Source organism: Ensifer aridi (genome assembly GCF_002078505.1).
GTDB lineage: Bacteria > Pseudomonadota > Alphaproteobacteria > Rhizobiales > Rhizobiaceae > Sinorhizobium > Sinorhizobium aridi.
Genome location: NZ_LUAV01000038.1, coordinates 113,993 through 224,521 on the forward strand (window position 1 = coordinate 113,993; position 110,529 = coordinate 224,521).

Consider the following 110,529-nt stretch of genomic DNA (forward strand, 5'->3'; position numbering starts at 1 on the left):
ACAAAGTTTGTCAGAGTCTAACGATCTGAATGGCTCCACCGTTACGGGCGTTGCGTCGATGAAACCGAATCCAGGTAAAGTCGGAAGTGTCTGTACCACATCCGCAAGCGCGGCCTCACCTCGAAGATAGAGTTCAATCGGCGAACGTTCCGTGTTTTTCAGGTACGGAACGCTGTGTTGATGGAAATCAAGGTTCACGAACGCGGTAGGACGCCCGTCTGCTGCTGCAGCAGTTGCAATACCCCACGCCGTCGAGGCGTTCGCGACGTCATGAACACAGGAGGTTACCATCACGACACGATGCGGTTGTTTCGCCTCCGAATATCGACAGGCCATATAGACTGAGCGCTCTGCTTCTGCAGACGTGACATTGCTCCAGTCTGGGATACACGAAGACCGCTTGGTACCGGACGACAGAAGGTGCTTGGGAACCCGTGGTACGTAGCCCAGATTTGGCACCCGCAGGAGTTGCGAGATGCGTCGCCCACTTCGGATTCGCGTGTCGGCTGTCTCCAACATGAGCGCGACCAAAAAGGCGAGCAAAGTGGACCCTGTAAATGCCGCTGGGATGATGATATTGGGCTTAGGAAATGATGGTGAATTCGGAACCTCTGCGGCCGACACAATCCGCGCGCTCGGCTTTAGGGATTCGGCCTCGAGGTCCGACAGAATACGCTGAACCTCATCCTCAATCATATTGCGGACACCCGCGATTTGCGACTCTGCATCGATCATCTCAGGATGGTTCTTGCCGAACTTAGCAGCGAGCTCAGCTCTATTCTGCTGCAATCGGGCCTCTTCGTTCCGCAACGTTATCAAAAGCGGCTGCGTCATGCTTTGCCGAAGGAAAGCCACGGCTCCGCCTGTGTTAAGTGCGCGCTCCTTGTCCGCGATTCGCTCGTACTGCTTAAACTCGAGCGAAGCTTCGACGTAGAGGTTCGCGATCGTATTTGCGATTTCTTGAGCGAGTTTGGGGTTGCTATTTGTTACGGTGATCCTCACGGCGAGGCTCTCCCCAGTCCGGCTCACACTAAACTGGGACAGTAGCGCGGAAATCGCGCGATCGCGTTGAGTTGTTAAATCCGGCGGAACTCTTTTGGGATTAGGGGATTTCTGGACTCCGATAATCCCTCGAAGATAGTTAAGTAGCCCCCCCTCGCCTTCGTCTCTCGATTTATTACCGCCGCGAGCAAAAGGGTTGAAATTAGGATCATCGATGAGATTCAATCGGTCTACAATACGGCCGCCAAACTCCCGTGATTGCAGAACGTCCATTTCAGTTTCTGCCGCCGAGCGGTCGCGTTCGAGCGATGTCAGGGACGCGTCAGTGGCAAACGGTCGAACATCTTTCCGCTCCAGCACCACCTCTGAACTGGCGGTATACACCTCAGGAAGCGTATACGATGCGACTGCAGCCAGCAAAGTGCAGACGAAGACCACTGACGCAATAAGCCAAATGCGCCTCTTGACCAGGGCCCAGACATCTAACAGGCCTATTACGTGCCCGTTCCGCTGAGTCGCTAGTTCGACGCTTTCTCGATAATGAGCACGAGCAGATAGGCTGCCATCAGGAACGAATGTCGTCATGGAAACCTTCAAAAAAATATCAAAAAATTTTCTCTATTGCGGTAGCTTAGTAAAATATTCAATACGGCGCAATGACTCAGTTTGACTACGACTGACACAGCTTTTTCAAAGGTCAAGGGTAGCGCTTAATCGACCTCGCATTCAGCGTGCTCTCCGGTGAAGCGGTCGACGATGCCGCCGCGGCGCCGTCGAAAACAGCGTGTAGCGCGCTATTCGCAACGAGTGATTGATCTTCCGCAGCCATTCAAATCGAGCAAATGGGGCGGCGGTTACCCGCCCCCGACCTTCTCACCTGGCCGTCCGAAACGACAATGCTGCCCCGACAAACGCGGGCTGGACAAGCCGATGGTCAGCATGAGCGATGGATGCTTGTGGTGGAGGCGCAGTGGACGATCGGCCAAGAGGATCGACGAGGCGGTCACAATCGCCGGGCAGCCACCGAACCTGCGGCGAGATACCTTCGCCGTCGAAACGGAACAATGTGGAGACATGCGCTTTCCCCTGACAGACAGAAGGAAGGACATCATGGCACGGAATAGTCCGAAGGACCGGCCCCAAGCGACGCCTGCTCCCCCGCCAGATGAAGAGTTGCCCGCGAACGGACCGGATGAAGAATACGCGCAGCCTGTCGTCAAGGGCCGCGTGCGCCCGACCCGCAGCAGGGACGAGGCGAATGTCGATCCTGACGAAGCCCTCCCGAACGACGAGGAGGAAGAGTCGATTGCCGACAACCCCTCACGCGAAGAGGTGCGCTTTGGCGAGGTGAAATCACCTCGGCCCTGAGTATCCGGCCGGTCGACCGTGGAGACACACGGAACCTCGGGCGACGGCGCCGGTTGGCCCATTTGAGGAGGTGCAACCATGGTTATGGATTATCTTTGGCTATTCGCGACCGCCGGCGGAGCCTTCATCCTGGGTGCCGCGGTGGCCTATGCGATCTTGAGGCAGAAACCACTGCCGCCGGCCGCCAAGGAAGCGCAGAAGCAAAAGATCGACGAGCTTTACGAGCGTTCGCCTGAAAACAGAACCCGCTGAACCTGTCCGGCGCGGCCATGGAGCAGGATCCGCTGATCATCTTCGGAGTTGCTTCCGCGGCGGCGCTCGCCTCGCCGCTCGGTGGTCTGATCGCGGTTTGGGCGCGGCCCTCGAGCCTCCTTCTTTCCATTGCGGTCGGCTTCGCGGCCGGCGTTCTGCTTGGCACCTTCGCCTTCGAGATGATGCCGAAGTCGCTGGAGCTCACATCCGTTCCGGTGGTTGCCGCCGGCTTCCTGCTTGGCTTGGCTCTCGTTTATTTCCTTGACCTTTATGTCAACCGCTGGCGCATGGCGGGAGAAGAAGCGGATCAGAAGCGCGCCGTCGAGCAGCTCCATCGACGAAAGAAGCCGCGCGGCAGCGGCGTCGCGGTACTCGCCGGCGGGACGAGCGCGGAGGAACTGATCGAAGGAATGGCGATCGGCGTCGGGGCGGCATTCGAACCGGGCGTCGCGCTGATTGTGGGCCTTGCAATTTGCATCGACAACCTCAGCGAGGGCATGAGCATCGGTGAACTGGCTTTCGACGAGGAGCAGAAGAATCCCAAGTGGCGCATTCTCGTCTGGACGTCGCTGATCGGCGTGTCGCTGTTCGTCTCCGCCGTCGCCGGCTGGTTTTTTCTAAAAGGTCTATCGGAACCGGTCCTCGGATTTCTTTTCGCCGCAGGAGCGGGGGGCATGTTCTACCTGACGATGACCGACCTCGTGCCGGAGGCGGAGTCGCATCAGTTCCAGCAGTCCTCAGCACTCGCCAATGCGATGGGGTTCCTGCTAATCATGGCCCTGACCGAGATGATCTAAAGGCCCTTCAATGTCCTGTCCTGGACAGAGCCGAGTCGCGGAGGGCTCGCAAAGCCGTGAGCGCCTCTTCCTTGGAGTGACAGACGATGTTGAGCTCGGCGGGTCGGCGGAGAGTGATCTGGATGTGGTGAGACCCGTACATGCGGATCAGACCATAGCCGGGAAACCGTCCATTGCCGGGGGCACGGTTGTTCCAGCGGTTGATCTTTCCGCGAAGCGGTGCCCTGAAGACGTGAGGAGCGCCAAGGATGCGCGAACACTCGTCGTAGAACGTCTTTCGGTCGATGGCGGCGCCATCGGTCATTTCGCGCCCCCATTGGTGTGCATGGCTCTCCGATCGCCGTCGACCGCGGCGGCGCGTCGCGCAATCCGGAGGGGCGGCACAGGTGAGGCCGGGATTGCCCCCAGCGGAATAGCCGCGTCCCAGGGTATTATTTCGACCGGCGGCCGACAGAGCAGCTTCACGGTCTCTTTGAGAATTTCGCTCGTTATCATCTCGCCCGGACAGCGATGGCCCGTTTCCGGGCGCCCGCCACCCTGCGGAATGAAGCGGAAGTCAGCGTCGCGCCAAGTGAGCTTGCGCTCGGCGCTGAACTTTTCCGGAGCTGGAAACAGTCTCGGGTCGTGCGTGGTTCCGTAGAGATCTAGCAGCAGCCATTGACCTTGCCGAAGCATATGACCCCGCCAGTCGATATCGCGTGTCACGCGCGCCCCGACGAAGGGAAAGAAGGGATAGAGGCGACGCACTTCCTCGACGAAGCCCTCCATCTCGTCGTCATGCCCGCGCTGAAACCGCTCCTGCCACTGCGGATTGCGCGCAAGGGCATGCGCCACGAAGACGATCCATCGGCTGATGGCGGCAATCGGACGCAAGAGGTTGAGAAGTTCGACCGCGGCGGTCTCATGCGAAAGCGGCCGCCCGTGGGCGTCGCGATGGGTAAGCCCGATCGTCTTGAGGGCGCTTCCTTCGCCCGCCTCGATCGAACCTTCGCGGAGTGCCACCACGACCTCCCGAAGCCAGCGCTCGACAGAGCGGCGCGACAGGAGCGCCAGCCATGCCGCCGGCCCTGGCACGCCGGTGCTGTCTATCATGCGGGCGAGGCGGTTGGCGAGTTTTCCGTCGTCGTCGCGCAATAGCGGCGGGATACCGACCCAATCGGCAGATGCCCTCGTGAGGATCAGATTTGCGGCTTCGCGCAGATCGCAATCTTCCTCCTGCCCCTTGAAGTGGTCGAGCCAATGCTGCCGAAAGCGTTCCGCCATTGCGGTGACGGCGCGCTCCGTCATTGTCACCTCGACGAACATGGCCTTGCGCCGGCGGTGCGCCTCGCCGTCGAGCTGCTGAACGCTGTCCTTGTCCTGCAGCAGCCGAAGAACGAAGGACGGCATCGCACCGACACGCGTGACGTCGCCGCCTTCGTAGAAGAGGCGCGTTGCATCTTCTCCGCGCATGCAGATGACGGGATGCAGCATCAGACGCGTTCGGAAGATGTCCGTCCCAAGTTCGTCACAGCGCTTCGAGATGAAACTGTAACCCTCGCGATGCAGAGCCAATGTGCTGTCGAGCGAGGATGTCCGTGGAATCGCGTTCACGTCTCAGGCTCCCACGTCTCAGGCTCTTTGCGGTGCCCAACTCGTCGACGCTTCGGATGTTCCGCCCGCGATCCGGCATCTTTCAGCGACACGGACGCTGGCCTATGAAATGGGGGAACAAATGTCGCCAGAGCCGGTTGTCCTGCAACAGCGGAAAGGAGCGAACATGTCCAAGTTGCCCAAGACCGCGGAGAATCCCGCACAGGTGCGCGGCGACATCCAGCACGGCAGAACGGGAGACAAGAAGCGCGGCTTCGATCCGGCTGCGGCACCGCTGGAGACGGACGATGAGGCAGCGGGAGCGCCTCTGACGGCAGAGGCGACCCGGGACGCCAGAACCGGGCAGCTTGGCGGCGGGGCTACCGACAGTTCAACCGAATATGCGGACGCCATGCGGCCGCTCAGCTCGCGTGAAACGCCTGCGTCGAACACACAACGCCTCGGGCTCGGCTTTGCCATCATTAGCATCGTCATCTTGATAGGCGCTCTAATCTATGCCGTTGGCGCCCCGCCGTCCTGAGCGCCGCTGCGATCCCGTCAAAGAGGTGGGTTCGCAAGGAATCGAGGAGTCTTGATATGCCTAACGATCGCCCCGAACGAAAAGACCCGCTGTGGGAACTGGCCGCCCGAGAGGAGGCGCTGTTTCTGCGCCGGTCCTCGACGCGCTTTCTTGAGTGCGCCATCCACCTTTGCGCGACGCACATGACGCTTCAGGAAGTGGCCGACCTCCTTGAAGAGGAAGCCGCGCAGCTCCGGCGTTATAGCTGAACACCCTTTTTCTAGAAGTGCGAGCCTGAAAGAAGGCGCGTGGTGGGCTCGTCGAAATACGGGCGTTCGCCTCTGCGCACGAGATAGACCTCCCGCTCGGGATTGGCTTCGATGACGAAGCCGGAACTGCGAAGCAGAGCTTCGACGCCGGCCCTGTTCGGGATGAACCAGTTGGTGGGATCGTCAGCGAAGCGATGTTCGACGAAGAACAGCTTCGGATAACCGGGACGCTCGAAGATCTGCCATTCCCGAAAGTCGTAGTCTGCCTCCACCCGCATTACCGAATCGTCACCGCGTTGCATGCACTGGAAGAGCATCTCATTGTCCACGACGTGCTCGTAGAGAAGGTCGAGCGCCAGCAGCGGATGACGCAGGTGATAGAGAACGCCCATGAAGAGGACGAGATCGAATTTCTCGCCGAGTTGTGCAACGTCGTAGACGGACATCAGCCTGAATTCGATGTCCATTCCGGCCTGTTCGGCAGCGAACTTCGCTTGCCGCAGATAGCGCGGGTCGGAATCGATGCCGAGTACGCGTCCAGCGTTGCGGCGTTTCATCTCCTGAGCGTAGAAACCCGCGTTGCAGCCAATGTCGAGCACGCTTCGGCGCTCGAGGTCCTCCGGCACGACGTGCTTGAAAGCCTTCCACTTGACCGCGGGGTAATCCCCGAGGAAGTGATCCGGCGAGGTTTCGACGCCCTCGATTCGCATGTTATGGAACCACGGCCCAAGCGCCGCGATCTCCTCTTCGATGGTCCTGCGGTCCTTCGTTTCCTCGCCCATGATCAAAGATCCTGAGAAATGCTCGAGAGTTGCGGCTGGTTCGCGGGACGGCGCGGGTTACGCGTTGCGCGTTGTCTCGGCAGAGCCTTTTTAAACCACGCAATCGTGTGCGACAGCCCCTCTTCCAACACAACCTTGGGCTCCCAGGCGAGCAGCGTTTTGGCGCGGGAGATATCGGGCCGGCGTCGTTGAGGATCATCCGGCGGCAGGGGTTTATGGACGATGGTCGAAGCGGTCCTGACTTTCGAAAGAACCAGTTCCGCCAGCTCGATGACCGTGAATTCGCCCGGATTGCCGAGGTTTACCGGCACGCCCGGGTTGGGTTCACAATTCATCAGCCTGATCAGCCCTTCGACGAGATCGGAGACATAGCAGAAGGAGCGCGTTTGTTCGCCCGTGCCGTATACGGTGAGCGGATCGTTCTTCAAAGCCTGCACGATGAAGTTTGAGACGATACGGCCGTCGCTCGGACGCATATGCGGGCCATAGGTGTTGAAGATGCGAGCAACCCTCGCGTCCACGCTTCCTGATCGCAGGCTGTCGAAGCACAGGGTCTCCGCCGCGCGTTTCCCTTCGTCGTAGCACGCCCGCGGACCGGTGCAATTGACGTGACCCCAATAATCTTCCTGCTGTGGATGCTCCTCCGGATCGCCATAGATCTCGCTCGTCGAGGCCTGGAGGAAGGTCGCTCCGTGCTTTTCCGCGAGCCGCAGCAGGTTCCCAGTTCCGGCGACGCTTGTCATCATCGTGTGGATCGGATCGGCCTGGTATGATGGCGGCGACGCGGGGCAAGCCAGGTTGTAGATCTGGTCGAGCGGCTCATCCAGTTCGACCTCGTCGCAGACGTCCTGTTCGATGGCGGTGAAATAGGGATTGCGCTCAAGACCGCTGATATTGGCGGGAGACCCCGTGAGATAGCTGTCGAGGCAGATCACGCGATTGCCGGCATCGAGAAGGGCCGAGCAAAGGTGGGACCCGACGAAGCCGGCCCCGCCGGCAACCAGGATGACCTTTCCGCGATTCACTTTGTTTCGTTTTGCCATCGGCCGTTCTCCTTTCGGTGTTACGCCGGAAGTTGCCGTTCGGATTGTCTCGTGGCGAGATCGGATTTGAGCTGAACGGCCTCGATCGCCTCGACGAAAGTTCTGGCGCGGGCGCGCGCGCTATGCGCACTTACGACGCGCTCAAAGGCGCAATCGGCAATGGCCGCGCGGCGGTCATCGTCGAGGCGCGTCAACGCCGCGACGACGTCATCGCTGTCGTGTGCAATGATTGCGGCCTGTCCGGGCGGGAAGAAGCTGTCGATCCCCTCCCACCAATCGCTGATCAAGGGTGTGCGGCAGGCGGCCGCCTCGAAGAGGCGAACGCTCGGCGACCACCCGGCGGCAATCATGTCGGCGCGCGTGACATTCAGCGTGAAGCGCTGCCGGCTGTAGAATTCGGCATGTTCGGGAGGCGGCAGGTGTTCGATGCGCTCCACGTTCCTCGGCCAGATGATATTTGTCGGGTAGCCCGGTCCAGCGACGACGAAACGCTTGTCGGGCAATAGCCGCGCCGGCTCCAGCAATAGCCTTTCGAGAGCGGGCTGTCTGTCGAGGCTGAAGGTTCCGAGATAACCAAGATCCCACACCCTCGCTGCACCGGTGTTGCGATAGACGTCGAGGTCGACAGCGCAGTAGAGCGGCACTGGTCGCCTCGCCCCGAACTCTTCCCGAAGGCGATCGAGCGTCCTGCCGCCGGAGAAGGAGAAATAGACGTCGAAGATCGGAACCTGCCTGCGAGCGAGAAATTCCTCGTCCCCGCGCGCAAGCTTGGCCAGTGTCACGGGCGTGTCGATGTCGTAGAAGCACAAACGCTTCGTTCCGATGTCGCTGACGGCATCGATCACCTCCACTCCGTCCGGCACGTAGGAACCGATGATGACTGCGTCGGCCCCAGCAAGCCTGCGTCCATGTCGCGCAATCAGTTCGTCGACGCTCTTGTAGAGCATGAGCTCACAGAAGTCCGGCTCCGCCAGATCGCGGTGGCGCGCGTACCAGGGCACGTCTCTTTCCAGGAAAGTTACGCGGTGCCCGGCGGCGTGCACGCCGCGAAGGAGTGCCCGAAAGGTCGTCGCGTGTCCATTGCCCCAGGAGGAGGAGAGCGAAAGGCCAAGGATAGCGATGTCGAGCGAGCGCTTCATTCTGCAGCCTCCGCGCGGGACGCCCGGCTGCGGAAGATGCGGTCCACCTCCGCGGCACGATGGTCATAGGTATGTTCGCTCAGCACACGGCCAAGCGCCCGCTCGCCGATCATCTTGGCATTGGCGGGCGTGAGATCGCGCAGGAGCTCGATCACGTCCCGGCCGTCTCTCGCGACCAGCACTTCCTCTCCAGGCTTCAGGAAAAGCTCGATGCCCTCCCAGGCGTCCGTGATCAGGCACGCGCCCGCGCCGGCCGCCTCGAACACTCGCGTTGCCGGGGAAAAGCCGTTCTCGGCCATGCTGGCGCGCGAAACGTTGAGGACTGCGGAAGGCGTTGCGTTGAAGGCGTTGTGATCCGCAGTCGGGACGTGGCCGATATAGGCGACGTTTGCGGGCAGTGATTTGTCATGCCAGCCCGCCCCGCCGAGCAGGAATTTCCGGCCGTCAAGCCGCGCCGCGGGACCGAGGAAGAACTCCTCCACGCGAGACTCCCGATCAGGCAAGCGGTTGCCGAGGAAAGCGAGGTCGGCGGCAAAGCGCAGGTCCGCGGGCACCGGATGATGCGTCTCCGAGTCGAGGGCGTTGTAGACGGGGATGCATTCGCGGGCGCCGATTGCGCGGTAGGCTTCGACGACCGGATCGCCGCCGCCATAGGTCAAGACGAGTTCGAGGGCGGAAAGAGCGCGACGGAGTGGATGATCGGGATTGCTCTTGAGCTCCGCAAGTGTCGCGGGCGCGTCGACATCCCAGAAGACCTTCAGCGCAGCCGGACTGGCGGATGCCATGACCTCGGCGAGCAGGAGGCCGTCCTCGAAGCCGACACCGCTCGCCTTGACGACGATGTCCGCCGCGGCGGCCTCGCCCGCGACACGCTTCAACGCCTCGACAGTCCCTTCATAGACCACGACCTTGCACCAGACCGGCGGGTCGATGTCGCGATGTTTCTGCCGGTCATAGACGTCCGGTTCGTAGAAGGTGATCTCATGGCCGCGCGCCGCAAGCGCGCGGAGCAACCCGCGATAATAGGTTGCCGCACCGTTCCAATAGGCGGAAACAAGGCTCGATCCGTAAAAGGCAATCCTCATATCGCGGCCTCCTTGAGTGCGGCACGCTCATCCGGAGGCTTTCCCGGCCTGTAGCGAGCCAAGATCTCGAGAAGCTCGTCGACGCGGTGGCGGCAGGTATGGCGCGCCTCGATTGCCTCCAATCCAGATAGGGCCAGTTCCTGAGCGAAAGCTCGATCGGAGAGCACCTGGCGCAGATGCCGCCTCATCTCCTTGCCATTTCGCGCAACGACAAAGTCCTTGCCGGGGCGGAAAAGACCCTCGGCGTCGTTCCAGGGCGCGGAAATGAGCGGAATGCCGCAGGCGAGCGCCTCGAAAACGCGGATCGTCGGTATGCCGGGCAAGGCTTCGATATAGGGCCGCCGCGGGATGTGGATCGTCGCCCTGTGCTCGGCGAAGGCGCGCGGAACGGCGGCATTCGCCACCCAGCCCCCGTAGACGATCCCCGCGTCGCGCAGCGCCTTGAGAGCGGCAACCGGATACCTGACTCCCCGCACCGTCGTCGCCAGCTTCAGTCTTCTCGTGGGCTCAACGAGAAAGGACATGATTTCCGCGCTGCGCTCGTCGTCGCCCCAATTGCCGATCCAGACGAGATCGCCGCGCTTCTCCGTCTGAGGCAGGGGATGAAAAAGGGAGGTATCAGCAGCCTCGTGCCAGACATGCACGTGCTTTCCCCAGCCGGCCTTCAGATAGCGTTCGCGCAGGGCCTCACCGAAAGCGAGGACGAAGTCGTAGTGCGAAAGATCGAGTCCGGCGATGTCGGCTTTGGCGCTCACGGCGCGGTGATGCGTATCGTGGAAGGCAAGCCTGAAGCCGCTGTCGTCGCGACGGAAGCGGCCGAGACGTGCCACCAATTGCGGATCTGTCCATTCGTGAACCACGACGACATCGGCATCGGCCACCGCGGCTTCGTGGTCGAAATCGGTACCGTAGACCACGGTCCGTAGTTCCGGGAAGTGCTTGCGGAATGCTGCGATCGCCCCGACGCCCTGGTCGGCAATGAGATTGAGGCGGCTCCAGGAGTCGCTCGGCTCGAGTGCCACCGCATCATGACCGCGCCGCAGGAGCTCACGCATGACGCCGCGCAGGAAATGAGCGTTGCCATGGTTCCAGTCGGAAACGAGTGAATGCGTATAGAAGAGAAATCTCATTGGTCACTCCGCTGCCGTTAAGCGTGAAGAGCGGCACATGGCTTCGCCATAGGCGGCAAGCACCGCATCGCGCTGGGCTTCGATCGTGAAATCGCGCGACCGCAGTCGAGCGCGCCGTCCAAGCTTGAATTTCAGCTCGCCGTCGTCAGCCAGCCTGTTGACGGCGCTCGCGAAGGCCGCCGGGTCTCGCGGATCCGAAAACAGGGCTGCGCCGTCCCAAAGTTCGCGATAGGTATCGATGTCGGCAAGGACGAGAGCCGCGCCGGCGCGCGCCGCCTCGAGTGCTACCAAGCCGAAAGGTTCGTAGATCGACGGCGAGACGACGATTGCCGCTCGCGACATCAGGTGCATCGTCCGATCGTGACTGAGTTCGCCTCGCCAGTCCGCATGTTCGATGGCGAGGTGCTCGCCATTCGGCCCATCGCACGCCCCGGCCATAACGACCGGCCAGCGGATGTGACGGGCAGCGCGATCCAATACGGCCCCGTTCTTGCCCTCGTCCCACCAGCGGCCTGCGGCAAAGACGAAGCTTTCCTTTGCTGTTTCCGTGCTGTGGAAGCGGCTCGCATTGTGTACCACCGCGAGATTGTCGATCGCGCCATAGCAGCGCGTCAACGCGGCCGCATGGCTTCGGCTCGGGGCGATGACCACGTCGGCACGGTCGAACCCGCGCCGATTGCTCGCCTTCTGCCAGAGCCAGTGCGGCGGCAAGTCCGAGGCGCGTACTGCCTGGAACCAGGTGACGACGCATGAATGCGAAGCGGCGACGACCGGAATCTCGACCGCCAGACCGGCAGCCTGCGACGGAAGGTTGAGGTGTAGGAGGTCGACGGAATGCTTGAGCGATATGGCGGCGAGCGTGGCCGGGACCGCATCGAGCGCGGTTTCGTCCTCGACCATCCAGTCGAGCGGCGCGACCAGCCATTCGAGCGTGCCGATCCGAGTCGCCTCGTCCCGTTGCGCCGCGGACGGGGCGGGGCCGAGCCCGACGAAAATGGTTTCCACGCCGGCGCCGCCCATCGCCTCGGCGAGATCCATCGCGTAGCGCCAGACACCGCCGACAGCGTCCACGCTCATGAGGACCCGCCTCGGCAGACGCTTCCGGCTGCCGTCAGAAATCGCAGGCTGACGAGCGGGGATGGCCCGGCTGCTCATGCTGTGACCCTCCGCGGTTGACGCTGAGCCTTGCTGACCTCGATCCAATCCTGAAGAAGCCAGGCGTGCAGGTCGCGTAGTCCCGCGCGCCAGGCGGTGCGCGCCTTCCAGCCGAGCGCCTCTTGAAGTGCACGCGTGTCGGCGACGAAGAACAGTTGGTCGCCGATCCGCCGATCGCTTCTTACCGTCATGAGCCGGCGGCCGGTCAGAAGCTCGATCTCGCGCAGCACCTCGGCAACGCTGACTGCGTTCTCGGGACCGCCTCCGAGATTGAAGGCGCGCCCTTGAATACGTTCGATCGAGCTCAGCACCGCCCTATAGGCCGCAACCGCATCGCCGACATGGAGGATGTCTCGGACCTGCTTTCCGTCGCCGTAGACCGATATCGGTTCGCCGGCGAGGGCGCGAATGAGGAAATGTGCCACCCACCCCTGGTCCTCGGTGCCAAACTGTCTCGGGCCGTAGACGCAGCTCATCCTGAGCACGGCGGTCGGAACACCGTAGGATTTCGCGTAGTCCAGCACATACTGGTCCGCGACGCCTTTCGAGCAGCCGTAAGGCGTGCAGAAATCGAGCGGCTGCGCCTCGCCGACACCGTATCTGCGCGGCGTCTCGTCTACCGGCACGTAGCGGTCGCCGACCGCATTCATTGCCATATCCGCGAGCGCGCCATAGACCTTGTTCGTGCTGGCGAAGATGACGGGCGCGCGACGGTTGGCGCGCCTTGCTGCCTCGAGCACGTTGATCGTGCCGCGCGCATTCGTCTCGAAGTCGTCGATCGGCTCGTCGAGGCTGGTCGTCACCGCCGTCTGCGCGGCAAAGTGGAAGACGGCCTCGGCCTCCTTGAAAACAGGCTCTATTTCGGCGAGTTCACGGATATCGGCGAGCACGAAGTGGACGGCGCTGCCGTGGTTGTCCACCAGCCATTCAAGGTTTCGCTCGACGCCCGCACGGCTCAAATTGTCAAGGACGATGACGTCCTTGCCCTCCCGCAAGAAGCTGTCGGCGACATTGCAGCCCAGAAAACCGCTACCGCCGACCACAAGGATCGGGGCAGACTTCCTGGACAAAGCGGGAGTCGCCAGACCCTTGGTCCTATCGAGACGCCCGGCGCTCATAGGACCAACCCCCGTGCTTCCAGGTGTCGCTTCATCTCGGCGCCCCGGTCCACCGCTCCGGCGCTCCGTACCCATTCCGCAAAATCCGCAAGCGAATTTTCGAGCCTGTGGGCGGGCTCGAAGCCGAGCAGGTCGCGCGCCTTGGCGATATCGGCGAAGCAATTGCGGATATCGCCGGAACGGGCCTTGTTGATGATTTCCGGTTCTAGCTCCGGCACGCCCATTGCTTCGGCGAGCAACACGGCGACATCCGCGATGGAGTAGGCCTCGCCGCTGCCTATGTTGATGACGTGCCCGGCCGCCTGCGGCTTTTCGAGGGCCAGCCGAAAGGCCCGGGCCACATCGCGGACATGAACGAAATCCCGCCGCTGTCTGCCGTCCTCGAACACCATGGGCGACTGCCCGTTGGCAAGCCGCGAAGCGAAGTTGGCGAGCACTCCCGTATAGGGATTGGAAAGCGCCTGCCCGGCACCGAACACATTGAAGAGGCGGAGCGCCACCGCCTCCACACCATAGGCCTCTGCGAAGATCAGCACCTGACGTTCCTGGACATATTTCGTCAAGGCATAGATCGAGGCAAGGTCGACGGGCTTGTGCTCGTCGGTTGCGATCGGTCTCAGACGCTCCCCTTTGGGCCCGACCGGGTCCCATGCGCCGGTTTTGAGATGGGCGGCGGAACGCCTGACATGCGAGAGACGCTCCCCCGTCGCCGTCTCGTAGAGGCCCTCGCCGTAGACGCTCATTGACGAGGCCACGACGATGCGCCGGATCGGCATTCCGATCATCGCTTCGAGCAGGACGGCGGTGCCGAGATCATTTACGCCCACATAGCGGGTGATCTCGTACATCGACTGACCGACCCCGACTTCCGCGGCCAGATGGATGACGCAGTCGACGTCGCTGAGCGCCCTTCTAACTGCGTCCGCATCGCGAATGTCGGCGCGGCACATTTCCACGCCTCGTGGTAGTGCCACCTGCGCATCCGCATGGACCTGCTCGTGGAGCGCGTCCAGCACGCGCAACTCGTAATCCCTTGAAAGAAGCTCTTCGACCACATACCGGCCGATAAAACCGCAGCCGCCAGTAAGGAGAACCTTTGCCATAACGCACCTGAACTAGGACTCACCAGAGATAGAGACAAAGCTCCAACAAACGTGCGCTGCAAATGTTCCTTCTTCTATGACTTCTTCTTTGACATCTACATAGCTGCACAGGCGCTATCACAGAGGTACAAACCTCGGCGCGGGGCTCTGGTTCCAAATTTCGTCCCGGGAGCGCCAGGAACAAAAACCGCAAGATGAAGTTAAGAGCGGAACGCCGCGCCCTTTATCCAGTCTTCTCAACATGCTGCGCGCGCCGGTCTGCTGGGGCTTCGAACCACGGGAGGAACGGGCATGAACCTATCGGTGCAGCCAAGGACCGACACAATGTCGGCGGCCGTCGTCACGGGCCCCGGCAAAGTTCGCATCGAGACTCTGCCCCTGCCGCAGCCAAGCCCACGGCAGGTGCGGATCAGACTGGAGGGTTGTGGTGTCTGCGCCTCCAACCTCGTGCCCTGGGCAGGACCGGACTGGATGCGCTTTCCGACCGAACCGGGCGCGCTCGGCCACGAAGGCTGGGGCATCATCGATGCCGTTGGCGAGGACGTGCACGGCTTCAGGGTAGGCGATCGTGTCGCGGCCCTCTCCTATCATGCCTATGCAACTCACGACATCGCCGACCAGACGGCGATCGCTCCCCTGCCCGCGGCGCTTGCCGGTCAGCCCTTTCCTGGCGAGCCGCTCGGCTGCGCCTTCAACATATTCCGGCGCAGCGCGATCAGGCCGGGAGAGACCGTAGCTATCATCGGCATCGGCTTTCTCGGGATCCTTCTGACGGAACTCGCAAGTGCCGCAGGCGCGCGGGTTATCGCGATATCGCGCCGACCTTCCTCGCTCGCCTCAGCCGAGCGCGCCGGCGCAAGCGAAGTGATCGCGATGGACGACCATTGGCGGATCATCGAGAAGGTGAAAGAACTGACCGAAGGGCGCCTTTGCGACTGTGTCATCGAGGCGGTCGGCAAGCAATGGCCGCTCGATCTTGCCGGCGAGCTGACGAAGGAGAGAGGCCGGCTGGTCATCGCGGGCTATCACCAGGATGGCCCGCGCCAGATCAATATGCAGCTCTGGAACTGGCGCGGCCTCGATGTGATCAATGCGCATGAGCGCGACCCCGCCGTCTACATGCGCGGCATCCACGAGGCGATCGAAGCGACCGTCGCGGGGCGGCTATCGCCCTTTCGGCTCTACACCCACCGATTTCCGCTCGAGCAACTGGGCGCGGCGCTCGACATGACCCGCGACCGGCCGGATGGCTTCGTCAAGGCGCTGGTGATCTACCATGAGTGAAGCAATGCAGCTTGCGGCGGCTGTCAGTCGCCCCCGCGTCGGCTTTTTAGGGGTCGGAAGAATCGGTCTCCATCGCATGAGGGCGATCGTCGAAACCGGAGCAGTCGAGACGGCCGCGATCTTCGATCCCTCACCGGAAATGGCCGCGGCGGCGAGCAAGTTGACGCCGCAGGCCGCCGTCGTAAATTCTCTCGAGGCTTTGCTCGATCAGCAACTCGACGGGCTGGTGATCGCCTCGCCAAGCGCGCTACACGCGGCGCAGTCGATCGTGGCTCTGGAGCGCGGCGTGGCGGTTTTTTGCCAGAAGCCGCTCGGCCGCACGCGCGACGAGGCGGCGGCCGTCGTCGACACGGCCCGACACGCCGACAGGCTGTTGGGCGTCGACCTCTCCTATCGCTACACCGACGGGATGCGGCAGATCCGCGATCTCATAGTTTTGGGTGAACTTGGCACCGTCTTCGCGGTGGATCTGACCTTTCACAACGCCTATGGACCGAGCAAGCCGTGGTTCTATGACAAGGCACTTTCCGGCGGCGGCTGCGTCATCGATCTCGGCGTTCACCTCGTCGATCTCCTCCTTTGGGTTCTCGGCTTCCCGGAGGTCGCCCGCGTCGAGAGCAGGCTTTTTTCGAAGGGCGCTCGCATCCGCCGCGACGGCGACGAGGTCGAGGACTATGCCGTCGCGACGCTCGAACTTACGAACGGCGTCATCGCCCGGATCGCCTGCTCATGGCATCTGCAGGCCGGATGCGATGCGGTGATCACCGCCGACTTCTACGGGACCGAAGGCGGTGCGAGCTTCAGAAACATCGACGGATCGTATCTCGACTTCACGGCCGAACGGTATCGCGGGACTGAGCGCCAGGTGCTGGCGCTTCCGCCGGACGCCTGGGGCGGGCGTGCCGCGGCCACCTGGGCAGAGCGCCTGGCTGCAGGTCAGCGCTTCGACCCCGAGAATGAGTGCTTCGTGGCAGTGGCCGATGTCCTTGATAGAATCTACGGACGATAGACGGCTGCTAACCTCCATCGCGCGACGGGTCACGACCCTTCGCCGTCGAGCCGGCGCAAGAGGCGCGTCGCATAGCGAGACGCCGCCGCCTCCAGCCGCGGAACTTCGTCGGCTGCGGCTGCTGGCTTTGCCGAGCTCCACAGGCCGAGCTGGAAGGCGAGGTAGCAAATCTCGAGGATCGCCTGCAATTCGGCAGGGACCGCGCGGGAGCTTTCCTGCAGCACCGCGGCGCTGAGGTCAGCCGCTTCCTGTTTCGACAACTCGAATTCGACTGCGGCGGCCGCTATGTCCCAGGCGATATCCTGGCAACCGATGAGGTCGTGAGCGGCGCTGTGGTCGAGCGCGTCGGTTTTGATGAAGCCCAGCTCGCCCGCGACCAGCCACTCCCACGAATGAAGCCGATTGTCGGTGTCGACCGGCCGCACCACGCGAACATAATCCGGAGCATCGGCCAGCCGCTCCTTAAGCCGGGATGCGGCCGCCGCCCCCAGCGCCTCTTCCGTATTGACCAGGGCCATCTCGGACAGTTCGCCAAGAGACGCGCCGCCGGTCGCCGGTGGCGACAGACGACGCGCCCGGAACCCGAGATACCGGCCGAGGTGTTCTATGAAATCGGCGCGCCGGAATTCTCCTGGAGCCATCGGTCGCGCCGGCAGCCATTTCTGCACCAGGAAACCATGGCACAGTCCCGCTACCGGCGGCGTGAAGCCGTTCTCCGCCAGAAGACGGGCATTAGCGAGCTTGCGCTCTCCGGCATCGCCGAGCCCGGCGAATTTGACGAGCCATGCCCCGTCTGCCGTGTGTGCGAGGAATTTTCGCCGCTCGAATCTCAGATCGGCAGGCGGCCATGCCTGATGGTCGCCGTAAAGCGCGCGTCGCCACGCGCCGCCGGAAATATCTTGGAGCGGTTCGGTGATCGGGCCGACAAGCCCGCTCACCCAAGTGGCGAGCCGGTGTGCCGACGGGGCTGCCCCGAGCATTAGGTCATCCATCTCGACGACGTGGCGGGGGCGCGATGCCCAGCGCTCGCGGTGAGCTTGGCTGGCTTGCGAACCCGGATCTCCCCTGTGGCCGGGAAAGAAATGAATGCGATCGTCGCCGACGCCGTGTTCCAAAAGCCAATCAGCCACGCCGCCGAAGGAACTGCCGGAAAGGCCCGGCCCCTCGTCGGCAATCGCGAAGTCGGCGGTGGTGTCCTTAAGGAGTTGTCGCGAAAGCCGCGCACCTACCTCGATCGTTCTTCGGAAAGGATGACCGACCGGGCGCAGGGTTACCGGACTCCGTGCCCCGATCGCTGTAGCGACTGCAGCCGAAAGACTCGTGCCTATCGAGCGAATGCCGACGACGACGGTCTTTGCACCGAGCCCGGAGTGCCTCGCCGCCTCCATGTAAGCTTCCGGGTAGAGGGCGTAGAAGGCATAGCCCTCCGCCCCCTTGATGGAGAGCGGCAACGGCGCCCGAAGCTCCTGGAGCAGTGCCCAAACACGGCTCGGTAGGGCCAAGGGACCGGAGAAGCCCTGAGACCAGGATTTGGCGACGAGCCGCGCCAGACCAAGGAGCAGAACACCAGAGTTTTCGCGCCTTGCCGATGTCTCATCGGCGCCGAGACTCTCGAACTCGGAATCCGACAGCCCCTGTGCCAGTTCGCCGGCGCTGAGCAGCACACCGACAAGCGCGGAATGGCGGTCGAGACCGGGCGGCTGGTGCTCGATCGCCCGCAGCCGCTCGGTGATGGCGTCGCACAAGGCGTCGGCGCTCTCGCGCCACTTCGGGTCACCATAAACGAGCATCGCTCCGCCTCTTGATCATTCGCGTTGAACGCGCGGCCGCTGGAATCGATCCGCGCCATACGTGCGCCTGAAGGGAACCATTCCGGCATGCGCGGGTTTGGCAGGCATTGTAGATGCTTGGAGGGAGTGGCGCAGATGGGATCAGACTCAATACGCATCGGGCTTGCCGGGGTCGGGAACTGCGCGTCCTCACTCGTTCAAGGGATCACCTTCTATCGCGATGCAAGGGAAGACGAATCCGTCCCGGGACTGATGCATGTCAATCTCGGCGGCTATCACGTGCGCGATGTCGAAATCTCCGCCGCCTTCGACGTTGCCGCCTCGAAGGTCGGCCATGATGTGGCGGAAGCGATCTATGCCCGTCCGAACAACACCTTCCGCTTCGCGGACGTCGCTCCGACCGGTGTGCGCGTCGAACGCGGCAGGACGCTGGACGGAATCGGGCGGTACCTGCGTGAAGAGATCGAAGAATCCGATGAACCCGCCGTCGACGTCGCCGAGGTCCTGCGGCAGACCGAAACGGATATTCTGGTCTCCTATCTGCCCGTCGGCTCCGAAGTCGCCACGCGCTGGTACGCGGAGCAGGCGCTCGCCGCCGGCTGCGGCTTCGTCAACTGCATCCCCGTCTTCATCGCGTCCGACAGAACCTGGCAGAAAAAGTTCGCCGAGCGCGGGCTGCCGCTGATCGGCGACGATATCAAAAGCCAGGTCGGGGCGACCATCGTGCACCGGCTGCTCGCCAACCTTTTCCGCGAGCGCGGCGTGCGGATCGACCGGACCTACCAGCTCAATTTCGGCGGCAATACCGATTTTCTCAACATGCTGGAGCGCCAGCGGCTCGAGTCGAAGAAAATTTCGAAGACGCAATCCGTCGTCAGCCAGATGGATATACCGCTTGCGCCGGGCGACATTCACGTCGGGCCGAGCGATCACGTGCCTTGGCTCGCCGACCGCAAGTTCGCCTATATTCGCGTCGAGGGGACGACGTTCGGCGGCGTACCCCTCAATGTCGAGCTGAAGCTCGAAGTCTGGGACTCGCCCAATTCCGCCGGCGTCGTCATCGACGCGGTTCGCTGTGCGAAGCTCGCCATGGACCGTGGCCTTGCAGGTCCGCTGATCGCCCCGTCGAGCTATTTCATGAAGTCTCCACCGCGCCAGTTCACCGATGCGGAGGCCCGCACGCGGCTCGAGGAATTCATCCTTGGGGAAAGCGACGCGTTGAAGGGGGCAGCCGAGTGACGACCACGTTTCTTCTTGTGCGGCACGCCGCCCACGACAGGATCGGCAGCTTCCTGGCCGGCCGCACCGGCGACGTGCCGCTCGGTAGCGCCGGTCGCGAACAGGCCCAACGCTTGGCGGCGCGCCTCGCCCGCGAGGATATAGGTTCGATCTATGCGAGCCCGCGCAAGCGCACCCGGGAAACCGCAGCCGCGATCGCCGCCGCAGCCGCGATTGAAGAGGTGGCGACGGCCGAGGAACTTGACGAGGTGGACTTCGGCACCTGGTCCGGCAAGACCTTCGAGGTTCTCAATACGGATCCGCATTGGCGGCAATGGAACTCCATTCGCAGCCTCGTCCGCGCCCCCGGCGGTGAGACGATGCTGGATGTTCAGCGGCGGATAATGGAACTCGTCGCAGCACTGGCCGGGCGCAACAGCGACAGGAAGATCGTTCTGGTCAGCCACGCCGATGTCATCAAGGCCCTGATCTGCCATGTTCTCGGCCTCTCGATGGATTCCTGGCCCCGCTTCGACATCGCACCCGCCTCGATCTCTGCCGTGGTGGTCGGCGATTGGGGAGCGAAAGTCCTGACATTGAATGAGGGCGTGTCCTGAGCGCGACGAGCTCAATGAGCCGCTCCATCCCGTAGACACCCGCCGGTCCTTTCCGGCAGCTCGGAGGTACTTATGATCGAAGCCGCCATGATCTGGAACGAACCCAACAACAAGTCGCATTGGGATCCGGAGATCGATCCAGACTGGAGTCGTTTTGCACACATGGCGAAGCTGGCGGCGGATGCGATTCGCGATGTGAACCCGGGCCTCACACGCGTGCTCGGAGGCATCTCGCCGATCGATCCGGACTTCCTGGCGCTGATGAAGTCCTACGGCGTTCTCGACCATGTCGACGCGGTCGCGGCACACGGCTTTCCGCTCGACTGGAATCTCTGGCAGATTCATGAATGGCCGCAGAAGATCGAAGAGCTTCGCGCCGTCACGGATTTGCCGATATGGGTCAGTGAGGTCGGCGTCTCCACTTTCGGTGCCGAAGAGGTCCAGCTCTGGGGACTCAGGAGAACCGCCGAACTGCTCAAGGGCAGGGTCGAGCGCATTCAATGGTACAGCCTCTACGACCTGCCGCGCGCCTGGCCGGCAACCACTCGGCACAAGGAGGCGGAGGGGTCTTCCTACTATCGGCATTTCTACATGGGTCTTCTGCGCGAAGACGGCTCGCCCAAACCGGCGCTGGAGGAATTTGCGAAGCACACGCCTGATATCGGCTTGATGCAATGGTTCCATTTCGAGGATCACAGGCTTCTCGACGCCGTCAAATGGATGAAGCGGCTCGGAGTGACCTATCTGCGCACCGGCCTTTCCTGGGCCGACCGCTTCCGGCCCGATGCGCTCGCCTGGTTCGACCGCCAGATGGAGGCGCTCGAAGACTTCAATGTGACCGTCACCTTCTGCTTCACGCCGCAACACAGGGGCATTGCTCCCCACCATACGAGCCCCCCGATGGTGCCGGAGGAATTCGCCGCCTTTTGTGCCGAAATGACATCGCGCTATGCGCCCCCGTCAAAATCCCTCGACCTCATCGGCCGATCACCTCATTCTTCCCGCCAGCCGATGCGGCCCATGAGCTTTCCGACCCAACCCCGCGAATAGGTGACGCCCTGATAGAGGGCGAGCGACGCGGAGGCCCAGCCCATGTAAAGCGCCGGCAGGTGCAGCACCCGGGCAAGCCAGAACATGCGATGGCTCCAGGCGCTGATCGAACTGCGCAGCCAATAGATCAGCATGCGCCGCGTAGTCAGACCGGTGAATGTGGGTGTCACGCGCTTGATCGGCCTGATGCCTGCACGCGGCCAGCTCAGGCGGAAGGCGAGGCCTTCGCGCCGTTGCCTGAAGCCGGCCGCCTGTGTCCGCACCACGAAGGCGCTGTCGACTTCCCTCAGCTCAAGCCGTCCCTCCCCGGCGGCGCGGCCGATCAGATCGTGAATGAGAGGAGAGCGGATGACGACGACATTCGTGCCTCGACCATCCGACGTGTAAGGCTCCACCCAGGCGTCGCCGAACGAGACATCGGCCGTTTCGGCGGTAACGTCGTCGCAGAAATTGCAGGCGGAATTCTGGAAGAAACCGGCACCCCAGTCGCCGTCGACCAGATGCCACCAATCCTTGCTTCGCGTGCTGCCGTCTTTAAGGCGCAGATGGGCCATGTACCAGTTCGCGGGCCTGCGGGCGTCCTTCAGCCGGTAGTCGACACCCGACACCGTGCCGATCCGTTCGCCCATCTGCCAGGCGAAGCTCTCGACGAAGCGCGCGCTTTTCATGTGCCCGCAAAAGAGGCCGAGCGTGAAGGCGATGCGCTCGCGAAGCACGGCGTCCTGCAGGCATAAGAGATGCACGGCCTTGACGAAGCAGGGAATGCCGACAACCGCGTAGCGGCCGGGTCGGCGTCTCATTTCGTCGACGACCCCGGACAGTTCCACAGGATGGTAGCGCGATTTGGCGCCCTCGCGGACGCCCTCCATCGTCCGCGAAATCCGGTACCGGAAAAGGGGTTGGCGATCATCCTCGTCCTCGGACCGTGGGACGACATGCGCAACGCCGTCCACCAGATTCTTTTTCAGGAGCTCGGCGGCTGTCCAGTTTGCCAGCCCGCCGGAGCTGCCGTCCGACCTGAACGTGCCCTCTTCGACATGCCCGACATAGGCCGCCTCGAAGCGGCCGATCAGCGGATCGCTATGCCTTGCCGAAGGAAACCGGGCGGCAGCGATTTCGTCTTCGTTCCTCGAATGGGGAGAGAACGGGCAGATTTGGCCGAATTGCTGCGGATTGTGACCTTCCCCATGGCGGGACCAAACCGGCTTGAGCTGGCCATAGCCGTCGAAACGCATCGCCGCGATGCTTTCGTCCGCCTGCGCCACACAGGCACCGCAACCGATACAAAGCCCTGATCTGCGCATCTGTCCGGGCGAGAGCGCGGCATCGCCCGTTGGAGTCTTAAAGGGGTCAGTTGAGGACATTTTCCAGATAACTCTGGGATTGCCGGCGGAGGCCTGCGAGCCGGCGCGCGATGGCGGGGTCCAATGTCTCGCTGAGAATGTCCGCATAGCTCCCCTGAGGCGTGTCGGCCGATACGAGGTTGCCCTCGGTCCCCACTAAATGGGCGAGGTCGCGAATCTTGTTGGAACGGTAATCGGAAAGGACGCAGACGAACGGTTTGGCGTTCAACAGCGAGAACACGCAGCCATGGAAGAAATTCGTGGCAACCGCATCGGCATCGGCAATGAAGCCGGCGAAGTCATCCGGCCCCGCATCGATCCACTGTTCGTCGGCCCAATCGTTGCGATAGCCTATGCTGACGAGAGGGAGCGAGCGGGATGCCGCCCATTGACGGACTCCCGACTGGAACCAGCCCGGAAACGAATGGCCGTAGACGGCGACGTAAGGAGGGGTTCTTGTGGCCCCACGGATAGGTGCGATCATTTCGGGAAATTGAAGGCACGGATCAAGGACAAGCTCCGCGTCGCGTCCCAATATGCTCTCGACGATCGTTCTTGAATTGTCGTCACGCACGGAAATCCTATCGAACTTGCGCAGCCTGTCCGCCCAATGGCTTTCGAGCCCGTTTGCGGCAGGATGACTCCCGAAGGTCGCGGCATAGGAGACCACCCGCCGTGCGGCGAGGCCTTCGCCATAGAAGATGGGATACCCGCCATACCAGGGATGGCGCAGGTTCCAGACCTCGTCGCTTCCGACGACGACGAGATCATAGCTTTCGAGATCGGCCGGCTCGTCGAGCGGAAAAGCCCGACTCAGCGGGTATGTCGCAAAGGCCTCGATGAACTTCCTGATCTTCGATGAATAGAGGGGCAGGTCCGACTGCGCCGTTCTCTTCGGCAGAAGCGGCTGCAGCGCGCAGCGCCACTCGGCGCGGTCGATGCGGCGGGAGCAATGATCGAGGACAACGGGATTGGCACCGAGCGAACGAAGACCGTCCACGAGACAGCGCGCCTGCCAGAACGATCCGTAGTTGATGCAGCGATGAAAGGTCAGGACACCCAGTTTGGGCAATGGCCTCTACCTCATGGTCCGTGTAGCGCTACACTCCCGCGCGTTTTCAGCACCCGCCGGAGAGCCGGTCGCCCTCGACCGAAATCAGTCGAAGATGGTGGCCTTCGCGCCTTCGTATTCCCGCGCGAGCGCCTCGATTGCGGCCGACGCTTCTTCGAAGGTCCAGCCGGCATCTTCCGCCTTTTGGGCGAGATCGCGCAATTCGTCCGTCATCTCCCCGCCCATCGCAGCAACGATACTGTCTTGCGACGTCGCAGCCATGTCGGACACTGCGGGCCTGAGAGCCGCCATGCAATCCGCCTGCCGCCCTGGGTAATCGGAAGATTGCTGCGGCGGGGAAATCGCGTGTGAGTCCTCCATCTTTTCTCTCCATCGCTGTCGGGCTGGTTTTCTCTTGCAACGGAAGAGTTAATGACGAGCATCGGCAATTGTTCCTCGGTTGCTCGTTCGGGAGGGGCGCGATCGCCGGTTTCCGCAAACGGCGAAGCGGCCCTATTCCTTCGAGTGGCCCCCCTGCTTCTCCAGTCGTCTGAGAACCTCCTCCGGACTGATTTCGGTCGCAAGGTCGCCGACGTCCTCATCGGCAGGCGTCTTGACCTGCAGCCGATCCGCTATCGCCGAGACAAGCGTCAGCAACTGGGTCGCCTCCTGCTCGGCCAGAAGCGAAATCTGCAGATTGAGATCCGCGCGCTTGTCATCGTTGGCGGCCATTCGGTTCTGGCTGATCAGGACAAAGGTCGAAATGAAGATTGCCTCCACCGAGGCCACCATCGCGAGAATCGCGAATGTCGGATCGAAGATGGGCACGTTCGGAAACAGCCCGAGATTGGCGGCGATCCAGGAGCCGAAGATCAGCACATGCAAGTAGATGAAGGTCATGGAACCCGCAAAGTTGGTGATCCTCTCTGCTATCTTGTCTTGAACCGTTCTGTTCCGCTCGTCTTCTTCGCGCTGCTTCAGGATCGCGTTGATGTTGCGGTCGAGCCGGAGCATGCCCGGATCGGAAGGGGTCGAACACTCCTTACCAGTCGTTCCTCCGGGGGTCATGGCGAACCTCACGCTCTCGAATTCGCACCTCGACGCCGATCATCGACGGAGAAGTGTGCAACAGTCCTATCGACACGACTCGATCGCGCTATCGCAAACACGCCAGGATCGGCAAAGTTCCCCTGCCGCGCGATCCTTCACGCCGCTGCGAGGGCCGACGGCGGTATCAGTAAAGGATAGTCTCCGGTCACGTTCAAAAAAGGCCCGTCGCCTATTTAGGCCGAAGCCAGCGAGAAGATTGAAGTCTTGAGCGCAAAGACAGCGCGCCCGGGCATCATCCGCCCCGAGGCTTTTCCCTCAGGAAGCGCGATCTGCAATCTTTGATAGGGTTCCAATACGCAATGGCGGCGTCTCTTTCGGAACCAACCGACATGCCTGGGCATTCAAGCTTAGTACCTCTCGCGTGGAGACTTGGAGATGCTTGGCACCGTACTACTGATCATCCTTATTTTGTTGCTGATAGGTGCGTTTCCGACCTGGCCATACTCAGCAAACTGGGGCTATGGCCCATCCGGTTTGCTGGGGGTCGTGGTCGTCATACTATTGATCCTCGTCTTGATGGGGCGGATCTAGCGCCCGTCGCCCAGGAGCGGTTTTGGGCGACGACATGAACAGCAACAAGGATTCAAAGCGCGCCGCTAGGCGCGCTTTGAAGTCGATACGAGCGCCGGTCGAGGACGTTGCGGCTTTTCCAACGTATCGATCAATGAGGCGGCATTATTGCCGGCCGGCTTGGCCGAGCTCGGCGATCAACAGGTCGATCGCCGCGAACACGTCGATCGGCTCCCAATTGGCCGGGTTCCGGTAACGCGGATAAAGCCCAAGTGCGGCCACCGTAAGCTGATCGACGGAGGGCCTTGCGCTCGCGCGTCGCGCCAATGCGGGCTTGGCGGCAACGCCGCCCCTATCCTCGGTCAATCCCCAGCCGGCATAGAAGGGCACGGCATAGCAACGCACCGGTATGTCGCGCATGAGGGCGTCGAAGCCCACCTGACTGGAGACGGTCCAGACCTCGTCGACGACATCGAGGATCGAGGCCACGGACACTTTGTCGGCTAGCAGGACGACGCCTGTCGTCCCCGCGGCACGTTCAGTGATGTAGCCCTTGCGATAGCCCGCCATCACGTCCGGGTGCGTGCGCACGACGCATTGCGCTCCGCTCGCAAGCGCATCGTTCAGCATGCAATCGAAGGACCGACGGCTGCCGAGCGCCCGCTCCACCGAAACGTCGCCGAGAACCTGGTCGACGAGAAGGATTCGCCGGCGATGGCTCGGCTCGATCACCGGCTGGCGATGCGGCAGGTTGTTGTATTTCGACAATTTGTGACGAACCATGCGCTCGCGGATGCGCTTTCCCGTGATCTCTTCATCACTGGACGCGGCTGCGGCAATGAGTAGCTCCAGGCGCGAAGCCCGGCCGGCGTCCACGGGCAGCGCCCTATCATCGGCGATGATAGAGACCGGCGCTCCGCCGTCCTTGCCTAGGCCCACCGAACGCAGGAACCCGTCCTCCAGGTGCCAATGCGGCAATCGCCGCATGCCGGCGACCGCCATCGCGGTCTTCGCGGGAATGCGCCCGCCCCAGGAAACGACGCCCTTGATGCCGGGCGACAACGTCGAGGCAAGCGGCTGGTCACCAAAATAGCGGTCGAGCCAGGGAAAAGCTTGGCGCACGAAGAACGTAGCACCGAGCCTCGTTCCAGGCCGCGGCCACCAGGCCTTGCTCGCCGCCTCGGGCAGGCTGTCCGTCGCTTGCAACACTTCTCCGCCTTACGCTCCTTCTTAAAGTCCAGAGCGGCATGCGGACGGAAATACCGCTCCACGCACTCTGGTCGCGCTGGATCAGAAATCAGGTTGAGCCGGGAAATGCAATGATCAATGCGACCACCAATCGGCACTTCACAGCCGTAACGGCCGTCTCGCAATCAGCCGCCGTCCTCGATTTCCAGGAGAAAATAGGTGGTCGGCCCGTAGGCGGTATCGTTCGACAGCCGGAACGCGATCGGGCCGCTTCCGCGCTCGACCGGCGGGTAAAGGGTGCCGTCGAGGCCCACTGGCGAGACCTTCCATCTCGCTGCTGCCCGCGATAATGCAAGGTCGACATAGCCTTTCCGGATTTGCACAGGCAGTTCGCCAAAATCCTCGATGACCTTCTCCTCGCTGTCGCGAAAGATCATGCCGGTGTTTTGCGCGTCGGTCGCGAAGATCACGAGCAAGCGCCGGCTTGTCGAAAGACCACTTTTCGCGTCAAGCGACGAAAGGCCGACGAGCCCGTTTCCATCCGCCTGCTCGATGCGCATGACCCCGAGATCGAGCGGCTCCCGGAGCGAGGCGAAAGCTGCAGCCTCCGTCATCGGCGTTGAGACCCGAAGCTGTCCCGCCTGGCGGTCGAGCAGTATCTCGCCCGTGTCGCTGTGGTACAGCCCTCTTTCGATATCGGTGCGATTGTCCGATGCGAGCGTGCCGCGGTCGCGCAGCGCCGCTAGGATCTCTGTCGCATTCTGCACACGAGTGACGCCGATCTCGCCGTCGAACCGGTCTTCGAGCTGTAAACCGATGCGCCCGACGAGCGCCAGGGCGGTCAGGCGCTCCGGTTCGCGCGCCTGCATGTCCTCGCTTAAGTCCTCCTCGCCGCGGACCGCGAGCGGAATGGTGATGGCGGAGCGCGCAACGTCGCCGCGACGAAAGACAAGGGCACTAAGCGTTTCGCCGGCACGCGCCACCGGATCGAGCGCGATCGCGTAAGGAAGCATCGCCCGCTTGTGCGGATAGGGTTCGCCATAGGCAAGCGCGATCGGCCCGTGGCCGTGCCGACAGAGCACGTCCCAGCCCTGCAGGCCCGCGTAAGCCGGAATCGCTAGCCCCGCCTCGTAGCGGTAGCGATTCCAGAAGAGGTGGTCGTATTCGCTGACAATGAAGGGCTTTCCGAGCCAGCGCGCCGCGGAGATCATCCGCATATAGTCGACGCCGTCGGCGAGCGAACTGACCTGGCGGAGCGCACTGCCCGGAGCATAGCCGCCGACCCAGTCGTGATAGGTGTTCATGGTCACGGCTTCGAGATCGCGTCGGCTGAGCGCGGTCTGCACCGTCGGCCAATTGTTGTAGGTGCTGATCAGCCCCTCGAATCCGAGATCGCGCAGGACCTTGCTCATCCGCGCGGCAGATGCCCGTTCAGTTTCAACGAAGAAGGCCTGGAGATCGCGCATCCGCGGCCCGTCGGCATAGCGATCCGCGGGGAGCTTCACGGTGCCCAATTCGAGCCGTTCGTCGTAGCCGAGGTCCCCCCAGGCTTTCGCAAGTGCCTCCGTCGAACCGTAGCGCGCCGCAAGCCACCGGTTGAACGGTGCCGCAAGCGCGCTGGCATATGCAGGCTTGCCGGGCCGCTCATGCACAATGGTGTCGAATTCGACGCCGTTTTCATTGGCGAGGATCACCAGCGCCAACGCATCATCGCGGATGGTTGCAATCCCCGTGTAGGGATTGACGCTCGCGAGGAATTTCTCCTGCAAGCTTGCCCAGTGCGCAAAGGCCTCGTCTTCGAGATGCACCCGTAGCTTGAGATCGCCATTCGCGTCCCAGCGGTCGTCGTAGCCGCCATAGGCGCCGCGCACGGAAGACAGCCCGTCGATGATCCAATAGATGCCGTTGCGCTTCAGCGCCGCGAGCAGGTAGTGGACACGGTCAAGCGTTTCGGGATCGAAGTCGAAATCCTTCTTCCTGCCGAACATCAGGCTGGCGTCGACGAAGTGCAGCCTGGCGATATTGTAACCATGCATCGCCAACTGGCGCGCATAGCGGTCTGCGCCGTCGTGATCCGGGAAGCCGCCCGATGCCGGGCTCCAGGCGAGTGAGGCGCAAAGCATTCTGACCGGCTTTTCGGGCGCCTTGGCGAAGGCCAGACTGCCGTCCGAGCCGGCAATGAGCCGGTGATCCGCATCGATCACGCCGTTCGGGAGAATGGACGAGAAATCGAGCGGACTGCCGGGGCTCACTTCGAGCGAAACGTCGCGAACGGGCACCCATTGGTCTGCGGCATGCACCTGTGAAATCAGCCAGCCGAAAAGCGCCGCTGCCGTAAGCAGTGAGCGCGTGCTCATGCAGGCTTTCCGAGAAGCCTGCTCTCGATGGGATCGCTGGGCTGCCGCCGGCCTCTGAGCAGACCGACGGGCAAGGCGGCAGCGTGAAAGAACCAGGCGACGACCGTGTAAAGGCCCATGCGGAAGCTTCCCTTCTTCACGCTCACGAGCAGGAGGACGCCAGAGAAGATCGCGCACACCGAGGCGAGCGCCATGAGCTTGTCGGGCAGGAACAGGACCAGTCCGAGGGAAACGAGCCACCAGAGATAGACGAGTGTCCAGAGCTTCAATTCCGGCAGCTCCCTCAGCACCTGGAGGAAATAGGGTTTGCCGAGAGACGCCCTCAAGAGTTCCCCGATGCCGTAGAGATACTTGCTTTTCCAACGGCGGATGAGGAGCCGGTACGAATTGACCGTGTGGCCGAAGTGCTGGACGAAGCGGCGGTCGAGGCGATGGAGCCCCCAGCCGGCGCTTCTGAGACGAATGCCGAGATCGAACTCCTCGTAGCCGTGGAGGTTTCGGTCCGAAAAGTAGCCGACAGCCTCGATGGCGCTGCGCCGATAGAGTCCGCCGCCGTTCATGCGATCGATCGATCCGATACGGTTCTCGGGCGCCACGCGGCCGACCCGCCGGGCGAATTCGAGATTGGAAACAAGCATCTCCTCGACGTGCCCGGTGACGCCCGCGACGGAGGGATTGTCGGCAAGGAAGCGAACGGCCTCGTCGAGAAAACCTCGATCGAGCAGCATGTCACCGTCGATGAGGCAGATGTAGTCGCCGCGGGAGTACTGAAAGCCGAGTTGAGGACCGATACCGCAGCTCGGTAGCGCCGGCGGCGTGATCTGCGCGATAGCGACGGGATATCGCGAAGCAATCTCGACCGTGCGGTCGGACGATCCGCTATCGGCGACGATAACCTCGCCACCCCTTCCTTCGAGCGCCGCAAGCGCGCTCTCGATTGTTGCCGCGATGCGCTTCTCTTCGTTCAACGTCTTGATAATGATGGATATCGTCAAAAGAGCCCCCAGGTCGGCAAGGCATTGCAGCGCTGAATACCCGTATTGGACTGAGCGTTGCGATCCGCCCTTCATGCGGAAGTACCCGGTCGCGAAGCACCGATGTTCTCCCCTCGATAATTTGCGTTGTCGTTTACCCGTGCGCCGCCGACGCGAAATCGCTGCCAGTGACGCGTGAGGAGCCAGCCTGCGCCGACGCCGCAGCCTGCCCCCGCCATTTTCACCGCAAGGTCGATCAACCGCGCGTGGCGATCGGCGGAGAGCATCTGTGTCAGTTCGAGCCCGACCGCCGCCGCAAGGACGATCGAAAGGACCGAAAGGACGTGCCGGGGATGAGCGATCGCGAACATGAGGCCCAGAAGTCCGAAGGCGCCGAATCTTTCGACCTGCACCCAACTCCCCATATGCGGACGCATGGCAAGCGGCGAGAGCGTCGAATAGGCGATGAGCCCGAGGAGAAGCCACGCAGTGACGGATGCGGCGCGTTTAAAATCCATGATCAATCATCTTTCGTTGCCACGCCGCCCGGCCAGCGGCCGCCCGTCGCATGCATGATGCGGCGGCGGCGCAATCATTTCGTCAGTTCTCCGTAGAGCGCGAGGGTCTTCTGCGCGACGCTCGACCAACTATAGGCCGCATCGACATGCTCGATCTGTGCGAGCACCTGCTCATCGCCGGGCGGATTTGCGATCTTTGCGGCGATGGCGGCTGCCAGCGCTTCGATGTCGCCGAGCGGAAAATAGTCGTCGGCAGGAAGGCCGAGTTGGCGATTGGCGACGATGTCGCTCGCCAGAACCGGCAGACCGTAGGCCATCGCCTCCAGGAGGGCGATCGGCATACCTTCATGGCTTGAAGGCAGGACGAAGAGCGCCGCATTGGCGAACAGCTCCGCCAGGCGATCACCGGTCTGGAACCCGGTCAGGATGACGCCCGGCGTGCTTTCTGCCATTGCCCGGACTTCCGCGGCATAGGGCGTTTCGAATTCCGCGCCGCCCGCAAGCACGAGAGCGAACCCGCTATCGCGCAGCGTCGCGAATGCCCGAATGAGATCCGTCTGCCGCTTCTCCGGCACGAGCCGCGCCGCCAGGAGAATGTACCGGCGCCGCTTCAGCCCGAATTCATCGAGGATGCCCGTCTCGCCATCGCAGGGCGAAACGGCGACCCCGTTCGGAACGAGAGCGACCGGTACGTGATAACGCGCGCTCATCGTCTCGACGATTTCCCTGGAGATTGCGATGCGGCCGTGCGCGAGGCGCATGCCCATCCGTTCCCCGAGCCGGAGCATGCGCTTGGCGAAGGCGCCCCATTTCTGACGGTCGTAATCGTAGCCGTGATGGGTAACGACCACTTTCAGACCCAAAAGGCGGGCGAGCGGGACTAGGAGCGCGGGGCCGATCGCGTGGATATGGAGGACATCCGGTCGTCGTAGGGCGGCAAAGCAGACGCCGATCGCCGTGTGGACGATGGCTTCGAGAGCCATCGAGCGCGGTGCCCAGAGAGGGAAGACGCGGATTCCGTTCCAGGAATGGGTTTTCGAATTGGGAAGGTAGCGCCGCCGCCCGATCACGTCGACATCCCAGCCGTTCGCCACCAATTTACCCGCGAGCATCTCCACATGCTTTTCGACGCCGCCCTGCACGTTGGGTATGCCGCGCAGGCCCAGCATCATCACCCGCCGGCCTGTCGCGGCTCTCAATATCGGCGGAAACTCTGGAGCGAATGCATCAAGCCGTTGCGGGAGCAAGGCTTCGCTACCTGAACCGGTGGGCTGTTGAGCCAACGCCCGCTGAAGCTCGGCGCAGAGCTTCTTGTGAAATCGGCGCGGGTTCCCGAGCGCCGTGCCGTTCGGCATAGGCGAAGCGTCCGGACGCGGCGGACTGGGATTTGGCGAGACTCCGGACTTTCTGCTCATGGTTGTTCCGCCCGCGGATGGCCCTTTTCACATCCTATACGCGCAGAACACTTACCAACTGGGTAAGACGACCGCTAAATTCCTAGAGAAATGACCGAAAATCAGACGCGAGACTCCGGCGGCGCTCGCAACCGTGCGACGTCAACCGGCGCCGAGCGATGCGTAGAGCTCGAGCGTCCTCTCTCGATAGGCGGCGGCGGAGAACTCGCTGGCAACCCAGGCGCGACCGGCTGTTCCCATGCGTGCGCGTGCGGCCGGTGTCAGCGCCGCCATTTTGCTCAGGGCTCCGGCGAGCTCATCGATATCTGCGGATGCGGCAAGCAGCCCCGTCTCGCCTTCCCTCACCATCTCCGGAATGCCGCCGATCGCCGCCCCGATGACCGGACGCTCGAGCGCATAGGTTTCGAGGACGCTAATGGGCGCGTTCTCGTACCATTCCGACGGCAGCACCAGGGCGCGGGATTCGCCGATCAGCCGGTGAAGCTTCTCACCGGAGAGATAACCCGCGAAGGTCACGTCCGCCTGGAGCTCCGCGGCGAGACGCCGAAGGGCTTGCTCCTCCGGCCCGGTCCCGGCAACGATCAGCCGCTGCTTGGAGCGGGCGGCAGCCCGGATCAATGTGGCAATGCCCTTTTCCGGAGCGAGGCGACCCGCAAAGACGAAATAGTCACTCTCCTGCCAATCAGCGGAAAAGCCGGAGACGTCGACGAAATTCGGGATGTGCACCATCTTTTCGCGCGGCCAGCCCCATTCGGCGAGCTTTTCCAGGTAGAACAGGCTTGGCACGACGAGCCGGTCCACCTTCTCGCGGTAGAGGCCGAGCAAGCGGTGCAGCATGGTCTCCGCGAGCACGACGGCACTCAGGGACACGGATCCCTTGATGCAGCGGTGGCGAAGGACGTTGTAGATTTTCCCGCCATGACAGTCCTCGCACACCCTTCCGTCGCGAAGCATCTTGTAAGAAGGGCAGGCGAGTTTCAGATCATGGACCGTCATCACCACGGGAACACCGGCGGATTTCAAGGTGGAGAAGATCGCCGGCGACAAGTGATGATAGACGTTGTGTGCATGGGCGATCGCCGGGCGCACGCGCTCGATGAGGCGGCCGATATTGCGCTGGGCCTCGACCGAATAGATGACGCTCGCGGCTTGCGCGACCTTCCTGAGGAGACCGGCATTGCGGCCATATTCGATCTCCGAGACGAAATAGTCCGACCAGGGCGATAGCTCGTTCTTGTCGTGCTGCATGGCGAAGGGCACGACGTCCCAGCCGATCTCGCCGAACATGCTCATATGATCGAAGAAAACCACCTCCGCGCCGCCGCGGCGATAGAAATAGTTGTTGATCGCCAGCAGCCGCTTCTTGTCGAAATCTGGCACGAGCGTCCTCTCACCATTTAATCCGGTCGAGCGCGGCGTCGACGGGAAGCACGCATCCCTTTTCGACGGCGTAACGGACCAGATGATCGAAGGTCTGCGGCGTGCAGCCGTAGGGCGTCGGCCGCGAAGCTATGTCATGGGTGAAGAAGATGAGCCATCCGGGATGGCTGGCGACATCGTCTATCCAGCGCGTCAACGCCCGTGCGTCCTCTTCGGGTTGGCGGATCTCGACGGCCTTGAGCATCATCGGGTCGACCGATCCGCGATTAATCGCGTCGCCTGCCGCGCGACAGGTACGGTAGCGCCGGCGGAGCTCGGCCCGCGAGAGCGGCCAGGCGGCATTGTAGGGAAACGCGAAATTCGTCGCCGGTGAGGCAACGCCGGCTCTCTTCAGATATTGTGCATTGCGATCGAGGTCTGCAGCCAAACCGGCAATACTGCGCAGCTTGCGGTGCGCGTGGGTGTGGCAGCCGATCTCGTGCCCGCGGGCTGCGAGTTCAGAGCAGCCTTCGGGCGTGATCAACGTCCGGTCCGGCTCGACCTGGCCGGCAAGCCCACCGGCGATGTAGAAGGTGCCGCGCACGCCATGCTTCTCCAGAATCGCCGCGCCCTCGAAGAGCGCGCTGTCGGGAACGTCGTCGAACGTGAACGAAACGAGTGGAACATCCGTTTCCAGGCGGCGTCGCTGCCGTGCGAGCCTCCAGATCATCCGGTTCGCCAGCCTGTCGACCAGCGAGCCGATCCTTCCTTCATCAAGCATGAGCGACGCGCTTTCTTTTTGTTGGCACCGCATCTTCCGCCAGCACGGCGGTCGATTGCAGGTTAAGTCCGTAGAGAGCAAACACGAATGTGAACCAGATGAGACTTCCGCCCTCGAAGAAGAGCGTCTCGAGGCCGGCGTGGAAGATCGTGTAGAGCCAGATACGGACGAACAGCCGTGTGAGAGGCGCCTGCTCGCGATCGGCGGGAATGCGAGAGATGTCGCGAAGCGGTAAGAAGATGAGCCACGTCAGGGTGAGCAGAAGCCCGGGAAAGCCGGTCGTCAGAGCGATATCCAGAAAGGAATTATGTCCGTTGGCGGCAGCAACCGCCCAGGTCTCCACCGAACCCCCGCTATAGACAAGCTCTTCCGTCTGCCAGAAGGCCCTGAAGCCGTATCCCGTCAATGGTCGCTCGGCGAGCGCCGAAAAGGCGAAGCGCCAGATATCGGCGCGATTCGTGAACGTTGCGTCGATGCCGAGCCCGCTGATGAACTCCCCGAGCGGCCTGAAGACCGCTGACCCGACGGCGAAAAGATTAAATAGGCCGACGCCCCCGATCACAATCGGAGCACGCAGCGGCCGCATCTTTTCGAAGAGCCAAGCGACGATCAGGATCGCCGGCAGCATTGCCGTGGAGGTCTTGCCGCCGGTCTTGACGAGAAAGAGGAACGACAGCACGAAAATCGCGAGGCCCGCAACGCGCGACCAGGTGTTCATGACGAAAAGGCCGAAGAAAGCCGCGAGCACCATCGCAGAGGCCGCACTGTTCTTGTGCGGGAAATGACCGCGCCACAGGCCGGCGTTCATAGGCTCGCGCAACTCCGAGGCCTGGTGGATGGCAAGCGTCGGCTTGAAGACGATGCCGTAATAGGCAACACCCAGCATGATGAGGGTGCCGATGCCGAGCATCTTGGCGAAGTGGCGCTCCGAGGCGGGCAGCAACAGGTAGACGCTGGCGTTGACGGTTACCATGACCGCCAGGATCACGCCCTTGATGCCAAGCGTTGGATGCGCGGAAATGAGCGAAACGAAGAGAAACCAGGAAAAGAGGATCGCCAGAAGTAGGCGCGGCTGAAGGATCGTGTCCCGCATGGGATGGGCGAGGCCGTACCCGAGCATGCCGGCGAAAAGCAAGAGCGAGATGATCTGGTTCAGCCGGTTGGAATTGCCGGCGGAGGGGTCCAGTACCGCCTCGCCGGTCAGGTCGACGAAGGGATCGATGGAGATCCAGAAGAACAGGAAGATCGCCATGAACAGGAAGGTGCCGACGCGCACCTTCCCCGCATCCGCCTGATTGGCCTCCCTGCCGCTCGCGCCGCTCATGGTGCCTTGGCCTCCTCAGCCGGACGCGGGCGTTCGGCCGCGAACGAATCGCCAAAGGCCGAGCGCGAGGGCGGCGGCAACACCGATCGCGAGGCCGAGCACGGCACCGCCAATCAAGAGAATTACGGTGCGCGGCGGCCAGCTCCGCGAATTCGGCGGCATGGCGCGCGAGATGACACGGATATTGGTCGTATCGATCTGCTGGCGTTCGGTGATCTGCTGCGCCCGCGCCAGGTGCGTTTCGTAGATCGCCGCCTTGGTGCGCGCATCGCGCTCCAGGTCGCGCAGGTGGACCTGAGCCTCGTTATCGGTGAAGACGTTCGACTTCTCGTCGTCCGCCTTGCCGCGCAACGCGTCGAGCGCCTCCCGCTCCCTGCCGAAATCGGCTTTCGCACGCTCCAGGATGCGACGGGCCTCCTCCTTGATGGCGGCTTCCAGGGTCGCCCGCTCGGAGCGCGCGGCGACGAGCCGCGGGTGCCTTTCGCCATAGGTGAGTTGCATCGAGCCTATCTGCTGCTGCAACGCGTTCAACTGCTGGCGCAGGTTCGTCATGTTGGCTGACTCGAAAACCGAGGCACTCGCGGTCTGGCCCTCAGCGATGGCCGCGCTCATTTGCTTGTAGCGCGTCTCCGCCTGGATGAAGCGCTGCTGGGCGTCGAGAACCTGGGTGTTGAGCTCGGTCGATAGCTGATTGCTGACAAGTTCGCCATTGGCCGACTGCAGGCCGTTCGCGCGGCGGAAATCCTCCACCTTCTTCTCCGCCTCGGTGACGTTCTGGCGCAGTTCGGCGAGCCGCGCATTGAGATTCTGCGCCACCCGTCCAGCGCTCTCGGCGGCGGATTGGAAAAGCTCGTCCTCGAAGGCTTCGACGATTGCGTCCGAGAGGGTTACGGCCTTGGCGGGCGCCTCGCTCCAGACTTTCAGCACAACGACGAACGAGCGTTCCTCGCGGCGAGCCTCGACCCTCTCCAACAAGGCGCGCATGGCCGCCAGTTCCCTGCTTGCCTTGCCGTCCTGCGCGGCAAACAGTGCCTTCAACCGGTCGAGCGGCGAGGGCTTGACGAATTCGGGATGGCCCGCGAGCTCAAGCTTGTCGATGACGCGCTGCAGCACGTTGCGCGACGTGAGAATTCTGAGCTTGCTTTCCACCTCCAGCAATTGCGCGTCGCGCTGCGGATTGGTCGTGAACACGTCGTCGCTGACGACGTTGAGATTGGAAGGGTCGACCACGATATCGGTATAGACGGTGTAGCGCGGCGTCGCGGTCACGGCATAGGCGAAGGCGGCTGCAACCGAAAGGACGAGTGCCAGGACGATCCAGCGCATCCCGTCACGCAACCAGGCGATGATGTCGTCGACCCCGATGCTGCCCAGCATGTGAATGTGCGGGAACAATTCGCCGACGGCAGAAGGCTTCGGCTCGGATTCCTTCGCAACCACGGGCGTATCTACAGCGCGGGCGGAAGTGCTCTCGTGCCTAACGGTCGGGACGTTTTCGGGAGGAACGACCGGCTGTTCGTCTACGGTGGGGACGAGGTCCAGCAACGAACCTCCGCCCGAACGAAGCCGCTCAAAGCGTCTCTCAGGGCCTAGTCCCTGTTCCTCGGGCTCGCTCCGCCGATACATCCGTTTTTCCCCACGCATGCTCTCGAAGCCACCGAAGAGCGCTGCCCCTGCGTAAGCCGCTGCTGGTTCGTACATTTAGGCGTTGCAGGGTGAAAATTCCGTTAAGCCGTATGAACTGCCGGTAACCTTTGAAACGGCTTCAGGTCGAGGTACGGATGGCGACGGTACTTCCTCGTCCTAGGCGGCCATCAAAGCATTCTCGCCCCGCCCTCGTTTCAGTTGGGAACTTCGATCCACTGCCGCAGTTTCAGATGAATGCCTGATCTGACCACATACGCCGCATTTTTAGGCGCTGTGCTTGCCTATCAACTGTCCGGAGTCGGCCCGGACATGATGCTCGTCATCAGCCGCGGCATCGGCGAGGGCAGGCATGCCGCGCTCGCGACGGCGTTCGGATGTGTGGCGGCCGGGGTCGTCCAGATACCCCTGCTGGCGATGGGGCTTGCCACGGTCGTCGTTTCCTCGCCGCTGCTCTATAAGGCCATGCAATGGATCGGGGCCGTCTATCTGATCTATGTCGGGATACGTTTCCTGGCTGCCGACCAGGAAACGGTCCGCGATGTGCAAGATTACGCCGCGTCGACGTCGCTTGCCGGCCCCTTCAGGCAAGGCATGATCTGCAATCTGACGAATCCTGCGGCGCTTTCTTTCATGCTCGCGATCCTGCCGCAGTTCGTGCAGCCCTCCGCCGGATCGCCCGCGCTGCAATTCTTTATCCTCGGAGGAACAATGAAACTCTCGGGGCTGCTACTCCTCAGCGCGGTAGCTCTGACCTCAGGGGCGTTCAGCGGCTGGCTGTCGCGCAACACGGCCTTCGTGCTCTGGCAGCAGCGTGTAGCAGGCAGCATTATGATCGTGTTGGGCATACGATTGCTGCTTTCTCCTGCCGCGCCTTCCCTTCACCGCTGAACCGCGCCGGCCAAGTTCCAGCGGCAGGAGAACCAACCGGACTTAAAAGTCCGTCAGCAGCCTGCTCCAGCTCTCCGATGCGAGCCCGCCGATATAGACCTCGTTGCGCTCGGCCGCCTCTTTGAGGTCGGCATGGCGGGTGACGAGGCAGAAATAGCCACGGTGGCGAAAGGAAAGCCATCGCTGGCGCGATATTGCGTTCATTAAGAAGGGCTGCGCCATCCCGACGGCGGCGGCGTAGCCCTCCGCGTCGAGCCTTGCGAACATGGCGGCAGTCACGTCGAACTCGCGGCCCTCCTCGCTGAGCACGTTGAGCACGGTTGCCATATCGTTTGCGTTGCCGAAGAAGAGGAACGCGCCGATCGTGCGGCCGTCCTCGCCGAGGACTTTCCTGCATTGCAGGGTCCCGAGGCTCCTGTTCATTGCGGCAACGCCGACGAACCAATCGAATTCCACTTGAGACCAGACCGGACGGAGCGCGAACCGCTCCAGCATCGGCCCTGCGCATTCGAGGAACTCGTCGAGCGTCGCCGTCTTGGTGAGGCAGGCGGCTTGAGCGGCCGGCCGCATCGAAGACCTCATCCGGCGGAGCACGCGATCGACGATGCCGAGAGTGCCGGTGAGAATGCGTGAGCCCATGACGGGGAAGTGACGACTGGCGAGAAGCGCCATCGCCTTGAGCGGCCAAAATGTGCGCTGCCATTCGAGGCTCTGGATCGGCAGCACAATACCGCCGGCCGCCGCCCAATGATCGGCACTCACCGGCGAGGCATTGTCCGAGAAGCACAGGTCCTGGCGGACCGCGCGCATGCTGCGGGCGAGGCGCGCGGCCCCGGCGGCACCTGCCTTGCCGTCCGCCATGAAGGCGCAAAGAAGCCGCGCCGTGATCGGCCGACCATGGGCCGTAAACGCCATCGGCACCGAAAGTATGGCGCTGTCTATGCTCCCGGCGGCGCTCTCATGCACGACGCTGCCGACTTCCGGAGCGTAGGCGGGGCTGCCGAAGAAGACCGTTTGGAGATAGCTGGCCAGGTCGTCGCCGGGCTCGCTGTCATTCTTGCGGAAAACCCTGTTGAACAACCGCCCAACCGCAGGGATATCGTCTGGCGTCATGGCGCGCATGCCGCCGCGCCGGCCCTCAGCGGCCGCCATCCCCGAGGACGCTCGGATTTCCTGGGCCCGAGCCGTCATGCGCGCCCCGCCTCGGACGTCAGGGCAGCCTGTTCCCGATCGCGCCGCACGAAGTGCAGGAAGACACTCCACGTTGCGATTACCATCGCGACTTCGATCACGTAGAAGGAGACGAAAGTACCGGCCGGCGGCGCATACCAACTCGCCCAAGCGGCAAGCCCCGCCCCGGCAATGCTGCCGAGACCTATGACGGTCGCGCGCGCGGCGTGATAGCCGGAGGCACCGAGCGCCTCCGCGGCCACCGACCAGGCGGCGAGAGGCACGACCGCCCAACAAAGGCTTCTGGCGAAGCCGACGAGGGAGACGTAGTCCTTGCCGAAGAGATGGGGGAGCACGGGCGCCAGGGCGAAGACCGTGACGGCTGCGGCGAGGCTGATGAGGGTCGCGGCGGCGAGCACCCGGCGCACGCGCTGAAACGCATGATGCAGCCCCGCGGCCGTCGCACGAGCGGAACCCGGATAGATGAGACGGTTGAGCGCGTCGACGGAAAGATAGCTGCTCTCCAATATGCGGCGGGCGACGCTGTAGCTCGAGACGATCTCGGCCGTGGTGACGAGGCTCAGGACAAGCAAGTCGGCATTCTGGCGGAGCGCGCGCAGGATGAAGGGAATGCTGAAATAGAGCCCCTGCGGCAGCTCTTCGCGCACGATCGAATAGTGTGGCTTGCCAAGTCCTCTGATCGCCCGCATGCAGGCGAGCGCCACGAGCACATGGCAGACGAACTGCCACACCGCCCAGGACTCTACGGTGGAAACGCTGAAGGCGATGCAGGCGAGCGCCGCCGCAACCGTCCGCGCCACGGCAAAGCCGACGACGACCTTGTTTGCGGAGGCAAAATCGCTGTGGGCGATGAATATCTGCTCCGTCAGCACGATGATCCGGACCAGAAGGATATTGGTGATCAGCATCAGCGCGATTGCCGCAAAGTTCTTCACCGGATCTGCGGAAAGCGTGAAAAAGAACGGCAGGGCAACCACCCCGAGGAGGAGCAGCGCCACACCGCTTGCGGTCGTCAGGATGATGTTGTGGCCGAGCATTTGCGGATACATGGCGCGGTCGCGGGCAACGCGGCGGACGAGGCACTCCATGGCGCCGAGCCCACAGAGATGGACGGCGATGTTGGCAAGCGCCGTGATGGCGACGAAGACGCTGAACTCGTGAACGCCGAGCCAGCGGGCGAGAATCGCGAAGGTGACAAGCTGCGCCGCAGAGCCGAGGACGAGACTGCCGCCGGAGGCGATGTAGGACACGACCATCGGCAGCAATGGTCTGTACCCACGCGGTTCCGTCACACCTTCCGAAGCCATCCGATCCGCCTTGACAAGTCGACCAGCTCGGCACGAGCCCCGCGCGTTTTCCCGCCGGCCGGCCGATTGCGCGCGCAAACTAGCACGCAGAAATGATCGCGCGGTTAACATACGCGTATCGCTTGCATTTCAGCTTCCGTTTACCTGGATGCGCTAGTGTCCGCCGCGACCGACAACCATCCGACAATCGGAGGAGCATTCGTGCTGCAGGGCGACAATCATCTCGACGGCCACGCTGCCGACGCGCCGCGGCTCGTCCGCTTCATGGGCATCGAACTCGAGCTTGCGCCCGACGTGCTCGTGCCGAGGGAAGAGACGGAACTCCTCGGCCGCAGCGCCGCTGGAATCCTCGCCGATCGCGCCCGGGCTTCCACGGTGATCGACATGTGCTGCGGCTCCGGCAACCTTGCGCTGGGGATCGCCGCCGAAATCCCGCTCGCCCGGGTATGGGGTGCCGATCTGACCGACAGCACGGTCGCGCTCGCCCGCCGCAACCTCGAGCGCCTCGGGCTTGGCGAGCGGGTCGTCATCCGGCAGGGAGATCTCTTCGGGGCGCTGCAGGGGGACCGCCTCGAGGGCACGGTCGACATGATCGTGTGCAACCCGCCCTATATCTCGACATCCCGCCTCGAAGGCGACAGCGCCCATCTTCTCGCAAGCGAGCCGCGGGAAGCCTTTGACGGCGGCCCCTATGGCATATCCATCCATCAGCGGCTGATCCGCGATGCGGTCGCCTTCCTCAAGCCAGGCGGATGGCTGCTCTTCGAATTCGGAGAGGGACAGGACCGCCAGGCCGCAGCGCTTCTCGCCCGCACGAAGGCCTACGAGCCCGTGACCTTTGCCGAGGATGCGACCGGCAAGCCGCGCGTCGCGCTGACGCGGAAACTCGCCGGCGAGGCGTGTATCACCGCGTCGGGAGACAAAGGGCCAGACCGATGAGCGACATCCGTCCGCTCGCGGCGGAGGACATCCCGGCCGTTGCCGGTCTCTTCCAGAAGATCTTCCGCAACAGCGACCGGACGCCGCCGGCGCTCGTCGATTACCTGCGCCACCTCTACCTGGAAGCGCCCGGCTGCGACCCGGAGATCAGCCCGCTCGTGCATGTCAACGACCGCGGTCGCATTTCGGGCTTCGTCGGCGTCAACGCGCTGCCGATGACGTACAAGGGCAGGCCTCTGCGGGCGGCCATCTGCGGCTCGCTGATGGTCGAGGGACGCGAGAGCGACCCGATGGCCGGTGCGCGGCTCTTGAAAGCCTTTCTGGCCGGTCCGCAGGATCTCTCCTTCAGCGAAACGGCGAGCGAGGTCTCCACGCAAATGTGGACGAGGCTGCGCGGCATCGTGTTGCCGCAATACAGTCTCGATTGGGTCCGGGTCATTCGGCCCGCATCCTTTGCGCTCGATCTCGTTGCAAGCCGGCTTGGCCCGACGCGGGCATTGAGCCCGCTCGCGCGCGCATTCGATCGCCGCTACCGCAGCAAAATGGGCCGCGGCGAATTGCGCTGGTCGGGTGTCCCCGAAGCAGCCGGCACGTCAGGGCCGTTGCAGGTCGTCGACATCGACCGGTTTGATTTCGCCGCGCTTTTTGCGCCGCTGACGAGACAGTTTGCCGTGCAGCCGGCCTGGGCCGAGGGCCAGCTCGACCATATTCTTGAGGACGCGGAAAAGAAGCCCGTCTACGGTGAGGCGGTTTTTGCGGCGGTGAAGACGCGCAGCGGCGCGCCGGTCGGGGCCTTCTTTTATCACATTCGGCCCGGCGGCATTGCGCGGGTGCTCCAACTCCTTGCGCTGCCGGGCCAATCCGGAGCGATCGTCGACTGCCTCATTGATCACGCCGCCGCTCGCGGTGCTGCGGCTTTGCGCGGCCGAACGCAGCCGGCACTGCTGGAAGCCATGATGGGCCGCCGCATCGGCTTCATCCACGCCGCCTCCACCGTCGTTCACGCCCGCGGCGAGGAACTTGTCGAGGCCTTCCGTCACTCGCAGGGTTTCATCAACGGGCTGGCGGGCGAACATTGGAGCCGCCTCATCGGCGGCAGCTTCGAATAGACCCTATGATGCGCCCCTCAGGGTTTCGGGTTCACCACAGCGTCGCGGCTCAGTTCACAATGTCCTCATCGGACGTCGTTTGCAGGTAAGCCCGAACCTGATCAATCTTACCGACGGCGGGCCCGACGCCGAGCGTTTCTTTGACATCCGCCAGGGTGTCGTCCGTCACTTCGTCGTCATTGGTAAAGCTCGCGATCGCATCGCGCAGTGCTTCGTCGCTCAACGCCGGATCGGTCGGAATAGCGTCCGGACCGTTTTCCGCCTCGAAGGTCGCATAGGCCATCACATAGGCGGAGATTGCCGCCATGCGCGGGTCGTTCGAATTTATGTAAGCGTGAAAGTTTCTGCCGAGCGAGCGCAGCTTTGCAGATTCTGCTGCAGCGCTCTTGGGCTTCGGCGTCGGCACAGCGGTTGCTGTCTTCACTTTCGCCGACTTGCTAGACTTTCTGCCCTGCGTGGCGTGCCCGCCGTGAAAGCGCGGCGCGCCTGCACGTGAACCGCCCGATTTTCCCGTTTCGGATCGCGCTTTGCTGTGGCCATTGCCGTGGCCCCCTCCGCCCCCACCGGAGCCACCTCCACCGTTACCACCGCCGTTGCCGCCCTTCGCAAAGGCGACGTCCGAAAGCGCGGGCGCAATGCTTGCGAGCGGTGCACCGGCGAGAGCCAATGCCAAGAGACCCCGACCGATAATCCTGGAAATAGGCATGAACACCTCCTGTCGAATCTTCGCGGCCGTTCTCGCCGGCCTGAAATTTCCTGCTCTGGCCTAGGTAGTGCAGCGATAGCGTGCGGCCGAGGCGGTTTCCACCGTCCTCGGACCAATGCGCCGACTGATCGGACTTAGGTCTGATCGAGCGGCCCTCGAAGGTCCGAAAACGCGTCGCGACGAAGGGCTCAACGAGTTGAAAACATGCGGCGTTCGGCTGTTAATTCGGCGAAATACGGTGAGTTAGTTTCTTTGTTTCAACGCTGGCGAGCGTCAGTAGATCACGGCCGAGCTGGAGCGGACCGTCGCAGCACCAGGACGAAGAGGCTGCATTCGATGCGCTGATCGGCACCGAGCCGCCTCGGCTCGGCTGGTGGCCGCGCATCGGCAAACTCGCGTTCGATTAGATGCGTCGACGCAAGAGCCTTGCCGATAAGCTGGTGTACGAGTGAGGTGTTCAGTCGATCGTATGCCCTGCGGCGGTAGCCGAGTACGGGTGAACGGTCGCATCGGCGGCATCGCGAAATGAGACGAGTTTCTGACGCCTGTCGTCCCAAAGGACGAGCCTGACGCATTGCAGGCTTTCCCAGAGAGTGATGCGGCCGATCGAAGCGAGCTGTGGGTGGTCGCGCAGAACTTCCACCAATCTGTAATAGGGAATCCTGCTCGACAGGTGATGCACGTGATGAATGCCGATATTACCCGTCAGCCATCGCAGCACGAGCGGCAGGTCATAGTGGGATGCACCATGGAGGGCTGCCCGGGGAAAGTGCCAATCCTCGTCGGCCGACCAGTGCGTTTCTTCAAACTGGTGCTGCACATAAAAGAGCCAGATGCCGGCGGCGCCCGACAGGAGCACGATCGGCAGGTGGATCAAGAGAAAAGGCACGACTCCGATCGCCCAAGCCACCACGCCGGCGCACGTCATGATCGCAACGTTCGTGGCCATGGTGGAGACCCAGGGCAGTGCACCGCCGTTCATCATCCCGAACGGCAGGCGCTGCTTCAAGAGAAAGAGCCACGCGGGGCCGATGCCGAACATCACCAGGGGGTGCCGATAGAGACGGTAGCCGAGGCGCTTCATGGGAGAAAGTGAACGGTATTCTGAAACCGTGAGCGTGGTGATATCGCCGACACCCCGCTCGTCCAGATTGCCGGCCGAGGCGTGATGAGCGGCGTGCGCCCGGCGCCAGTAATCGTAAGGTGTCAGGGTGAGCACGCCGATGGCACGTCCTGTCCAATCGTCGAGGCGGCGGCGAGCGAAGAACGAGCCGTGGCCGCAATCGTGCTGGATCATGAAAAGCCTGAGGAGGAAGGCTGCGGCCGGAAAGATGGCGATCAGCCCATACCAAAACCCGTTAGCGAGGGAAAAATGGGCGCCGGCCCAGAAGCCGGCGAAGGGGATGAAGGTGACAAGAAGTTCCAAGGCGCTGCGCCCCATGCGGGGCTGACGGTATTTCGCCAGGGTCTTCAACCATGCTCCGGCATCATCTTCAGCAAGCGATGCCGGCGTGCAGACATGTGCATTCATCAAAACTGGTCCGTATTTCGTCGCCTCGCAAAATATTTGCCAGGCCCGTGGCTGCTGAGTATCAGGCGCAATGATTGAAGGTGTCAGGCTCGGCGAGCCTTGCGTGCCGCATAACGGCGATCGCGCTCGGCTTTGCGCACAGCCTCTTCGGCCAAGGCGCGTGAAGCACGCTCGGCGATTTCAGCCTGCCGGGCTTCGGCTTCTAGCCTCGCCTCGGCTTCGGCTGCCGCCACCGCTGCTGCGGCTTCAACAAGCAGGCGTTCGTTTTCGGCGATCTTCAACGCTTCGCGTTCGGCCCGACGGGCCTCGCGTGCAACCGACACCGCTTCGCGGACGGCAAGCCGCTCCTGCATTTCCGGATCGGTCGCCTTGGGGGCGGAGGCGAATTTTGCCAAAAGCTGACGCTTGGCCTCGGCCGCAGCGGTGCGGCGCGCTGCAAAGCCATTGTCGTTGGGATGTCTCAATAGGAATTCCTTTGGTTCTCATGGTCACGAGCTTTCCAACGGTCCGCGCTCTCGGACGGGAGACGCGGATGTCGTGCCAGCAAATAGAGCCTCAGAACAGAAAAAGGCCAGGCATCTGCCTGACCTTTCCGAACTTCTTGCCCGCCATGCCAGTACATCCGTGGTCATTAGCGGCTAAAAGCTTTAGACAGCGCGGAGCTGACCCGCGGACATTTTGCCCGATTTGTTGTCTCGCTCAAGCTCGAAGCCGAGCTTCTGGCCTTCGACCATCGAATTCATCCCCGCGCGCTCCACGGCCGAGATGTGAACGAACACATCGGCACTGCCGTCGTCAGGCTGGATGAAGCCAAAACCTTTGGTGGAATTGAACCATTTAACTGTGCCAGTGGTCATGACGAACCCTTTCTTTAGCAACATTGATCACCGCTGAGCGACGCACAGCGGGTTTTTTCGACTTTTGAAAGAGGGAAGTTCGTCAAGGAGCGCCAGGCGCAGCAAAACAAATATCGGCAAACAAAGTATCGATGTTTTCTCAGTACGGCACTTTGACGGTATCGTCAACTTTTCGTTTCGAAATTTTCTTCATTGCGACTCCCGGTAGTTTATTGGCTAATGAAGTCGCCCCACCGCCACTGGGGACACGCGGGCCTGGGTCCGAAAACCGCTCGGAGGTCCCTAGCGTCCCCGCCGCGGCAGAGGGTATGCGTCGGCTTCGTACAGCTTCTGCATCTGCTGGCCATTGTAGCGGGCTTCTTCGACCTCCAGGACGGAGCCACGAAGCATCGACGCCGGCATGTCCTCGATCGCAAAGCGAAGAGCCTCGGCGACCGAGTCAAACCGCTTATATCGAAGCCGGCTCGTTCTTCTCACGGTCTTGCAGGGATATAGTCCTGCCCCGGCGCTGTAATCAAACGTCGTCATGGGTGCGCTCCTTGGGGGCAAAGAGCGCGCCGCGTGAAAGCGTCCTACGTTTATCGAGGCGCTGCTGCCGTTCAACCGGTCCGCGCTCCCGCATTCGGAGAATCTGTCTCGCGCGTATCTTCTGCAGCTTGGCAGCATTTGAGCCTTCGGGCGCTGCGGGCCGGAACAGGCTTTCCGCCGTGTGGCGGGCTATATTCATCATAAAGGTGTCCTAAAAATATGGATGCGCAACGCAACGGCGCTCAGCGCAATTCTCTCCTGCCAGAGGCGGAGTTCGGAACGTTCACAAATCGGAATCGCCGAGCAAGCGGACGTGCCGGTGAGACCAGATAGCCGTAGGCTGCAAACGTTATCTTCATATGGTGACGAGTACCGTTCTGTTCAAGGCAGTTACCGCTGACCGCCGATAAGCGCGACCACCCCAGGTGTCGCCGCCGCGGCAGAGACGGAACGCCAGGCGCCTCTGCTCGCGACAGTGCCAGGCCTACTTCTTGCCGAGGCCGAGACCGCTGTTCGTAAACTTGGCCCGAGTGCCCTGCACGGCGGCGACCGGTGCCGCCGTCTTGTCTTTTTTTGGCTTTCGAGCTTCGCGATTGCTTTTTGCTTGGCCTTTGGCCATCTCTGATTCTCCTGATTTTTCGGTTGATTGTCGTTTGCAGCCTTCACGCTGCGGCGTCGCCGTACGCTTGGCCCACTCAGCAAGGGCGAAATGTTGCGCCACGCAGGCGGGAAAGGCTGGCGCCCGGAGCTGCCAAATTGAAGCGCTTGATGCGCAGTACGGCCGCGGGCTCACCTTTGCTGATTTGTTGAAGCCGGACGTTTTCGCCGTATCCAAATCCGCTGACGCTGACGAGATTACGAGCCATGGTATGAAGGTGAAGGTCGGAAGACATGTAGTCCTCCTTTCGTTGGGGCCAGGGCAACAAGGCCCCGAATCAGCGGCGCCCTGGAAATGGCGCTGAAGTGGAGAGCATGCGCCCTTTAAAGGTCATGCGCAATGACCCTCGTTCGCTCCCGCTGATTGTAGACCCGCAAACCGGAGGTTTAGCACAGCCGACGCCAGAAGACACTGCCCAGCAACAAACACGCTTCTGACAAGCGCCGCAAATTGCAATGGCTTCTATTGCATACCTGTTGCGAATCGGTCGGTCGGCTGGATGGAAATGAAACCTAGGGGCGGTTGCTATACTTGTAACAAAAGCGCAGTATCCAACCTTCAGTAGCAAAGTCCCGGGCGCTACTGCTTGAGGGCTAGTCGCCCTAGCCCTCCAGCGAAAGGAGGACGCTATGTCTTCCACCTTACACGATATATCGCCCGCCAATATGAAAATTATCCAGTCCGTCTTGGAGGCAGCCGGATACGACGCTAGCGGACTTGCCGAGTCCCCGCGATTTTTCAACCCGGCTGCATTGCTCGTGATTAAGCTGTTCCTGGCGGGCGAGGAGTCCCGGTCGGGCCTAGCGGCAAAGCTCGAGCACCAACTGGGCAAGTTCGGTGACAACAGACGCCCGTGCCCATCATCGCTGGCGCGCTACGCGATCCAAGGTCTTCCACTCGAACTGCAATCGCAGCACCTCATCTAGGTAAAGCGGTGCCTGCAGCGTGCCAGAAAGCAGCGCCCCTCCTCGTCCCCATCGGACGATTATCTCCAGAACACGTGGCTACACGTCGAGATAACGGCCCGCCCCTAGGAGATAACGACATGCCCCAACCATACTGCCCGGGATCGCCTCTGGCGATGACCATGCTTCTATGTGCGACACTGTTGTTCAGCCAGAGCGCATTTGGCCAAACGACACCCCCCGTGCCTGCCAATGCCGAAGCAAACCGCTACGGATCGGGCTGGGAGTGCAATCGTGGATTCCGAAGGCAGGACGATTCCTGCCATGCGGTGACGCCTCCCGACAACGCGTTCCTGACGAACGAGTCCCATGGCAAAGGCTGGGATTGCCACTACGGATTCGTTGAAATGGGCAACCAATGCCTCAGCGTTCAGGTGCCTGCCAATGCATACCTTGATCCTTTCTTTGGCGATCGCTGGCAGTGCATGCGCGGATACCGTCAAACCGACACGGGATGCGACCGTATCGAGGTGCCGGACAACGCGTTTCTGACGGATTCGACCTATGATAGGGGTTGGGAATGCGAACGAGGTTACCAGATCGTCGAACGCGAATGCGTTGCGTTAATCGTTCCCGACCATGCTTATCTGACGACCAGCGGGAACGAATGGATATGCGATCGTGGTTTTGAAAAGAAGGGCCAAGCCTGTGTTGCCGTAGTGGTCCCGAAAAACGCAACGTTTGTAGATACGTCCTACGGTCAGAAATGGAACTGTGATCGTGGCTTTGAGGCGAAGGGAACCACATGTTCACAAATCAAGCTTCCCGAGAACGCTCATCTCGATTCTTCTGGCAACGCCTGGGCGTGCAACCGGCCGTATCAGCTCCGTAGCGGTATCTGCAGCATGGACTAACGATCTCCCGGCCATAGTTGCAGGCTCTCCGCTAAGGGTGCCAATTGCGGCGCGAACGGCTACTGTGAGGGCCGATCGTATAGCCTCGTAGAGACCAACGAGCTACAGGAGGCATGGTGTCGGACCATGAAAAAAAGCGTCGGGCGCTGCCGTTGACCGGACCAGCGGAGATGCTAATTTGCCGTCTGAAAGTAGATACAAGTGCCGCCGACGAGTAAGCGGGCCATCCTGAGATTTCTCGTGCGCGCCGAAGACCTCATCAAACGCTGGAATGCGCAGCCGCTGGCGAAACAGTTCCTGCTCATCGGCGGACTGGTGGCAGCGACGGCAATGGCGGTTGTCGGCGCTTTCGTGACCAGCCTGATAGAAGATGCGGTCACGCGGAATTCCGCGGCAACCACGGCGCTATACGTCGACAGCGTAATAGCGCCGCTCCTGCCCGACATGCAAAAGACCCAGGTGCTCGACGACACGGTCGCACGGGCGCTCGACGAAACGCTCGGGCAAGGCGCGCTCGGAGATCGACTTTCGTCATTTCGTCTCTGGCGTGCCGACGGCACCGTTCTCTATTCGAGCGAAAAGAACATGGTTGGACGGCAGTTCGCGCTTGGGCCCGAACTGACGACGGCATTCGCCGGCCAGATGGTTGCGCAGTTCATACCGTTCGGCGAGGCCGATGACGCAACGAAGCGACAGGCAGGCGATCCTCTGCTCAAGATCTACAATCCCGTCCTGCAGCCTTGGTCCGGAGAAGTCGTCGCGGTTTCGGAATTCCACGAAATCGCCAACGAGTTTCACCATAGTCTGAGCCGGGCACGGCTTCACACTTGGCTGGCGGTCGCGGGCTTCACGCTGGCCTTCTTCACAGCGCTTTCCGCGATCGTCATGCGCGGCAGCCGAACCATCGAGAAGCAGCGCCATGCGCTCAGCGAGCGCATCAACGAACTTTCGGCACTGCTTGCGCAAAACGAGACCCTACGCGGGCGCCTGCAGCAGGCCTCGCAGCGCGCGACAGCGCTCAACGAGACCATATTGCGGCGGATCGGCGCCGACCTGCATGACGGTCCCGCTCAACTGGTGGCCTTTGCCTCGCTGAGGATGGACAGCAATGCGCTCATCAGTCCCTCGACGCCACAGGAAGCGCGCGAGCGCGCGGTCGCCGCGATCAAGGCCAGCCTCGACGAGGCAATGCATGAGATCAGGACGATATGCAACGGCCTGGTGTTGCCGCAGATAGAGTCTGCGAGCCTGAGGGAAATACTGGAGCGCTGCGTCCGCGCGCATGAACAACGCACAGGATCGGCTGTGGATTTGTCGATGACAGATCCGCCCCGCCACCTTTCTCCTTCCGCAAAGATATGCATATACCGCTTCGTGCAAGAAGCACTTAACAATGCATATCGCCACGGCGGCGGCGTCGGCCAACGCGTGAGGCAGAGCATGGACGGCGACAAGGTCAGCATCGAAGTTGCAGATAGCGGGCCAGGCTTCGATCCCAACGACGTGCAGCCCACGAGCCTCGGCCTTGCAGGGCTCAAAGGGCGGGTCGAGAGCCTCGGCGGGACATTCGAGATCAACGGCGACGCCCCGGGCACGATCGTTCGGATGTCGCTCGGCATTGAGGAGATCGGCCAGACATGACCACGGGAATTCGAGTCGCGGTGATCGACGACCACCCCCTTTTCAGGGAGGGGGTGACCAGAAGCCTGTCGGAGATCGACGGGTTCGAGATCGTCGCGGAAGGAAGTTCGCGCGACGATGCGATCCGGATCGCTGAGGAGCTGCGGCCGGACGTGATGCTGCTCGACATCTCCATGCCGGGCGGCGGTCTGAATGCCATTCCATTGATCCTGCAGGTCGCCGCGTCCCAGAAGATCGTGATCCTCACCGTTTCCGAGGCGAATGAAGACGTGGCGGCGGCACTCAGGGACGGCGCGAAAGGGTATATTCTCAAGGGGATCGGCGCGCGAGCGCTGGCAGAGGTCATCCGCACCGTCGCTTCCGGGGAAAGCTACGTCGCCCCGACGCTTTCGGCCAAGCTGCTGACGGGGCGTTTCTTCGACCCCGGACCAGCCAAATCCGATCTGGTCTCGGCATTGACCCCGCGCGAACAGGAGGTTCTGCACCTCGTGGCCGCGGGAATGAGCAACAAACAGATCGCCCGAAAGCTCGACCTTCATGAGAAGACCGTCAAGCATCACATGACGCAGATCATGGCGAAACTCAACGTCGCCAACCGCACCGAAGCGGCCATGGTGCTGCGCGACGCGCTGGAACTGGCGCCCCCTCAGTCGATGAAGGACTGAAGACGTCTCCTGTCCGCCGTGGTCGCCTGCCGGTTCACGATCGTGCGCCCACGCGAGTCCTTCATGATGTAGCGGCCTTCGTCGATCTCTTCGCTGATCCCGTCGACGTGGCGAACGCGCAACACGGAGCCGCCCTGCTCAACCTTCGTTTCCTTTGCGCTCGACCCGGTCGAACTCGTCGAACGGCTGCTCGATCCCTTGCTTGAGCCGCCGCCCTTCCCTCCACTATTCCCGCCGCTGTTGCCGCCGCTATTGCCGCCGCTATTGCCTCTACCGCCGCTATTCCCGCCACCGCCACTATTTCCGCCGCCGTGGCCGCTACCGCCATTCTTGGCGACAGCGGATTGGGGGATGAGTCCAAGTGCCTCGCCCGACAGGCCGAGCTTATACGGAAAAGCCGAGACAGGGAGGCTGATCGACAAGGAACATAGTGCCGCAACAAAATTTCGACGCGTGACCATCACGGCCTCCTGAAGCTTTCGCGGCGCAATCTGAGCCGTCCGAAGAGGCGTTGGCGCGCATGGCTGATCATCCATCGGAAGGGCGAGAGTACCGCCGTCGTTAAAAACCGGCGCGTCGCATGGGCTTCCGTCGACCAGACCTCGAAATCTTTGTTCACGGTTCGGTCCGCCCGTCAACTCCCCGCCGCTTGTATTCGAGGGGCTTCAGACGTTTCCCCGGCCGCGATCGGACCATCGTCCCATCCACCTCGGACCAAAGTCCTAGGGCACTGGCGGACGCCGCGGCCTGCGCCGACGATATCGGCGTCGGCGAAAGACGGGCCGTCATGGGGAGATTGTCGTCAGACGTGGTGGTTCAAGAGCAGCCACTTTCTGACGACCAGCTCTCGGGCCGACTGGTTCTCTGTTGCTGGATGTTTTGTCCCGGTCGGCGTTCATCAGGAACACCCAGCAGGCGCGCGGCGTGGACGGGGGCAACCTGTCTCGCCCCGTCCGCTGTCATTACGGGCGACAAACGCGGAAGCGGCCCGCTCAGGCCGCCCTCACACCCGCCTTCATCGGGATCTCGATGTCGACCTCCAGCGTCGTCACGTGCTCGCCGCGATCCATCTTCACGCTCACCTTCTCGCGATCGACCTGAACATGCTTTGCGATGACGGCGAGGATTTCCTCCCTGAGGATCGCCACGAGGTCCGACTGGCCGACCGAAGCCCGCTCATGCGCGAGCAGGACTTGAAGGCGTTCTCGCGCCGTCGGCGCGGAACTCTGTTTGCTGAAGAAACGGAAAATGCTCATGCTGCCCTCCGTCCGAATATCTTGCCGAAGAGCCCGCGCTTTTCGCCGGGAATGGTGATCGGCAGCGTTTCGCCGGCAAGACGGCGCGCCGCGTCGAGATAGGCGATCGCCGGCGCGCTGCGGCTGTCGGCGAGCGTGACGGGTGCGCCGAGGTTGGAAGCCTTGAGGACCTCGGCGCTCTCCGGGACGATACCGATGAGCGGGATCGACAGGATCTCAAGGACATCGTCGACCTTCAGCATGTCGCCCCGCTCGGCGCGAGCGGCATCGTAGCGCGTGAGCAACAGGTGCTTTTCCACTCGGTCTCCGCGCTCTGCCCGCTCCGTCTTGGAATCGAGCAGCCCGATGATTCGGTCGGAGTCGCGAACCGAAGATACCTCTGGGTTCGTCACGATGACGGCGACGTCGGCATGGCGCATCGCGAGTGTGGCGCCGCGCTCGATGCCGGCGGGGCTGTCGCATATGATCCAGTCGAAGTGTTTTTTTAGTTCGTCCATCACCCTCTCGACACCTTCGGGCGTCAGGGCGTCCTTGTCGCGGGTCTGCGATGCCGGCAGCAGGAAGAGCGTCTCCAGCCGCTTGTCGCGGATCAGCGCCTGCGGCAGTTTCGCATCGCCTTGAATGACATTGACGATGTCGTAGACCACCCTGCGCTCGGCACCCATGACGAGGTCGAGATTGCGCAGGCCGACGTCGAAGTCCACGACGACGGTCTTTTCGTTGCGCTGCGCCAGCGCCGCGCCTAGTGCGGCGGTTGAAGTCGTCTTTCCGACGCCGCCCTTACCCGATGTAACAACAACAACTTTCGCCATCTTCCCGCTCCTGTTTTCAGAGCGGGATGAGGAAAAGTGTGAGCGGTTTTCCGCCCGCATCCCCGCTCTAATCCGGTAGAATCGAGCCGGCACCGGCTCAGTTAAGTCTCTCTGCCATGATCGAATCGCCTTCGAGCCAAAGCTGCACCGCCTGCCCTCGAAGATTGGGCGCCATGTCCTCGGCCGTCTTGTAGACGCCGTCGATGGCGAGCAGCTCCGCTTCCAACCTGCGGCAGAAGATACGCGCCGAAGCATTTCCGACCGATCCCGCCAGCGCCCGCCCCCGCAGCGTTCCGTAGATATGCACCGAACCTCCGGCGATGATTTCCGCGCCGGATGCGACCGATCCGACCACAGTAACGTCGCCTTCCGGGAAGATGATCGATTGGCCGGAGCGCACGGGTTCCTTGACGATGATCGAAGCCGTCGTCCGCGCCGGCTGCACTTCCTGGGGCGCGACCGGCGCTGCCGGTTTGCCCTTGCCGGTCTTCGGCGATTCGCCGGCCGGTTCGTCCTCCGGGACCTCGAAATCCGGCGCCGGCCGGCCGCCTTTCATAGCCGGCGGCATGCCAGGCTCGAAGAGCGACGGACGTCCGCCCTCAATGCCCATGACCCTGACATTGCGCTTGCCGAGCTCGTCGAGCAGGCTCTTCAGTTGCGGCCGGTCGATCTCGAGATCGGCAACGTCGAGCACGACGGGCCGTCCCAGAAAGAATCCCGCGGAACGCGCGGCAAGATCGTCGAGGCGGCCCAGCCACCAATCGAGCGGCAGCTCCGGAGAAAGCACGAGCGCCAGGAACGAGCGGCCCTTGATACGGATCGAACGAGCGTCAGTTAGCACTTTGGTCATCTTCGTTAATTTTTGGTTGCCAAGATCTACGCGAGTCATGGTTAACAAATGGTTAACCAGGCCTCCTTCTTTGTTAAGCTTCAGCCGTTTCGCACGGCACAGCGAGTTCTCTTCCCATGCCTCAAGACGGTTCCCTCAGGAGCGCGACCAGCCAGACTTGCGAGCCCCGACGATCCTTCTTTCAGCCGCAATGCTGCTGACTGAAGCTTGTACAAGGCTGACGAAGGCGAGTGCGATTCATGCCGCCGCGGGTGCGCAGCGGCAAAAGCTGGTGAGATACCTGCTTAACCCAAGGGAGGGGCGCCAGTGGCGCCCCTCCCTCTCATGTCCCTAACCACGGCTGCGGCTTCGGGGTCAGTCGGGCGGACGATCTGCCGTAGACTGAGTGAAGGCCCTGATGTCCCAGAGGTAAAGGCCGGGTACGCCGAGCGCATCCTCCGGAAGGCCGATGTCGCGGCGCATGCGATTCGACAGGTGGGAGATCTGGTTCTTCGTTTGACGGCGCGTCCAGAGGGCGTGCAGCAACGCACGCATGGTCTTCCAGACGCCGAACTTCCGGTACAGTTCATCAACCGTCGCCGCAAGGGTATCGACAACTAAAGATTGTGCTTCGCGCATGATTTTCCGTCCCGGCGCACTCACGGAGCCAGGTCCTCTCAAGGGTCGAAAAGACGTACGGATGCGGACGCGAGATAGGAACAAATCGCTCCGTCAGCCGGTCACGTCAGGTCAAAGGGGAAATGCCAAGTGGCGGAAATCCGGGCTCAAAGCCCCGAAATCAAATTCGGCTGAGGCGAGATGCGCGGCGCATCGAAGCCATGGTAGCCGTTCCGCCACAGAGGCGCACAAACACGAGAATGGGATTCATCTTCACGCCTCCTCTGATTTGAATTGCGGATAACGTTATCTTACACGAGACCCGCCGATCGGCAAGTACACAATTTCGAATTGTAGCCATCGCACGGGAATCGTTGCAGGAAAGCAACACCCCTGTAAACGACGCTCACGACCGCCCCGACACAAGATGGCGGTCCTGCGCTTCGATCGGCGGCCGCGGGGTGGCACCCTCAGCCGCTCGATATGACGGAGCATTCTGACGGGAACGGCGGCTGACCGCCGGTCCGCAACGTCCCTATTTCCGGTTACGCCACAACAGACAGAGCAATCACCTCTGATCGACATCGCGACCGAGAAGCTTCTCAATTTCCGCCATCGCCGTTGCCGGCAACGGTCCTTTCTCGATCGAGCCCAGATTTTCGCGCACTTGCGCCTCCGTCTTGAAGCCCGGTATGGGAAAGGTGTTGGGAGAACGGGCAAGAAGCCATCCGAGCGCCCCTTGAGCCAAAGTCCTGCCATCGGTCTGCAGAAGTTCGCGCACCTCAGACAGGCGCCGGAGATAATCGGCACGCGGCCGCCCATCCTCGAAGAATCGCACCCAATTGTGACCTGCCGCGCGCACGTCGTCTTCAGGTAAGCGCGTGTCAGGTCCGAACTTGCCGGTCAGGAACCCCATCGCCAGGGGAGACCGATTGAGGCTGGCGAGATCGTTGCCCTCACACATCGTCAGCATGTCCGGCCCATCAATGAAGACGTTCAGTTCCTGCTGAACCGCGACGAAATGCGGGAATTTCACCATGCGCTTCGCCGCGGCGGCGTTATCCGTACTCCAGCCCCAGAAACGGATGGAACCGGCCTCCGTCAACTTCTCGAGCGTTTCACCGGCGGCATCCGCCTGATCATCCGTAAGCTCGCCGACATGTATCTGGTAGAGGTCGATATAGCCGGTGCCCAAACGCTGGAGCGATGCGGCGCAGGCTCGCTCGATATAAGCCGGGCTGACATCGGTGCCGACCAGGGCGCGGGCGGCGCGATCGTGGGTATAGCCGAACTTGGTCGCGATGATTGCGTCGCCTCTTCGGCCCTTCAGCGCCCGGCCGATAACCTCCTCACTGTGCCCGGTTCCATAGGCGTCAGCCGTGTCGATCAGTGACGCACCCATCTCGAGTCCAAGGTTGATGGCGCGGATCGACTGCTCGTCGTCAATCTCTCCCCAACCATCCGGCTTTCCACCGAGGGTGAAATAGCCTCCAATCGCCCAGCAGCCGAGACCGACGGGTGCGGCGGACAGGCCCGATCGTCCCAGTGGTCTGCGCATATTCGTGGAGATGTCGTCGGCAAGCATGGTGTTCCTTCCTTGGTCGCGAGATGCGTCAACTATGTCACCTCGCATGCGGCGATCAGAAGCTTCGAATCCGCAGGGTATTTTTCGCCTGTGAAAAACCGGCGACCGCGACCGGCACATCATTCCGCTCCGCCAGAACAACGCTATTCCATCGTTTATTATTGCTTAGCGAGAGGCGTGCTACGCTAGGCCCTCATCTCTGGTTGATTCGGCAAATGCGATAGCCGTCAATCCGAGATGGTCGTCAGCAGCGGAGGAACTACCATGAACCGAAACGTGATCATTGGCATCATCGTGCTCGCGATCATCATCCTCGCGGTCATCTTCTTCATGCCAGGACAGCAGACGGCGGAAACGCCCACGGCAGGCGAGACCCCGCCGGCCACAACAGAGCCCGCCCCGACCACAACAGAGCCCGCGCCCACGACGCCGGCACCGGCACCAACCACGCCGGCACCCGCGCCCGCCACGCCGCCCGCTCAATAAGGACGCGTCCGATCGCGCACCCCGTCTTGCGGGCGGGGCGCGCGACCGGAATCATGCGGATCGTCGAACAGCGGCATCGCGGGAGGCAGGGGAGCTTCGCCGGCAGCTGAAGCTCTCGCCTGCACCTTCAGTGCGCGATTTCCTCAACCGGCTGCACGAGCTGCGGCCCGAGATGGAGATAGCGTGTCGCCTTGCGCTTGGCGGCGATGTCGGCCCAGACGCGCTCCACCTGAGCGGCGGTCAGATTCGCGGCACGGCTCACTTCCTCGGCGCTGAGACCGATGTTGAGACCGTAGAGGCAGAGATCCATCCGGTCATAGGGCAGAGAGAAATAGAATTCTTCCTGCGTCTGTGCGAGCGAATAGGTGTCGGTGGTCGGCGGCCGGCGCCGGATTTCTTCGGGCACGCCGAGATAGGCGGCAAGCGCGTAGATCTGTGACTTGTAGAGATGCGCGATGGGCTTGACGTCGGCCGCGCCGTCGCCGTTCTTGACGAAGAAGCCCTGGTCGTATTCCAGCCTGTTCGGCGTGCCTAGGACGGCGAAGTTCAGGCGGTCGGCGTGGTAATATTCGATCTGCTTGCGGGTGCGCTGTTTCATGTTCGTCGCAGCGACTATGCCGAGATAGACCGAGGGCGGCATGCGCAGCTTCGTCTGCCGGCCCTCAGGGTCCTGCACCACCAGCGACGAGATATTGTAGCCCTCACCTTCGAGCGCATTGGCGATGACGATCTTCGATGCCCAGCCCGGGCCGTAATCGGGAACGAGCTCACGGATGAAGGCGTCGCGCCGCGCGTAGCAGCCCATCGCGGTGAGCGTCGGGCCGATATCCTCCACGATCGCCGCGACGCCGAAGGTCTCGGCCACCAGTCGGCCGAGGCGAAGGCTTTCCGGATCGGAATCGTTTTCCGGCATGAACAGGCAGAACACGTTCTTCGCACCGACGGCGCGTACGGCAAGCGCCACCGAGACGCTGGAGTCAATCCCTCCGGAGAGACCCAGCACGAGACCGCGTTTGCGCATCGCGCGCAACTGCGCGCGAAGGCCCTCGACGATGCGCTCGGTCTCCCCGGCCTCGTCGATCTTCAGGGCATCGGCGGAGAAAACGAATGTGTCCTCACTCGGGCGGATATTCATTCTGCGGGCTCCAATGTTTCGGCCGCAAGCCGGCGACTGACCTTGCCTGTGTCCGTCTTCGGAAGCTCGGTGCGGAATTCCAGGATCTTCGGGACCATAAAATCCTCGAGATGACGGGCGCAATGGCGGATGATGTCCTTTTCCGTGAGTGTCGGATCCGAGAGCACGACAAGAGCGCCGATGGCAGCCCCAAGCACCGGATCGGGAACACCGATAACGACCGCTTCGGCAATGCCCGGATGGGCATGCAGCACCGTCTCGACCTCCTTGGGCGCCACCTTCTCGCCGCGTGTCTTGATGATGTCGTCCTTGCGGCCGACGAAATAGAGGAAGCCCGCCTCATCGGCGCGGAAGAGGTCGCCGGTGTAAAGTACCTTTTCCCACGGGTTCGGCCCCGGGCGCAGCATGCGTTCGGTGGCGGCGTCGTTGCGCCAGTAACCCTGCATCACATGCGGGCCGCGGATGACGAGTTCGCCGGCGACGCCGGGCGCCACGCGCTTGCCCTCGTCGTCGACCACGAAGGCCTCCGTGTTGGGAATGGCGATGCCGACCGAGCCGGGGCGGCGGTCGAGTTCTTCGGGCGGCAGGTAGGTGCAGCGCTTGCACTCCGTGAGCCCGTACATGGAATAGATCCTGGCGGCGGGAAAGAGCTCCCTAAGACGGGCAATATGCGCCGGCGGCAGTGCCGCGGCGGTGTTGGAGATATAGCGAAGGCTCGGCAGGAAACCGGGTTCGAGATCGCGCATCTGCAGGATCATCGCTGCCATCGTCGGCACCAGCGGAAAACCGGTCACGCCCTCGGCACGGATCCGCTCAAAGATCGCCTGCGGGAAGGCGAAGGACTTTTCAAGCACGAGCGTGGCTCCGAGCCGGGTCGCCATCAGGAGCTGATAGAGGCCGTAATCGAAGGCGAGCGGCAGGACGTTCAGGATGATGTCGTCCGGCGTGTTGCGCAAATAGGTGGTGATCGACTCCGACGCCGCATCGATATTGCGATGGGTCATCATCACGCCCTTGGGGCGGCCGGTCGAACCGGAAGTATAGATCAGCATCGCGAGATCGACGTCGATGCCGCCATGCGGGACAGGCGCCGTGTCTGCCGCCAGGCAGTCCTCGAAGGACGCCGCTCCTTCCGGCGTGCGGCCGCCTGGCACCGCGGTCGACGCGACGATAGGCGCTTTATCGGCCGAAAGGGCGCGCGCTTCCGCGACCACCGGCATCAGCTTGGCCTGCGTCAGGATCGCCGCCGCCTCGCAGTCGGCGATGATGTAGGCGAGCTTGTCGGCCTTGGTGGAAGCATTGATCGGGCTGAAGGTCGCGCCCGCCTTGAGGGTTGCGAAGATCGCGACCGCCGCCTCCCAGCAATTGTCCATGAAGACGAGCACGCGGTCGTTCCGCGTCACGCCGTTTGCTCGAAGGGCGGTGGCAAGCCGGCTCGAAAGCTCATCGAGCTCGGCGTAGCTGAGCCGCCTGCGATCGGTGACTAACGCCGTCTTTGCGGCGTTCGCCGCGGCGTTCCTGATGAGGAATTGCTCGAACCGCATTGTTGGTGCCCCCGCCCTCACGCTCTCTAGGCCGTGACCGGCACGGCGGCCTTCGCCTCGACGAAAGCCACGATGGCCGACAGCGAATCGAGGTTCTGAGGCACGATATCGGTGTCGGCCATCGCGATCCCGAACTGGTCCTCGATGAAGGCGACGAGTTCCAGAACGCCGGTCGAATCGATGATGTCGTTCTCGATCAGCGAAGCCGCGTCGGCGAGCTCATAGGACGCGTCGCCGAAGAGAAAGTTCTCGATGATGAATGTCTTGACTCTGTCCTTAATCGTTTCCGTCATCTCTACTATTCCTTTCCTTGAATGGTCTCAGGCGGCTTCCGCCTTGCCGATGCTGGTACCGGTGAATGTCTGGAGCCACAGTTGCGTCGAGAGAATGCCGACGAAGGCGGCGTTGTCGCGGAAGCCGGAGGCCGGGCGCGCCTGGCATTTCTCGTAAAGCTTCGCCACCGCCTTCTCGTTGAAGAGGCCGCGTGAGGCGATCGCATCCTCGCTCATGGCGTCGCGGACGTAATCGAGTTCGCCCGGACCGCTGAAGGAATGGCTGTCGGGGGCGCGATAGGGCTGCTTCACCCGCCTGCCGATCGTGGGCGGCAAGAGATCCTTCGTCGCTTCGCGCAGAATGTGCTTCTCCACCAGGCCCTTCAGCTTGATCGCCGGCGGCAGCTTGGCGGCGAACTCGACAAGGCGATGATCGAGGAAGGGGAAGCGGCCCTCGACGCCATGCGCCATGGCCATACGGTCGCCTTGGCTGGAGAGAATGTAGCCGGGCAGCAGGAAGCGGCTTTCGAGATACTGCGCCTGATGCAACGGATGCCAGCGGCCGAAATCCTGAGGCAGGCGGCCGATGAGTTCGTCGGCCGCTTCATAGTCCTTCAACTCGGCGCGAAGGTCGCCGGAAAAGAACAGCTTCGTCGCAGCCGTACCCTTAAGCCGAGGGCGATGCGAGAAGAGCGGGTCGTCGAGCGGCTCGTCGCCCGCTCCGAAGAAGGCCGCGAGATATTCCGGCGACTGCTGTTTCAGGCCCGGCAGATAGGGATAGAGTTTGCGGAAGAGATGCGGCCTGATGCGCGAACCGGGTTGGCGGCCGCAGAAACGGCGCACGCGCGCTTCCTTGAAGATGTCGTAGCCTGCAAAAACTTCGTCCGCTCCCTCGCCCGTCAGCACGACCTTCAGACCCGCCTCGCGCACGAGGCGCGACAATTGGTAAAGCGGAGCGGGCGCGGTGCGGATGATCGGACGCTCCGTGAAGCGGATCACCTCGGGGAAAACCTTGGCGATGTCGCCGGCACGGCAGGCGACTGCGCTATGCTCAGTGCCGAGTGCTGCCGCCATTTCCAACTGGAAAGCGCTTTCGTCATGTTCGGCGCTGTCGAAGGTGACCGAGAAGGTCCGAAGGCCCTGCGACGTCATGCCAGCCGCAAGAGCCGAGACGATCGACGAATCGAGGCCACCCGAGAGATAGGCCCCGACAGGGACATCGGCGCGCATGCGGATCCGGGTGGCATCGGTCAAGAGGGCGCGCAGTTCCTCCGCCGCGCCGCTCTCATCGCTGTACGTCGAGGCTTGATGGTGATCGGGGAACTGAGGCTGCCAGTAAGACCGTGTCGTCACGCCCCGCTGATCGGCGATCATCAGGTGCCCCGGTTCAAGCTCAAGGATATTGCGGAAGGGGGTGCGTGGCGCGATAGGCGCCCAGAGCGTGAAGATCTGGTCGAGCGCGATCGGGTCGATCTCGGCCGAGATGCCCGGAACCGCAAGCAGCGCCTTGACCTCCGAGGCGAAATAGAGCGTGCCGCCGTGCATGGTATGGAAAAGCGGCCGCACGCCCATGCGGTCGCGCGCCAGCATCATCCGGCGGCGGCGGGCGTCCCAAATCGCAAAGGCAAAGTCGCCGTTGAGCACCGACACGCAGTCTTCGCCCATCTCATCATAGAGATGAAGGATGACTTCCGTGTCGCTTGACGTTTGGAACCGGCGGCCTCTGGCGCGAAGCTCCTCGCGCAGTTCCACATAATTGAAGATCTCACCGTTGAAGGCGATCGTGAGTTCGCCGCTCGCATCCGACATCGGCTGCTGGCCGTCGCCGAGCCCGACGATGGACAAGCGCACATGGCCGAGGCCTGCGTCCGGCGCGACGAAGATGCCGTGCTCGTCGGGCCCACGATGCGCGATTGCGGCCGTCATCCTTTCGAGAAGGGCTTTTCCGTCCCGTATTGAACCAAAATAGCCGCTGAAGCCACACATGCCAAATCGCTCTCACGTCCGCAATGACTTCTGAAGTATAGACTGGATGGCGGCCGCAGGAGTTAATTGCGGAAGAATTCTTCAATGATGGTAAATTGTTCAAAATAAGCCGACAATAATGTCAGACTTGCAAGCTTTAATATGACCAAGGAAGCCCCTGTTTACTTAAATACAATTTTACGACAATTTTATTTAAACTGGATAAACACTCGGATCGGCCAAGCTTAACAAGAAGATGGCCAGTCAGGCCCGCTTGCCGAACTGCGCTTTCCTCTTCGCCGCCTCCCGGCCGCGCAGGCAGAAACGTGGTTTCCTCTTTGTTAAGGAAAAGCGTCCAATCTTCGCGCCTGAGGTGCAATCTCTTCGGAGCACATGATGAGCTACGACTGGACCGGCGAGCGAACACGCCGAATGAAGATGATGAGATACGGCATCGCCATCGCCGTCGCCCTCGGCCTGATCGTGGGCGCGGCATCGCTGACGCTGCAGGCAATTTAGCCCGGGATGAGGAAAAGAGTGCGCGGTTTTCCGTCCGCATCCCGCGCCAACTTATTAGAATCGATCACGTTCATGATCTTAGGTCGATCCGACCTAAAATCATCGTGATCTAATGCATGTCGCCCAGAAGCGTGCAGCGCGTTTGGGACCACCAATCCATGTGAAGTCGTGCGCATGCCGCGCGCTCTTGGCGCGGTCTTCGCGGCAACCGGTGCCCCGTGTCGCAACTCGTCGAATGGGAGTTCCGCATCCTTTGGACCTATCCCATAACTCGAATTGAGTAAGTTCTAAACCTTAACGCGAAGCCGCTCCGGGAGTGGAATCCGGTCCGAGGCATAAGCCTTGAGGCCGCCGTACGAACACTCTCGAAGAGGCGGCGGCCTCACCAGTTTCGAGGGGCGATAGGTGGACCCCGCCGCTTAATCGATCAGCAGCCGCGCGGGTTCACCTATTGGGTTCCGCCGTTCCACGCGGCACCCGCCATGGAGCCGGACTGGACGACGAACTATCTTCACGGCTTGAAAGATCGCGTGGGAACCAAAGTTCCTCTTCGCGTGTTCCTTGACGCAATCGCGAGGAGGGTCAGATGCAGCGCAAATTCATGCCGACGGATGTGTTCCTGCGCCTCGAAAAGGAATGGCAGCACATGCGTCAGGCTGAACGCCACCTCGAGATCGAAGCCGTCCGGCCGAGTGACCAGCGTCTGGACGGTGCGATCGAGCTGGAGCCCGCATCAGCCCCACAAGCTCAGCAAAGAAGCTAATGCATGTCACGAAAAGCGTGCCGCGGCTTTGGGCCAACGGACGCGAGGCGCGATACGCCTTTAAACGCCCGCCTCATGTCGGGACATGCCGCGCCAGCCGGTCGGCAATCGGTTATCTGACCGCCGGCGACCTATTCGAGCACAAGATTTTTCTCCGGAGCTGTCGGCGCGCGCGAAGCCGGAACGTCCTAGGGCCGTTAAGACCAGTTTCCGTCACCCGGAGGAGATTGTTCCATGCCAAAGATTGTCTCGCATCTCTGGTTCGCGAAGGACGCAGGGCAAGCCGTCGATTTCTACGTCTCGGTCATCCCCAACTCCGCTTTATCCGGCACGACGACCGTACCGGCCGAAACGCCGAGCGGACCCCCGGGCAGCGTCAAGGTGATTGAGTTCACCCTTGGCGACCAGAACTTCATGGCGCTCGAGGCCGGTCCGTTAGATCCCTTCAATCACTCCTTCTCCATCCTGGTCGAATGCGACAGCCAGGCAGAGATCGATCGCATCTGGGACGCCTTCCTCGATAACGGCGGCGAGCCGGAACAATGCGGCTGGCTGAAGGACCGCTGGGGCTTGTCCTGGCAGATTGCGCCGCGCGTGCTGGGCGAGATGATGGCCGATCCCGATCACGAGCGAGCGAAGCGGGTAACCGAAGTCATGCTCGGCATGGTGAAGCTCGATATCGCCGCACTCGAGCGCGCCTTCCGCAGTGAGAACTGACAGCTCCGGCTCGAGCCCCTCTATCGCGACTTCGTGGGTGCAGAGCGGCGCCGCAGGGGTTATTATTTCGCCCGACCGAGCGACAAGCTTGAAGGCTTCGAACGGAAGGGAGCGAGCGATGATCATCACGCGGCGCGCAGTCGTTCAGGGGCTTGGTTTTGCCGTTTCGCTGCCGCTCATGCCGCGGCTGACGAGGGGCCAGCCTGCCGACCTCATTACCAAACCCATACCGAGAAGTGGAGAGCCGATGCCCGTGGTGGGCCTCGGCACCTGGATCACCTTCAATGTCGGAGACGATCCCGTCCTGAAGGACGAATGCGCCGCCGTGATCGCTGCCTTCTTCGAGGGCGGCGGCCGCATGATCGACTCCTCTCCGATGTACGGATCCTCCCAACCGACGATCGGTCACGGCCTGCGCAAGCTCGATTATCCCGAGCGGCTGTTTTCGGCGGAAAAAGTCTGGATCTCCGACCCGGCGGGCGGCGCCGCACAGATCGAAGCGTCGCGCGGCTATTGGGGCGTCGGCAAGTTCGATCTCGTGCAGGTCCACAATCTCGTTTCCTGGGAGGAGCACCTGCCGGCTCTCTTCGACATGAAGGCGGCGGGACAATTGCGCTATGTCGGCATCACCACTTCGGAAGGGCGAAGGCATCGCGAGATCGAGCGTGTCATGGCGAGCCAGCCGATCGACTTCGTTCAGATCACCTACAATGTCCTCGATCGAGAGCCGGAGGATCGTATCCTGCCGCTGGCGCGGGAGAAGGGTATCGCGGTCATCGTCAACCGCCCGTTCCGGCAGGGCGACCTCATCCGCCAATTCGAGGATGCGCCCCTGCCGGACTGGGTGGCCGAGACGGGCGCCCGCAACTGGGCGCAGTTCCTATTAAAATTCATCATCTCGCATCCGGCAGTCACCTGCGCGATCCCCGCCACCACCCGGGTCGACCACGTGCGGGAGAACCTCGACGCCGCAAGGGGTACCCTGCCGGACGAGACAATGCGCCGGCGCATGGTCGACTATGTGGAAGCGCTGTGAGTGCGCTCGCGCCACAATGTAAAGCGGTCAGAGGCTGATGTCCGATTGGGCGACCTATACGCTCGCGGATTTCCTGATGTTCTCTCCGCGCGTCTATTTCCGGCTGATCGAACGCTACAACCAGGCGCTCTGGCCGCTTCAGCTTGTTTTTATCGCAGGCGCGCTTGCGGTGCTCGTTCCGGCAGCCCTACACCCTTCCCGCGTCCGGATTGCGGTTCCCTCGATATTCGCGCTGGCGTGGGGCTTCTGCGCCTGGCAATTCTTGTGGATGCGATATGCCAGCATAAACTGGGCGATGTCTTACGCTGCGGCCGCCTTCTTCATCCAGACGGGACTGCTGGTTCTCACCGCCCTCCTGGCACGCGAGCCCGCATCTGTGGGCGGCCTGCGCCGTTATGGCGGCATCGGTCTCGCTGTCTTCGGTCTGCTCGCCTATCCATTCATCGCCTTGCTGGCAGGCCGTTCGCCCGCCTCGGCCGAGACCTTCGGCATGATGCCGGATCCGACGGTTGCCACGACGCTTGGCGCCATGCTGATGGTCGGCCGGAGGACACTGTGGCTGCTGCTGCCCATCCCGATCATATGGTGTGCTTACAGCGGTCTCACCCTTTGGGCGATGGAGGATCCGGGCGCCTTGGCGCCGTTTGCCGTGGTCGTCGCCACCCTGGTCTTCGTAGCGGCCCGGCGATAACACGCGGTGACGATCACTCCTTCACCGCGCCCGTCATCGACGAGACGTAATAGTCGACGAAGAATGAGTAGAGAATGACGACCGGCAGCGAGCCGAACAGCGCACCGGCCATCAGCGCGCCCCATTCGAAGACGTCGCCGCGTACCAGTTCGGTCAGCACACCGACCGGCACCGTCTTGTTCTCCGACGACTGGATGAAGGTCAGCGCATAGATGAATTCGTTCCAGGAGAGCGTGAAGGCGAAGATGCCGGCCGAGATCAGCCCCGGCACGGCGAGCGGCAGGATGATCTTGACGAGAATCTGCCAGCGCGTCGCCCCGTCGACCAGTGCGCTCTCTTCCAGTTCGAACGGGATCGAGCGGAAATAGCCCATCAGCAGCCAGGTGCAGAAGGGGATGAGGAAGGTCGGATAGGTGAAGATCAGCGCCAGCTTCGAATCGTAGATCCCGAACTTGAAGACGATGAAGGCAAGCGGGATGAAGAGGATCGACGGCGGCACCAGATAGGCGAGAAAGATCATCAGCCCGACCGGGCGCGCGCCGGTGAAGCGCACCCGTTCGATCGCGTAAGCCGCGAAAATCGAGGCTGCGAGCGAAAGAATGGTCGAGCCGACGGCAACCAGCATCGTGTTCCACAACCAGCCCGGATAGGAGGTCTCGAAGAGCAGATACTTTATGTGATCGAGCGTCGGCGCGACCACCCAGAACGGGCTGTAGTTGTTGTAATCGGTGAGCTGCGAGTTCGGCTTCACCGCGGTAATCGCCATCCAGTAGAACGGGAACAGCAGCACGAAGACGAAGACCGCCATCGGCAGATAGAGAACGACGATCCGGCGCGGCAGGCGGTTGAGATAGCTCATGCCTTCGGCGGTATCGGTGAGGACCTCGTCTTCGATTCTCGTGGTCGTGTTCATCTTGTCCCTCCCGATCTCAATCCTGGCCGCCCTGCTGCCATTTGCGGCGTTGCAGGCCGAAGAAGCTGAACATGATGGCGGCGAGCAGGAACGGGATCATGGCAACGGCGATGGCCGCCCCCTCGCCGAGCTGCCCGCCCGGAATGCCGCGTTGGAATGAAAGCGTCGCCATCAGATGCGTGGCATTGACCGGACCGCCCTTGGTCAAGACGTAGATCAACTGGAAATCGGTGAAGGTGAAGAGCACCGAAAAGGTCATCACGACGGCGATGATCGGCGTCAGCATCGGCAGCGTCACATAGCGGAAGCGCTGCCAGCTCGTGGCGCCGTCGAGCGAGGCGGCCTCCTGCAGCGACGCCGGGATCGTCTGCAGGCCGGCGAGCAGCGAAATCGCGACGAAGGGAATGCCGCGCCAGACGTTGGCGGCGATGACCGAGGCGCGCGCATTGGTCGGGTCGCCGAGGAAGTTGATCGGCCCGTCGATGAGCCCGAGCTGCATCAGCGACCAGGAAATGATCGAGAACTGGGAATCGTAGATCCACCAGAAGGCGAGGGCCGAAAGCACCGTCGGCACCACCCAGGGCAGAAGCACGATCGCGCGGAAGAAGGATTTGAACGGCAGATTCTCGTTGAGCAGCAGCGCGAGCCAGAGGCCGAGCGCAAACTTCAGGATCGAGGCGACGAAAGTATAGAGAAGCGTGTTGAACACCGAGAGCCAGAAAACGGAGTCTCTCGCAAGGAAGACGTAGTTCTCCAGACCTATGAAGATGCCGTCGCGGCCGATGCGCGTATCGGTAAAGCCGAGCCAGACGCCGAGGCCGAGCGGATAGGTGAGGAAGCAGATGAGAAAGACGGCGGCCGGCAGCATGAACAGGAGGCCGAGCACATTGTTGTTCTGCATCAGCGAGGTCGTGGTGGATGGCGGCTTTTCGGACGACGTGATGGACATCGAGCTTCTCCGACTGGACGGTATTGCGTCGGCGGGAGCGGCCGCCGACGCGTTTGCCTGATGTCGCGGCGGCCCCTCGGGCCGCCACGGGAAGATCAGACGCGATAGTAGCGGTTTGCCCGCCGCTCTGCCTCCGCCATCGCATCCTCCGGCGTCATCTGGCCGGTGACGGCAGTGGCGAACATGTCGACCAGCACGTAGTCGGCCATCACGCCTGCCGAGGCATAGCCGAGCGGACCTGCATATCCGTTCGGACGCAAGGTCTCGGAAGCCTTTGCATAGGGCGCGTGGATCGGATCAGCCGTCCAGACCGGGTTATTGGCGAAAGCTTTCAACGGTTGGCAGCAATAGGCGCTCGAGCCTTCGATCCAGGCATTCATCTGGTCGCCTTCCATCATGAACTTGAGGTAGGCCTTGGCGGCTTCCGGATATTTGCTGTGGTTGAAGAGCAGGATCGAACTCGTCTGATGCAGTTCGACGCTCTGGCCGACGGGGCCGATCGGGAAGTTGGTCGTGCGGATGTCCGACGCGAGTTCCGCGAGCGCCGCATCCTTCTTGGCCGCGTAGTAAAGTGAGACGCCGTTTGCCGTCAGCGAAACCTGGCCAGCCAGGAAGGCGCGGTTGTTGTTGATGTCGAGCCAGCTTTCGGTGCCCGGAATGAAGGTCTCGTAGAGCTGTTTTGCATAGTTGATCGCTGCCAGCGTCTCGGGGCTGTTGATGGTGACCTTGCCGCTCTCGTCGACCATCTTGCCGCCGTGGCTCCAGAGCAGCCAATGGGCATAGTTGTTGCCGTCGCCGACGGCCTTGCCGTGCGGGAAGCCGGCCGGCGTGCCCTTGGCTTTCATCGCCTTGCAGAGCTCGAGGAAGCCAGCCGTATCCTTGGGGAACTCGCTGAACCCCGCGGCTTTCATGTGGCTGTCGCGGTAGCAGACCGCGTTGCCGATCGCGGTCAGCGGCATGGCGATGAACTTGTCGTCGCGGCTCGCATAGCCCTTCACGCCGTCATACCAGCCGCCATATTTGTTGCCGAGATAATTGGCGAGCTCGGTGACGTCGACAAGCTTGTCCGGGTATTGATGCGCATCGTCGAACCAGCACATCACCATGTCCGGGCCGGAGCCGACATTCGCGGCGACGGCCGCCTTCGGTCTGATGTCCTCCCAGCTCTCCTTGTCGATGCGGACCTCGACGCCGGTGGCTTCGGTGAACTTCTTGGTATTGGCGAGCCAGGCATCCTCGTCGCCCTTGACGAAGGGCGTCCATCTGAGAAGCCTTAGGCTTGCGCCCTCTTCCGGCTTGTAGCTCGGCTCGGCGGCTTGCGCGAAGGATGGGCGGACCCCGAGCGGCGACAGGCCCGCTATACCGGCAAGCGCCGCAGAACCTGCGAGAAAGTCACGTCTTTTTATCGGCATTTGGTACTCCTCCTTGAAACAGCGGGAGCATGTCTTCCGGCATTCGCCGTCCCGCTTGGCAAATGCGGCAACTCCGATGCGCGGCCATGGCCTGGCATCACCCGCGCGGCACCGAGGAAGGCTCCTCCCCTCCCCGGCCGCACGATATCAGTCGAACAGACGCCGCCCCGTTTCGGCGTCGAACAGGTGCACATGTGCGCCGTCGATCGCGAGATGGATCGTCTCGCCGGGCTTGGCCGTCACCCGCTCGCGAAACACACAGGTCACGTCGTTGCCACCCAGCCTGGCGATCATCTGCGTCTCATAGCCAGTCGGTTCGATGACCACGACCTCGGCGGGCAGGCCGTTCGGATCGAGGGCCATGTATTCGGGCCTGAGGCCGTAGACGAGATCTCGGCCGCGAGCGGCTGCAGCCGGCCGGGTGACGGGCAGCGCCGTCCCGTCCGCGGTCATGAAGGCCGTCGGATCTTCAGGGTGAAGCCGCCCACGGATCATGTTCATCGCCGGCGAACCGATGAAGCCGGCGACGAAGAGATTGGCGGGATTGTCGTAGAGATCGAGCGGCGCGCCGAGCTGCTCGACGATGCCGTCGTGCATGACGACGATCTTGTCGGCCATGGTCATCGCTTCGATCTGGTCGTGGGTGACATAGACGGTCGTCGTCTTCAGCCGCTGGTGCAGTTCCTTGATCTCTGCGCGCATGGCAACACGCAGCTTCGCGTCGAGGTTCGACAGCGGCTCGTCGAAGAGAAACACCTGCGGATCGCGCACGATCGCCCGGCCCATGGCGACGCGCTGGCGCTGGCCGCCTGAGAGTTGCCGCGGATAGCGATCGAGCAGCTTCGACAGGCCGAGGATTTCCGCTGCCACGCCGACGCGTTTGTCGATCTCGGCTCTCGGCCTGCCCGCCAGCATCAGCGAGAAGGCCATGTTGTCGGCGACCGTCATGTGCGGATAGAGGGCGTAGTTCTGGAACACCATGGCGATGTCGCGGTCCTTCGGCGGCAGCCGGTTGACCACCCGGTCGCCGATGCGGATCTCGCCGGCGGTGATGTTCTCAAGTCCCGCCAGCATCCGGAGCAAGGTCGACTTTCCGCAGCCGGACGGACCGACGAGAATGACGAATTCGCCATCCTCGATTTCGATGTTCACGCCCTTGATGACCGGAAAAGCACCAAAGGATTTCCTGACATCGATAAAATCCACGCCTGCCATAGCCATTCCTCCCAGAATCTGTTCCCGCCTCTGCCAAGCCCTTTATCCTTCCCTCTCCGGATATAGGGCAGGCGCAGTCATTGACCTATCCGCGGCCGACCAGCGGCATCTTTGTCGCCATCACCGTCATCGTCAGCACATTGGCCGAGAGCGGCAGGCTCGCCATGTAGACGACGGCCTCGGCAACATGCTCAACCGGTATCGTCGGCTCGGCGGCGATCTCGCCGCTGGCCTGCAGAACGCCGGTGCTCATCTTCTCAGTCATATCCGTCGCCGCATTGCCGATATCGATCTGACCGCAGGCGATGTCGAATGGCCGCCCATCGAGCGCGGTCGACTTGGTGAGGCCGGTGATCGCGTGCTTGGTCGCCGTGTAAGGCGCCGAGTTGGGCCGGGGCGTCGTCGCCGAAATCGAGCCGTTGTTGATGATCCGACCGCCCCGTGGATCTTGCGCCTTCATCAGCCGGAAGGCTTGTTGCGTGCAGAGGAAGGCGCCCGTCAGGTTCGCCGCGAGGGTGCCGTTCCATTGCTCGAAGGTCACCTCTTCGAGCGGCACCGGCGGCACGTTCGAACCGGCATTGTTGACGAGCAGGTCGAGCCGGCCGAATTCCGCCTGGATCGCTCCGAATAGCGCCGCGACCTGATCCGGATTGCCGACATCGCAGACGATCGCGCGTACGCCGCCGCCGGTCTCCGCTGCAATCTCCTCGGCCGCACGCTCGAGCACGTCCGGACGGCGTCCGGTGATGACGAGGCTATAGCCTTCGCCGCTCAGTGCCTTGGCGATGCCCCGTCCGACACCGGTGCCGCCGCCTGTCACCAATGCGATCTTTCCTTCGCCCGATCTTGGAGCTCGCGCCATGTCAGATCCTCCCTCCGAGTTCGTCCTCGATATGGATCCGGATGATCTCGTCGAAATTGCTTTCCGCCGTGAAGCCGAGCTCGCGCGCACGACGCGCATCGAAATTCGTCGGCCATCCGGCGACGATCGCGGCAATGACCGGATCGGGCTCGCGGCGGATGAGGCCGACAGCCTTCTGGCCGGCGATACGCCCGAGTGCCTCTATTTCCTCGCCGACGAGCGCCGAGAGGCCGGGCATCGTCAGGTTGCGGCGCGGCCCGATGAGGCTCGTATCCATCCGCGCCGCATGCAGGAAGAATCCCACAGCCGAACGCGGGCTCGCGAACCAGTGGCGGACGTTTTCCTCCACCGGCAGTATAGCTTCTTTGCCGGCGAGCGGCTCGCGCAGGATATTCGAAAAGAAGCCGGAGGCGGCCTTGTTGGGCTGGCCGGGGCGAATGCAGATGGTCGGCAGACGGATGCCGATGCCGTCGAACAGGCCGCGCCTCGTATAGTCGGCAAGCAGCAATTCGCAGATCGCCTTCTGCGTGCCGTAGCTCGTGAGCGGCGTCGTGAAGAACTCGTCGGCGATCTTTTCCGGGAAAGGCTGGCCGAAAACGGCTATCGACGAGGCAAAGATGACGCGCGGGAAATAAGGCTCATTGCGGCTCTCGGCGCGGATGGCGTCGAAAAGCGCGCGCGTGCCGTCGAGGTTGACACGGTAGCCCTTGTCGAAATCCGCCTCCGCCTCACCGGATACGATCGCCGCCAGATGGAAGATCACGTCGGGCCGAGACGACACGAGACTTTCGGCGCCGCCTTCAGTCGAGAGGTCGATCGCAAGCGCCGTCGAGATCGAAGAATAGACAGGCGGGACCGAAGGCTCGACCACGTCCGCCAGCGTAAGCCTGGCGATGCCGCGGCCGAGGGCGTCCGGCTCGGCGGCCAGCTTCTCGACCAGTTTGCGGCCGATCATGCCGGCCGCGCCTATGACCATGATATGCATTCGCGGCGAACCTCCTCCGTTCGGCCACGCCCGATCCTGCGGGCTCAGGTCCCTTTCTGCTTCTGCTTCTCCTCGCCGGCTTCCTTGCCGGCGAGGAGATCCTTGGTCGTCTCATAAATGCGAATGAGATGATGGTGGAAGGCGGCGACCACCGCATCACGATCCCGCCGTCTCAGCGCAGCGACGATTTCGCTGTGATCCGTGTAGCTGGCCTCGATCGCGCCCGGCCGCGACATGGCGCTCCGCCGGTAGTCCATCATGTAGGTGTAAAGATCGGTGACGAAATCGGCGAGCAGCGGATTGCCGCAGGCCCGGTAGATCGCGACGTGGAACTCGCGGTCGCAGATCAGGAAGCGCATCGCGTCGTTTCCGGCGAGCTTCTGCGTTTCGAGTAGGCTTTCGAGCTTGCTCAACGTCTCGCCATCGATGTTCTCGGCCGCATCGCCCACCACCTTGAGTTCGATATGCAGCCTCGCGGCATGGACGTCCTCGAGATCGTAGCTGTCGATGGCGTTGGGCGAGGCGATGGTTACGGTGACATCGCTGAGATCCACATCGGCGACCCGGCTGCGGCTTCCCTGCGACACCTCGATGATCCCGCGCGCGGCCAGTATCTGGATCGCGCCCCGCACCGTCTCGCGGCTGACATGCAGCACATTGGCGAGTTCGCGTTCGCCAGGGAGCTCATCTCCGGGCCTGAGCATATTGGTCGCAACCAGCACCATTAGCTTCTCGGCAATCATCTCGCGAGCCGTGCGGCGGTCGAGGCCTCGCCCCACCTTCGGCATCTGCGTGAGTATCGGACTGCCAATCATCGGCGCCTCCACTGATCTACTGGTCGGTCCACCGGATCAGTAATATGAATAGACGACCTTAAGGAGGCCCGCGTCAAGGCTAGTTCGTCGCCGCACTGCACCAAAAGTGATGAAGGTTCTTGTTGCAGCGCGTAAGAACATCGACCGAAGGCGGAGGCGCTCAGCCGTGGTCATGCCCTTCATGATCGTCATGGGACGGCAGGTCGAGACCGAAGGTTTTGACAAGATCGGCGACCTGAGCCGGACTGAGATAGCGCGGGTTGAGGTTGCGCAGAAGCAGATAGAGTTTCGCCGTCTCCTCTAGCTCCTCCGTGGCGAAGACTGCCGCCTCCAGGCTATCACCCGCCACCACCGGGCCGTGATTGGCAAGCAACACGGAGGAATATTTGCCGGCAAGCCCGCGGATCGCATCGGCGACGGCCGGATCACCGGGGCGGTAATAGGGCACCAGCGCGGTCTCGCCGGCACGCATGAGGTAATAGGGCGTCATCGGCGGCAGCACGGCGCGCGGATCGATCTCGGGCAACATCGTCAGCGCGACCGCATGGGTCGAATGAAGGTGGACGATCGCCCGCGCGCTGCCGCGGGTTTCGTAGAGGGCCGAGTGAAGCGGAATCTCCTTCGTGGGCTTGTCGCCCGAGACGAGCTCGCCGCCAGCATCGAGGCGCGAGATGCGGGCGGGATCGAGGAAGCCGAGTGATGCGTTGGTGGGCGTCACGAGCCAGCCGCCATCATCGAGCCTGAGCGATATGTTGCCGGAGGAGCCGGGGGTCAGGCCCCGTTCGAACAGGGACCGGCCATAGCGGCAGATTTCCTCGCGAAGACGGGCATCGGACATTGGAGATCCTTTCAGTTCAGGTGGTCGCACCTTCGATGAGTTCGAAACCGAGATCGATCACTTGCGGCGGAGCGTTCGCGACCACGAGTTCGGCCGCGACCCGGCCCGTCGAAACGCGCGGCGTGCGTATGGTCGAGAGCGGCTGCGGCGTCACCCGGCCGATATCGAGGCCGTTGTAACCGAAGATCGCCAATTGCGAGGGAATCGATATTCCCCGGGCGAGGCAGTGGAAGTAGCCGCCGAGAGCCATGTCGTCGTTCGAAAAATAGACCGCATCGAGATCGGGTTGTCTCGCAAGCAGCCGCTCGAGCCCCAGCCGCCCGCTCTCCACAGACGAAGCGCCCGCGTGAATTTCCCGGTCGGCGAGCGGGAAACCGGCCGAACCGAGCGTCTCGCAGAAGCCGCCAAAGCGCTTTCCAGCGCGGGTGTCGCGCTCGAGGTCATGGCCGACATAGCCGATCCGGCGATAGCCGCGCTTCAACAGGAACTCGGCGCTTACGCGGCCGGCGGCGGCGTTGGAAAAGCCGACTGCCAGGTCAACCGGAGAGCCATCGAGGTCGAGCAGTTCCACGACCCGGCAGCCGGTCGCGCGCAGCATCTTCAGCGTGCCCTGCGTGTGCTCGAATCCCGCGAGCATCACGGCCGTCGGCCGCCAGGCGAGCATAGCCGCGACCAGCGCCTCCTCGCGTTCCGGATCGTAATCGGTCACGGAGAAAACGGCCTGATGCTGGTTTTCTTCGAGCACGCTGCTCGCGCCGCGCAGCACATCCGGAAAGACGATGTTGGAGAGCGACGGGATGACGAAGGCGACGAGCCGCGAGCCAGCGGAGGCAAGCGTTCCTGCGATCCGGTTCGGCACATAACCGAGCTGTTCGACCGCCTCCATGACCCGGTCCCTCGTCTTCTTGGAAAAGGAGCCGTGATTGCGAAGGACGCGCGACACCGTGCTCTCGCCAACGCCGGCCGCGGCCGCGACCTCGGCAAGTGTTACCGTCGTCTGGTGCTTAAAGTCCAAAGTCACTGCGCTCACTCCCGAGAGCCCGCCATCGCTCGGTGTAGGTGCCTTCGACACCGCAATCCTATCCTTCCATTCAATAAACCGAATTTTTGGCAGCGCTACCATTTTTTGATTGGCAGCGCTGCCAAGATGGTTTAGTTAATATTGGCAGCGCTGCCAATCAGGATGGTGCGCCGTGTCGGGAAATGGCGAGGGCCTGACAAATTCTGAAGGAGGAGGATAATCATGACCCTGCAAACGCAGGCGCCAGCCGATGGCGCATATTTCGAACGGGCGCTGGAGGATCGCGCCTATGCCAAGGTTTTCTGGAGAATCGTTCCGTTCCTGATGCTCTGCTACGTGGTCGCCTATCTCGACCGCGTCAATGTCGGCTTCGCCAAGCTGCAAATGTCGAGCGAACTCGGCCTGTCGGAAGCGGCCTATGGCATCGGTGCCGGTATCTTCTTCATCGGCTACTTTTTCTTCGAGGTGCCGAGCAACGTCATTCTGAACAAGGTCGGTGCCCGCGTCTGGATCGCCCGCATCATGATAACCTGGGGCATCATCTCCGCCGCCTTCATGTTCACCTCGTCGGAAATGGTCTTCTACATCCTGCGTTTCCTGCTGGGGGTCGCCGAGGCCGGATTCTTTCCCGGCATCATCCTCTATCTGACGTCCTGGTACCCCGCGCATCGGCGTGCGAAAATCGTTGCGACCTTTATGTCCGCTATCCCGATTTCCGCGATTTTCGGCAATCCGCTTTCAGGCCTGATCATCGACGGCTTTGACGGCACGCACGGCCTTTCCGGCTGGCAATGGATGTTCCTGATCGAAGCCATTCCGGCGGTCCTCCTCGGCGTCGTCACCTTCTTCTATCTCGACGACAGGATCCAGGATGCGAAGTGGCTCACGGACGAGGAGAAGGGCATTCTCGCCAGCAACGTCAGCGCCGACAACCGCGCCAAATCGTCGAGCCCGCAAAGCATCGCCGCGACCATGACCGATCCCCGTGTCTGGCTGATGTGCCTCATCTATTTCTGCTTCGTGCTCGGGCAATACGGCCTGAACTTCTGGATGCCGACCATGGTCAAGGCGTCCGGCGTAACAGGAAACCTTCAGATCGGCCTGATCTCAGCCATCCCCTATATCTGCACCTTCATCGCCATGCTGGCGCTCGGACGCTCCTCGGACCGGCTGCGCGAGCGGCGTTGGCATCTCGTCGTGCCGGCCTTGATCGCCGCCGGCGGTTTCGTCGCTGCGACGATCGCGGGTAGCACGACGGCGGCCATCATCTGCCTTTCCCTCGCCGCCGCCGGCGCGATCAGTTGCGCGCCGCTCTTCTGGTCCCTGCCGACGGCCTTCTTGGCCGGCACGGGGGCTGCGGCGGGCATCGCCTGGATCAATTCGGTCGGCAATCTCGCCGGCTTCCTCGGGCCCTTCATGGTCGGCTATCTGAAGGATTTCACCGGCAGCAACAGCGCCGGCATGTATTTCCTGGCCGCAGTTCTCGTCATCGGCGCACTCGCGGTGCTTACGGTTCCCGCCAAGAGCGTCAACCGCTAGAACTAATGAGACTACGCCCTCCGGGCCCTTCCGGAGGGCCAATTGACCTCGAGAGACTGGAGAATATCGTCATGTCATTGGCTGTTGAAACTCCCGGACGCAGTGCCGTGGCCGTGGTCGGCCTCGGTTCTATGGGGTTCGGCATGGCACAGTCGCTGAAGCGTGCGGGCCTTGATGTCGTTGGATACGACGTCGCCTCAGCAGCCGTTGAGCGTTTCATCGCGGACGGCGGTCGTGGGGCGAGGACGCCAAGCGAGGCCGCGCAGAATGCCGGCATTGTCGTTTCGGTCGTCGTCAATGCCGCCCAGACGGAGGCCGTCCTCTTCGGCCCGGACGGCATCGCCGAGACGATGAAGCCCGGTGCCGTCTTTGTCTCGTCGGCGACAATGGACCCGGCCATCGCCCGCAACCTGTCGCAACGGCTCGAAGCCCTTGGTCGCCATTATCTCGATGCCCCGATCTCTGGCGGCGCCGCAAAGGCCGCAAAAGGGGAATTGACCATCATGGCGTCCGGTTCCGCGGAAGCCTTCGCCGCCGCCCGCCCTGCCCTTGATGCCATGGCTGCCAAGGTCTACGAGCTCGGCGACGCCGCCGGGACCGGCGCGGCCTTCAAGATGATCAACCAGCTCCTTGCCGGCGTGCACATCGCCGCCGCCTGCGAAGCGATCACGTTCGCGGCCAAGCAAGGGCTCGATCTTCAGAAGGTCTACGAGGTGATCACGGCCTCGGCCGGCAATTCCTGGATGTTCGAAAACCGAATCCCGCATGTCCTTGCCGGCGACTACACTCCGCTCAGCGCCATCGAAATCTTCGTGAAAGATCTCGGCATCGTGCAGGACATGGCGCGCGCCGAGCGCTATCCGGTGCCGCTGGTCGCGGCCGCGCTGCAGATGTATCTCGCCGCTTCCGGCGCTGGCATGGGACGCGACGACGATTCTTCCCTCGCGCGCCTTTATGCGCAGCTCTCGGGCGCAGAGTTGCCGGGCCAAGGCAAAGAGCCGCACACGGCGTAAAGGAGGAACCGATGCCCGTTTTCGCCGCCAATCTGACGATGATGTTCAACGAGTGGTCTTTCCTCGACCGCTTCGACGCCGCCGCGGAAGCGGGGTTCACGGCCGTCGAATACCTCTTTCCCTACGAGGTGCCGCCGGAAAAGATCGCGGAGCGGCTTGCCCGCAACAAGCTTGAGCAGGCGCTCTTCAATCTGCCCCCGGGGGACTGGGCGGCGGGCGAACGCGGCATCGCCGCCCTCCCCGGCCGCTTCGATGATTTGAACTCCGACATCAAGAAGGCACTCGACTACGCCGCCGCGACGGGCGTCAAACGGCTGCATCTGATGGCGGGCCTTGCCGATCCCTCCGACGGGGAAGCCGCGACCTGTTATCGCCGCTCGGTGGCCCTTGCGGCCGAGCGACTCGCCGAAATAGGAATCGATCTCGTGATCGAACCGATCAACGGCCGCAACATGCCCGGCTATTTTCTCAATGATTTCGGCGCCGCCGAGAAGCTGATCGCGGAGCTTGGACTTGCCAACCTAAAGCTCCAATTCGACATCTATCACCGGCAGATCATGCATGGCGACGTCGCCATGGCGCTCCGGCACCTCATGCCGATCACCGGCCATATCCAGGTCGCGAGCGTCCCTTCGCGCCACGAGCCCGACGGGGAGGAACTGAACTATCCTTACCTGTTCGCCGAGATCGATCGGCTCGGCTATGCCGGTTTCGTCGGCTGCGAATACACCCCGCGCGGCGGCACGCTCGAGGGCCTCGCCTGGTTCAAACCTTTTGCACGGAGCTGACCGATGGCCATTCTCCTAGGATCGATCGCCGACGACTATACCGGCGCCTCCGACCTCGCCAACACGCTGACGAAGAACGGCCTTCGCACCGTGCAGACGGTCGGCATTCCGGATCCGTCCCTCGCCTTCCCGGACGTCGACGCGGTGGTCGTTTCCCTGAAGATCCGTTCCGTTGCCGCCGACGAAGCCGTCGCTGCCGCCCGCAAGGCGGACCAGTGGCTGCGCGGTCGCGGCGCTGCCCATGTGCTCTATAAGATTTGCTCGACCTTCGATTCCACCGACGCCGGCAATATCGGTCCTGTGACGGAAGCGCTGGCCCAAGCTGCTGGGGGCGGCATCGTGCTCGCCACCCCCGCCTTTCCGGAAACGGGACGCACCGTCTATCTCGGCCATCTCTTCGTCAACGGCCGGCCGCTCAACGAAAGCCCGCTCAAAGATCATCCGCTGAACCCGATGCACGACGCCAATCTGGTGCGGGTCCTGGCCCGGCAATCGCAGGGAGCCGTCGGCCTCGTCGATCTCGCGACCGTCTCCATGGGGCCTGCGGCGGTGAAGGAGCGGCTCGGAGCTCTCAGTGCTCGGGGCATGACAGCTGCCATCGCCGATGCGGTCTTCGAGAGGGATCTCGAAGTCCTCGGCGAAGTGGCCCTCGAAACGCCCCTGTCCACCGGCGCATCGGGCCTCGGCCTTGGCCTGGCCCGCGCGCTCGTACGCGCCGGTCGTACATCGACGCATGCCGACACGAGCGATGCCATTCGCCCGGTTGGCGGCCTTGCCGCAGTCGTCGCGGGCAGTTGCTCCGCTGCGACGCTCAAACAGATCGAGGTTGCCGAACGGTCCATGCCCGTGCTGAGGCTCGATACGGAAAAGCTTCTCGCCGGATCGGACGAGATTTCCGCGGCGATTGCCTGGGCCGGTGAGAGGATGTCCGCGGCTCCGGTGATCGTAGCAGCAAGCGCCTCACCCGATGTCGTCTCACGCCTGCAAGCCCGCTACGGCCGGGAAGCGTCCGGCCACGCCGTCGAAGCCGCAACGGCGACGATCGCCGGCGAACTGGTGGCGCGCGGCGTGAAGCGCCTCGTCGTTGCCGGCGGCGAAACCTCCGGCGCGACTGTCGACAGGCTCGGCATTCCCGCATTCCTGATCGGCCCTGAGATCGCACCGGGCGTTCCGGTGCTCCGGACGATCGGCAATTCCCAGGGCGAGATGCTGATGGCGCTGAAATCCGGCAATTTCGGCGGCGAGGACTTCTTCGGCGCGGCATTGGCGATGATGCGGTGAAAGGCAACGGGCGGCGGGCGACCCCCCGCCCGTCCACACCGGCTCGTGCTCCAGGGACGCCCGATGATCCGCGAATCCTGCCGGCCGATCAATCTGACGTCGCGCGCAACCACGAGTCCATCGGCTAGCGCGGTCCAGTAGAAACAATTATAAGCGGCTATCGACCCCGACCTGCCGATAGGCTCGCCCCATGACTGACTCTGGCTCGGTGATCGAATGGCTTCTCGACTCGGACCCGTCGATCCGATGGCAGGTGATGCGCGACCTGCTCGAGGCCCCGGAGTCGGAGTGGAGGGCGGAGCGGGCCAAGGTGGAGACCGAGGGCTGGGGCGCCAGACTTCTCTCTTACCAGGACGAGGACGGGCAATGGGCGGGCGGCGCCTTCCTCCCAGCCGATTTCGACCCTCGTGAGTGGGCGGAGCGCGGTCAGCCGTGGACGGCGACGACCTTTTCTTTGTCGCAGCTTCGGGAGTTTGGTCTCGATCCCGCGTCGGACCGGGCGAGACGAAGTGTCGAATTGATCGGCGCGAACTCACGTTGGAATGAAGGCGGCCAGCCCTACTGGGAAGGCGAAGTCGAGGAGTGCATCAACGGCAGGACCGTTGCCGACGGCGCCTATTTCGGGATCGACGTCTCCCCGATTGTCGGCAGGCTGGTAGGCGAGCGCCTCGAGGACGGCGGTTGGAACTGTGAGAGGATCAATGGATCGGTCCGCTCGTCGTTTGCCAGCACGATCAACGTTCTGGAGGGGCTGCTGGAATATGAGAGAGCCACCGGGGGCACGGCTGGATCCCGGGAGGCGCGGAGGTCGGGCGAGGAGTTCCTCCTGAAGCGCAATCTCTTCCGCCGCCTCGGCGCGGGTGAGCCGGCAGACGAGCGGTTTCTGTGCTTCCTGCACCCGAACCGTTGGCACTACGACATCTTGCGTGCGCTCGACTATTTCCGCTTCGCCGCGATCCTCACCGACACCGATCCCGATCCGCGACTCGGCGAGGCGATCGACCACGTTCGCTTGAGGCGCTTGGAGGATGGCACTTGGCCCCTCGACTGGAGCCTGCCAGGGCGGGTTTGGTTCGAGGTCGACGACGGACAGGGCAAGCCCTCGCGGTGGGTGACACTCCGGGCAATGCGGGTGCTCAGATGGTGGGATTCGCATTCATCTGAATGCGCTGTGCTCTAACGCACATTCAATCATCGTGCAGCGCACGAGCGATCGGCGGGCCGATGCTGATGTCGCGGAACTTCGCCTCGAAGCCGGCGCGCTCCGGCGAGCAGGCCATGACGCCGACCTCGGCATCGGCGGCATCGAACGGGCAGAGCCGCGCCATTTGCCAGCGCTCATCGCCAAAGCGGAATTGCACCCGCACGGCGTCGCCATGCCGTGTCAGCCGCACCTCGAGTGGGTCCGACGGCGCCCGGCGGTGAAGCGGGATGACCGACCAGTCCGAGACGCCGCGCGTCACGACCACGCTGAAGTGCATCAAGCCGTCGGTATATTCGATGCCGCATTTGATCCAGTTGCGCTCGTCAAGCTTCAGCATCAAGCCGGCCTGGTCGTAGAGCTGTTCATAGGCACCGATGATCGTCGCCGAGGCAGTAAAGTCGCCCGAAACCGCCCGAAGATAGGCATGGCCGCTGTCGCGCACAAAGCCGTAGAAGGTTTCGCGCCAGAAGTCCGTATAGTGATCGGTCTTGAGAGACAAAGCCCTCTCGTCCCCTTCCCAGCTTGCCGGCTCGTTCAACCAGCGATATGCGACCCCCATCTTTTCCTCCCCTCGGTTTAGACGGGCAGAAACCCGCCCCGTCCGTTCGTCCGGTCCAAAGAACATCGTTCGGAGAGGAAAAACAGCTATTCTTTCGGGAGCTGGCGCGCACTCCACTCGCTCGTCGGGATGGCACCGCCGATGGCGAAGCTGAAGGAGGCGATGGCGTTTGTCTCCGCATTGACCTCGCATTTGAAGTCGATGGCATACCATTTCGACCGGCTGCGGAAGGCACCGCCGCTCGCGCTGAGGCCAGCAGCCGAAATGAAGCCGCCGGTGGGGCCGAACGGAACGAGCATGTCCGGAAAGGCGTCGGGCCTTTGGCGTCGTACCTGTTCAAGCGCCTCGATGCTGCAAATCTGCAAAATGCGCTTCTTCGGCGGAAGCTTGCCGAGCGCCTGTTTTACGCGCGGGTCGGCCAAGGCATTCTCCGAATAGAGCTCTCGCGCTTGCGTGAGCTTGTTCGCCTGCCGCTCGGCCGCGGCCTCTTCGATCTTCCGCGGCTCATCCGCCGTTGCCCTCGCCGGCGCTGGTTTCTCTTGGGGAACGGGTGCAGCCTGAGGCGCCGATGGCGCATCGGCGGTGCTGTTTACCCCGTCTTCCGCGTCGACGCGCAACTCCGCAAGCGCCGTTCGGGTTTCCGGCGGCTTCTCGCTTGCTGCGTTCTCGGCCTTTGCGGCGCTCGATGGCGAGGTGTCTGGCTGCTGACGCGGCTCGTCGATCCTCGTCGGTGCCGCCGGAGGCAGCTCCGGTCGAGCGGGTTTCTCCTTTTTGGCGCGCGCGGCGGCGGACTCGAACGCCTGCGGCCGTGACCGCGGCTGTTCGCTTTTTTCCTCGCGGGGCTTCTTTAGCGGCTTCTCCTGCGGCTTTTCCTCAGCCTTCGGCGGCGGCGCGACGAGCTCGACATTGACGCTTTGTTCGCCCGCCGGCGACGAGAGCTCGGGCAACCGAACCAGGAGCAGGAACGCCAAAGCCACGTGCAGGGCGACGGAGGTCGGCATACCCCACCCGGTTTCTCCCCACATTTTCCTGGCGAACAGCTGCATTGCTCAAACGGTCACGGACTCGGAAGCCTGAAACCTAAGAGCTTGATCGCCCCGCAACAAGTGCGGGAGCGCGTGCGGGTCATGCGTATTCGATCTGATACGGCCTTTCGAAGAAGTGCTCCTCGAGATTGCATCCGCTGCCGCCCCGGTCGATGACGACGAAGTCGGACACGGAATGGAGCGGCGTCAGGATACCGTGCCAGACGTTTCGCGCGATGTTCACGCCCTGACCGGGCGCGGTCTCGAACGCGATCGGCTCTCCCGGCTCGCCGCCCTGATCTGGTGCGACGACGACGAGGAAGGAGTTTTCCGTGAGCGGGATGAAGGCCTGGCTGCCGAGCGGGTGCCGTTCGACCATGGTCAGCGTCAGCGGGATCTCATAGGGCTCGCCGCGCAAGAGGCTCACGAGCGTTCGGGCTTCCGGGCCGCTCGTCTCCACCTTGGCAAGGTCATGGTAGCGCACGCATTTGCCGGCGTTTATGGGAAAGCTCTTTGCCTCTTCCGGCTCGATGACATCGCCGAAGGGCGTGAATTCGCCGCGCGAAAGCGGTCGGATCGGTAGTGATATCATGCTTTCTCCTCCCTCGTGGTCTATTCGTCTCTAGGGCGCGCTGGATCGATCACTGGATCAGCACCGCCCGGAAATCGTTGACATTGGTGCCGGTAGGTCCCGGCTTGAACAGGTCGCCGAGCGCATCGAAGGCCGCCCAACTGTCGTTGCGCTGAAGCAGCGCGGCCGCGTCGAGCCGCCGCGCGAGAAGTCGGGCGACCGTCGTATGGTCGGCGAAGGCGCCGGCATTGTCTTCAGAACCATCGATGCCGTCGGTGTCGGCAGCGAGCGCCGAAATGCCGGCAACGCCATCGATCCCGAGCGCGAGCGACAAGAGGAACTCGCTGTTGCGGCCGCCGCGCCCCTCCCCCTGGACCGTCACGGTCGTTTCGCCGCCCGAAAGCACGATGACGGGTTTTGAAAAAGGACGGCCACGCATCGCCGCCTCGCGCGCAATCGCGGCATGGACCAGCCCGACATCGCGCGCCTCGCCCTCGATCGCGTCGGAAAGAATGATCGCCTCGATGCCCTCGGCCCGAGCCCTGGCCGCGGCCGCCTCCAGTGAGACGCTTGCCGACGCGATCAGCCGCACCTCGTTTCTGGCAAAGCACGGATCGGAAGGCCTTGGCGCGTCCGCCGCATCGCTCACCATCCACCGCATGACCTTTTCCGGCAGCGCGAGCCGATAGCGCTCGATGATCTTCAAGGCATCCTGGCGGCTCGCTTCATCGGCGATCGTCGGACCGGAAGCGACCAGCGCCGGATCGTCGCCGGGGATATCGGAGACGACGAGCGACACGACCTTCGCCGGGTAGGCGGCCACCGCGAGGCGACCGCCCTTGATCAGGGAAACATGCTTGCGTACGGCATTCATCGCCCGGATAGGCGCGCCCGAGGCGAGCAGCGCGCGATTGACGGCGATCTCGTCCTCCAGCGAGAGACCCGGCGGCGGCGAAGGCAGAAGCGCCGAACCGCCGCCGCAGATCAGCGCCACGACGAGATCGTCCTTCGTCAGGCCGTCGACTTCGGCGATGAGCCGCTTCGAGGCGTACAACCCGCCTTCGTCCGGCAGCGGATGCGAGGCCTCCAGCACCTCGATCCTGTTGCAGTGAGCGCCGAAGCCGTAACGCGTGACGACTGCGCCGCTGACGGGCCCGTGCCAAAGTTTCTCGAAAGCAAGCGCCATCTGCGCAGCGCCCTTGCCGGCGCCGACGACGACCGTGCGCCCCTTCGGTAGCTCCGGCAGGTTGGCGGCGATGACGCGCGAAGGGTCGGCGGCGGCCACCGCCGACATGAACAGCGTTTCCAGGAATCGGCGCGGATCGGCGATGGCGACCATTTTCTCTCCCGTTCGTTCAAGCCCGGGCGACGGCTCCTCCTACCGCCGCCCGGGTTGCATGATCGCTCAGGGGTGGATGGGGACGCCCGCCCGGCGGATCATGCGCCTCTGGCTCAATTAGGCGACCGGGTGGTTCGCCATCCGCTCGAGCGCCCGCACGAGCCCGGAGTGATCGAGTCCGCTGTCACCATTGGCGGCGCAGTTGTTGAAGAGCTCCTGGGTGGCGGCAGTGTTCGGAAGCGAGACGCCGAGGCTCTTCGCCCCTTGCAGCGCCAGGTTCAGATCCTTCTGGTGGAGCGAGATGCGGAAACCCGGTTCGAAGGCCCGTTTGATCATCCGCTCGCCGTGCACTTCTAGGATGCGCGAGGAGGCAAAGCCGCCCATCAATGCCTCGCGGACGCGCGCCGGATCGGCTCCTGCCTTGGAGGCGAAGACCAGCGCCTCGGAAACGGCCTCGATGGTCAGCGCCACGATGATCTGGTTGGCGACCTTGGTCACCTGGCCGTCGCCGCAATCGCCGACGAGCGTGATGTTCTTGCCCATAAGCTTGAAGAGCGGCAAAGCGCGCTCGAAGGATTCCGGCGAGCCGCCCGCCATGATGCTGAGCGAGGCATTCTTGGCGCCGACTTCGCCGCCGGAAACCGGCGCGTCCATATATTCCGCCCCGGTCTCGCGGACCTTCTTGGCGAATTCCTTCGTCTCGATGGGGGAGATCGAGCTCATGTCGATGACGAGCTTGCCTTTGCCGAGGCCGTAGTAGACGCCGTCTTCGCCGAAAAGGACATCCTTCACTTCCGGCGTGTCCGGCAGCATCAGTATGATCGTGTCGACCGTCTCGGCGAGCGCCTTCGGCGTCTTGACGATTTCGAGCCCGTTGTCGACGAGCTCCTGGCGCGGCGGGATGACGAATTTCGAGGTAATGATCTTGTGACCGGCATCCTGAAGATGGCGCGCCATCGGCGTGCCCATGATACCCAGTCCGATGAAACCGATAGATGCCATCGCGTTTAGCTCCTGATCTTGATGATGTCTGCGGATTGTTTGCGCTTGCGCTCGGCGCCGAGCCAGCCGAGCCCCTCTGCGGTTGTCGTCAGCGGCTTGTATTCGCAGCCGATCCAGCCGTCGTAGCCGGCGGCTTCGAGCGCGTCGAAGACATGAGGGTAGTTGATCTCGCCGGTCCCCGGCTCGTTGCGGCCGGGATTGTCCGCGAGCTGGATATGCGCGATCTTCTCGCGATAGCGCCGGTAAGTCCCCACGAGCTCGCCCTCAGTGCGCTGCTGGTGGTAGAGGTCGTATTGGATGAAGAGATTGTCGCTGCCGACCTCCTCGATGATCGAAGCCGCCTGCCCAACGGTATTGAGGTAGAAGCCGGGAATGTCGAAGCGGTTGATCGGCTCGATCAGGAGGCGGATGCCGCACTTGCCGAGTTCGGCCGCCGCAAGATTCAGATTGGCGACAAGCGTTGTGCGCAACACGCTGTCGAGCACGCCATCCGGCGCTATCCCAACGAGGCAATTGACCTGCTTGCAGCCGAGCGCCGTCGCATAATCGATGGCGCTCGCGACGCCCTTGCGGAATTCGTCTATGCGGTCCGGCAGGATGGCGATGCCGCGCTCGCCGCGCGCCCAGTCGCCGGCCGGCAGGTTGTGCAGCACCTGTGTCAGGCCGTGGCGGTCGAGTGCGTTGCGCAGCGCCGTCTTCTCGAACTCGTAGGGAAAGAGATATTCCACCCCTTCGAAGCCGGCCCTGGCGGCGAGCGCAAAGCGGTCGAGGAACGGCGCCTCGGTGAACAGCATGGTCAGGTTTGCCGCAAATCTCGGCATGCGGTTACTCCTCCTTTGAGTTGGCGCGGGATGCGGGCGGAAAACCGCGCACTTTTCCTCATTCCGCTCTGATGGTTCTTAGTCGAGAAGGGCGGCAATCGCGGTCGGCGCATCCTCGCCGCGTTCGGCGAGTTCCTCGAACTCGACGACGGCGTCGATGTCCGTACCCATGGCGATGTTGGTGACGCGCTCCAGGATGAACTCGATGACGACTGGCACCTGGTGTTCTTCCATGAGCGCCCGCGCCCGTTCGAAGGCATCGGCGAACTCGTTCGGGCTCCTCACCCGGATCGCCTTGCAGCCGAGACCTTCGGCAACGGCGACATGGTCGACGCCGTAGCCCTTCTCCGCGTCGCCGACGGCATTGATGTTGTCGAAGGCGAGGCTGACTTCGAAATCCATGTCGAAGCCGCGTTGCGCTTGGCGGATGAGGCCAAGATAGGAATTGTTCACGACCACATGCAGGTAGGGCAGCTTGTGCTGGGCGCCGACCGCAAGCTCCTCGATCAGGAACTGGAAATCGTAATCGCCGGAAAGCGCTACGATCGGCCGGTTCGGATCGGCGGCGCGCACGCCGAGCGCCGCCGGCAGCGTCCAGCCGAGCGGGCCTGCCTGGCCGCAATTGATCCAGTTGCGGGGCTTGTAGACATGCAGGAACTGCGCGCCGGCGATCTGGCTCAAGCCGATGGTCGAGACGTAGCAGGTGTCGCGGCCGAAGGCCTTGTTCATCTCCTCGTAGACGCGCTGGGGTTTGAGCGGCGTCTGATCGAAATGGGTCTTGCGCAGCATTGTTCGCTTGCGTTCACGGCATTCCTCCGCCCAGCCCGACCAGTCGCGCAGCTTGCCGGCCGCCTTCCATTCGGTCGCCACATCGAGGAAAAGCTTGAGCGCGGCGCCGGCGTCGGAGACGATGCCGAAATCGGGGGCGAAGACGCGGCCGATCTGCGTCGGCTCGATATCGACATGGATAAACTTGCGCCCCTCCGTATAGGTCGGGATATTGCCGGTGTGGCGATTGGCCCAGCGATTGCCGATGCCGAAGACAAAGTCGGAAGCGAGCAGTGTCGCATTGCCGTAGCGATGCGAGGTCTGCAGCCCGCACATGCCAGCCATCAGCGGATGGTCGTCGGGGATGACACCCCAGCCCATGAGCGTCGGAATGACCGGGACGCCGGTGATCTCGGCGAACTCGGTGAGAAGATCGGAGGCGTCCGCGTTGATAATGCCGCCGCCGGCGACGATCAGCGGCCGCTCCGCCTGGTTCAGCATGGCGATCGCCTTTTCGGCCTGCGCGCGGGTGGCGGCGGGCTGATAGGGCGAGAGCGGCGTGTAGGTCTCGGGGTCGAATTCGATCTCGGCAAGCTGGACGTCGACCGGCAGGTCGATGAGGACCGGACCCGGCCGGCCCGAGCGCATCAGATGAAACGCCTTCTGGAAAACGAAAGGCACCAGCGCCGGCTCCTTGACCGTGACCGCCCACTTGGTTACAGGCGCGGCGATGGCGGCGATATCCACCGCTTGGAAATCCTCCTTGTCGAGGCGCGCGCGCGGCGCCTGGCCGGTGATGCAGAGGATCGGGATCGAATCCGCGGAAGCGGAGTAGAGGCCGGTGATCATGTCGGTGCCCGCCGGCCCCGAGGTGCCGATGCAGACGCCGATATTGCCGTGCCTGGCGCGGGTGTATCCCTCCGCCATATGGGATGCGCCTTCGACGTGGCGAGCGAGGATGTGGCGGATCGATCCGCGGGCTTTCAGCGCCGAATAGAGCGGATTGATCGCGGCACCTGGAACGCCGAAGGCGCAATCGATTCCTTCCTTTTCCAGAACATAAACCGCTGCATCGATAGCGCGCATCTTGGCCATGGGAACTCCTCCTGTTTCCATGGAAGATTAATCCGTTTTTCGTCGACATCAACACTTTTGTGGAAATGATTTCCATTCGGTGGAAATAAAGATTTTCAACAAACAGGAGAAAATCGGAAGCAATCGCGCTAGAGCATATCGATTGCAGCAAGTGATTTGGAGGCCGGGATGGAGGCGACTGGTAAAGGAAAGCGAGGGCGCAAGGCGGGTGAGAATGCCGCCCCAAGCTCGGTGCAGGTGCTCGACCGAAGCCTGACACTGTTCAGCCTCGTCGCCGACCGCGACGGCTCGACATTGACCGACCTCGCCGATCAAACCGGCCTTGCGCCCTCGACGATCCACCGCCTTCTGACTTCGCTCGCCAGCCACGGCATGGTCGCGCATGATCCCGATACCGGCGAATGGACGATCGGTGTCAGGGCCTTCGAGATCGGCAACGCCTTCTTGCGCTTCCTCAAGCTCGGCACGATCAGCCGCCCCTTTCTGAAGCGCCTGATGGACGAAAGCGGCGAAACGGCCAATATCGGCATCGAGGATGACGGCGACGTCGTCTTCATCTCGCAAATCGAAAGCCACGCGCCGATGCGCGCCTTCTTTCGCCCGGGGCGGCGGGGGCCGATTCACGCCTCCGGCATCGGCAAGGCGATCCTATCCACCTGGTCCGACACGGAGATCGCCAGGAGCTTGAACGGCAGAACGCTGACGCGCTTCACCCGGCGGACGCTCGATACGCTGCCGGCGCTCATCAAGAATGTCCAGGAGATCCGCAATCGCGGCTGGTCAGTCGACGACGAAGAGCACACGCTCGGCATGCGCTGCATCGCAGCGCCCCTCTTCAACGAATATGGCGAGGCAATCGGCGGAATATCGATTTCCGGCCCAACGGTTCGCATCGACGACGACAAGCTCGCAGTCCTCGGTCCAGTCGTGCGCCGGACGGCGGACGAACTGACGCGGGCGATTGGCGGCCACAGGCCGGGGGAAGGCTGAAGCGCGGCTAGAGGAGCAGGACGCACTGACGCGTCAAGGTACCCCCTCCGCTCATCACGCAAACATCGCCCTCGTCATCTCCAGGAAGCTTGCAACGACCGGACCATGGTTCGGCCGGGTGATGACGTAGACGTCGGCCTCCGGCGCGGGGTCGACGAGCGCGCGATAGACAATGCCGGGCCGGGAGAGATTGCGGATACATTCCGGGACGAGCGCCACGCCGAGACCCGCCGCCACCAGGCTGGTCAGCGAATAGGACTCCACCACCTCGTTGGTGATGTTCGGCACGAATCCCGCCGCCACGCAGCAATCGTGCAGATAACGCGCGAAGCGGGAATCGACGAGCCTCAGGAAAACGAAGCTCTCGCCTCGCAAGGCTCCAAGCTCAATCTTCTCCAGGCGCGCAAGCGGGTGGCTTTCGGGCAGGACGACGCCGACCTTTTCGTGCCAGGCGACCGTCGCGACGAGATCGACATTGTGACGAGGCCGGCGCACGAAGCTCAAGTCAGTCCGATGCGCCAGCAGTGCGGCCTCCTGGGCCTGCGGGTCCATTTCATGGATGCGCACGAAAACCCCCGGCCAACGGTCCCCGAACCTCGCCACCAGCATTGATAGCGAGCCGAGCAACACCGATCCGGTCGTTCCTATGTTCAGCGTTCCGACCTGGCCGGATCCGATGGCGCGCGCCTGATGAGCGGCATGCTCCACCTGCCCGAGGATCATCCTCGCATGATTGAGGAAATCAGCCCCCGCCTCGGTGAGCTCGACATTCCTGCTGGAACGCTCGAAAAGCCGCGTCCCGACTTCTTCCTCCAGGTCCCTGATCTGCTGGCTGAGCGGCGGTTGGGAAATGTTCAGGCTTTTTGCCGCCGCCGTGAAGCTCGCCGCCTCGGCTACGGCAACGAAATAGCGCAGATGGCGCAGTTCCATGGCGACCTCCTTTCCATAGGCAGAACGTCTTGATCAAGTCGAACGATATATTGGACGGATGATCGATCAAGCCTGTAATTTGATCCACCACGATCGGCCGAGGTCGGCGCGAGGAGGTGCGCGAACCTGACCGATACCCCTCTGCTCATTCCGACGCGTGGCTCGCGTGTGGTGGCCGGGGATGAATTTCTGCCGACAACGCCGAGTCAGGAGGGTTCCGGCGCGATCGGTTCACGTCGAGGCGCCAGCGACGCGGGGGGCGATGAGGACCGCCGCCAAGCGGAGCGGGTATCAAGCTTTCTGGGAGGAAGAATATGCGGAAGTTTGGAAAATCCCTGTTCGGACAGGTCGTCATCGCGCTCGTCCTAGGCATCATTGTCGGCGTCTCTTGGCCGGAATTCGCGTCGCAGTTGAAGCCGCTCGGCGACGGCTTCATCAAGCTGATCAGAATGATCATCGCGCCGCTCGTCTTCGGCGTCGTCGTTCACGGCATTGTGGGCGCCGGCGACCTCAGGAAGGTCGGACGGGTCGGCTTGAAATCCCTCATCTATTTTGAGGCCGTGACCACCGTCGCGCTCCTCATGGGGCTCATCGCGGCCTATGTCTTCGGGCCCGGACACGGCATGAACGTCGATGCGACGAGCCTCGATGCGAGCGCCTTGAGCTCCTACACGGAAAAAGTCCCCCAGGTGACGGGTACCGTCGACTTCCTGATGCGGATCATTCCGACCACGGTCGTCGACGCCTTCGCCAAGGGCGACGTGCTGCAGGTGCTCCTGTTCGCCGTCCTGTTCGGAGCAGCACTTTGCCTCATCGGCGAACGCGGCAAGCTCGTCGCCGAGGTGATCGACCAGACGACGCAGGTGCTCTTCAAAGTCATCGGTTTCATCGTCCGGCTGGCGCCGATCGGCGTCTTCGGCGCCATCGCCTATACGGTCGGCAAATACGGCATCGGCTCCCTGCAGCAGCTCGGCTACCTGCTTATCCTGCTCTATGCGACGATCATCGTGTTCGTGGTTGGCGTGCTCGGCTTGATCATGCGGATCGCCGGGTTCAGCCTTTTCAAGTTCCTGGCTTATCTGCGCGAGGAGTTGATGATCGTTCTCGCGACCACCTCTTCGGACAGCGTGCTTCCCCAGGTCATGCGCAAGCTCGAACGGCTCGGGATCAAGGACTCGACCGTCGGCCTGGTCGTGCCGACCGGCTATTCGTTCAACCTCGACGCCTTTTCCATCTATCTCACCCTCGCCGCCGTCTTCATCGCGCAGGCGACCAACACGCCGCTCGCGGCGGGCGACCTCATGCTGATCCTCGGCGTGGCGCTGCTCACCTCGAAAGGCGCGCATGGCATTCCCGGTTCTGCAATCGTCGTTCTGGCTGCAACACTTTCAGCAATTCCAGTGATTCCAGCGATAGGGCTTGTTCTCGTATTGTCGGTCGACTGGTTCGTCGGCATTGCTCGAGCGCTCGGCAACCTGATAGGCAATTGCGTGGCTGCTGTTGTGATCGCGGTATGGGAGGGCGATATCGATCGCGAACAGGCCCACCGAGTGCTCAACGGCGAGCCGGCCGCAACGGATGTCGAGCCGTCGCCGGCGTTTCATTCCGCCAAGGCGAACATCGGCGATGTCGGCGTTGCCGCCCTCGCGAATCCCGTGAACACCCGGTAACAACGATCCGGCGTCAACCAGCAGGCAACGAAAATGCAAAAGCACTACTACTTCCCGCAAGGCGGTCACCCCCCGCAGACGGATCTTTTGACCGACAGGGCGGTGTTCACCGAGGCCTATGCGGTCATCCCCAAGGGCGTCATGCGCGACATCGTGACGAGCTATCTCCCCTTCTGGACGAACACGCGGCTCTGGGTGCTGTCACGGCCGCTTTCCGGCTTCGCCGAGACCTTCTCGCAATACATCATGGAAGTGGGACCTTCAGGGGGAAGCGACCGCCCGGAAACGGACCCGCGTGCCGAAGGCGTCCTGTTCGTGGTCGACGGCGAGTTCCGGCTGACGATTGGCGGCCGGTCGCATCTGATGCAGCCCGGCGGCTACGCTTACATCCCGCCCGGCACCGAATGGAGCCTTCACAATGAAGGCGATACCGCGACCCGCTTCCACTGGATCCGCAAGGCCTATGAAAAGGTCGATGGGCTCCCGGTTCCCGAGCCGATCGTCACCAACGAGCGCGAGATCACGCCTTCGCCGATGCCGGGTACGGACGGCCGGTGGGCGACGACCCGCTTCGTCGACCCTTCCGACATGCGCCACGACATGCACGTCACGATCGTCACCTTCGAGCCGGGCGGCGTCATCCCCTTCATGGAGACGCATGTGATGGAGCACGGTCTCTACGTGCTGGAAGGCAAGGCCGTGTACCGCCTCAACACGGACTGGGTCGAAGTGGAAGCCGGCGACTATATGTGGCTGAGGGCCTTCTGCCCGCAGGCCTGCTATGCCGGCGGCCCGGGCAAGTTCCGCTACCTGCTCTACAAGGACGTCAACCGTCATATGACTCTCGGCGGCCCGGAAGGTTCGCCTGATATTGCAGGCTTGAGGGATAAGCCATAGCCTTGGCGCATGGCGCCGTCTAAGCTCGAGACCTACCGCAAGAAGCGTGATTTTTCGAAGACGCCGGAGCCGGTCGGACAGCTGACCGGCGGCGGCAACCGCTTCGTCGTGCACAAGCATCATGCGACAGCGGACCACTACGACCTGAGACTTGAGGTCGGCGACGTCCTGAAGAGCTGGGCGGTGCCTAGAGGACCGTCGCTCAATCCGGCCGACAAGCGACTGGCGGTGGAGACGGAGGACCACCCGCTCGACTATATCGATTTCGAGGGCGTGATCCCCGAGGGGGAATATGGCGGCGGCCCGATGATCGTCTGGGACACGGGCGTCTGGGCGCCGATGGACGATGCCGCGGAAAGCCTGCGCAAGGGCGCCTTCAAGTTTCGTCTCGCGGGCGAAAAGCTCAACGGCGGCTGGATGCTGACACGGTTGAAGCCGAAGCCCGGAGAGGAGGATGAGCGGCACTGGCTCCTGTTCAAGGAACGCGATCTCTTTGCAGACGAGTCCGTCGACATTCTCGCCGCCCGACCGGAAAGCGTCAAAACCGGCCGCCGGATCGAGGAGCTTGTGGAGAAGCCGAAAGCGCCGGCGAAGCCCGTCAAGCTCAATCCCGGCGCGCTTCCCGGCGCAGCCAAGGGCGCCGCATCCGAACGGGTCGAGCCGCAGTTGGCGACGCAGACGATTGTTCCTCCCGACGCCAATGAAGGCTGGCTGCACGAGATCAAGTTCGACGGCTATCGCACCATGGCGCACCTGGCCGGGGGAAACGTGCGTCTCATCACCCGCGGCGGGCTCGACTGGACGAAACGCTACGGCGATCTGCCGGAGGCTTTCCGCCGGCTGCCTTGCCGCGACGCCATCATCGACGGCGAGATCGTCGTGCTCGACGAGGGAGGGATCAGCCGCTTCTCGCTGCTGCAGGACGCGCTCTCCACCGGCGCCGGCAACAAGCTGGTCTTTTTTGCCTTCGACCTCCTCCATCTCGACGGCTGGAACCTTCTCAATTCCCCGCTTGAAAAACGCAAGGCGTTGCTCGAGCAATTGCTTGCGGGCCAGATCCACAGTCGCTCGGCCATCCAGTTCAGCGGCCATGTGACCGGCGAAGGACGCACGCTTTACGACCAGGCCTCGGAGATGGGCCTCGAAGGGATCGTCTCTAAGCGCGTCTCGGCCCCCTACCAGAGCGGACGATCAAAGACCTGGACCAAGACGAAGGCCTTGAAGGCGGAGGACTTCGTCATCGTCGGCTACACCCGGTCGGAAGCGGCCGAAGGCATTGCCTCCCTCGCTCTTGGAGAATGGGTCGACGGAGACTTGCAATATCGCGGCAAAGTCGGAACCGGCTTCGACGCCGAGATGCTGAAGCAATTGCTGATCCGGTTGGAGCCCTTGCGGGCCGGCGCCGCCAAGCTTGAAGGCGCGCCCAAGGAGATCATCTGGGTGCGTCCGGTGCTGAGGGCGCACATTCACTACGGCAACCGCACCGCCGACAATGTGCTGCGGCATGCCGTCTTCAAAGGGCTTCGCGAAGTGGAACTCTCGACGCCTGTTTCGATATCGAGGAAGCGTCTCATTTCGGACGCGGATCTCGCAAGCATCTCGATCACCAATCCGACCCGCCGCCTGTTCGGCAAGTCCGGCCCGACCAAGCTCGACATTGCCGTCTACTACGCGATGGTCGGCGATTTCATGCTGCCGCACATCCTTGGCCGGCCCGTCTCGCTCGTGCGCTGCCCGACCGGAAGGCCTGAGGACTGCTTCTTCCAGCGGCACCCCTTCACGGGCATGCCGCCATCGGTCGCGACCTTCCAGGCGACCAACTCGGAAGGCGAGGCGAAGACCTATCTCGCCGTCGAGGACGCGAAGGGATACCTGGCGCTCGCGCAATTCGGCGTCGTCGAATTCCACAACTGGGGAACGACGCGAAAGCTGCTGGACAAGCCCGACCGCGTGGTCTTCGACCTCGACCCCGGCGAGGGCATCGCCTGGCGGGAAGTGGTCGAGGCCGCCGTCCATATCAAGGCCGAGCTCGAGGCGCTGAACCTCGTGCCCTTCGTCAAGACCTCGGGCGGCAACGGTGTTCACATCGTCGTTCCGGCCGAGCCGAAGCTCAACTGGAAGAAGTTTCACCAGGCGACGAGCGCGATCGCCACTCGCCTGGCGGCAACCGCCCCTGAGACATTCACCACCACCATGGGCAAGGAAAACCGGGTGAAGCGCATCTTCATCGACTTCCACCGCAATGCCCGCAGCCACACGTGGGCCGCGCCCTATTCGCTGCGCGCCCGCACCAATCTCCCGGCCTCGACGCCTGTCAGTTGGACCGATCTCGAAACTATCGACGCTCCGGGGGATTTGAACTATTCTTCGCTGCCAGGCCTCCTGGCCACGTCCGGCGATCCCTGGGCCCATATCGGCGACTTCGCCAGGGAATTGCCGCTTCTATCCGAGACGGGAAAGTGATCGTAGTGCCGCGTAGGAGACAACCATGGCACCCAGGGCAAGTTGGAAGGGCTATCTCAAACTCAGTCTCGTAAGCTGTCCGGTGAGGCTTTATCCGGCCACCAGCGCAAGCGAGCGGATCAGCTTCAATCAGCTTCACAAGGACACCCACAACCGGATCAACATGAAGCCGGTCGATCCGGAGCTCGGTCTCGTCGAACGATCCGACCTCGTGAAGGGCTATGAATACGAAGACAAGAAATACATCATCATTGAAGACACGGACCTCGAGAGCGTCAAGATCGAATCCAATCACACGATGAACATCGAGGCTTTCGTCGACTCAGGGTCAGTGGACGTCATCTATCAGGACGCGCCCTATTACCTGGCGCCGGACGGGGCGATGGCCGAGGAGACCTTCATCGTGCTGCGTGAAGCCCTGCGCCGCACCGGCAAACTTGCGATCGCCCGCCTCGTGCTTTCGAGCCGCGAAAGAGTGGTCACCATCGGGCCGCGCGAGACCGGCATGTTCGTCTGCACCTTGCGAAACCCCAACGAGGTGCGCGGCACGGCCGAGTATTTCGGCAATATTCCGGTCGGCAATCCGGATCCGGAGATGCTGCAGCTCGCCGAAGCACTTATCGAGCAGAAGGTGACGACCTTCGACCCGAGGAATTACGAGGACCGCTACGAGATCGCGCTGATGCAGATGATCCGCGAGAAGCTGAAGGGCCACAAGCCGATCATCGCGCAGGCGCCGGAACGCGGCAATGTCGTCAACCTCATGGATGCACTGAAGGCGAGCCTTTCGCAAGCCAAGCCCCCTGCCAAGAGCAAGCCCAAGGCCGAGCCCGCTGAAAAGCCGGCGGCGAAAGCTCCCGCTGCGAAGCGCACGACGGCCAAACCGGCCGCCAAGAAGAACGCCTGATGGTGGTTGCCGGCCGGACATTCGGCATCGTGGGTGCGCTTGCCGCCTTTCCGCGGCGGCTGGCGGCGCGCGAGGTCGAGCGCCAGGGTGGGCACTTGCGGCGCGGCGTCACGCGGCAAACGGCTTTCGTCGTCTTCGGCCGCGGCCTGCTTGCAAGGGCAACGGAGCCGGAGATCGAGGCTCGCTTCGGCAGCGAGACCGACGGGGGCCGGCGTATTCTCAGCGAGAACGGCTTTCTTCGCCTGCTAGGTCTCGCGAGACCGGAGGCCACCCCGGCGCTGACACGGCAATCGCTCATCGATCAGTCGGGGCTTTCGCCTCGCCACCTCGACCTTCTATCGCTGTTCGACGCCTTCGAGCATGATCGCGAGCCCTACTCCTTCCGCGACCTGATCCTGGCCCGGAAATATGCCGGGCTGATTGCCAGCGGCGCCGGCTGGAGCGCGATCGCGCGCTCGGTTCATCGTTCCGGAGATGTCGCCTCGCTGACGGCGCTGTCGCTTCATCACGACGGTGCCGATACGATCTATGTTCGTCGCGCCGAAGGTTTGAGCGAACTCGACGGACAATTGCTGCTCGACGTTGGCACGTCTGACGATCAGGAACTCGAGGACCTCTTCGCCCAGGCCGAGGCCGCCGAGGCGGCGGGCGACTATGACGAGGCGGCCGCTTTCTATCAGCGCTGCCTCGCCATCGACCGCACCGACTCCGTTGCGGCCTTCAATCGCGCCAATTGCCTCAGGGCCGCGGGCCGCGAGGCGGAGGCGGCGCACGACTACGCGCGGGCGATCAAGCTCGATCCGTCCTTCGTCGAGGCCTGGTTCAATCTCGCCGGTCTCATGAACGAGCGTGGCCGAATGGATACGGCCCGCCGACATCTGACGAAGGCGATCGAAGGCGATCCCGGCTATGCCGACGCGGTCTTCAATCTGGCGAAGCTGGAATTCGACGAGGGCAATCTCGCCGAGGCGCGCCGCTGGTGGTTGCGCTATCTGGAACTCGATCAGAATTCCGAATGGGCGCGCACAGCCGAGCGAGGCGTGCAGTTCGTCAATCTTTACCTCCTCCGGAAATCGGCTGGCTGATATGGACGGGAAATTCATGTTCGACGGGCCGGACGATGCGCCCGTCACCATTCTCCTTGCGCACGGCGCCGGGGCACCGATGGACTCAGCTTCGATGACGGCGACCGCCAAGGCGCTGGCCGCGGCAGGCTTTCGCGTCGCGCGCTTCGAATTCGCCTACATGGCGGCGCGACGCACTGCGGAGGGACGCAAGCCCCCGCCACGCGCCGAAACGCTGACCCCGGAGTACCGGGCGGCCGTAGCCGAGCTCGGCGCGAAGAGCCCGCTGGTTATCGGCGGCAAATCGATGGGCGGGCGTGTCGCAAGCATGATCGCCGACGAGCTCCTGGCCGCCGGCAAGATCGCCGGGCTCCTCTGCCTCGGCTACCCCTTCCATCCTCCGGGAAAACCGGAGCAGCTTCGAACGAAACATCTCACCGATCTCAAGACGCCGACGCTGATCTGCCAAGGAGCCCGAGACGAATTCGGCACGCGCGAAGAGGTTTCGGGCTACGCGCTTTCCGACAGGATCGAGATCCTCTGGCTCGAAGACGGAGACCATGACCTGAAGCCGCGCAAGAGCATCTCCGGCTTTTCGGCCGCCGATCACCTGAAGACAATGGCCGAGGCGGTCACCAAATGGAGCGCCGGCCTCGCGCGCTGACAATCATGAAAATCGCGACGTTCAACATCAATGGCGTGAACAAGCGGCTCGAAAATCTGCTGGCCTGGCTCGCGACGGCGGCGCCCGACATCGTCTGTCTGCAGGAACTCAAGGCGACGGACGGGCAATTTCCGAAGGGAGCGATCGAAGCGGCAGGCTACGGCGCGGTCTGGCAAGGACAGGCGGCCTGGAACGGCGTTGCGATCCTCGCCCGCGACAGCGAACCGGTGATCACCCGCGTGGAATTGCCCGGTGATCCGTCCGACACGCAGAGCCGCTACATCGAGGCGGCGGTGAACGGCATCCTGATAGCCTCGCTCTATGCGCCGAACGGCAATCCGCAGCCGGGCCCGAAATTCGACTACAAGCTCGCCTGGCATGCGCGCCTCAACCTGCACGCGGCCGAACTCTTCGAGACGGGCCTCCCGGTGGTGCTCGCCGGCGACTACAATGTCGTGCCGGAACCGCGGGACATCTATCCTACCCGTTCCTATGACGACAACGCGCTCGTCCAGCCTGAAAGCCGCGCCGCGCTTCAAAGATTGCTCGATCAGGGCTGGCTCGACGCCCTGCGCAAGGTTTATCCGGAGGAGCAGCTCTTCACCTTCTGGGATTATCGGCGCAACCGCTGGCAGCGCGACGCAGGCCTTCGCCTCGACCATGTTCTCCTGAGCCGAAAGCTCACGCGGCGATTGAACGGCGCCGGCATCGACCGTGAGGTGCGCGGACTTGGAAACGCGAGCGACCATGCGCCGGTCTGGATCACCTTGCGTGATTGAACCAGGTCTGCATTAGCGGCAAACAGTGGCATATAAGAGGATCGATCATCGGCTGGATGCAGTTTTCACCAATGTCCCGGACCCTGATCATCATCGGTCTCGTCATCGTTGCGGTAGGCATTCTCTGGCCGTGGCTCGCGCGGCTCGGGCTCGGCAGGCTGCCGGGCGACATTCTGATCCAGCGCGAGAATTTCACCTTCTACCTGCCGATCACCACTGGCCTGCTTTTCAGCTTCGTGCTTTCGCTGATCCTCTGGCTGATCAATCGTTGAGCGCGCTCCAGGGGGCCGGCGACCAAGGCCGTTGCGGGAGCATATCCTCGACAGGTGTCGCAGGTTAACGCTGGTACGTGCCGACGATCACCGCTTCGCGGATCAGATGTTTGCACGCTCTCTTCCAGGCCTCCGCGGCGCCCACATCCTCCGGGATGGAGAGATTGCCAACATCGAGTGCAGCAAGCCGGAACCGGTAATGGTGCACGCCGGTCCCGGGCGGGGGCTGGGGGCCGTCATAGCGGGCATTCCCGAAGTCGTTCTTGATGAATTTGATCGCGTGTTCCGGTCCGGTATCCACGGCTTGCGGGAGTTCGGTCCGGTTGCCCGGAATATTGATGATCGCGCAATGGCGGAACAAGCCGCTCACGGCATCCGGATCCTCAACGATGAGAGCAAAGCTCTGCGTCCCATCCGGCGTACCCGTCCATTTCAGCGGCGGGAACAGGTTCTCACCAAGACGGGTATATTTCTGGGGAATCGGCTGGCCGTCGGCGAATGCGGGACTGATCAAGCTGAAAGTCATCACCTGTCTCCTTCGATCTGGTCAACGGAAACGACCGTGGCCATGTAGAGCGGGATGAGAAAAGTGCGTGCGGTTTTCCGCCCGCATCCCGCTCTAAGTTGTTAGGGTCGATCACGTTCATGTTTTTGGTCGATCCGACCAAAAAACATCGTGATCTGGCTACCCAAAAAGCGGCCAGCGCCCATGTTGCGCCCACCTTGCTGGGAACGCCAGAGTCCGTGCGCGGACGGTCAAGAAAAGGCCTCGCCGAGGCGAGGCCGAAAGACGAACCAGCATAGGAGTGACCGCCATGGAGCCACCTTGGTCACGTGAAGACCAAACACGCTCCCGTACGATCCAGCCGCTAAACCGCAAGCAGGCAATTATGTTCCGCCACGTCGAACAAATTGCCCGCGCTCCTTCCTCCAATGCGCAGTCGGACGGCCGCGCCGAACGGCCGAATTCACCTCGAAAGGGGCTTCGTCCGGCAAACGGTCGGCTCCGGAGTCCGACTCTCGCGCGCCGGCAAAATTTCGCCGGACGGCCGGAACTTTGACGGTCGTGTTCGTGTTGATGAGGGGCATGCCGGCGCGGGTCCCAATCAACACAATCCCCGGAACATGATCGATGAACATATTGTCCGTCACGGCCGAGATTTTTCCGCTGGTCAAGACCGGGGGGCTCGCCGACGTTGCCGGATCACTTCCCAAGGCGCTCAAGGCTCACGGGATCCATACGCGCAGCCTTGTTCCGGGATATCCCGGGGTGATGCAGGGTTTGCGCGACGCGTCACCGATCACCGAATACGATTGCCTCTTCGGCGAACGCGCCGCGCTGCTGGCCGGGCGAGCCGACGGGCTGGAGCTCTTCGTGCTCGACGCGCCGGCCTTTTTCGACAGGCCCGGCGCGCCCTATGCGGACAAGTATGGCCACGAATACGCGGATAATTGGAAGCGTTTCGCCGCCCTCTCCTGCGTCGCATCGCACATCGCTCGTGGCCTCGTACCGAATTGGCAGCCCGACGTCATCCACGCCCATGACTGGCACTCCGCGATCAGTCTCGTCTATCTGAAATATTCCGGCGACAACGGCGTCGCCAAGGTCCTGACCGTCCACAATCTGGCGTTCCAAGGGCAGTTTCCTGCCCATTGCTTTCCCGAGCTCGGCCTGCCGAACGAGGCTTACTCGATCGACGGCCTCGAATATTACGGCGACGTCGGATATCTCAAGGGCGGCCTGCAGGCGGCCGACGCGATTACGGTCGTCAGCCCCACCTACGCGCGGGAAGTCATGTCCCCGGCCTTCGGCATGGGGCTCGAAGGCGTGATGAATGCACGCCACGCAGACGTTATCGGCATCGTCAACGGAATAGACACCGAAGTCTGGGATCCCTCGTCGGACTGCAATATCGAGAACCATTATTCGGCGCGCACCCCTTTGCGCCGCCTGCCGAACCGGCAGGCGCTGCTCAATTTCTTCGGCCTGCAGAACGTCTGCGGGCCGGTCTTCGCCAGTGTCAACAGGCTGACCTGGCAGAAGGGCATGGATCTGTTGGCGGAAGTTGCCGACGAAATCGTCAGGGGCGGCGGCGCGCTCGTCGTGATCGGACAGGGCGATCCCGAAATCGAGCGCGCCTTCCTGGAGCTCTCGCGGCGGTTTCCGCAACGTATCGGCGTGAAGATCGGCTATGACGAGCGGCTCGCCCACAAAATTCATGCCGGCGCGGATGCCATGCTCGTTCCCTCGCGCTTCGAACCCTGCGGCCTGACGCAGCTCTATGCGCTGCGCTATGGTTGCGTGCCGGTCGTTGCCCGCACCGGCGGCCTGTCCGAAACGATCATCGATGCCAACGATGCGGCGCTCCACGCGCATGTCGCGACCGGCATACAATTCTCGCCGATCGATGCGCATGAGCTCCGGCATGCGCTTCGCCGCACCTTCAAGCTGTATCGACGCCGTCGCGAGTGGGAGGGACTGCGCCGGCAGGGCATGAAGACGGACTGCTCCTGGCACCGCAGTGCCGCGCGCTATGCGGAGCTCTATGGCGAGCTCCTGAGTCCCGACGTCCGCTTGGCCGGCAGCGCGTAGGACGCAGGCGGGCGGAAATCAACAGCACCATCTCCATAGTCTCCGGGGATCGAACGGGGCCGAGGCTCACCCGCCTCGTCGCGGGCGAGCGGCGCGATTTGCCGCCATTCGCAATCGTGATGAATCGATCAGCGATCGAGCATGGATCGCTGAGCGGGAATATGCCAAAGGCTGAGATCGCGGATGCGAGGCGCAAGCTCACTGCACGCGCCTCATCCCGTTCAGGAGGAATGCGCTCATGGCCGTCGACAGCGTCCCCGGCACCCTTGTTCATCAGGCAGGCGCCGCCCGTGCCGGCGTCATGATCATGCTCATCGGCATGCTGATGTTTTCGCTGAACGACGTTATGGGCAAGTGGCTGGTGGCGACCTACTCGGTCGGCCAGGTGGTGCTGATCCGCAGCCTCGCCGCCGCCCTCCTGCTCGCCCCCTTTCTCTGGCTCAACGGCGCGCAAAAGCTTTTCGCCCTCGAGCGGCCCGGCCTTCAGTTTGCCCGCGTCGTCGCCTCGACGGCGGAGGTCGTCTCGTTCTATTTCGCCGTCGTCTACCTGCCGCTCGCGGACGTCATGACCTATTGGCTGGCGGCGCCGATCTATGTCGCGGCGGTTTCGCCGCTGGTCCTCCGGGAGCCGGTCGGCTGGCGGCGCTGGAGCGCGATCGCTGTCGGCTTCGTCGGTGTTCTCATTGCGCTCGAACCGTCCTCGCAGGCCTTCACCGTGCCTGCCTTGATCTCAATTCTCGGCAGCATGTGCTTCGCTTTCATGATGATTTCCGGTCGTTCGCTGCGCGGCACCCCGGACACGACGCTCGCCTTCTGGCAGATCGTCGGCGCGGCGGCGGCCGGCCTAGTCTGGGCGCCCTTCGACTGGACGCCGCTCAAGCCGGTCGACACGGCGCTGCTCGGCCTTCTCGGCGTTGTCGCCATGCTCGCCCACGTCCTCGTCAATCGAGCGCTGAAGCTCGCCGACGCCGCAACGGTCGCGCCGCTGCAATACACGCTCCTCTTCTGGGCGATCGTCTTCGGCTGGCTGATCTTCGGCGATACACCCCGGCTGTCGATGGTGCTCGGCGCCGGCCTCATCGTCGCCTCCGGCCTCTTCATCTTCTTCCGCGAGCAACAGCTCAAGCGACAGGGGCGGTTGATATAGCCACCGGCGCAGAGATCAACAGAAACAATACAGATTATCGCACGTATCGATTTCGCTTATGTGAAGTCTGCCCGTAAAGTTTCTCCGAAACGCCGATAAAGGCGTAGATACAAGGGGAACGAACATGCGAAACCGGATTCTGCCGCTGGCGCTCGTCTGTGCAGCACTGCTCTCGTCAACGGTTGCGGCCGCCGAGACGCTGAAGATCGGCACCGAGGGTGCCTATCCGCCATTCAACTTCGTTGATTCGACCGGCAAGATCGGCGGCTTCGACGTCGAGATCGGCTTGGCGCTCTGCGAGCGCATGAAGGTCGAGTGCGAGGTCGTCGCCCAGGATTGGGACGGCATCATCCCCGGTCTGCTCGCGAAGAAATACGACATGATCATCGCGTCGATGTTCATCACCGAGGAGCGCAAGAAGCAGGTGGCCTTCACCGAGCCCTACTATCTCGCCGCAATGACACATGTGGCGCCGAAGGGTGCGGGACTTACCGAGTTCAGCAACGAAGCGCTGAAGGGCAAGGTGATCGGCGCCCAGTCCGGCACCACCCAGGCGGACTATATCGCCGCCCTTTATCCCGATGCGGAGATCAAGCTCTATCCCACCTAGGACGAGGCGAATCTAGACATGGTCAACGGCAGACTCGACCTGCAGGTCGGCGACATGCTGCCGATGCTCGATTGGGTGACGAAGAACGACGACGGCAAGGGCTGCTGCGAACTCATCGGCGAGCCGATTACAGACAAGAAGTTCGTCGGCGACGGCGTCGGCATTGCGGTCCGCCAGGAGGATAACGACCTGCGCGAGAAGCTGAACAAGGCCCTCGCCGAAATCCGCGCGGACGGAACCTACAAGAAGATCAACGACAAGTATTTCACCATCGATGTCTACACGATGAAGTGACGATGGTGCTCCCTCTGCAGGACGCCTACGCCTGGCGCCGCTGTACTCGGCCCAGAGATCTGCAAGGCTTCGCTTGCCGTCAACAAACGCGGTCGGCACTGGCAAGTTTCATTTGTAGAGCGTTTCGATCTACTTGAGCGGCCAGTTGCTCTGCGGTTCTATAAAGAGACTGTGCATGCTGCAGCGTAAAATGAGGTGCGCCGATGATTTCGGGAAGCCGTCGGGCAAAGGCCTCGGCATCCGGCCTTCCGCCCGTCACGTTGACGGTTGCATTGCCCGTAACGGGAAAATAAATAACCCAGACGGAGTAAGAGGGTGCATCGGCGCGGCAAGGCTAACCATGCGGCCAACCGAGAAATGGCAGGGGGCCGGATGAGCCCGGCGCCTAGCTCCGTTTTCTTCCTGAGAAGGCAAAAATGTCGATCTCTCCGTCGAGCCCTCTCAACGGATAGGAACCGAGATTTTCCAGCTTTGCCGCGCATCCCGCCTTTTCCACGAAGGCTCGTGAGAGGAGCACCGGCCGCTTGAGCTCCTTGGTCAAACCTTCGAGGCGCGAGGCGATGTTGACCGCCGGTCCGATGACGGTGAAGTCCAGACGCTTGCGCGAGCCGATATTGCCGTACATAACATCACCCACATGGACACCGATGCCGTAGCCAAGAGGGTCGTGGCCCTTGCGAAGGTTGTCCTCGTTGAGCTTGGACAAGGCGGCCTGCGCCTCGTCGATGGCGCCCAGAAGATTACTGCAGGCGCACGGATCGCTGAGCGGAAAGATCGCCAGCAATCCGTCCCCCATGAACTTGAGGATTTCGCCGCCATGCCGCTCGATCGGCTCGGCCATGGCGTCGAAATAGCCATTCAGCAGCTCGATCACGTCGTCGCGCGGCCAGAGGTCCGACAATTTCGTGAAGTCGCGAAGATCGCAGATCAGGATCGCCGCCCCGACCGTCACGCCACTGCCGCGAGTGGTCGCACCGGCCAGGATCTGCTCGCTCGCATGCGGTCCGACATAGGTTTCGAGAAGTGTTCGCGCGAGCCGGTTCTTCAGTCTGATCTCGCTGACGAGCGCCAGCGCCGGCAGAATGTCCTTCAGGAACGTCAGGTCATCAGAGCTGAAGCCACCCGGTCTGTCGCTTGCAAAGGTGATCGCGTGACGCTTGCCGAGCGTATGATGGAGCGGCCAGATGACATAGTCGGTAAGACCCTCGGCCCGCAGTTCGTCGTAGAGTGGGTAATCCGGACAATCGGCCGTGGGGTCGTCAAGATGGCAGCGCACCTCGTCTGCGCCGTCGTTGAATTCGTGCAGGGGACTATTCAGGTATTGGGTGGTGTCTTCGACGCCATAGGCATACGTGTCGATCTCCGCCTCCGTCAGCCCTTTCCGCCAGAGGATGCGTGCGCCAATCCATTGCGGGTGATGAATCCGGAAATGGAGCGTCGCACGAGCAACCGGCATGCCCGCCTCCGCCAATCTGCGGCACATTTCCACGAAGATGTTGTCGATGAAACGTTCGCCCCGTGTCTCGAGAACGAGCCAGTCGAGAACCCTGCGCCGTCGCTCCGGCCATCTCCCATCACTGTCGCGAAGCGAACCTGAATGCGCCTCGGGCAGGGACTGGATTGCGGCCTCCGCGCCGCCCGTTTTCATCATGGTCATTGTTCAAAATCCCAAGGATTGCTGCGCCGGTTCCGGCGGCCCGACACGCACGCCCTCCAGTTCGAGCATGCGCATCTTTGCCGACGAACCGCCCGGAGCCGAAAAGCCGCCGATCTTGCCGCCGGCTGCGAGCACCCGATGACAGGGAATTATCAGCGCCACCGGATTCTTCGCCATCGCCTGGCCTACGTCCCGTGCCGCCTCCGGCCCCGCACCAAGTTCCTTCGCCAGTGCACCGTAGGTCGTCGTTCGGCCCCAGGGAATCCTCCGCGCGGCTGCATAGATCTGCCTGAAGAAAGCATCCTGTCCCGCGAGATCGAGCTCGAAGCCGGAAAAATCCGTCTCCTCTCCCTCAAAATAGCGCTTCACGGCGGCGACCGCCTCTTCGACAGTCGGCGGGGGCTCCCGAGGCTCGGCCTCCGGCAGACGCCGCAAGAGCAGCCGTTCCGTGGCCACGGCACTTGCTGTCGGCAATTGGAAGCGTGTGATGCCGGCATCGCGCCAGGCGATTCCGCAGTACCCTGCCGCGGTTTCGAAGATATGGTAGTGATGCATGGCCGGCCTCCCACAGCCCTTCGATCAGAAGCACGAAGATCGCTGTAGCACTTTACGATTGCAGCACATGGGAAAATCGTGCGCCCGGGCTTGGAATTCAACCCGTTTTCTACGCGAAGTCGCGCAAAAACGACCTAACTGCATGTTTCCTAAATCGTAGTCAGTTCAAGGAAATATGCAGCAGCCGGTCAGCGTTTCGCCGGTCCGGGCAGCGGCGTTCAAAAAATGCGCGGTCTCCGGCCTTGCCGAAAACCGCGCAATTTGCCCGTCCCACTCTGCTGCCAGAGGGCAAGATAATGCAAGCAGCCCACAACGCGCCTCGTGAACGAGGACGCCGGATCACCGCATCGAAACGTCCGCCCCGGACATGGAGGCGATGGGAGCGCCGCGGATCAACGAGTCGCAAACGTCCACCTCGCGACCCGCCTCCTCGGGCGGCCGCCTCGCGCGGTCCTTTCAGATCGTCTGCGTTAGCCGAAGAACATCTGGCGCAGCCGAGCAAACATGGTTGGCTGTTTCTCGACCAGCAGCGCGCGGATGTGGCGGGCGGCCGTCGATGCGCTGACCGTCGCGCCGAAATGGCAATAGCAGATGACCTTGTGCAATTGCTCGTCACTCAGTTCGAAGAACCGCTTCGCTTCGCCGTAGCTGTCGTTCTCCATTCCGGCGGTCCGCAAGACGGGATCATCGAACGCTACGGAGATTGGCGAACCGTCGCCACGCATGGCGGCCCGGACTCTCGCCGGCTGATATTCAGTCTCGTGCAGCGTCGAAAGGCGTCTGTGAGGATCCCGCTCCAGGAGTTCCGCCCAACGTTGTAGGCGCTCCGTGCGCGATAGCGTCCGGCGTGGAAAGTCCTGTTTGACCTCGGCGACGCCTTGTAGCTGCTCGATTGCTTGATGCTTCATTGTGACCTCCTACTCTGACGATAGTTGGTCCCCCATTTCCACCTCATCGGCCCTATAAACGTGACTCCAACCAGACGCGAAGTCCAATCACGAAAATGCCTCGGGCGGATTTAAAGCGCGATAACGTGCGGAATTCGCCGCTGGGCGCGTCCGCTGCATCCTACGCCGGCGCCCGTCTCATCGGCGCCCAAAATCCGCGCGCCCCGGACGACCGGCGCGGCGCAGCTCGTTCCATGCGGGCCACAATCATAGATCACCGTCGCTTCCGAAGCCGACGGCGCCTTCGGCTTAGTCCTCCCGGAACGCGTGCCGCATCTGGTCGGTGAGCGGCTTCGTCAGGTAGGAGATGACCGTGCGGTCGGCGATCTTGATGAACACTTCGGCCGGCATGCCGGGATAGAGCGAGAGGCCCTTGAGTTTGGCGAGGCTCTCCGGCTTGGGGTGGATGCGCAGCGGATAATAAGTGGCACCGGTGCGCTCGTCTGTGACCATGTCCGGAGCGACGGTCACAACCTCCGCCTCGACCTCGGGCGTGGTGCGCTGGTTGAACGCGCTGAAGCGGATTTCGACCGGCTGACCGACGCGGATCTGGTCGATGTCATGGGTGGCCACCCGGGCTTCGACGGTCAGATCGTCGGCCTCCGGCACGACGAGCATCAGCGTCTCGCCTGCATTGACGACGCCGTTGATGGTGTGGACTGCAAGCTGGTAGACGCGCCCGGGAAGCGGCGCGGTGATGTCGAGGCGACGCAACTGGTCGGTCAAGGCGGTGCGGCGCTCCTCATATTCGGCGATCTTCGCCTCGACGTCCGTCAGTTCCTTGGAAATCTCCGTGCGCCGGTCTTCGTCGAGCTGCAGGATTTGCAGGTCGATCTCGCTCGACTTGCCACGGGCCTGGGCGCGCGAGGCGATGTGCCGTCCCCGCTCGCCCTCGAGCTCCGCGCGCTGGCGCTTGAGCGTCGTCACCCGCTGCATCGGCACCAGCCCCCGGCCATAAAGGGAATCGACGCCGGTCAGTTCCTCCGCGATCAGCTTCAGCGCGTCCTCGATCGCCTTCAATTGCACCGTGAGGCCCTCGGTCTCGTCGGCGAGCTGCGCCTTCCTCGATTCGAGCTGCCCCTTCATGCCGGTCAGCGCCGAGCGACGGCTTGCGAAGAGCTTCTGCTCGCCGTCGACGAGCTTTGCCGCGGCCGCGCCGGAGATGAATTTGGCGAGGTCCTCGCCGATCGCGAAGGAGGCCGCGCCGATGCGCTCGGCCTGAAGCCGGGCGCGGCGGGCATAAAGCTGCGCCAAGGTGCTCTCGACGATCGCGAGATTGGCGCGGACGGTGGTGCCATCGAGACGGATCAGGACTTGGCCCGCCTCCACGCGGTCGCCCTCCTTGACCAAGAGTTCACCGACTATGCCGCCGGTCAAATGCTGGACCTTCTTGACATTGTCGTCGACGACGACGACGCCGCCGGCGACAATCGCGCTCGACAGCTCCGTCGTTGCAGCCCAGCCGCCGACGCCGACGACAAGCGCAAGCGCGAGAACGGAGACGCCCATCACGTGGCGCGAAAGCGAACGGCGCGCACTCGACGATTGCTGAATGCTGCCGCTCATTGTTTCGCCTCCTGGCCGTCCGCAACGATTTTCAACGGTGACGGTCGCTCGACCTGCGGCGCTCGAAGCACCTTACCGAGGACTTCCTCCTTCGGGCCGAAGGCCTGCATACATCCCTCGTTCATCATCAGCACGAGGTCCACGCTCGTAAGCGCACTCGGCCGGTGGGCGATGACGACGACGATGCCGCCGCGCCTACGCACATTCACGATCGCCTCGTTCAGCGCCTGCTCGCCTTCGGCATCGAGGTTTGAATTCGGCTCGTCGAGAACGACGAGGAAAGGGTCGCCGTAAAGCGCCCTTGCGAGTGCCACACGCTGACGCTGGCCGGCCGAGAGCGCCATGCCGCCCTCTCCGATCTCGGTGTCGTAGCCGTTTGGAAGGCGGAGGATCATGTCGTTGACGCGCGCCGCTTTGGCAGCGGCGACAATCGCCTCCGAGGTCGCATCTTCGGCGAAGCGGCAGATGTTCTGTGCCACGCTTCCCGCGAAGAGCTCCACGTCCTGCGGCAGATAGCCGATGTGCTTGCCGAGCGCATCATTGTCCCACTGGTCGAGCGCCGCGCCGTCGAGCCGGACCGAGCCGCGATAAGCGGGCCAGACGCCGAGAATGGCGCGCGCCAGCGACGATTTCCCCGACGCGCTCGGGCCGATGACGCCGAGCGCGCTGCCGGCATGCACGGTGAAAGTCACGCCAGAGACAATGAGGCGCTGGGCCGCCGGCGGCCCACTTGCCAATCCCTCGACGCTGAGCCGCTCGTGCGGGCTCGGCAGCGCCAGCGGCCTCTCCGCTTCCGGCAAGGCCTTGAGCAACTCCTTGAGGCGTTGCCAGCTCTGGCGCGCCGAGACGAGACTGCGCCAGTTGCCGATGGCGAGCTCGACGGGAGCGAGCGCCCGGGCGGTCAGGATCGAGCCGGCGATGATGATGCCCGGCGATGCCTGCCCCTCGATGACGAGGACGGCGCCCGCCGCCAGCACGGCCGATTGCAGCGCCATGCGGAAGACCTTGGAGAGCGCGCCGTAGCCGTTGCCGATATCGGACGTGCGCCGGTTCTCGTCGCGGAAGTCGGCATTCCGCCGCTCCCAGAGCGCGGTCAGCCGCCCCGACATGCCCATGGCCTCGACGACTTCGGCGTTGCGCTGCGAAGCCTGGGCGAAAGCGTTGCGCAGGCTTGCCGCCTCGGCAGCCTTCTTGGCGGGCGCCTGTGTGCCGCGATTGGTGAGATAGGTGAGCAGCGTCAGAATGAGCCCACCGCCGACCGCCACCAGGCCGATGACCGGGTGAAACAGGAAGCAGATGGCGATATAGAAGGGCAGCCAGGGAAGGTCGAAAAGCGCAGCCGGCCCGGCACCTGAAAGGAATGCCCGAACCTGATCGAAGTCGCGCAGCGCCTGAAGCCCATCCCCCTGCATCTTCAGCTTCAGGGGCGCCTTCACGACCGCCCGATAGATCCGCCCGCTCAAACTCTCGTCGAGGGCGCCGGCGATGCGCACAAGCATCCGCCCGCGGATGAGCTCGAAAGCTCCCTGGAAGCTGTAGAGCAGCAACGCGAGAAGGCAAAGTGCGATCAGCGAAGGAATGCTCCGGCTCGGCAGCACCCGGTCATAGACCTCGAGCATAAAAAACGAGCCGGTCAGATAGAGAATGTTGACGAGCGCGCTGGCAATGCCGACGCCGATGAAGGCCGTTCGGCAGTCGCGTAGGGCCGAGGCGGGATCGGCATTCCTGCCGCTCGATGTTGCTGCAAGTTCGGTCACTAGTTATCGTCCCCCGATCGGCTCGTCTGGCCCGTGCGGCCTTTCCTCACTGTTCCGGCAAAGCGCCGAGAAATCAAAAAATGCACTCCCCTCGAGTCCCGCTGGGTCGCACCGGTCCACGTTTCTTTCCAATATAGCACGGAAGAGTTGTTCCCCGGAGACAGTGGTGTACTCAAACCTATTCCTGTTGGCCACCGCCGTCGAATCACTTGCAGAATGTGATTGTCACCAGCTTCGATCGCGCGTCATCGGCGGGGTTTTCGGCGCGCTTCAGTTCTGCAGCTTTGGGCTCGCTGCGGCGCTCGACCGGCGATGCCGTCACTCGACAGTGACGTGCGCGTCCGGCCACCCGTCCACGCCTATTGCTGCCGCTGCGACGGCACAGCCTTCGATGCTGGCGCCCCTTCCCCAACTCGCAGCAAGGCTCATCAATTCTTCCATTTCTTTCCTGAGCCGGTGCCATGCCAAGAGATCCTCGGCGTGGGGCACGTTCGTGCGCGGGTCGTAGAAGCGGCCGATCTCGTCGCCGGCGTCTTTCCGGGCGGCCTCCAGCCGTCCTTTAAGCGCGTTCGATTCGTCCTTCAGCCGGAAATACCGGCGCATCACCGCAATCAGCGCAAGATCGTTCGCAGTCGCGTTCAAGAGCATTCCTCCGCGTCGTTTCTGCATCGCAGGCCGGCCGGGGAAGCTCCCCGCCCGACGAGGGACACGCCCCTTCGCGCAAGACTTTGGCCCTTTTCCGGCACGGCAGGAAAAAGATCGGCAGCGGAGTGAGAGGATGTTTCGCCCGCGATTGTGCGTGCCTCGCCACCTATAGGGCAACAGGCCAAGACGTAATCGGGCGTGGGTTGCGATCGACCGCGGGGCTATTCTTTCCTGTAGACGAGCACGGGAATCGTCGAATGGGTCAGCACTTTGGCAGTGATGCTGCCGATGATCAGGGCGCCGACGCCGCCGCGTCCATGTGAAGCCATGACGATGAGGTCGGCGCCAATTTCCTCGGCCTTCCTGATAATCAGACGATAGACTTCGTGGCTGCGCACCTGATCCGTGGCGCATGGAACGCCAGCCCGCTCGGCCTTCACTTGTGCGGCAGCAAGCGTCTCGGCAGCATGCTGGCGGGAGATCGCCTCGTATTCCTCACGCGTGCTGCCCAGTTGCTCGACGTCGGTCGAGAGGAGGTGGAACGGTTCCGTCACCGTGAGGACAGTGATTCTGGCGTTGGTCTCCTTGGCAAAGGCGATGGCAGCGTCCACTGCAAGCGTGGCAAGAGGAGAGCCGTCGGTGGGAACGAGAAGGTTGCGGAACATGAAAGCCTCCGATCATGGTCGGGTTCACGTTAGCCGCATCGTGCTGGATCGCATTGACTTGGATCAATTACTTTAGTTTCCGCTTATTTATATTGAAAAGCACTAAAAAAGACCCGGCGGAGCAACCGCCGGGTCGTCTGTGTTTCGAAATGCCTCTCAGGCTTCGACGCGCCTCCGCCCTCGCGCGTCATCTTCGACGCCCTCTTCCTCCCGCCTGTTGTGGCGGATGGAGGACCAGAGCGACAGACCGATGAGGGCGGCTCCGCCGAGGCCGGTAATGACTTCGGGGATGTGCATCAGCGTCTGAAAATACATGACGACCGACAGGATGAGGATCGCATAGAAGGCGCCATGTTCCAGATAACGGTATTCGCTGAGCGTCCCCTTCTCGACGAGCATGACGGTCATCGAGCGGACATACATCGCACCGATACCGAGACCGATGGCGATGATGAAGAGGTTCTGCGTCAAGGCGAAGGCTCCGATGACGCCGTC

The 110,529-nt window shown here is 62.7% G+C and carries 111 protein-coding genes and 1 pseudogene (2 of these 112 only partly in view); 41 read left to right on the forward strand and 71 right to left on the reverse strand.

What is annotated here, in order from left to right; all coding sequences use genetic code 11:
- A protein-coding gene (locus AYK65_RS29165) for a GumC family protein (protein ID WP_081162837.1) crosses the window boundary here: on the reverse strand, window positions 1-1,587 show its 5' portion. It extends 411 nt beyond the left edge of the window; only the first 1,587 of its 1,998 coding nucleotides appear in the window; it begins with the start codon at window positions 1,585-1,587; the stop codon falls past the left edge of the window.
- A gap of 525 nt (window positions 1,588-2,112) precedes the next feature.
- Between AYK65_RS29165 and AYK65_RS29170 the strand changes: the two genes are divergently transcribed.
- The 3 genes from AYK65_RS29170 (at window position 2,113) to AYK65_RS29175 (ending at window position 3,419) form a co-directional block, all read left to right on the forward strand.
- On the forward strand, window positions 2,113-2,370 hold the full coding sequence (locus tag AYK65_RS29170; RefSeq protein WP_046117822.1) for a hypothetical protein: 258 nt from the start codon (window positions 2,113-2,115) through the stop codon (window positions 2,368-2,370).
- 78 nt (window positions 2,371-2,448) lie between these two features.
- Entirely contained in the window at window positions 2,449-2,622 is a 174-nt protein-coding gene (locus AYK65_RS32660) for a hypothetical protein (protein WP_172402087.1), read from the forward strand.
- A 17-nt stretch (window positions 2,623-2,639) separates the two neighbouring features.
- On the forward strand, window positions 2,640-3,419 hold the full coding sequence (locus tag AYK65_RS29175) for a ZIP family metal transporter (RefSeq protein ID WP_081162839.1): 780 nt from the start codon (window positions 2,640-2,642) through the stop codon (window positions 3,417-3,419).
- 7 nt (window positions 3,420-3,426) lie between these two features.
- Here the strand turns inward: AYK65_RS29175 and AYK65_RS29180 are convergent, their stop codons facing one another.
- Window positions 3,427-3,723: a hypothetical protein gene (locus tag AYK65_RS29180; protein WP_081162841.1), complete on the reverse strand. Its 297-nt coding sequence runs from the start codon at window positions 3,721-3,723 to the stop codon at window positions 3,427-3,429.
- Window positions 3,720-5,012 (reverse strand): cytochrome P450, encoded by a 1,293-nt coding sequence (locus AYK65_RS29185; protein WP_081162842.1) that lies wholly within the window; start codon window positions 5,010-5,012, stop codon window positions 3,720-3,722. The genes AYK65_RS29180 and AYK65_RS29185 overlap by 4 nt, the downstream gene beginning before the upstream one ends.
- A gap of 175 nt (window positions 5,013-5,187) precedes the next feature.
- Here AYK65_RS29185 and AYK65_RS29190 point away from each other — a divergent pair, with 175 nt between their 5' ends.
- Window positions 5,188-5,532: a hypothetical protein gene (locus AYK65_RS29190; protein WP_081163106.1), complete on the forward strand. Its 345-nt coding sequence runs from the start codon at window positions 5,188-5,190 to the stop codon at window positions 5,530-5,532.
- 56 nt (window positions 5,533-5,588) lie between these two features.
- A complete protein-coding gene (locus AYK65_RS29195; protein WP_034883677.1) occupies window positions 5,589-5,780 on the forward strand; it encodes a hypothetical protein in 192 nt (63 codons plus the stop codon).
- Window positions 5,781-5,791: 11 nt separating this feature from the next.
- On the opposite strand, the gene AYK65_RS29200 is transcribed toward AYK65_RS29195, so the two are convergent.
- The 8 genes from AYK65_RS29200 to AYK65_RS29235 form a co-directional block, all read right to left on the reverse strand.
- On the reverse strand, window positions 5,792-6,562 hold the full coding sequence (locus AYK65_RS29200; protein ID WP_026614525.1) for a TIGR04290 family methyltransferase: 771 nt from the start codon (window positions 6,560-6,562) through the stop codon (window positions 5,792-5,794).
- 2 nt (window positions 6,563-6,564) lie between these two features.
- Window positions 6,565-7,605 (reverse strand): UDP-glucuronic acid decarboxylase family protein, encoded by a 1,041-nt coding sequence (locus AYK65_RS29205; protein WP_046117640.1) that lies wholly within the window; start codon window positions 7,603-7,605, stop codon window positions 6,565-6,567.
- Between the two features lie 20 nt (window positions 7,606-7,625).
- A complete protein-coding gene (locus AYK65_RS29210) occupies window positions 7,626-8,744 on the reverse strand; it encodes a CgeB family protein (RefSeq protein ID WP_081162844.1) in 1,119 nt (372 codons plus the stop codon).
- Window positions 8,741-9,829 carry a CgeB family protein gene (locus AYK65_RS29215; RefSeq protein WP_081162845.1) on the reverse strand — a complete coding sequence of 363 codons (1,089 nt, stop codon included), beginning with the start codon at window positions 9,827-9,829 and terminating at the stop codon, window positions 8,741-8,743. The genes AYK65_RS29210 and AYK65_RS29215 overlap by 4 nt, the downstream gene beginning before the upstream one ends.
- Window positions 9,826-10,959, reverse strand: coding sequence for a CgeB family protein (locus tag AYK65_RS29220; RefSeq protein WP_026614529.1), 1,134 nt, complete (start codon window positions 10,957-10,959; stop codon window positions 9,826-9,828). The genes AYK65_RS29215 and AYK65_RS29220 overlap by 4 nt, the downstream gene beginning before the upstream one ends.
- A 3-nt stretch (window positions 10,960-10,962) precedes the next feature.
- Entirely contained in the window at window positions 10,963-12,036 is a 1,074-nt protein-coding gene (locus tag AYK65_RS29225; RefSeq protein ID WP_139793388.1) for a glycosyltransferase family 4 protein, read from the reverse strand.
- Window positions 12,037-12,110: 74 nt separating this feature from the next.
- Window positions 12,111-13,232, reverse strand: a complete 1,122-nt coding sequence (locus AYK65_RS29230; protein ID WP_026614531.1) for an NAD-dependent epimerase/dehydratase family protein — start codon at window positions 13,230-13,232, stop codon at window positions 12,111-12,113.
- Window positions 13,229-14,335, reverse strand: coding sequence for an NAD-dependent epimerase/dehydratase family protein (locus AYK65_RS29235; protein WP_026614532.1), 1,107 nt, complete (start codon window positions 14,333-14,335; stop codon window positions 13,229-13,231). Before AYK65_RS29235 ends, AYK65_RS29230 begins: the two co-directional genes overlap by 4 nt.
- Window positions 14,336-14,626: 291 nt before the next feature.
- Here AYK65_RS29235 and AYK65_RS29240 point away from each other — a divergent pair, with 291 nt between their 5' ends.
- The gene (locus AYK65_RS29240; protein ID WP_081162848.1) at window positions 14,627-15,619 is read left to right on the forward strand and encodes an MDR/zinc-dependent alcohol dehydrogenase-like family protein; all 993 of its coding nucleotides are present in this window, start codon (window positions 14,627-14,629) and stop codon (window positions 15,617-15,619) included.
- The gene (locus AYK65_RS29245) at window positions 15,612-16,628 is read left to right on the forward strand and encodes a Gfo/Idh/MocA family protein (RefSeq protein ID WP_026614534.1); all 1,017 of its coding nucleotides are present in this window, start codon (window positions 15,612-15,614) and stop codon (window positions 16,626-16,628) included. The genes AYK65_RS29240 and AYK65_RS29245 overlap by 8 nt, the downstream gene beginning before the upstream one ends.
- A gap of 29 nt (window positions 16,629-16,657) precedes the next feature.
- Here the strand turns inward: AYK65_RS29245 and AYK65_RS29250 are convergent, their stop codons facing one another.
- On the reverse strand, window positions 16,658-18,418 hold the full coding sequence (locus tag AYK65_RS29250) for a hypothetical protein (RefSeq protein WP_081162849.1): 1,761 nt from the start codon (window positions 18,416-18,418) through the stop codon (window positions 16,658-16,660).
- A 135-nt stretch (window positions 18,419-18,553) separates the two neighbouring features.
- Between AYK65_RS29250 and AYK65_RS29255 the strand changes: the two genes are divergently transcribed.
- From AYK65_RS29255 to AYK65_RS29265, 3 genes are all read left to right on the forward strand, one after another.
- On the forward strand, window positions 18,554-19,657 hold the full coding sequence (locus AYK65_RS29255; RefSeq protein WP_026614536.1) for an inositol-3-phosphate synthase: 1,104 nt from the start codon (window positions 18,554-18,556) through the stop codon (window positions 19,655-19,657).
- Window positions 19,654-20,253, forward strand: a complete 600-nt coding sequence (locus AYK65_RS29260; RefSeq protein WP_081162851.1) for a histidine phosphatase family protein — start codon at window positions 19,654-19,656, stop codon at window positions 20,251-20,253. Before AYK65_RS29255 ends, AYK65_RS29260 begins: the two co-directional genes overlap by 4 nt.
- Before the next feature lie 72 nt (window positions 20,254-20,325).
- The gene (locus tag AYK65_RS29265) at window positions 20,326-21,303 is read left to right on the forward strand and encodes a glycoside hydrolase 5 family protein (protein WP_081162852.1); all 978 of its coding nucleotides are present in this window, start codon (window positions 20,326-20,328) and stop codon (window positions 21,301-21,303) included.
- Here AYK65_RS29265 and AYK65_RS29270 read toward each other — a convergent pair.
- From AYK65_RS29270 to AYK65_RS29285, 4 genes are all read right to left on the reverse strand, one after another.
- Window positions 21,246-22,667 carry a Coenzyme F420 hydrogenase/dehydrogenase, beta subunit C-terminal domain gene (locus AYK65_RS29270; protein ID WP_081162854.1) on the reverse strand — a complete coding sequence of 474 codons (1,422 nt, stop codon included), beginning with the start codon at window positions 22,665-22,667 and terminating at the stop codon, window positions 21,246-21,248. The two genes, AYK65_RS29265 and AYK65_RS29270, sit on opposite strands and share 58 nt — an antisense overlap.
- A complete protein-coding gene (locus AYK65_RS29275; RefSeq protein WP_026614540.1) occupies window positions 22,654-23,718 on the reverse strand; it encodes a polysaccharide pyruvyl transferase family protein in 1,065 nt (354 codons plus the stop codon). The genes AYK65_RS29270 and AYK65_RS29275 overlap by 14 nt, the downstream gene beginning before the upstream one ends.
- Before the next feature lie 84 nt (window positions 23,719-23,802).
- Complete coding sequence (locus AYK65_RS29280; protein WP_081162856.1) at window positions 23,803-24,078, reverse strand: hypothetical protein; 276 nt, start codon at window positions 24,076-24,078, stop codon at window positions 23,803-23,805.
- 132 nt (window positions 24,079-24,210) lie between these two features.
- On the reverse strand, window positions 24,211-24,765 hold the full coding sequence (locus AYK65_RS29285) for a DUF1003 domain-containing protein (RefSeq protein ID WP_046117633.1): 555 nt from the start codon (window positions 24,763-24,765) through the stop codon (window positions 24,211-24,213).
- Between the two features lie 417 nt (window positions 24,766-25,182).
- Between AYK65_RS29285 and AYK65_RS29290 the strand changes: the two genes are divergently transcribed.
- The gene (locus AYK65_RS29290; protein ID WP_034883680.1) at window positions 25,183-25,338 is read left to right on the forward strand and encodes a DUF3309 family protein; all 156 of its coding nucleotides are present in this window, start codon (window positions 25,183-25,185) and stop codon (window positions 25,336-25,338) included.
- Between the two features lie 144 nt (window positions 25,339-25,482).
- On the opposite strand, the gene AYK65_RS29295 is transcribed toward AYK65_RS29290, so the two are convergent.
- The 9 genes from AYK65_RS29295 to AYK65_RS29335 all read right to left on the reverse strand — a co-directional run bounded on the left by AYK65_RS29295 (window position 25,483) and on the right by AYK65_RS29335 (window position 36,859).
- Complete coding sequence (locus AYK65_RS29295; RefSeq protein ID WP_244560148.1) at window positions 25,483-26,526, reverse strand: capsular polysaccharide export protein, LipB/KpsS family; 1,044 nt, start codon at window positions 26,524-26,526, stop codon at window positions 25,483-25,485.
- Window positions 26,527-26,690: 164 nt separating this feature from the next.
- Window positions 26,691-28,862, reverse strand: coding sequence for a glycoside hydrolase (locus tag AYK65_RS29300; protein WP_081162861.1), 2,172 nt, complete (start codon window positions 28,860-28,862; stop codon window positions 26,691-26,693).
- Entirely contained in the window at window positions 28,859-29,857 is a 999-nt protein-coding gene (locus tag AYK65_RS29305) for a glycosyltransferase family 2 protein (RefSeq protein ID WP_081163108.1), read from the reverse strand. The genes AYK65_RS29300 and AYK65_RS29305 overlap by 4 nt, the downstream gene beginning before the upstream one ends.
- 71 nt (window positions 29,858-29,928) lie before the next feature.
- Entirely contained in the window at window positions 29,929-30,354 is a 426-nt protein-coding gene (locus tag AYK65_RS29310; RefSeq protein ID WP_081162864.1) for a VanZ family protein, read from the reverse strand.
- 74 nt (window positions 30,355-30,428) lie between these two features.
- Window positions 30,429-31,526, reverse strand: a complete 1,098-nt coding sequence (locus tag AYK65_RS29315) for a glycosyltransferase family 4 protein (protein ID WP_244560155.1) — start codon at window positions 31,524-31,526, stop codon at window positions 30,429-30,431.
- A gap of 384 nt (window positions 31,527-31,910) precedes the next feature.
- The gene (locus AYK65_RS29320; protein WP_081162869.1) at window positions 31,911-33,149 is read right to left on the reverse strand and encodes a glycosyltransferase family 4 protein; all 1,239 of its coding nucleotides are present in this window, start codon (window positions 33,147-33,149) and stop codon (window positions 31,911-31,913) included.
- A 10-nt stretch (window positions 33,150-33,159) separates the two neighbouring features.
- Window positions 33,160-33,909 (reverse strand): polysaccharide deacetylase family protein, encoded by a 750-nt coding sequence (locus tag AYK65_RS29325; RefSeq protein ID WP_081162870.1) that lies wholly within the window; start codon window positions 33,907-33,909, stop codon window positions 33,160-33,162.
- Window positions 33,902-35,233 carry an O-antigen ligase family protein gene (locus AYK65_RS29330; RefSeq protein ID WP_081162873.1) on the reverse strand — a complete coding sequence of 444 codons (1,332 nt, stop codon included), beginning with the start codon at window positions 35,231-35,233 and terminating at the stop codon, window positions 33,902-33,904. Before AYK65_RS29330 ends, AYK65_RS29325 begins: the two co-directional genes overlap by 8 nt.
- A 15-nt stretch (window positions 35,234-35,248) precedes the next feature.
- Window positions 35,249-36,859, reverse strand: coding sequence for a GumC family protein (locus tag AYK65_RS29335; protein WP_081162875.1), 1,611 nt, complete (start codon window positions 36,857-36,859; stop codon window positions 35,249-35,251).
- 330 nt (window positions 36,860-37,189) lie between these two features.
- On the opposite strand from AYK65_RS29335, the gene AYK65_RS29340 reads away from it, so the two are divergent.
- Window positions 37,190-37,768 (forward strand): LysE family translocator, encoded by a 579-nt coding sequence (locus tag AYK65_RS29340; protein WP_244560149.1) that lies wholly within the window; start codon window positions 37,190-37,192, stop codon window positions 37,766-37,768.
- A 42-nt stretch (window positions 37,769-37,810) separates the two neighbouring features.
- Here AYK65_RS29340 and AYK65_RS29345 read toward each other — a convergent pair whose 3' ends face one another.
- Both AYK65_RS29345 and AYK65_RS29350 read right to left on the reverse strand, forming a co-directional pair.
- Entirely contained in the window at window positions 37,811-38,959 is a 1,149-nt protein-coding gene (locus AYK65_RS29345) for a GNAT family N-acetyltransferase (RefSeq protein ID WP_081162877.1), read from the reverse strand.
- On the reverse strand, window positions 38,956-40,266 hold the full coding sequence (locus AYK65_RS29350) for a lipopolysaccharide biosynthesis protein (protein ID WP_081162879.1): 1,311 nt from the start codon (window positions 40,264-40,266) through the stop codon (window positions 38,956-38,958). Before AYK65_RS29350 ends, AYK65_RS29345 begins: the two co-directional genes overlap by 4 nt.
- Window positions 40,267-40,467: 201 nt before the next feature.
- On the opposite strand from AYK65_RS29350, the gene AYK65_RS29355 reads away from it, so the two are divergent.
- Both AYK65_RS29355 and AYK65_RS29360 read left to right on the forward strand, forming a co-directional pair.
- The gene (locus AYK65_RS29355) at window positions 40,468-41,205 is read left to right on the forward strand and encodes a N5-glutamine methyltransferase family protein (RefSeq protein ID WP_046117817.1); all 738 of its coding nucleotides are present in this window, start codon (window positions 40,468-40,470) and stop codon (window positions 41,203-41,205) included.
- Window positions 41,202-42,314: a hypothetical protein gene (locus AYK65_RS29360; protein WP_046117625.1), complete on the forward strand. Its 1,113-nt coding sequence runs from the start codon at window positions 41,202-41,204 to the stop codon at window positions 42,312-42,314. The genes AYK65_RS29355 and AYK65_RS29360 overlap by 4 nt, the downstream gene beginning before the upstream one ends.
- Before the next feature lie 49 nt (window positions 42,315-42,363).
- On the opposite strand, the gene AYK65_RS29365 is transcribed toward AYK65_RS29360, so the two are convergent.
- The 8 genes from AYK65_RS29365 to AYK65_RS29395 all read right to left on the reverse strand — a co-directional run bounded on the left by AYK65_RS29365 (window position 42,364) and on the right by AYK65_RS29395 (window position 46,829).
- Entirely contained in the window at window positions 42,364-43,020 is a 657-nt protein-coding gene (locus AYK65_RS29365; protein ID WP_081162880.1) for a hypothetical protein, read from the reverse strand.
- A 457-nt stretch (window positions 43,021-43,477) separates the two neighbouring features.
- Window positions 43,478-44,551, reverse strand: coding sequence for a fatty acid desaturase (locus AYK65_RS29370; RefSeq protein ID WP_081162883.1), 1,074 nt, complete (start codon window positions 44,549-44,551; stop codon window positions 43,478-43,480).
- 83 nt (window positions 44,552-44,634) lie between these two features.
- Complete coding sequence (locus AYK65_RS29375; RefSeq protein ID WP_081162885.1) at window positions 44,635-45,015, reverse strand: DUF6481 family protein; 381 nt, start codon at window positions 45,013-45,015, stop codon at window positions 44,635-44,637.
- A 183-nt stretch (window positions 45,016-45,198) separates the two neighbouring features.
- Entirely contained in the window at window positions 45,199-45,408 is a 210-nt protein-coding gene (locus AYK65_RS29380; protein WP_026614558.1) for a cold-shock protein, read from the reverse strand.
- A gap of 282 nt (window positions 45,409-45,690) precedes the next feature.
- Entirely contained in the window at window positions 45,691-45,936 is a 246-nt protein-coding gene (locus AYK65_RS29385; protein ID WP_026614559.1) for a hypothetical protein, read from the reverse strand.
- Entirely contained in the window at window positions 45,923-46,138 is a 216-nt protein-coding gene (locus AYK65_RS29390; RefSeq protein ID WP_026614560.1) for a hypothetical protein, read from the reverse strand. The genes AYK65_RS29385 and AYK65_RS29390 overlap by 14 nt, the downstream gene beginning before the upstream one ends.
- A 282-nt stretch (window positions 46,139-46,420) precedes the next feature.
- Window positions 46,421-46,555, reverse strand: coding sequence for a hypothetical protein (locus AYK65_RS33575; RefSeq protein ID WP_267885977.1), 135 nt, complete (start codon window positions 46,553-46,555; stop codon window positions 46,421-46,423).
- Between the two features lie 76 nt (window positions 46,556-46,631).
- The gene (locus tag AYK65_RS29395) at window positions 46,632-46,829 is read right to left on the reverse strand and encodes a hypothetical protein (RefSeq protein ID WP_026614561.1); all 198 of its coding nucleotides are present in this window, start codon (window positions 46,827-46,829) and stop codon (window positions 46,632-46,634) included.
- A 394-nt stretch (window positions 46,830-47,223) separates the two neighbouring features.
- On the opposite strand from AYK65_RS29395, the gene AYK65_RS29400 reads away from it, so the two are divergent.
- The 4 genes from AYK65_RS29400 (at window position 47,224) to AYK65_RS29415 (ending at window position 50,719) form a co-directional block, all read left to right on the forward strand.
- A complete protein-coding gene (locus AYK65_RS29400) occupies window positions 47,224-47,520 on the forward strand; it encodes a hypothetical protein (RefSeq protein ID WP_081162887.1) in 297 nt (98 codons plus the stop codon).
- A gap of 119 nt (window positions 47,521-47,639) precedes the next feature.
- A complete protein-coding gene (locus AYK65_RS29405) occupies window positions 47,640-48,413 on the forward strand; it encodes a hypothetical protein (protein ID WP_139793389.1) in 774 nt (257 codons plus the stop codon).
- Between the two features lie 228 nt (window positions 48,414-48,641).
- Window positions 48,642-50,054, forward strand: coding sequence for an ATP-binding protein (locus AYK65_RS29410; protein WP_081163111.1), 1,413 nt, complete (start codon window positions 48,642-48,644; stop codon window positions 50,052-50,054).
- Complete coding sequence (locus tag AYK65_RS29415) at window positions 50,051-50,719, forward strand: LuxR C-terminal-related transcriptional regulator (RefSeq protein ID WP_046117618.1); 669 nt, start codon at window positions 50,051-50,053, stop codon at window positions 50,717-50,719. Before AYK65_RS29410 ends, AYK65_RS29415 begins: the two co-directional genes overlap by 4 nt.
- On the opposite strand, the gene AYK65_RS29420 is transcribed toward AYK65_RS29415, so the two are convergent.
- The 6 genes from AYK65_RS29420 to AYK65_RS29445 form a co-directional block, all read right to left on the reverse strand.
- Window positions 50,701-51,180 carry a hypothetical protein gene (locus AYK65_RS29420; RefSeq protein ID WP_081162891.1) on the reverse strand — a complete coding sequence of 160 codons (480 nt, stop codon included), beginning with the start codon at window positions 51,178-51,180 and terminating at the stop codon, window positions 50,701-50,703. The genes AYK65_RS29415 and AYK65_RS29420 overlap by 19 nt on opposite strands.
- Before the next feature lie 531 nt (window positions 51,181-51,711).
- Window positions 51,712-51,975, reverse strand: coding sequence for a cell division topological specificity factor MinE (gene minE, locus AYK65_RS29425; RefSeq protein WP_026614567.1), 264 nt, complete (start codon window positions 51,973-51,975; stop codon window positions 51,712-51,714).
- On the reverse strand, window positions 51,972-52,787 hold the full coding sequence (gene minD, locus AYK65_RS29430; protein WP_026614568.1) for a septum site-determining protein MinD: 816 nt from the start codon (window positions 52,785-52,787) through the stop codon (window positions 51,972-51,974). Before minD ends, minE begins: the two co-directional genes overlap by 4 nt.
- 97 nt (window positions 52,788-52,884) lie before the next feature.
- Entirely contained in the window at window positions 52,885-53,637 is a 753-nt protein-coding gene (gene minC, locus AYK65_RS29435) for a septum site-determining protein MinC (RefSeq protein ID WP_026614569.1), read from the reverse strand.
- Between the two features lie 354 nt (window positions 53,638-53,991).
- Complete coding sequence (locus AYK65_RS29440; RefSeq protein WP_026614570.1) at window positions 53,992-54,255, reverse strand: YjiS-like domain-containing protein; 264 nt, start codon at window positions 54,253-54,255, stop codon at window positions 53,992-53,994.
- A 547-nt stretch (window positions 54,256-54,802) separates the two neighbouring features.
- Complete coding sequence (locus AYK65_RS29445; RefSeq protein ID WP_081162892.1) at window positions 54,803-55,819, reverse strand: aldo/keto reductase; 1,017 nt, start codon at window positions 55,817-55,819, stop codon at window positions 54,803-54,805.
- Between the two features lie 264 nt (window positions 55,820-56,083).
- Between AYK65_RS29445 and AYK65_RS29450 the strand changes: the two genes are divergently transcribed.
- The gene (locus AYK65_RS29450; RefSeq protein WP_026614572.1) at window positions 56,084-56,305 is read left to right on the forward strand and encodes a hypothetical protein; all 222 of its coding nucleotides are present in this window, start codon (window positions 56,084-56,086) and stop codon (window positions 56,303-56,305) included.
- Between the two features lie 127 nt (window positions 56,306-56,432).
- Here the strand turns inward: AYK65_RS29450 and nadE are convergent, their stop codons facing one another.
- The 4 genes from nadE to asnB are packed head-to-tail and all read right to left on the reverse strand — an operon-like array spanning window position 56,433 to window position 61,242.
- Entirely contained in the window at window positions 56,433-57,440 is a 1,008-nt protein-coding gene (nadE, locus tag AYK65_RS29455) for an NAD(+) synthase (protein ID WP_081162895.1), read from the reverse strand.
- Window positions 57,437-58,984, reverse strand: coding sequence for a class I adenylate-forming enzyme family protein (locus tag AYK65_RS29460; protein WP_081162896.1), 1,548 nt, complete (start codon window positions 58,982-58,984; stop codon window positions 57,437-57,439). The genes nadE and AYK65_RS29460 overlap by 4 nt, the downstream gene beginning before the upstream one ends.
- A gap of 26 nt (window positions 58,985-59,010) precedes the next feature.
- Entirely contained in the window at window positions 59,011-59,277 is a 267-nt protein-coding gene (locus tag AYK65_RS29465; RefSeq protein ID WP_026614575.1) for an acyl carrier protein, read from the reverse strand.
- A gap of 27 nt (window positions 59,278-59,304) precedes the next feature.
- Window positions 59,305-61,242 (reverse strand): asparagine synthase (glutamine-hydrolyzing), encoded by a 1,938-nt coding sequence (gene asnB / locus AYK65_RS29470; protein ID WP_046117612.1) that lies wholly within the window; start codon window positions 61,240-61,242, stop codon window positions 59,305-59,307.
- A gap of 375 nt (window positions 61,243-61,617) precedes the next feature.
- On the opposite strand from asnB, the gene AYK65_RS33580 reads away from it, so the two are divergent.
- The 5 genes from AYK65_RS33580 to AYK65_RS29485 all read left to right on the forward strand — a co-directional run bounded on the left by AYK65_RS33580 (window position 61,618) and on the right by AYK65_RS29485 (window position 64,947).
- Entirely contained in the window at window positions 61,618-61,740 is a 123-nt protein-coding gene (locus AYK65_RS33580; RefSeq protein WP_256375587.1) for a hypothetical protein, read from the forward strand.
- Window positions 61,741-62,326: 586 nt separating this feature from the next.
- Window positions 62,327-62,503: a hypothetical protein gene (locus AYK65_RS32665; RefSeq protein ID WP_172402088.1), complete on the forward strand. Its 177-nt coding sequence runs from the start codon at window positions 62,327-62,329 to the stop codon at window positions 62,501-62,503.
- 234 nt (window positions 62,504-62,737) lie between these two features.
- Window positions 62,738-63,220, forward strand: a complete 483-nt coding sequence (locus AYK65_RS29475; protein WP_081162899.1) for a VOC family protein — start codon at window positions 62,738-62,740, stop codon at window positions 63,218-63,220.
- A 118-nt stretch (window positions 63,221-63,338) separates the two neighbouring features.
- Entirely contained in the window at window positions 63,339-64,256 is a 918-nt protein-coding gene (locus AYK65_RS29480) for an aldo/keto reductase (RefSeq protein ID WP_081162900.1), read from the forward strand.
- Window positions 64,257-64,293: 37 nt separating this feature from the next.
- Window positions 64,294-64,947: a DUF6064 family protein gene (locus AYK65_RS29485; RefSeq protein ID WP_081162902.1), complete on the forward strand. Its 654-nt coding sequence runs from the start codon at window positions 64,294-64,296 to the stop codon at window positions 64,945-64,947.
- A 13-nt stretch (window positions 64,948-64,960) separates the two neighbouring features.
- On the opposite strand, the gene AYK65_RS29490 is transcribed toward AYK65_RS29485, so the two are convergent.
- The 9 genes from AYK65_RS29490 to AYK65_RS29530 form a co-directional block, all read right to left on the reverse strand.
- Window positions 64,961-65,860, reverse strand: coding sequence for a carbohydrate ABC transporter permease (locus AYK65_RS29490; RefSeq protein WP_026620992.1), 900 nt, complete (start codon window positions 65,858-65,860; stop codon window positions 64,961-64,963).
- A gap of 16 nt (window positions 65,861-65,876) precedes the next feature.
- Complete coding sequence (locus AYK65_RS29495) at window positions 65,877-66,809, reverse strand: carbohydrate ABC transporter permease (protein ID WP_046117608.1); 933 nt, start codon at window positions 66,807-66,809, stop codon at window positions 65,877-65,879.
- Window positions 66,810-66,904: 95 nt separating this feature from the next.
- A complete protein-coding gene (locus AYK65_RS29500; RefSeq protein ID WP_046117607.1) occupies window positions 66,905-68,221 on the reverse strand; it encodes an ABC transporter substrate-binding protein in 1,317 nt (438 codons plus the stop codon).
- A gap of 147 nt (window positions 68,222-68,368) precedes the next feature.
- The gene (locus AYK65_RS29505) at window positions 68,369-69,436 is read right to left on the reverse strand and encodes an ABC transporter ATP-binding protein (protein WP_046117606.1); all 1,068 of its coding nucleotides are present in this window, start codon (window positions 69,434-69,436) and stop codon (window positions 68,369-68,371) included.
- A gap of 85 nt (window positions 69,437-69,521) precedes the next feature.
- A complete protein-coding gene (locus AYK65_RS29510; RefSeq protein WP_026614584.1) occupies window positions 69,522-70,298 on the reverse strand; it encodes an SDR family oxidoreductase in 777 nt (258 codons plus the stop codon).
- A gap of 1 nt (window position 70,299) precedes the next feature.
- On the reverse strand, window positions 70,300-71,283 hold the full coding sequence (gene denD / locus AYK65_RS29515) for a D-erythronate dehydrogenase (RefSeq protein ID WP_026614585.1): 984 nt from the start codon (window positions 71,281-71,283) through the stop codon (window positions 70,300-70,302).
- A gap of 44 nt (window positions 71,284-71,327) precedes the next feature.
- A complete protein-coding gene (locus AYK65_RS29520; protein WP_081162904.1) occupies window positions 71,328-72,098 on the reverse strand; it encodes a FadR/GntR family transcriptional regulator in 771 nt (256 codons plus the stop codon).
- A 160-nt stretch (window positions 72,099-72,258) separates the two neighbouring features.
- Window positions 72,259-72,936: a 3-oxo-tetronate 4-phosphate decarboxylase gene (gene otnC / locus AYK65_RS29525; protein WP_081162906.1), complete on the reverse strand. Its 678-nt coding sequence runs from the start codon at window positions 72,934-72,936 to the stop codon at window positions 72,259-72,261.
- 16 nt (window positions 72,937-72,952) lie between these two features.
- Window positions 72,953-73,951 (reverse strand): LacI family DNA-binding transcriptional regulator, encoded by a 999-nt coding sequence (locus tag AYK65_RS29530; protein ID WP_026614588.1) that lies wholly within the window; start codon window positions 73,949-73,951, stop codon window positions 72,953-72,955.
- Window positions 73,952-74,179: 228 nt separating this feature from the next.
- On the opposite strand from AYK65_RS29530, the gene AYK65_RS29535 reads away from it, so the two are divergent.
- From AYK65_RS29535 to AYK65_RS29555, 5 genes are all read left to right on the forward strand, one after another.
- Window positions 74,180-75,496, forward strand: coding sequence for an MFS transporter (locus tag AYK65_RS29535; protein WP_081162907.1), 1,317 nt, complete (start codon window positions 74,180-74,182; stop codon window positions 75,494-75,496).
- A 71-nt stretch (window positions 75,497-75,567) separates the two neighbouring features.
- Window positions 75,568-76,509, forward strand: coding sequence for an L-threonate dehydrogenase (gene ltnD / locus AYK65_RS29540; RefSeq protein ID WP_026614589.1), 942 nt, complete (start codon window positions 75,568-75,570; stop codon window positions 76,507-76,509).
- 11 nt (window positions 76,510-76,520) lie between these two features.
- Complete coding sequence (gene otnI, locus AYK65_RS29545; protein WP_026614590.1) at window positions 76,521-77,297, forward strand: 2-oxo-tetronate isomerase; 777 nt, start codon at window positions 76,521-76,523, stop codon at window positions 77,295-77,297.
- 3 nt (window positions 77,298-77,300) lie between these two features.
- Entirely contained in the window at window positions 77,301-78,578 is a 1,278-nt protein-coding gene (gene otnK, locus AYK65_RS29550; RefSeq protein WP_081162910.1) for a 3-oxo-tetronate kinase, read from the forward strand.
- Between the two features lie 190 nt (window positions 78,579-78,768).
- Entirely contained in the window at window positions 78,769-79,758 is a 990-nt protein-coding gene (locus AYK65_RS29555; RefSeq protein WP_081162913.1) for a squalene cyclase, read from the forward strand.
- 7 nt (window positions 79,759-79,765) lie between these two features.
- On the opposite strand, the gene AYK65_RS29560 is transcribed toward AYK65_RS29555, so the two are convergent.
- From AYK65_RS29560 to gcl, 7 genes are all read right to left on the reverse strand, one after another.
- The gene (locus AYK65_RS29560) at window positions 79,766-80,341 is read right to left on the reverse strand and encodes a DUF1349 domain-containing protein (protein WP_081162915.1); all 576 of its coding nucleotides are present in this window, start codon (window positions 80,339-80,341) and stop codon (window positions 79,766-79,768) included.
- Window positions 80,342-80,427: 86 nt separating this feature from the next.
- Complete coding sequence (locus tag AYK65_RS29565; protein WP_081163112.1) at window positions 80,428-81,366, reverse strand: DUF930 domain-containing protein; 939 nt, start codon at window positions 81,364-81,366, stop codon at window positions 80,428-80,430.
- A 100-nt stretch (window positions 81,367-81,466) separates the two neighbouring features.
- Window positions 81,467-81,958, reverse strand: coding sequence for an ureidoglycolate lyase (locus AYK65_RS29570; protein WP_081162917.1), 492 nt, complete (start codon window positions 81,956-81,958; stop codon window positions 81,467-81,469).
- Window positions 81,959-82,007: 49 nt separating this feature from the next.
- Window positions 82,008-83,276: a glycerate kinase type-2 family protein gene (locus tag AYK65_RS29575; RefSeq protein ID WP_081162919.1), complete on the reverse strand. Its 1,269-nt coding sequence runs from the start codon at window positions 83,274-83,276 to the stop codon at window positions 82,008-82,010.
- A 117-nt stretch (window positions 83,277-83,393) separates the two neighbouring features.
- On the reverse strand, window positions 83,394-84,314 hold the full coding sequence (locus AYK65_RS29580) for a 2-hydroxy-3-oxopropionate reductase (RefSeq protein WP_234706620.1): 921 nt from the start codon (window positions 84,312-84,314) through the stop codon (window positions 83,394-83,396).
- Window positions 84,284-85,099: a hydroxypyruvate isomerase gene (gene hyi, locus AYK65_RS29585; protein ID WP_046117598.1), complete on the reverse strand. Its 816-nt coding sequence runs from the start codon at window positions 85,097-85,099 to the stop codon at window positions 84,284-84,286. The genes AYK65_RS29580 and hyi overlap by 31 nt, the downstream gene beginning before the upstream one ends.
- A gap of 78 nt (window positions 85,100-85,177) precedes the next feature.
- On the reverse strand, window positions 85,178-86,962 hold the full coding sequence (gene gcl, locus AYK65_RS29590; protein WP_046117597.1) for a glyoxylate carboligase: 1,785 nt from the start codon (window positions 86,960-86,962) through the stop codon (window positions 85,178-85,180).
- Window positions 86,963-87,130: 168 nt separating this feature from the next.
- On the opposite strand from gcl, the gene AYK65_RS29595 reads away from it, so the two are divergent.
- Window positions 87,131-87,952: an IclR family transcriptional regulator gene (locus AYK65_RS29595; protein ID WP_081162921.1), complete on the forward strand. Its 822-nt coding sequence runs from the start codon at window positions 87,131-87,133 to the stop codon at window positions 87,950-87,952.
- 54 nt (window positions 87,953-88,006) lie between these two features.
- Here AYK65_RS29595 and AYK65_RS29600 read toward each other — a convergent pair whose 3' ends face one another.
- Window positions 88,007-88,882 (reverse strand): LysR family transcriptional regulator, encoded by an 876-nt coding sequence (locus AYK65_RS29600; RefSeq protein ID WP_081162922.1) that lies wholly within the window; start codon window positions 88,880-88,882, stop codon window positions 88,007-88,009.
- 314 nt (window positions 88,883-89,196) lie between these two features.
- On the opposite strand from AYK65_RS29600, the gene AYK65_RS29605 reads away from it, so the two are divergent.
- The 8 genes from AYK65_RS29605 to AYK65_RS29640 all read left to right on the forward strand — a co-directional run bounded on the left by AYK65_RS29605 (window position 89,197) and on the right by AYK65_RS29640 (window position 97,598).
- Window positions 89,197-90,552, forward strand: coding sequence for a C4-dicarboxylate transporter DctA (locus AYK65_RS29605; RefSeq protein ID WP_026614601.1), 1,356 nt, complete (start codon window positions 89,197-89,199; stop codon window positions 90,550-90,552).
- Window positions 90,553-90,585: 33 nt separating this feature from the next.
- Window positions 90,586-91,449 (forward strand): bifunctional allantoicase/(S)-ureidoglycine aminohydrolase, encoded by an 864-nt coding sequence (locus AYK65_RS29610; RefSeq protein WP_081162924.1) that lies wholly within the window; start codon window positions 90,586-90,588, stop codon window positions 91,447-91,449.
- A gap of 9 nt (window positions 91,450-91,458) precedes the next feature.
- Entirely contained in the window at window positions 91,459-93,912 is a 2,454-nt protein-coding gene (ligD, locus tag AYK65_RS29615) for a DNA ligase D (RefSeq protein ID WP_081162925.1), read from the forward strand.
- A 25-nt stretch (window positions 93,913-93,937) separates the two neighbouring features.
- Window positions 93,938-94,819, forward strand: coding sequence for a non-homologous end joining protein Ku (ku, locus tag AYK65_RS29620; protein ID WP_046117593.1), 882 nt, complete (start codon window positions 93,938-93,940; stop codon window positions 94,817-94,819).
- Entirely contained in the window at window positions 94,819-95,904 is a 1,086-nt protein-coding gene (locus AYK65_RS29625; RefSeq protein ID WP_081162926.1) for a tetratricopeptide repeat protein, read from the forward strand. Before ku ends, AYK65_RS29625 begins: the two co-directional genes overlap by 1 nt.
- A 1-nt stretch (window position 95,905) precedes the next feature.
- Entirely contained in the window at window positions 95,906-96,547 is a 642-nt protein-coding gene (locus tag AYK65_RS29630) for an alpha/beta hydrolase family protein (protein WP_081162927.1), read from the forward strand.
- Between the two features lie 5 nt (window positions 96,548-96,552).
- Window positions 96,553-97,326 (forward strand): exodeoxyribonuclease III, encoded by a 774-nt coding sequence (locus tag AYK65_RS29635; RefSeq protein WP_081163113.1) that lies wholly within the window; start codon window positions 96,553-96,555, stop codon window positions 97,324-97,326.
- A gap of 71 nt (window positions 97,327-97,397) precedes the next feature.
- A complete protein-coding gene (locus AYK65_RS29640; RefSeq protein WP_026614608.1) occupies window positions 97,398-97,598 on the forward strand; it encodes a DUF2905 domain-containing protein in 201 nt (66 codons plus the stop codon).
- Between the two features lie 64 nt (window positions 97,599-97,662).
- Here the strand turns inward: AYK65_RS29640 and AYK65_RS29645 are convergent, their stop codons facing one another.
- Complete coding sequence (locus AYK65_RS29645) at window positions 97,663-98,124, reverse strand: YbhB/YbcL family Raf kinase inhibitor-like protein (protein WP_026614609.1); 462 nt, start codon at window positions 98,122-98,124, stop codon at window positions 97,663-97,665.
- A 606-nt stretch (window positions 98,125-98,730) separates the two neighbouring features.
- Between AYK65_RS29645 and glgA the strand changes: the two genes are divergently transcribed.
- The 3 genes and pseudogenes from glgA (at window position 98,731) to AYK65_RS29665 (ending at window position 102,242) form a co-directional block, all read left to right on the forward strand.
- On the forward strand, window positions 98,731-100,191 hold the full coding sequence (glgA, locus tag AYK65_RS29655; protein WP_081162930.1) for a glycogen synthase GlgA: 1,461 nt from the start codon (window positions 98,731-98,733) through the stop codon (window positions 100,189-100,191).
- A 238-nt stretch (window positions 100,192-100,429) separates the two neighbouring features.
- Window positions 100,430-101,338 carry a DMT family transporter gene (locus AYK65_RS29660; RefSeq protein ID WP_046117589.1) on the forward strand — a complete coding sequence of 303 codons (909 nt, stop codon included), beginning with the start codon at window positions 100,430-100,432 and terminating at the stop codon, window positions 101,336-101,338.
- A 124-nt stretch (window positions 101,339-101,462) separates the two neighbouring features.
- Window positions 101,463-102,242, forward strand: a pseudogene (locus AYK65_RS29665) (ABC transporter substrate-binding protein).
- A 385-nt stretch (window positions 102,243-102,627) separates the two neighbouring features.
- Here AYK65_RS29665 and AYK65_RS29670 read toward each other — a convergent pair.
- The 8 genes from AYK65_RS29670 to AYK65_RS29705 form a co-directional block, all read right to left on the reverse strand.
- Window positions 102,628-103,899, reverse strand: a complete 1,272-nt coding sequence (locus AYK65_RS29670) for an adenylate/guanylate cyclase domain-containing protein (protein ID WP_081162932.1) — start codon at window positions 103,897-103,899, stop codon at window positions 102,628-102,630.
- 3 nt (window positions 103,900-103,902) lie between these two features.
- Window positions 103,903-104,454: a methylated-DNA--[protein]-cysteine S-methyltransferase gene (locus AYK65_RS29675; RefSeq protein ID WP_026614614.1), complete on the reverse strand. Its 552-nt coding sequence runs from the start codon at window positions 104,452-104,454 to the stop codon at window positions 103,903-103,905.
- Window positions 104,455-104,924: 470 nt separating this feature from the next.
- Window positions 104,925-105,362 (reverse strand): hypothetical protein, encoded by a 438-nt coding sequence (locus AYK65_RS29680; protein ID WP_026614615.1) that lies wholly within the window; start codon window positions 105,360-105,362, stop codon window positions 104,925-104,927.
- A gap of 288 nt (window positions 105,363-105,650) precedes the next feature.
- The gene (locus AYK65_RS29685; protein ID WP_046117587.1) at window positions 105,651-106,967 is read right to left on the reverse strand and encodes an HlyD family type I secretion periplasmic adaptor subunit; all 1,317 of its coding nucleotides are present in this window, start codon (window positions 106,965-106,967) and stop codon (window positions 105,651-105,653) included.
- Entirely contained in the window at window positions 106,964-108,724 is a 1,761-nt protein-coding gene (locus AYK65_RS29690; RefSeq protein WP_081162933.1) for a type I secretion system permease/ATPase, read from the reverse strand. Before AYK65_RS29690 ends, AYK65_RS29685 begins: the two co-directional genes overlap by 4 nt.
- Window positions 108,725-109,042: 318 nt before the next feature.
- Complete coding sequence (locus AYK65_RS29695) at window positions 109,043-109,372, reverse strand: hypothetical protein (RefSeq protein ID WP_081162935.1); 330 nt, start codon at window positions 109,370-109,372, stop codon at window positions 109,043-109,045.
- A 218-nt stretch (window positions 109,373-109,590) separates the two neighbouring features.
- Entirely contained in the window at window positions 109,591-110,034 is a 444-nt protein-coding gene (locus AYK65_RS29700) for a universal stress protein (RefSeq protein ID WP_081162936.1), read from the reverse strand.
- A gap of 156 nt (window positions 110,035-110,190) precedes the next feature.
- On the reverse strand, window positions 110,191-110,529 hold the final stretch of the coding sequence (locus tag AYK65_RS29705; protein ID WP_081162938.1) for a DUF475 domain-containing protein. 759 nt of this gene lie beyond the right edge of the window; only the last 339 of its 1,098 coding nucleotides appear in the window; the start codon falls outside the window, past its right edge; its stop codon occupies window positions 110,191-110,193.

Excerpts from the sequence above, each read along its gene's own strand:
- AYK65_RS29170 (WP_046117822.1), top strand. The coding sequence starts at position 2,113 with ATGGCACGGAATAGTCCGAAGGACCGGCCCCAAGCGACGCCTGCTCCC.
- AYK65_RS32660 (WP_172402087.1), top strand. The coding sequence starts at position 2,449 with ATGGTTATGGATTATCTTTGGCTATTCGCGACCGCCGGCGGAGCCTTC.
- AYK65_RS29175 (WP_081162839.1), top strand. The coding sequence starts at position 2,640 with ATGGAGCAGGATCCGCTGATCATCTTCGGAGTTGCTTCCGCGGCGGCG.
- AYK65_RS29180 (WP_081162841.1), bottom strand. The coding sequence starts at position 3,723 with ATGACCGATGGCGCCGCCATCGACCGAAAGACGTTCTACGACGAGTGT.
- AYK65_RS29195 (WP_034883677.1), top strand. The coding sequence starts at position 5,589 with ATGCCTAACGATCGCCCCGAACGAAAAGACCCGCTGTGGGAACTGGCC.
- AYK65_RS29200 (WP_026614525.1), bottom strand. The coding sequence starts at position 6,562 with ATGGGCGAGGAAACGAAGGACCGCAGGACCATCGAAGAGGAGATCGCG.
- AYK65_RS29205 (WP_046117640.1), bottom strand. The coding sequence starts at position 7,605 with ATGGCAAAACGAAACAAAGTGAATCGCGGAAAGGTCATCCTGGTTGCC.
- AYK65_RS29210 (WP_081162844.1), bottom strand. The coding sequence starts at position 8,744 with ATGAAGCGCTCGCTCGACATCGCTATCCTTGGCCTTTCGCTCTCCTCC.
- AYK65_RS29215 (WP_081162845.1), bottom strand. The coding sequence starts at position 9,829 with ATGAGGATTGCCTTTTACGGATCGAGCCTTGTTTCCGCCTATTGGAAC.
- AYK65_RS29220 (WP_026614529.1), bottom strand. The coding sequence starts at position 10,959 with ATGAGATTTCTCTTCTATACGCATTCACTCGTTTCCGACTGGAACCAT.
- AYK65_RS29225 (WP_139793388.1), bottom strand. The coding sequence starts at position 12,036 with ATGAGCGTGGACGCTGTCGGCGGTGTCTGGCGCTACGCGATGGATCTC.
- AYK65_RS29230 (WP_026614531.1), bottom strand. The coding sequence starts at position 13,232 with ATGAGCGCCGGGCGTCTCGATAGGACCAAGGGTCTGGCGACTCCCGCT.
- AYK65_RS29235 (WP_026614532.1), bottom strand. The coding sequence starts at position 14,335 with ATGGCAAAGGTTCTCCTTACTGGCGGCTGCGGTTTTATCGGCCGGTAT.
- AYK65_RS29240 (WP_081162848.1), top strand. The coding sequence starts at position 14,627 with ATGAACCTATCGGTGCAGCCAAGGACCGACACAATGTCGGCGGCCGTC.
- AYK65_RS29245 (WP_026614534.1), top strand. The coding sequence starts at position 15,612 with ATGAGTGAAGCAATGCAGCTTGCGGCGGCTGTCAGTCGCCCCCGCGTC.
- AYK65_RS29250 (WP_081162849.1), bottom strand. The coding sequence starts at position 18,418 with ATGCTCGTTTATGGTGACCCGAAGTGGCGCGAGAGCGCCGACGCCTTG.
- AYK65_RS29255 (WP_026614536.1), top strand. The coding sequence starts at position 18,554 with ATGGGATCAGACTCAATACGCATCGGGCTTGCCGGGGTCGGGAACTGC.
- AYK65_RS29265 (WP_081162852.1), top strand. The coding sequence starts at position 20,326 with ATGATCGAAGCCGCCATGATCTGGAACGAACCCAACAACAAGTCGCAT.
- AYK65_RS29270 (WP_081162854.1), bottom strand. The coding sequence starts at position 22,667 with ATGTCCTCAACTGACCCCTTTAAGACTCCAACGGGCGATGCCGCGCTC.
- AYK65_RS29280 (WP_081162856.1), bottom strand. The coding sequence starts at position 24,078 with ATGGAGGACTCACACGCGATTTCCCCGCCGCAGCAATCTTCCGATTAC.
- AYK65_RS29285 (WP_046117633.1), bottom strand. The coding sequence starts at position 24,765 with ATGACCCCCGGAGGAACGACTGGTAAGGAGTGTTCGACCCCTTCCGAT.
- AYK65_RS29290 (WP_034883680.1), top strand. The coding sequence starts at position 25,183 with ATGCTTGGCACCGTACTACTGATCATCCTTATTTTGTTGCTGATAGGT.
- AYK65_RS29300 (WP_081162861.1), bottom strand. The coding sequence starts at position 28,862 with ATGAGCACGCGCTCACTGCTTACGGCAGCGGCGCTTTTCGGCTGGCTG.
- AYK65_RS29310 (WP_081162864.1), bottom strand. The coding sequence starts at position 30,354 with ATGGATTTTAAACGCGCCGCATCCGTCACTGCGTGGCTTCTCCTCGGG.
- AYK65_RS29315 (WP_244560155.1), bottom strand. The coding sequence starts at position 31,526 with ATGATGCTGGGCCTGCGCGGCATACCCAACGTGCAGGGCGGCGTCGAA.
- AYK65_RS29325 (WP_081162870.1), bottom strand. The coding sequence starts at position 33,909 with ATGCTTGATGAAGGAAGGATCGGCTCGCTGGTCGACAGGCTGGCGAAC.
- AYK65_RS29330 (WP_081162873.1), bottom strand. The coding sequence starts at position 35,233 with ATGAGCGGCGCGAGCGGCAGGGAGGCCAATCAGGCGGATGCGGGGAAG.
- AYK65_RS29335 (WP_081162875.1), bottom strand. The coding sequence starts at position 36,859 with ATGTATCGGCGGAGCGAGCCCGAGGAACAGGGACTAGGCCCTGAGAGA.
- AYK65_RS29340 (WP_244560149.1), top strand. The coding sequence starts at position 37,190 with ATGATGCTCGTCATCAGCCGCGGCATCGGCGAGGGCAGGCATGCCGCG.
- AYK65_RS29345 (WP_081162877.1), bottom strand. The coding sequence starts at position 38,959 with ATGACGGCTCGGGCCCAGGAAATCCGAGCGTCCTCGGGGATGGCGGCC.
- AYK65_RS29350 (WP_081162879.1), bottom strand. The coding sequence starts at position 40,266 with ATGGCTTCGGAAGGTGTGACGGAACCGCGTGGGTACAGACCATTGCTG.
- AYK65_RS29360 (WP_046117625.1), top strand. The coding sequence starts at position 41,202 with ATGAGCGACATCCGTCCGCTCGCGGCGGAGGACATCCCGGCCGTTGCC.
- AYK65_RS29365 (WP_081162880.1), bottom strand. The coding sequence starts at position 43,020 with ATGCCTATTTCCAGGATTATCGGTCGGGGTCTCTTGGCATTGGCTCTC.
- AYK65_RS29370 (WP_081162883.1), bottom strand. The coding sequence starts at position 44,551 with ATGAATGCACATGTCTGCACGCCGGCATCGCTTGCTGAAGATGATGCC.
- AYK65_RS29380 (WP_026614558.1), bottom strand. The coding sequence starts at position 45,408 with ATGACCACTGGCACAGTTAAATGGTTCAATTCCACCAAAGGTTTTGGC.
- AYK65_RS29385 (WP_026614559.1), bottom strand. The coding sequence starts at position 45,936 with ATGACGACGTTTGATTACAGCGCCGGGGCAGGACTATATCCCTGCAAG.
- AYK65_RS29390 (WP_026614560.1), bottom strand. The coding sequence starts at position 46,138 with ATGATGAATATAGCCCGCCACACGGCGGAAAGCCTGTTCCGGCCCGCA.
- AYK65_RS33575 (WP_267885977.1), bottom strand. The coding sequence starts at position 46,555 with ATGGCCAAAGGCCAAGCAAAAAGCAATCGCGAAGCTCGAAAGCCAAAA.
- AYK65_RS29395 (WP_026614561.1), bottom strand. The coding sequence starts at position 46,829 with ATGTCTTCCGACCTTCACCTTCATACCATGGCTCGTAATCTCGTCAGC.
- AYK65_RS29400 (WP_081162887.1), top strand. The coding sequence starts at position 47,224 with ATGTCTTCCACCTTACACGATATATCGCCCGCCAATATGAAAATTATC.
- AYK65_RS29405 (WP_139793389.1), top strand. The coding sequence starts at position 47,640 with ATGCCCCAACCATACTGCCCGGGATCGCCTCTGGCGATGACCATGCTT.
- AYK65_RS29415 (WP_046117618.1), top strand. The coding sequence starts at position 50,051 with ATGACCACGGGAATTCGAGTCGCGGTGATCGACGACCACCCCCTTTTC.
- AYK65_RS29420 (WP_081162891.1), bottom strand. The coding sequence starts at position 51,180 with ATGGTCACGCGTCGAAATTTTGTTGCGGCACTATGTTCCTTGTCGATC.
- minE (WP_026614567.1), bottom strand. The coding sequence starts at position 51,975 with ATGAGCATTTTCCGTTTCTTCAGCAAACAGAGTTCCGCGCCGACGGCG.
- minD (WP_026614568.1), bottom strand. The coding sequence starts at position 52,787 with ATGGCGAAAGTTGTTGTTGTTACATCGGGTAAGGGCGGCGTCGGAAAG.
- minC (WP_026614569.1), bottom strand. The coding sequence starts at position 53,637 with ATGACCAAAGTGCTAACTGACGCTCGTTCGATCCGTATCAAGGGCCGC.
- AYK65_RS29440 (WP_026614570.1), bottom strand. The coding sequence starts at position 54,255 with ATGCGCGAAGCACAATCTTTAGTTGTCGATACCCTTGCGGCGACGGTT.
- AYK65_RS29445 (WP_081162892.1), bottom strand. The coding sequence starts at position 55,819 with ATGCTTGCCGACGACATCTCCACGAATATGCGCAGACCACTGGGACGA.
- AYK65_RS29450 (WP_026614572.1), top strand. The coding sequence starts at position 56,084 with ATGAACCGAAACGTGATCATTGGCATCATCGTGCTCGCGATCATCATC.
- nadE (WP_081162895.1), bottom strand. The coding sequence starts at position 57,440 with ATGAATATCCGCCCGAGTGAGGACACATTCGTTTTCTCCGCCGATGCC.
- AYK65_RS29460 (WP_081162896.1), bottom strand. The coding sequence starts at position 58,984 with ATGCGGTTCGAGCAATTCCTCATCAGGAACGCCGCGGCGAACGCCGCA.
- AYK65_RS29465 (WP_026614575.1), bottom strand. The coding sequence starts at position 59,277 with ATGACGGAAACGATTAAGGACAGAGTCAAGACATTCATCATCGAGAAC.
- asnB (WP_046117612.1), bottom strand. The coding sequence starts at position 61,242 with ATGTGTGGCTTCAGCGGCTATTTTGGTTCAATACGGGACGGAAAAGCC.
- AYK65_RS33580 (WP_256375587.1), top strand. The coding sequence starts at position 61,618 with ATGAGCTACGACTGGACCGGCGAGCGAACACGCCGAATGAAGATGATG.
- AYK65_RS32665 (WP_172402088.1), top strand. The coding sequence starts at position 62,327 with ATGCAGCGCAAATTCATGCCGACGGATGTGTTCCTGCGCCTCGAAAAG.
- AYK65_RS29475 (WP_081162899.1), top strand. The coding sequence starts at position 62,738 with ATGCCAAAGATTGTCTCGCATCTCTGGTTCGCGAAGGACGCAGGGCAA.
- AYK65_RS29480 (WP_081162900.1), top strand. The coding sequence starts at position 63,339 with ATGATCATCACGCGGCGCGCAGTCGTTCAGGGGCTTGGTTTTGCCGTT.
- AYK65_RS29485 (WP_081162902.1), top strand. The coding sequence starts at position 64,294 with ATGTCCGATTGGGCGACCTATACGCTCGCGGATTTCCTGATGTTCTCT.
- AYK65_RS29490 (WP_026620992.1), bottom strand. The coding sequence starts at position 65,860 with ATGAACACGACCACGAGAATCGAAGACGAGGTCCTCACCGATACCGCC.
- AYK65_RS29495 (WP_046117608.1), bottom strand. The coding sequence starts at position 66,809 with ATGTCCATCACGTCGTCCGAAAAGCCGCCATCCACCACGACCTCGCTG.
- AYK65_RS29500 (WP_046117607.1), bottom strand. The coding sequence starts at position 68,221 with ATGCCGATAAAAAGACGTGACTTTCTCGCAGGTTCTGCGGCGCTTGCC.
- AYK65_RS29505 (WP_046117606.1), bottom strand. The coding sequence starts at position 69,436 with ATGGCAGGCGTGGATTTTATCGATGTCAGGAAATCCTTTGGTGCTTTT.
- AYK65_RS29510 (WP_026614584.1), bottom strand. The coding sequence starts at position 70,298 with ATGGCGCGAGCTCCAAGATCGGGCGAAGGAAAGATCGCATTGGTGACA.
- denD (WP_026614585.1), bottom strand. The coding sequence starts at position 71,283 with ATGCATATCATGGTCATAGGCGCGGCCGGCATGATCGGCCGCAAACTG.
- AYK65_RS29520 (WP_081162904.1), bottom strand. The coding sequence starts at position 72,098 with ATGATTGGCAGTCCGATACTCACGCAGATGCCGAAGGTGGGGCGAGGC.
- otnC (WP_081162906.1), bottom strand. The coding sequence starts at position 72,936 with ATGTCCGATGCCCGTCTTCGCGAGGAAATCTGCCGCTATGGCCGGTCC.
- AYK65_RS29535 (WP_081162907.1), top strand. The coding sequence starts at position 74,180 with ATGACCCTGCAAACGCAGGCGCCAGCCGATGGCGCATATTTCGAACGG.
- ltnD (WP_026614589.1), top strand. The coding sequence starts at position 75,568 with ATGTCATTGGCTGTTGAAACTCCCGGACGCAGTGCCGTGGCCGTGGTC.
- otnI (WP_026614590.1), top strand. The coding sequence starts at position 76,521 with ATGCCCGTTTTCGCCGCCAATCTGACGATGATGTTCAACGAGTGGTCT.
- otnK (WP_081162910.1), top strand. The coding sequence starts at position 77,301 with ATGGCCATTCTCCTAGGATCGATCGCCGACGACTATACCGGCGCCTCC.
- AYK65_RS29555 (WP_081162913.1), top strand. The coding sequence starts at position 78,769 with ATGACTGACTCTGGCTCGGTGATCGAATGGCTTCTCGACTCGGACCCG.
- AYK65_RS29560 (WP_081162915.1), bottom strand. The coding sequence starts at position 80,341 with ATGGGGGTCGCATATCGCTGGTTGAACGAGCCGGCAAGCTGGGAAGGG.
- AYK65_RS29565 (WP_081163112.1), bottom strand. The coding sequence starts at position 81,366 with ATGTGGGGAGAAACCGGGTGGGGTATGCCGACCTCCGTCGCCCTGCAC.
- AYK65_RS29570 (WP_081162917.1), bottom strand. The coding sequence starts at position 81,958 with ATGATATCACTACCGATCCGACCGCTTTCGCGCGGCGAATTCACGCCC.
- AYK65_RS29575 (WP_081162919.1), bottom strand. The coding sequence starts at position 83,276 with ATGGTCGCCATCGCCGATCCGCGCCGATTCCTGGAAACGCTGTTCATG.
- hyi (WP_046117598.1), bottom strand. The coding sequence starts at position 85,099 with ATGCCGAGATTTGCGGCAAACCTGACCATGCTGTTCACCGAGGCGCCG.
- gcl (WP_046117597.1), bottom strand. The coding sequence starts at position 86,962 with ATGGCCAAGATGCGCGCTATCGATGCAGCGGTTTATGTTCTGGAAAAG.
- AYK65_RS29595 (WP_081162921.1), top strand. The coding sequence starts at position 87,131 with ATGGAGGCGACTGGTAAAGGAAAGCGAGGGCGCAAGGCGGGTGAGAAT.
- AYK65_RS29600 (WP_081162922.1), bottom strand. The coding sequence starts at position 88,882 with ATGGAACTGCGCCATCTGCGCTATTTCGTTGCCGTAGCCGAGGCGGCG.
- AYK65_RS29605 (WP_026614601.1), top strand. The coding sequence starts at position 89,197 with ATGCGGAAGTTTGGAAAATCCCTGTTCGGACAGGTCGTCATCGCGCTC.
- AYK65_RS29610 (WP_081162924.1), top strand. The coding sequence starts at position 90,586 with ATGCAAAAGCACTACTACTTCCCGCAAGGCGGTCACCCCCCGCAGACG.
- ligD (WP_081162925.1), top strand. The coding sequence starts at position 91,459 with ATGGCGCCGTCTAAGCTCGAGACCTACCGCAAGAAGCGTGATTTTTCG.
- ku (WP_046117593.1), top strand. The coding sequence starts at position 93,938 with ATGGCACCCAGGGCAAGTTGGAAGGGCTATCTCAAACTCAGTCTCGTA.
- AYK65_RS29625 (WP_081162926.1), top strand. The coding sequence starts at position 94,819 with ATGGTGGTTGCCGGCCGGACATTCGGCATCGTGGGTGCGCTTGCCGCC.
- AYK65_RS29630 (WP_081162927.1), top strand. The coding sequence starts at position 95,906 with ATGGACGGGAAATTCATGTTCGACGGGCCGGACGATGCGCCCGTCACC.
- AYK65_RS29635 (WP_081163113.1), top strand. The coding sequence starts at position 96,553 with ATGAAAATCGCGACGTTCAACATCAATGGCGTGAACAAGCGGCTCGAA.
- AYK65_RS29640 (WP_026614608.1), top strand. The coding sequence starts at position 97,398 with ATGTCCCGGACCCTGATCATCATCGGTCTCGTCATCGTTGCGGTAGGC.
- AYK65_RS29645 (WP_026614609.1), bottom strand. The coding sequence starts at position 98,124 with ATGACTTTCAGCTTGATCAGTCCCGCATTCGCCGACGGCCAGCCGATT.
- glgA (WP_081162930.1), top strand. The coding sequence starts at position 98,731 with ATGAACATATTGTCCGTCACGGCCGAGATTTTTCCGCTGGTCAAGACC.
- AYK65_RS29660 (WP_046117589.1), top strand. The coding sequence starts at position 100,430 with ATGGCCGTCGACAGCGTCCCCGGCACCCTTGTTCATCAGGCAGGCGCC.
- AYK65_RS29670 (WP_081162932.1), bottom strand. The coding sequence starts at position 103,899 with ATGACCATGATGAAAACGGGCGGCGCGGAGGCCGCAATCCAGTCCCTG.
- AYK65_RS29675 (WP_026614614.1), bottom strand. The coding sequence starts at position 104,454 with ATGCATCACTACCATATCTTCGAAACCGCGGCAGGGTACTGCGGAATC.
- AYK65_RS29680 (WP_026614615.1), bottom strand. The coding sequence starts at position 105,362 with ATGAAGCATCAAGCAATCGAGCAGCTACAAGGCGTCGCCGAGGTCAAA.
- AYK65_RS29685 (WP_046117587.1), bottom strand. The coding sequence starts at position 106,967 with ATGAGCGGCAGCATTCAGCAATCGTCGAGTGCGCGCCGTTCGCTTTCG.
- AYK65_RS29695 (WP_081162935.1), bottom strand. The coding sequence starts at position 109,372 with ATGCTCTTGAACGCGACTGCGAACGATCTTGCGCTGATTGCGGTGATG.
- AYK65_RS29700 (WP_081162936.1), bottom strand. The coding sequence starts at position 110,034 with ATGTTCCGCAACCTTCTCGTTCCCACCGACGGCTCTCCTCTTGCCACG.